The 115,343-nt window shown below is 35.3% G+C and carries 93 protein-coding genes and 4 tRNA genes; 31 read left to right on the top strand and 66 right to left on the bottom strand.

Annotated elements, in window-relative coordinates:
* Window positions 1-302: 302 nt before the first annotated feature.
* On the bottom strand, window positions 303-1,283 hold the full coding sequence (gene dusA / locus V5N68_RS02025) for a tRNA dihydrouridine(20/20a) synthase DusA (protein ID WP_332065526.1): 981 nt from the start codon (window positions 1,281-1,283) through the stop codon (window positions 303-305).
* A 48-nt stretch (window positions 1,284-1,331) separates the two neighbouring features.
* Window positions 1,332-2,843 (bottom strand): glycerol-3-phosphate dehydrogenase, encoded by a 1,512-nt coding sequence (gene glpD / locus V5N68_RS02020; RefSeq protein ID WP_332065525.1) that lies wholly within the window; start codon window positions 2,841-2,843, stop codon window positions 1,332-1,334.
* Between the two features lie 308 nt (window positions 2,844-3,151).
* Here glpD and V5N68_RS02015 point away from each other — a divergent pair, with 308 nt between their 5' ends.
* The 4 genes from V5N68_RS02015 (at window position 3,152) to V5N68_RS02000 (ending at window position 6,370) form a co-directional block, all read left to right on the top strand.
* Window positions 3,152-4,018 carry a DsbA family protein gene (locus tag V5N68_RS02015; protein WP_332065524.1) on the top strand — a complete coding sequence of 289 codons (867 nt, stop codon included), beginning with the start codon at window positions 3,152-3,154 and terminating at the stop codon, window positions 4,016-4,018.
* Window positions 4,019-4,284: 266 nt separating this feature from the next.
* The gene (accB, locus tag V5N68_RS02010; protein ID WP_332065523.1) at window positions 4,285-4,776 is read left to right on the top strand and encodes an acetyl-CoA carboxylase biotin carboxyl carrier protein; all 492 of its coding nucleotides are present in this window, start codon (window positions 4,285-4,287) and stop codon (window positions 4,774-4,776) included.
* 14 nt (window positions 4,777-4,790) lie between these two features.
* Window positions 4,791-6,134, top strand: a complete 1,344-nt coding sequence (gene accC / locus V5N68_RS02005; protein WP_332065522.1) for an acetyl-CoA carboxylase biotin carboxylase subunit — start codon at window positions 4,791-4,793, stop codon at window positions 6,132-6,134.
* A 163-nt stretch (window positions 6,135-6,297) separates the two neighbouring features.
* A tRNA-Thr gene (locus tag V5N68_RS02000) sits at window positions 6,298-6,370 on the top strand.
* Window positions 6,371-7,280: 910 nt separating this feature from the next.
* Here V5N68_RS02000 and V5N68_RS01995 read toward each other — a convergent pair.
* The 6 genes from V5N68_RS01995 to V5N68_RS01970 all read right to left on the bottom strand — a co-directional run bounded on the left by V5N68_RS01995 (window position 7,281) and on the right by V5N68_RS01970 (window position 15,752).
* Window positions 7,281-12,314: a DEAD/DEAH box helicase gene (locus tag V5N68_RS01995; protein WP_332065521.1), complete on the bottom strand. Its 5,034-nt coding sequence runs from the start codon at window positions 12,312-12,314 to the stop codon at window positions 7,281-7,283.
* Between the two features lie 842 nt (window positions 12,315-13,156).
* Window positions 13,157-13,233: transfer RNA gene (locus V5N68_RS01990), tRNA-Arg, on the bottom strand.
* A 33-nt stretch (window positions 13,234-13,266) separates the two neighbouring features.
* Window positions 13,267-13,572, bottom strand: coding sequence for an ETC complex I subunit (locus V5N68_RS01985; RefSeq protein ID WP_332065520.1), 306 nt, complete (start codon window positions 13,570-13,572; stop codon window positions 13,267-13,269).
* Between the two features lie 97 nt (window positions 13,573-13,669).
* A tRNA-Pro gene (locus V5N68_RS01980) sits at window positions 13,670-13,746 on the bottom strand.
* 108 nt (window positions 13,747-13,854) lie between these two features.
* A complete protein-coding gene (gene hdaA / locus V5N68_RS01975; RefSeq protein WP_332065519.1) occupies window positions 13,855-14,544 on the bottom strand; it encodes a DnaA regulatory inactivator HdaA in 690 nt (229 codons plus the stop codon).
* Window positions 14,541-15,752, bottom strand: coding sequence for an AI-2E family transporter (locus tag V5N68_RS01970; protein ID WP_332065518.1), 1,212 nt, complete (start codon window positions 15,750-15,752; stop codon window positions 14,541-14,543). The genes hdaA and V5N68_RS01970 overlap by 4 nt, the downstream gene beginning before the upstream one ends.
* Before the next feature lie 159 nt (window positions 15,753-15,911).
* Here V5N68_RS01970 and purM point away from each other — a divergent pair, with 159 nt between their 5' ends.
* Complete coding sequence (purM, locus tag V5N68_RS01965) at window positions 15,912-16,994, top strand: phosphoribosylformylglycinamidine cyclo-ligase (RefSeq protein ID WP_332065517.1); 1,083 nt, start codon at window positions 15,912-15,914, stop codon at window positions 16,992-16,994.
* Window positions 16,991-17,602 carry a phosphoribosylglycinamide formyltransferase gene (gene purN / locus V5N68_RS01960; RefSeq protein WP_332065516.1) on the top strand — a complete coding sequence of 204 codons (612 nt, stop codon included), beginning with the start codon at window positions 16,991-16,993 and terminating at the stop codon, window positions 17,600-17,602. Before purM ends, purN begins: the two co-directional genes overlap by 4 nt.
* A gap of 229 nt (window positions 17,603-17,831) precedes the next feature.
* Here the strand turns inward: purN and V5N68_RS01955 are convergent, their stop codons facing one another.
* On the bottom strand, window positions 17,832-20,375 hold the full coding sequence (locus V5N68_RS01955) for a hybrid sensor histidine kinase/response regulator (protein WP_332065515.1): 2,544 nt from the start codon (window positions 20,373-20,375) through the stop codon (window positions 17,832-17,834).
* Between the two features lie 219 nt (window positions 20,376-20,594).
* Here V5N68_RS01955 and V5N68_RS01950 point away from each other — a divergent pair, with 219 nt between their 5' ends.
* Entirely contained in the window at window positions 20,595-21,119 is a 525-nt protein-coding gene (locus tag V5N68_RS01950) for a hypothetical protein (RefSeq protein ID WP_332065514.1), read from the top strand.
* 50 nt (window positions 21,120-21,169) lie between these two features.
* On the opposite strand, the gene dksA is transcribed toward V5N68_RS01950, so the two are convergent.
* Complete coding sequence (dksA, locus tag V5N68_RS01945; protein ID WP_332065513.1) at window positions 21,170-21,586, bottom strand: RNA polymerase-binding protein DksA; 417 nt, start codon at window positions 21,584-21,586, stop codon at window positions 21,170-21,172.
* A gap of 293 nt (window positions 21,587-21,879) precedes the next feature.
* Entirely contained in the window at window positions 21,880-22,413 is a 534-nt protein-coding gene (locus V5N68_RS01940; protein WP_332065512.1) for a flavin reductase, read from the bottom strand.
* Window positions 22,414-22,555: 142 nt separating this feature from the next.
* Here V5N68_RS01940 and rpe point away from each other — a divergent pair, with 142 nt between their 5' ends.
* From rpe to V5N68_RS01890, 10 genes are all read left to right on the top strand, one after another.
* A complete protein-coding gene (rpe, locus tag V5N68_RS01935; RefSeq protein WP_332065511.1) occupies window positions 22,556-23,233 on the top strand; it encodes a ribulose-phosphate 3-epimerase in 678 nt (225 codons plus the stop codon).
* A gap of 10 nt (window positions 23,234-23,243) precedes the next feature.
* Window positions 23,244-24,548, top strand: coding sequence for an adenylosuccinate lyase (purB, locus tag V5N68_RS01930; protein WP_332065510.1), 1,305 nt, complete (start codon window positions 23,244-23,246; stop codon window positions 24,546-24,548).
* Window positions 24,549-24,624: 76 nt separating this feature from the next.
* Window positions 24,625-25,173, top strand: coding sequence for an RBBP9/YdeN family alpha/beta hydrolase (locus tag V5N68_RS01925; protein WP_332065509.1), 549 nt, complete (start codon window positions 24,625-24,627; stop codon window positions 25,171-25,173).
* 153 nt (window positions 25,174-25,326) lie between these two features.
* A complete protein-coding gene (gene purC, locus V5N68_RS01920; RefSeq protein ID WP_332065508.1) occupies window positions 25,327-26,091 on the top strand; it encodes a phosphoribosylaminoimidazolesuccinocarboxamide synthase in 765 nt (254 codons plus the stop codon).
* An 83-nt stretch (window positions 26,092-26,174) separates the two neighbouring features.
* Complete coding sequence (gene purS / locus V5N68_RS01915) at window positions 26,175-26,414, top strand: phosphoribosylformylglycinamidine synthase subunit PurS (RefSeq protein ID WP_332065507.1); 240 nt, start codon at window positions 26,175-26,177, stop codon at window positions 26,412-26,414.
* A gap of 12 nt (window positions 26,415-26,426) precedes the next feature.
* Entirely contained in the window at window positions 26,427-27,098 is a 672-nt protein-coding gene (purQ, locus tag V5N68_RS01910) for a phosphoribosylformylglycinamidine synthase subunit PurQ (RefSeq protein WP_332065506.1), read from the top strand.
* Window positions 27,099-27,356: 258 nt separating this feature from the next.
* Window positions 27,357-29,570 carry a phosphoribosylformylglycinamidine synthase subunit PurL gene (gene purL, locus V5N68_RS01905; protein ID WP_332065505.1) on the top strand — a complete coding sequence of 738 codons (2,214 nt, stop codon included), beginning with the start codon at window positions 27,357-27,359 and terminating at the stop codon, window positions 29,568-29,570.
* Window positions 29,571-29,630: 60 nt separating this feature from the next.
* On the top strand, window positions 29,631-29,870 hold the full coding sequence (locus V5N68_RS01900; RefSeq protein WP_332065504.1) for a BolA/IbaG family iron-sulfur metabolism protein: 240 nt from the start codon (window positions 29,631-29,633) through the stop codon (window positions 29,868-29,870).
* Between the two features lie 95 nt (window positions 29,871-29,965).
* Window positions 29,966-30,298 (top strand): Grx4 family monothiol glutaredoxin, encoded by a 333-nt coding sequence (gene grxD / locus V5N68_RS01895; RefSeq protein WP_332065503.1) that lies wholly within the window; start codon window positions 29,966-29,968, stop codon window positions 30,296-30,298.
* A 70-nt stretch (window positions 30,299-30,368) separates the two neighbouring features.
* Window positions 30,369-31,616 carry a multidrug effflux MFS transporter gene (locus V5N68_RS01890; protein ID WP_332065502.1) on the top strand — a complete coding sequence of 416 codons (1,248 nt, stop codon included), beginning with the start codon at window positions 30,369-30,371 and terminating at the stop codon, window positions 31,614-31,616.
* A gap of 76 nt (window positions 31,617-31,692) precedes the next feature.
* On the opposite strand, the gene parC is transcribed toward V5N68_RS01890, so the two are convergent.
* Together parC and aspS are read right to left on the bottom strand one after the other, a co-directional pair.
* A complete protein-coding gene (gene parC / locus V5N68_RS01885) occupies window positions 31,693-33,942 on the bottom strand; it encodes a DNA topoisomerase IV subunit A (RefSeq protein ID WP_332065501.1) in 2,250 nt (749 codons plus the stop codon).
* Window positions 33,943-34,424: 482 nt separating this feature from the next.
* Window positions 34,425-36,215 carry an aspartate--tRNA ligase gene (gene aspS / locus V5N68_RS01880; protein WP_332065500.1) on the bottom strand — a complete coding sequence of 597 codons (1,791 nt, stop codon included), beginning with the start codon at window positions 36,213-36,215 and terminating at the stop codon, window positions 34,425-34,427.
* 232 nt (window positions 36,216-36,447) lie between these two features.
* Here aspS and rnd point away from each other — a divergent pair, with 232 nt between their 5' ends.
* Window positions 36,448-37,599, top strand: coding sequence for a ribonuclease D (gene rnd / locus V5N68_RS01875; RefSeq protein WP_332065499.1), 1,152 nt, complete (start codon window positions 36,448-36,450; stop codon window positions 37,597-37,599).
* Between the two features lie 312 nt (window positions 37,600-37,911).
* On the opposite strand, the gene V5N68_RS01870 is transcribed toward rnd, so the two are convergent.
* Together V5N68_RS01870 and V5N68_RS01865 are read right to left on the bottom strand one after the other, a co-directional pair.
* Complete coding sequence (locus tag V5N68_RS01870) at window positions 37,912-39,423, bottom strand: Ppx/GppA family phosphatase (protein ID WP_332065498.1); 1,512 nt, start codon at window positions 39,421-39,423, stop codon at window positions 37,912-37,914.
* Window positions 39,420-41,609, bottom strand: coding sequence for an RNA degradosome polyphosphate kinase (locus tag V5N68_RS01865; protein WP_332065497.1), 2,190 nt, complete (start codon window positions 41,607-41,609; stop codon window positions 39,420-39,422). The genes V5N68_RS01870 and V5N68_RS01865 overlap by 4 nt, the downstream gene beginning before the upstream one ends.
* Before the next feature lie 286 nt (window positions 41,610-41,895).
* Here V5N68_RS01865 and V5N68_RS01860 point away from each other — a divergent pair, with 286 nt between their 5' ends.
* Window positions 41,896-42,144: a zinc-finger domain-containing protein gene (locus V5N68_RS01860; RefSeq protein WP_332065496.1), complete on the top strand. Its 249-nt coding sequence runs from the start codon at window positions 41,896-41,898 to the stop codon at window positions 42,142-42,144.
* A 33-nt stretch (window positions 42,145-42,177) separates the two neighbouring features.
* Window positions 42,178-43,398 carry an FAD-binding protein gene (locus tag V5N68_RS01855; protein WP_332065632.1) on the top strand — a complete coding sequence of 407 codons (1,221 nt, stop codon included), beginning with the start codon at window positions 42,178-42,180 and terminating at the stop codon, window positions 43,396-43,398.
* Between the two features lie 98 nt (window positions 43,399-43,496).
* Here the strand turns inward: V5N68_RS01855 and dnaE are convergent, their stop codons facing one another.
* A complete protein-coding gene (gene dnaE / locus V5N68_RS01850; protein WP_332065495.1) occupies window positions 43,497-46,982 on the bottom strand; it encodes a DNA polymerase III subunit alpha in 3,486 nt (1,161 codons plus the stop codon).
* Between the two features lie 455 nt (window positions 46,983-47,437).
* Between dnaE and recG the strand changes: the two genes are divergently transcribed.
* Window positions 47,438-49,546 carry an ATP-dependent DNA helicase RecG gene (gene recG / locus V5N68_RS01845; RefSeq protein WP_332065494.1) on the top strand — a complete coding sequence of 703 codons (2,109 nt, stop codon included), beginning with the start codon at window positions 47,438-47,440 and terminating at the stop codon, window positions 49,544-49,546.
* A 941-nt stretch (window positions 49,547-50,487) separates the two neighbouring features.
* On the opposite strand, the gene V5N68_RS01840 is transcribed toward recG, so the two are convergent.
* The 6 genes from V5N68_RS01840 to V5N68_RS01815 form a co-directional block, all read right to left on the bottom strand.
* The gene (locus V5N68_RS01840; protein WP_332065493.1) at window positions 50,488-50,901 is read right to left on the bottom strand and encodes a DoxX family protein; all 414 of its coding nucleotides are present in this window, start codon (window positions 50,899-50,901) and stop codon (window positions 50,488-50,490) included.
* 1,382 nt (window positions 50,902-52,283) lie between these two features.
* Window positions 52,284-54,107, bottom strand: a complete 1,824-nt coding sequence (gene glmS / locus V5N68_RS01835; protein ID WP_332065492.1) for a glutamine--fructose-6-phosphate transaminase (isomerizing) — start codon at window positions 54,105-54,107, stop codon at window positions 52,284-52,286.
* Between the two features lie 161 nt (window positions 54,108-54,268).
* The gene (gene glmU, locus V5N68_RS01830) at window positions 54,269-55,618 is read right to left on the bottom strand and encodes a bifunctional UDP-N-acetylglucosamine diphosphorylase/glucosamine-1-phosphate N-acetyltransferase GlmU (RefSeq protein WP_332065491.1); all 1,350 of its coding nucleotides are present in this window, start codon (window positions 55,616-55,618) and stop codon (window positions 54,269-54,271) included.
* Between the two features lie 50 nt (window positions 55,619-55,668).
* Window positions 55,669-56,421 (bottom strand): cytochrome c biogenesis CcdA family protein, encoded by a 753-nt coding sequence (locus V5N68_RS01825; protein WP_332065490.1) that lies wholly within the window; start codon window positions 56,419-56,421, stop codon window positions 55,669-55,671.
* A 44-nt stretch (window positions 56,422-56,465) separates the two neighbouring features.
* Window positions 56,466-57,479, bottom strand: coding sequence for an RgsD C-terminal domain-containing protein (locus V5N68_RS01820; protein ID WP_332065489.1), 1,014 nt, complete (start codon window positions 57,477-57,479; stop codon window positions 56,466-56,468).
* 18 nt (window positions 57,480-57,497) lie between these two features.
* Window positions 57,498-57,821 (bottom strand): HesB/IscA family protein, encoded by a 324-nt coding sequence (locus tag V5N68_RS01815; RefSeq protein ID WP_332065488.1) that lies wholly within the window; start codon window positions 57,819-57,821, stop codon window positions 57,498-57,500.
* A gap of 90 nt (window positions 57,822-57,911) precedes the next feature.
* Between V5N68_RS01815 and V5N68_RS01810 the strand changes: the two genes are divergently transcribed.
* The 4 genes from V5N68_RS01810 to V5N68_RS01795 all read left to right on the top strand — a co-directional run bounded on the left by V5N68_RS01810 (window position 57,912) and on the right by V5N68_RS01795 (window position 65,130).
* Window positions 57,912-59,108, top strand: coding sequence for a deoxyguanosinetriphosphate triphosphohydrolase (locus tag V5N68_RS01810; protein ID WP_332065487.1), 1,197 nt, complete (start codon window positions 57,912-57,914; stop codon window positions 59,106-59,108).
* Between the two features lie 29 nt (window positions 59,109-59,137).
* Entirely contained in the window at window positions 59,138-60,895 is a 1,758-nt protein-coding gene (gene argS / locus V5N68_RS01805; protein ID WP_332065486.1) for an arginine--tRNA ligase, read from the top strand.
* Between the two features lie 124 nt (window positions 60,896-61,019).
* The gene (locus V5N68_RS01800; RefSeq protein WP_332065485.1) at window positions 61,020-63,461 is read left to right on the top strand and encodes an SPOR domain-containing protein; all 2,442 of its coding nucleotides are present in this window, start codon (window positions 61,020-61,022) and stop codon (window positions 63,459-63,461) included.
* A 562-nt stretch (window positions 63,462-64,023) separates the two neighbouring features.
* Window positions 64,024-65,130, top strand: a complete 1,107-nt coding sequence (locus V5N68_RS01795) for a branched-chain amino acid aminotransferase (protein ID WP_332065484.1) — start codon at window positions 64,024-64,026, stop codon at window positions 65,128-65,130.
* 105 nt (window positions 65,131-65,235) lie between these two features.
* On the opposite strand, the gene glpX is transcribed toward V5N68_RS01795, so the two are convergent.
* The 3 genes from glpX to V5N68_RS01780 all read right to left on the bottom strand — a co-directional run bounded on the left by glpX (window position 65,236) and on the right by V5N68_RS01780 (window position 68,587).
* Window positions 65,236-66,222 (bottom strand): class II fructose-bisphosphatase, encoded by a 987-nt coding sequence (gene glpX, locus V5N68_RS01790; RefSeq protein WP_332065483.1) that lies wholly within the window; start codon window positions 66,220-66,222, stop codon window positions 65,236-65,238.
* 148 nt (window positions 66,223-66,370) lie between these two features.
* A complete protein-coding gene (locus V5N68_RS01785; RefSeq protein ID WP_332065482.1) occupies window positions 66,371-67,681 on the bottom strand; it encodes a homoserine dehydrogenase in 1,311 nt (436 codons plus the stop codon).
* Window positions 67,682-68,239: 558 nt separating this feature from the next.
* Complete coding sequence (locus tag V5N68_RS01780) at window positions 68,240-68,587, bottom strand: hypothetical protein (protein ID WP_332065481.1); 348 nt, start codon at window positions 68,585-68,587, stop codon at window positions 68,240-68,242.
* Between the two features lie 168 nt (window positions 68,588-68,755).
* On the opposite strand from V5N68_RS01780, the gene V5N68_RS01775 reads away from it, so the two are divergent.
* Window positions 68,756-68,830: transfer RNA gene (locus V5N68_RS01775), tRNA-Glu, on the top strand.
* A 1,452-nt stretch (window positions 68,831-70,282) separates the two neighbouring features.
* Here the strand turns inward: V5N68_RS01775 and V5N68_RS01770 are convergent.
* Window positions 70,283-71,236: an outer membrane protein gene (locus V5N68_RS01770; protein ID WP_332065480.1), complete on the bottom strand. Its 954-nt coding sequence runs from the start codon at window positions 71,234-71,236 to the stop codon at window positions 70,283-70,285.
* Window positions 71,237-73,468: 2,232 nt separating this feature from the next.
* Between V5N68_RS01770 and V5N68_RS01765 the strand changes: the two genes are divergently transcribed.
* Both V5N68_RS01765 and V5N68_RS01760 read left to right on the top strand, forming a co-directional pair.
* Window positions 73,469-74,683 carry an NADP-dependent isocitrate dehydrogenase gene (locus V5N68_RS01765; protein WP_332065479.1) on the top strand — a complete coding sequence of 405 codons (1,215 nt, stop codon included), beginning with the start codon at window positions 73,469-73,471 and terminating at the stop codon, window positions 74,681-74,683.
* A 127-nt stretch (window positions 74,684-74,810) separates the two neighbouring features.
* The gene (locus V5N68_RS01760; protein WP_332065478.1) at window positions 74,811-76,238 is read left to right on the top strand and encodes an MFS transporter; all 1,428 of its coding nucleotides are present in this window, start codon (window positions 74,811-74,813) and stop codon (window positions 76,236-76,238) included.
* A gap of 46 nt (window positions 76,239-76,284) precedes the next feature.
* Here V5N68_RS01760 and V5N68_RS01755 read toward each other — a convergent pair whose 3' ends face one another.
* From V5N68_RS01755 to ssb, 6 genes are all read right to left on the bottom strand, one after another.
* A complete protein-coding gene (locus V5N68_RS01755) occupies window positions 76,285-77,496 on the bottom strand; it encodes an MFS transporter (RefSeq protein WP_332065477.1) in 1,212 nt (403 codons plus the stop codon).
* Between the two features lie 1,064 nt (window positions 77,497-78,560).
* Window positions 78,561-79,073: a peptidylprolyl isomerase gene (locus tag V5N68_RS01750; RefSeq protein ID WP_332065476.1), complete on the bottom strand. Its 513-nt coding sequence runs from the start codon at window positions 79,071-79,073 to the stop codon at window positions 78,561-78,563.
* A gap of 19 nt (window positions 79,074-79,092) precedes the next feature.
* Complete coding sequence (locus tag V5N68_RS01745; RefSeq protein WP_442879680.1) at window positions 79,093-79,674, bottom strand: peptidylprolyl isomerase; 582 nt, start codon at window positions 79,672-79,674, stop codon at window positions 79,093-79,095.
* Window positions 79,671-80,177 carry a pantetheine-phosphate adenylyltransferase gene (gene coaD / locus V5N68_RS01740; RefSeq protein ID WP_332065474.1) on the bottom strand — a complete coding sequence of 169 codons (507 nt, stop codon included), beginning with the start codon at window positions 80,175-80,177 and terminating at the stop codon, window positions 79,671-79,673. Before coaD ends, V5N68_RS01745 begins: the two co-directional genes overlap by 4 nt.
* Window positions 80,178-80,181: 4 nt before the next feature.
* On the bottom strand, window positions 80,182-82,977 hold the full coding sequence (gene gyrA, locus V5N68_RS01735; protein WP_332065473.1) for a DNA gyrase subunit A: 2,796 nt from the start codon (window positions 82,975-82,977) through the stop codon (window positions 80,182-80,184).
* Between the two features lie 231 nt (window positions 82,978-83,208).
* The gene (gene ssb / locus V5N68_RS01730) at window positions 83,209-83,727 is read right to left on the bottom strand and encodes a single-stranded DNA-binding protein (RefSeq protein ID WP_332065472.1); all 519 of its coding nucleotides are present in this window, start codon (window positions 83,725-83,727) and stop codon (window positions 83,209-83,211) included.
* A 224-nt stretch (window positions 83,728-83,951) separates the two neighbouring features.
* Here ssb and uvrA point away from each other — a divergent pair, with 224 nt between their 5' ends.
* On the top strand, window positions 83,952-86,849 hold the full coding sequence (gene uvrA, locus V5N68_RS01725) for an excinuclease ABC subunit UvrA (protein WP_332065471.1): 2,898 nt from the start codon (window positions 83,952-83,954) through the stop codon (window positions 86,847-86,849).
* A gap of 566 nt (window positions 86,850-87,415) precedes the next feature.
* A complete protein-coding gene (glnA, locus tag V5N68_RS01720; protein WP_332065470.1) occupies window positions 87,416-88,825 on the top strand; it encodes a type I glutamate--ammonia ligase in 1,410 nt (469 codons plus the stop codon).
* A 587-nt stretch (window positions 88,826-89,412) separates the two neighbouring features.
* On the opposite strand, the gene V5N68_RS01715 is transcribed toward glnA, so the two are convergent.
* Window positions 89,413-90,189: an ATP12 family chaperone protein gene (locus V5N68_RS01715; protein WP_332065469.1), complete on the bottom strand. Its 777-nt coding sequence runs from the start codon at window positions 90,187-90,189 to the stop codon at window positions 89,413-89,415.
* A 213-nt stretch (window positions 90,190-90,402) separates the two neighbouring features.
* On the bottom strand, window positions 90,403-91,386 hold the full coding sequence (locus V5N68_RS01710) for an RluA family pseudouridine synthase (protein ID WP_332065468.1): 984 nt from the start codon (window positions 91,384-91,386) through the stop codon (window positions 90,403-90,405).
* Between the two features lie 209 nt (window positions 91,387-91,595).
* On the opposite strand from V5N68_RS01710, the gene V5N68_RS01705 reads away from it, so the two are divergent.
* Complete coding sequence (locus tag V5N68_RS01705; RefSeq protein WP_332065467.1) at window positions 91,596-93,341, top strand: glucan ABC transporter ATP-binding protein/ permease; 1,746 nt, start codon at window positions 91,596-91,598, stop codon at window positions 93,339-93,341.
* A gap of 146 nt (window positions 93,342-93,487) precedes the next feature.
* Here the strand turns inward: V5N68_RS01705 and alaS are convergent, their stop codons facing one another.
* The 32 genes from alaS to V5N68_RS01545 all read right to left on the bottom strand — a co-directional run.
* On the bottom strand, window positions 93,488-96,157 hold the full coding sequence (gene alaS / locus V5N68_RS01700; RefSeq protein WP_332065466.1) for an alanine--tRNA ligase: 2,670 nt from the start codon (window positions 96,155-96,157) through the stop codon (window positions 93,488-93,490).
* A gap of 189 nt (window positions 96,158-96,346) precedes the next feature.
* The gene (recA, locus tag V5N68_RS01695) at window positions 96,347-97,390 is read right to left on the bottom strand and encodes a recombinase RecA (RefSeq protein WP_332065465.1); all 1,044 of its coding nucleotides are present in this window, start codon (window positions 97,388-97,390) and stop codon (window positions 96,347-96,349) included.
* 585 nt (window positions 97,391-97,975) lie between these two features.
* Window positions 97,976-99,289 (bottom strand): replication-associated recombination protein A, encoded by a 1,314-nt coding sequence (locus tag V5N68_RS01690; RefSeq protein WP_332065464.1) that lies wholly within the window; start codon window positions 99,287-99,289, stop codon window positions 97,976-97,978.
* Between the two features lie 8 nt (window positions 99,290-99,297).
* Window positions 99,298-100,692 carry a DegQ family serine endoprotease gene (locus V5N68_RS01685; RefSeq protein ID WP_332065463.1) on the bottom strand — a complete coding sequence of 465 codons (1,395 nt, stop codon included), beginning with the start codon at window positions 100,690-100,692 and terminating at the stop codon, window positions 99,298-99,300.
* Window positions 100,693-100,932: 240 nt separating this feature from the next.
* Window positions 100,933-101,361 (bottom strand): 50S ribosomal protein L17, encoded by a 429-nt coding sequence (rplQ, locus tag V5N68_RS01680; RefSeq protein WP_332065462.1) that lies wholly within the window; start codon window positions 101,359-101,361, stop codon window positions 100,933-100,935.
* A 24-nt stretch (window positions 101,362-101,385) separates the two neighbouring features.
* A complete protein-coding gene (locus V5N68_RS01675; protein ID WP_332065461.1) occupies window positions 101,386-102,399 on the bottom strand; it encodes a DNA-directed RNA polymerase subunit alpha in 1,014 nt (337 codons plus the stop codon).
* A gap of 95 nt (window positions 102,400-102,494) precedes the next feature.
* Window positions 102,495-102,884, bottom strand: coding sequence for a 30S ribosomal protein S11 (gene rpsK, locus V5N68_RS01670; RefSeq protein WP_332065460.1), 390 nt, complete (start codon window positions 102,882-102,884; stop codon window positions 102,495-102,497).
* 128 nt (window positions 102,885-103,012) lie between these two features.
* Window positions 103,013-103,381, bottom strand: a complete 369-nt coding sequence (rpsM, locus tag V5N68_RS01665; protein WP_332065459.1) for a 30S ribosomal protein S13 — start codon at window positions 103,379-103,381, stop codon at window positions 103,013-103,015.
* 176 nt (window positions 103,382-103,557) lie between these two features.
* Window positions 103,558-104,151, bottom strand: a complete 594-nt coding sequence (locus V5N68_RS01660) for an adenylate kinase (protein WP_332065458.1) — start codon at window positions 104,149-104,151, stop codon at window positions 103,558-103,560.
* Window positions 104,148-105,494, bottom strand: a complete 1,347-nt coding sequence (secY, locus tag V5N68_RS01655; RefSeq protein WP_332065457.1) for a preprotein translocase subunit SecY — start codon at window positions 105,492-105,494, stop codon at window positions 104,148-104,150. Before secY ends, V5N68_RS01660 begins: the two co-directional genes overlap by 4 nt.
* A gap of 161 nt (window positions 105,495-105,655) precedes the next feature.
* Window positions 105,656-106,120, bottom strand: a complete 465-nt coding sequence (rplO, locus tag V5N68_RS01650; protein ID WP_332065456.1) for a 50S ribosomal protein L15 — start codon at window positions 106,118-106,120, stop codon at window positions 105,656-105,658.
* A 20-nt stretch (window positions 106,121-106,140) separates the two neighbouring features.
* On the bottom strand, window positions 106,141-106,347 hold the full coding sequence (gene rpmD / locus V5N68_RS01645; RefSeq protein WP_332065455.1) for a 50S ribosomal protein L30: 207 nt from the start codon (window positions 106,345-106,347) through the stop codon (window positions 106,141-106,143).
* Between the two features lie 30 nt (window positions 106,348-106,377).
* Window positions 106,378-106,926, bottom strand: coding sequence for a 30S ribosomal protein S5 (gene rpsE / locus V5N68_RS01640; RefSeq protein WP_332065454.1), 549 nt, complete (start codon window positions 106,924-106,926; stop codon window positions 106,378-106,380).
* A 76-nt stretch (window positions 106,927-107,002) separates the two neighbouring features.
* The gene (gene rplR, locus V5N68_RS01635; protein ID WP_332065453.1) at window positions 107,003-107,365 is read right to left on the bottom strand and encodes a 50S ribosomal protein L18; all 363 of its coding nucleotides are present in this window, start codon (window positions 107,363-107,365) and stop codon (window positions 107,003-107,005) included.
* 12 nt (window positions 107,366-107,377) lie between these two features.
* Entirely contained in the window at window positions 107,378-107,911 is a 534-nt protein-coding gene (gene rplF / locus V5N68_RS01630; protein WP_332065452.1) for a 50S ribosomal protein L6, read from the bottom strand.
* A gap of 35 nt (window positions 107,912-107,946) precedes the next feature.
* Window positions 107,947-108,345, bottom strand: coding sequence for a 30S ribosomal protein S8 (gene rpsH / locus V5N68_RS01625; protein WP_332065451.1), 399 nt, complete (start codon window positions 108,343-108,345; stop codon window positions 107,947-107,949).
* A gap of 13 nt (window positions 108,346-108,358) precedes the next feature.
* The gene (gene rpsN / locus V5N68_RS01620; protein ID WP_332065450.1) at window positions 108,359-108,664 is read right to left on the bottom strand and encodes a 30S ribosomal protein S14; all 306 of its coding nucleotides are present in this window, start codon (window positions 108,662-108,664) and stop codon (window positions 108,359-108,361) included.
* 24 nt (window positions 108,665-108,688) lie between these two features.
* Window positions 108,689-109,246, bottom strand: a complete 558-nt coding sequence (gene rplE, locus V5N68_RS01615) for a 50S ribosomal protein L5 (protein WP_332065449.1) — start codon at window positions 109,244-109,246, stop codon at window positions 108,689-108,691.
* Window positions 109,239-109,553 carry a 50S ribosomal protein L24 gene (rplX, locus tag V5N68_RS01610; RefSeq protein WP_332065448.1) on the bottom strand — a complete coding sequence of 105 codons (315 nt, stop codon included), beginning with the start codon at window positions 109,551-109,553 and terminating at the stop codon, window positions 109,239-109,241. The genes rplE and rplX overlap by 8 nt, the downstream gene beginning before the upstream one ends.
* A 14-nt stretch (window positions 109,554-109,567) precedes the next feature.
* The gene (gene rplN, locus V5N68_RS01605; protein ID WP_332065447.1) at window positions 109,568-109,936 is read right to left on the bottom strand and encodes a 50S ribosomal protein L14; all 369 of its coding nucleotides are present in this window, start codon (window positions 109,934-109,936) and stop codon (window positions 109,568-109,570) included.
* Between the two features lie 121 nt (window positions 109,937-110,057).
* The gene (gene rpsQ, locus V5N68_RS01600) at window positions 110,058-110,297 is read right to left on the bottom strand and encodes a 30S ribosomal protein S17 (RefSeq protein ID WP_332065446.1); all 240 of its coding nucleotides are present in this window, start codon (window positions 110,295-110,297) and stop codon (window positions 110,058-110,060) included.
* 11 nt (window positions 110,298-110,308) lie between these two features.
* Window positions 110,309-110,509, bottom strand: coding sequence for a 50S ribosomal protein L29 (gene rpmC, locus V5N68_RS01595; RefSeq protein WP_332065445.1), 201 nt, complete (start codon window positions 110,507-110,509; stop codon window positions 110,309-110,311).
* A gap of 12 nt (window positions 110,510-110,521) precedes the next feature.
* On the bottom strand, window positions 110,522-110,935 hold the full coding sequence (gene rplP, locus V5N68_RS01590) for a 50S ribosomal protein L16 (RefSeq protein ID WP_332065444.1): 414 nt from the start codon (window positions 110,933-110,935) through the stop codon (window positions 110,522-110,524).
* A gap of 34 nt (window positions 110,936-110,969) precedes the next feature.
* A complete protein-coding gene (gene rpsC, locus V5N68_RS01585) occupies window positions 110,970-111,680 on the bottom strand; it encodes a 30S ribosomal protein S3 (protein WP_332065443.1) in 711 nt (236 codons plus the stop codon).
* The gene (rplV, locus tag V5N68_RS01580; protein WP_332065442.1) at window positions 111,680-112,069 is read right to left on the bottom strand and encodes a 50S ribosomal protein L22; all 390 of its coding nucleotides are present in this window, start codon (window positions 112,067-112,069) and stop codon (window positions 111,680-111,682) included. Before rplV ends, rpsC begins: the two co-directional genes overlap by 1 nt.
* Window positions 112,070-112,071: 2 nt before the next feature.
* The gene (gene rpsS, locus V5N68_RS01575; protein ID WP_332065441.1) at window positions 112,072-112,350 is read right to left on the bottom strand and encodes a 30S ribosomal protein S19; all 279 of its coding nucleotides are present in this window, start codon (window positions 112,348-112,350) and stop codon (window positions 112,072-112,074) included.
* Window positions 112,351-112,365: 15 nt separating this feature from the next.
* A complete protein-coding gene (gene rplB / locus V5N68_RS01570) occupies window positions 112,366-113,199 on the bottom strand; it encodes a 50S ribosomal protein L2 (RefSeq protein ID WP_332065440.1) in 834 nt (277 codons plus the stop codon).
* 21 nt (window positions 113,200-113,220) lie between these two features.
* Window positions 113,221-113,514, bottom strand: a complete 294-nt coding sequence (locus tag V5N68_RS01565; RefSeq protein WP_332065439.1) for a 50S ribosomal protein L23 — start codon at window positions 113,512-113,514, stop codon at window positions 113,221-113,223.
* Complete coding sequence (gene rplD / locus V5N68_RS01560) at window positions 113,511-114,131, bottom strand: 50S ribosomal protein L4 (protein WP_332065631.1); 621 nt, start codon at window positions 114,129-114,131, stop codon at window positions 113,511-113,513. Before rplD ends, V5N68_RS01565 begins: the two co-directional genes overlap by 4 nt.
* Complete coding sequence (rplC, locus tag V5N68_RS01555) at window positions 114,131-114,871, bottom strand: 50S ribosomal protein L3 (RefSeq protein ID WP_332065438.1); 741 nt, start codon at window positions 114,869-114,871, stop codon at window positions 114,131-114,133. The genes rplD and rplC overlap by 1 nt, the downstream gene beginning before the upstream one ends.
* Before the next feature lie 27 nt (window positions 114,872-114,898).
* Window positions 114,899-115,207: a 30S ribosomal protein S10 gene (gene rpsJ, locus V5N68_RS01550; RefSeq protein ID WP_004855744.1), complete on the bottom strand. Its 309-nt coding sequence runs from the start codon at window positions 115,205-115,207 to the stop codon at window positions 114,899-114,901.
* Window positions 115,208-115,271: 64 nt separating this feature from the next.
* On the bottom strand, window positions 115,272-115,343 hold a 72-nt coding region (locus V5N68_RS01545), incomplete at its 5' end, for an EF-Tu C-terminal domain-related protein (protein WP_503619816.1).

Here is a 115,343-nt window from a genome sequence, read left to right as displayed (position 1 = left end):
ATTTATTATTTTTTTAGAAGAAATTATTAACATATTAACATGCTAAACATGACTCACGAGATTGCTTTTTATTAAATTTTAAAAATCAAATTATTATTTGATCTATTTAAAATTAATAACATTATCAATTATTTATTCTATTTGTATATCGAATAAATATTTATCAGCATATATTCTGCATATGGTACTAGCGGCTTTTTTATAAAAATTTTTTTAAAATTTACAAATCTGAAACGTTTCAAAATTCTTATAAAATAAAAAAAGCATATCACCTTAACATATAAAATTAAATAAAATCCCTTTTAAACAATAAAAGAAAAGGCTTCTTTTAAAACACGCACATCTGCATCTCTTTTTATTGCATCATTTGACAATACTTGTCGCCACCGACGTGCTCCGCCGTAACCATGAAACAAACCAATCATATGACGTGTGACATGAGAAAGCCGCCCTCCAGATGCTATATATTGTGAAGCATAACTACACATAGCCTGAATAAGATCAGAATCGCTCAAATCATTCTGCAATTCACCATATATTTCAGAATCAATACGCTTTAATAAAGTAGGATTATGATAGACTTGCCGACCAACCATAACAGCATCACACAAAGATAAATGCTGTTTTATTTCATCTATTGATTTAATACCACCATTTATTCCTATAAATTTATTGAGATATTTCTGTTTTAATTTATAGACTCTTTCGTAATTAAGTGGAGGAATATCTCTATTTTCTTTTGGACTTAATCCTTGTAACCATGCTTTGCGAGCATGCACCCAAATTGCATCACAGCCTGCATTCCAAACTTGATCAGAAAAAAAATCTAATGCTAACTCTTCATCTTGATCATCCACACCTATTCGGCATTTGACAGTTACAGGCACAGTAACAGCTTTTTTTATAGCTTCCACAGCACTTGCTACAATGTCAGGATGTAACATCAAGCAAGCTCCAAATACACCTGCTTGAACACGATTTGATGGACAACCAACATTGAGATTTATTTCATCATAGCCAAAATCTTCCACAATTCGTGCAGCCTCTGCCAAATTTTGCGGATCTGACCCTCCTAGTTGTAATGCAATCGGATGCTCTACATGATTCAGAGATAATAACTGTTTGCGAGAACCATGAATTACAGCATCTGCCACAATCATTTCAGTATAAAGCAATGCCTTTTTTGTTAAAAGGCGATAAAAAAATCTACAATGCCGATCGGTCCAATCCAGCATTGGAGCTACTGCAAACTTCACAGGTGATGGAAAACTATAAATTACCAACGAATTAATTATCCTACATTCTTATTAAGATTTTTTCACATATCCACCTTAATTTTGCTCAATTTCTAATTTTCTTTGCATATAAGCAGAAAGGGAATCACACTCTTCTTTAGTAAACAAAAGTCCAAGTTTTGAACGGCGCCATAAAATATCTTCAGATGTCTTAGCCCATTCTTTTTCCATTAACCACTTTACTTCTATTTCATAAAGTTCATGCCCAAAATTTTTTCCTTTATCTGCTTTACCATTGGCAAATATCGTCAATGCTTCAGAACCGTAAGACCGAGCAAGTCTCCGATGCGTAAAAGTATCTAAACCTGGAATCAAACGAGCTATGTCATTCTCAATTACATTTAGCTCATTACATAAAAAATTACCTCCAGGGAGTGTTGAATTAACTGTCCATGGTGCTCCCTTCTTACCAAGAGCTTTTTCAACAAACTTCATCACATCTTCAGCTAATTTTCGATAAATCGTAATTTTACCACCATAAAGATTAAGAATTCGAGGCCCCCTTTCTTCCCCCATTTCTTTTAAAACGTAATCACGCGTAATTTGTTGTTCTTTTAAAGATCCATCATTATAAAGGGGTCGAACACCAGAATACGTCCACACAATATTTTTACGCAATATTGGCTGTACGAAATATTCACTCGCTGCTGTACAAATATAATCAATCTCTGTATCCGTAATATGCACATCAGCAGGATTTCCTTGATAGTCACAATCTGTCGTTCCAAGCAACGTAAACTCTTCTTGATATGGAATAGAAAATATAATACGCCCATCATTATTTTGAAAAATGTAAGCGCGATCATGAGTATAAAGCTTAGGCACTATAATATGAGAACCTCTAACAAGCCGTACTGGCGCATGTTCTTTGCAGTCTAATAAGTTTTCTAAAATACGATTAATCCAAGGTCCTGTCATGTTGACAATATAAGAAGCCGTAACACAATATTTCTTACCACTTAATTTATCTTGAAGAATCACAAACCAATTTTTGCCGTTCTTCTTTAAGGAAAGAACTTCCGTCCGTACTTTTATATCAGCACCCAATTTTTGAGCATCACGTGCATTAGCAATTACCAAACGTGCATCATCTACTCTTGCATCAGAATATTCAAAGCCTTTACGATACTCCCCTTTAAGGGTATTTTTAAAAACTTTTGAAAAATCAACAGTTTTACTACGCCACAACTTCTGATTCCAATCCCCAAGATAATCATAGATAAAAAGTCCAAACCGTAACATCCAAGCAGGACGCATCTTTTTGTGATAAGGAAGTATAAAACGCAAAGGACGCACGATATGTGGAGCCATACGCCAAATAATTTCACGCTCTTTTAATGCTTCACGGACAAGTGAAAATTCATAGTGTTCAAGGTAACGAAGACCTCCATGAATCAGTTTTGTGGATGCACTTGATGTTCCTGATGCAAGGTCATTCATCTCAGCCAACCCTACTTTAAATCCACGCCCAGATGCATCTCTCGCTAACCCACATCCGTTTATCCCTCCACCAATGATAAACAAATCATAATGTGCTGCGGTTTTCATAATTCCTACTTTTCATATTAAATTCATAGTTTCTCTGTACCCAATCAAGCTACAGTCAAAGTCAAACTCAATGTTATTTATTTAATTATTAACGTGTTTTTCTACAAAAAAGAGAAAAATTTAAAACATTCTAAAAATATAATCATTGTATAATGCGCATTGTATAATTTTGTTATAGAATCGATATCTTTTTTGCAATAAACTAAATTCACATAACAGCTAAATGCTTTGTTGCATGTCTACAATAGTTTTCATATATTTTACCCGCTAGTTTAATCGATATCACAAAAAAATACGAAGGCATACAGATGATCTATCAGCCTCAATATTCAAAAAAAACACTCATTACAAAATTTTTAGCTACAACCATTACTATATTGAGCACTTTAATTTCCTCCCCCGCTTTATCAAAAGAAAATATAAAAACCTATTCAGACTTAGAAAATTTTAAAGAGCAACTTTTAGAGGATACGTCCTTTTTATCTAAACTAAGAGAGAAAATTGCACCACACATCGATGAGCATAATGTCCGCAAGATTATAAGAAATTATTTACTCACTAATCCAGAAATTATGATACAAATGCAGTTTGCCCTTCAAGAAAAATTTGAAGAACAAAGAAAACAAAGAGCTCAAGAACAAGCTTCTAACATTCATTTATTAAAGAAGGAAATTTTTCAATCTCCTCATGATGCTATTTTAGGAAATCCAAATGGTAAGATAGTCCTTGTTAATTTTTTTGATTATAATTGTAGCTTTTGTAAAAAATCTTATGCACATATAAAAAATTTAATCAAAGAACATCCAGACTTACAGGTAATCATAAAAGACTTACCAATTTTGGGAAATGATTCTATAGCAGCACACACTGTTGCCTATGCCTTTAGAAAAGAATTTCCAGAAAAATATTCTCAATTTTATGAAACTCTTTTAACCCAGCCGGGCCGTGCAAATGAAGCTACAGCTTTGAAAGTAGCAATTTCATTAGGAGCAAGTGAAAAAAAATTGCGGAACGCAATACAAGATACTAATTTGCAAAATTCCTTTAAACAAAATATCCAAATTGCTTCTACATTAAATATAACCGGCACTCCTTCTTATATAATTGGTAATAAACTATTTATTGGAGCTGTAAGTGAAGATGTTTTAAGAGAAGAAATACAAAATATGCAGTAAACATTTTTTTTATTCTACCAACTTTATAAAAAATAGCGTAGATTAAATTATTTAATGATTTTTCATTTTTACTAAAAAGCTTATGAATGCAACCTTTATATTGAATAATGATTTTGAATTAAGAAGTTTATATTAGTAAGTATTAGGTGATAAAGCTATCAGGAAAATAATAAGGGCTTCAAAATAAAGTCATCCAGAGTCTAAAAATATTCAGTCACAAAATAAAAATAGTGATGATCTTCGTTGATCAAGGAGTTTAAAATAAAATGACCACAAAAAAAATGGACGCGACAAAACAGACGACAATTAATACAAAAATTATTCGCGACCTTGCTGAAATCTTGAATGACACCAATTTAACTAATATCGAACTTGAACAGGGTGGAATGCGCATTTGTGTGTCACGTCAAAATACCTCAATCACTTCTCCAGAACAAACAATCTACACTCCCATTTCTACTCCTCCTGTCACTACACCTTCCCCAACTCCAACAATGGAAACTCCTACACAAGAAGATAAGTCAAAAAATGCAGTCACATCTCCAATGGTTGGAACAGCATATCTTGCACCTTCCCCAGGTGCACAACTTTTTGTTGAAGTAGGACAAAATGTTTCTGAGGGACAAACATTACTTATCATTGAAGCAATGAAAACAATGAATCAAATTCCATCACCTCGCTCAGGTAAAGTAACAGCCGTTTTAGTTAAAGATGGTCAACCAGTAGAATTTGGTGAACCACTTATTATCGTTGAGTAAAGTGAGGGGTAATTATGATTCGAAAAATTCTTATTGCTAATCGAGGAGAAATTGCTCTTCGTATTTTGCGAGCCTGCAAAGAACTTGGAATAAAAACCGTAGCTGTTCATTCAACTGCTGATGCTGATGCAATGCACGTTCGTCTTGCTGATGAAAGCGTTTGTATTGGCCCCCCCTCAACTCGGGATTCTTATTTAAGTATTCATCAAATTATTGCTGCATGTGAAATTACAGGAGCTGATGCTGTTCATCCAGGTTATGGTTTTCTTGCTGAAAATGCAAAATTTGCAGATGTTTTAGAAGCTCATAATATTACATTTATTGGTCCAACAGCTGCCCATATTCGTATAATGGGTGATAAAATTGAAGCAAAGAAAACCGTTAGAAAACTTGGAATTCCTGTAGTGCCAGGTTCAGATGGAGAAATCACAGAAGAAGCAGAAGCTTTGCGTGTTGTTAGTGAAATCGGTTATCCCGTTATTATTAAAGCTTCAGCAGGTGGTGGCGGACGCGGTATGAAAGTCGTTCATTCTGAAAAAGAATTTTCCATAGCTCTCAAAACAACCCGTTCAGAAGCTGCAGCGGCTTTTGGAAATGACGCAGTTTATATTGAAAAATATCTCGAAAAACCACGCCATATTGAAGTTCAAGTTATAGGTGATGGGAACGGAAACGCTATCCATTTAGGAGAACGTGATTGCTCACTTCAACGACGTCACCAAAAAATATGGGAAGAAGCTAATTCGCCTGCATTAAATGAATCTGAACGTCAAAAAATTGGTAGTATTGTTGCGAGTTCTTGCGCAAAACTTAAGTATCGTGGAGCAGGAACTATTGAATTCCTTTATGAAAATGGTGAATTTTATTTCATTGAAATGAATACTCGTTTACAAGTTGAGCATCCTGTAACTGAAGCAATTACAGGTATAGATTTAGTTCATGAACAAATTCATATTGCATCTGGTCAAGGACTTTCAGTAACACAAGATGATATATGCTTCTCTGGTCACGCTATTGAATGTCGCATCAATGCAGAAGATCCCGTTAATTTTATGCCATCACCAGGAATTATTACACATTTTCATACACCTGGAGGCTTAGGAATCCGTATTGATTCAGGCGCTTATTCAGGTTATCGTATTCCCCCTTATTATGATAGTTTGATTGGAAAATTGATCGTTCATGGGCGTACGCGCTTAGAATGCATGATGCGGTTAAGACGTGCTTTAGATGAATTCGTAGTGGATGGAATTAAAACTACAATACCTCTATTTCGCAACCTTATTAATAATCAAGATATTGCAGATGGCAATTATAATATTCACTGGCTAGAAAAATATCTTTCTTCAAATTCGTAATTTAAATAGATCAGATTACAAGCTTTCCTCAATAGCTTTATTAAATATTGTTCTAAAGAAAATAAAATAATGAAAAAAACCGTTAATTTGTGATTTTTTTTACAAAATTTAATAGTTTTTTATTTCTCTTTTTGTAAGTTTGTGTTACTTGCTACAGGAAAGTGCCCTTATAGCTCAGTTGGTAGAGCACCTGATTTGTAATCAGGGGGTCGGGAGTTCGAGTCTCTCTGGGGGCACCGTTTTGTTATTGATTGTTTCTCATTTTAAAAGTTGAAGAATGAGAGAAGAAAAATAGAGAAAAAAAAATTTTAGAGCTCTACTTTGTAAAGCGTATTTTTTTGAATTTTTTATTGTATCATTTAGATTTTTTAGCAGAAACTTCGCAAACTCATTAAATCTAAAAACTTTACTGTCTATATCTTAAATGAAAATCTAATCGTTATTTTATAAGTGTTTCTGTTTTCAAATCTAAATGTATAAACTCTTAATGTGAGCTTTTTAAGAATTTTTTTTTGAACAAATAAAAACGCTATCAATCAATCTTCCTGCTTACAAAAAATAAAAATTATCCTGAATAATTCAGAAAAAAATTAAATTAGACAAATATAAACAAAAGTTACATTAATTTTTTCTGTATCATAAGCTCTTTAATTCTTGAAAAATATTTTTTATAAGAAAAATAGATGATGGAAAGGCTGGTTCACAACATCAATAATTTTTTAAAGAAGCTTATATCTAATATTTTATTTTGAGTTGGAATCGTATGATAATTATCATCATAGTTTAGTTCTTGAATAGAAAGAACTGCTTTTGAATTTAAAAAATTAATCTCAAAAAATCTTCATCTTATATTTATTAGAATTTTACAACAAAAAAGAATTACAAATTACTCACTGTCTACAAGATGTAATCACAATGCTTTCTTTTATAAAAACACAAATAAGCACACTCATCTTGAAAATATGAATGAAAATTGTAAATAAAGAAACTCTCTCCATATCGAGAAAGAAAAAAAATAACAAAAGAAACGCACGCAAGCCTAAAACCTATAATAAGGTTGGACTAACTTTCTGAATCATTTATATAAAGGCTTCATCTCTTCTGCGGTACTACAAAAAATACCAAAAAGTTTTTTTTAAATACATATTAGGCTACATAATCATAACTTTTAATATCTAACCTTGGTAAGTTATTGACAATATTGCATGTTTCCAAACTGACCGTGATAACCCTTAAAAACAATTCCAAAGGATAGCGAGCGTTCCCCATTACTTCAACAGCCCAATCATTAGCATCATTAGTAATCATGGAATCTTTATTGGTTGTTATGACTTGACGATCCATTACCCATTCTAAAGCAGGCTTACCATTGATAATATAATTATAAACATCTTCAGGAATATTCTCAATAATAATTTTGCTATTATAAATAACAGTACTTTTGTCATTCATAATCTTTCTATCTTCTAGATATTTTTTCTTTTCAAACTTCATTTCTTTGACATAAAAATCTGTATCATCCCCACCAGTTACCCGTTGCTCTGTCAGTTTTAAATTTTTTATCTTACTGATAAGGTTAACTTTTGTATAAAGTGGCACAGTTTCATAATTCAGATGAAGTGCCGCTAAATTGCGACCTGCCTGCATAAAAGTAGTAAAATCAGCAAAACTCCTAACACAAGGTATTCGAGGTATTTGTTTTCCTAAGTTATCTGCATAACGTTCCCTATAATCCTTACTGTGCAATAAACCATAGATATAATAAAAAATATCCTCTTTACTGATAGTTTCTCCTGAATAAACCCCTTCAAAATATTTTAGCGCTTGATCAGTAATAGCTTCACGCCGCAAATAATCAACAGTCTTATCTCTCGATACTAAAGATAATTTTTCCAAAGATTCTGCACGTTCATAAAGATATAATGGAAAACATTGACAAGAAGAAATCAATCCATAATCAGGAACCATATCAACTATAAGGGATGAAAACGCTCCTAATGTTCCCTTTCCCGCAGTTACAATCACAATATTGCCACCACCTCCATTAGGAAATATCTTCGGCATTTGATACTGCACTTCATTGAAATTTTTATCGAAATAAAGCATCTGTTTCGTAAATGGACGATAGATACCTTTCACTTCTCTTGTATTATCATATTGGTGTTGTATACCCTTCACAAAGGCTTTTTTTAGTCCCCTACTCCAATTAATATTAGAAGAATCTAAACTCACGGTTTGATCAAATGTTTTTTCGGAAACTGAAAGATTATCGCTCTTCATTCTTTTTAATTCAGAATGATAAAAATTAACCATCCGCTTCATATTATTACGCAATTTTTTTTGAGAAAAATTATAACACCAAGCATCTCTTGTCGTCATTATTCCTTGAGAATAATTCTCGAAAATTGTTGCAGATAACTTATCCTTTTTATCTCCCAAACCAATATATTTATCAAAATTAAGATCGCGCTGGCTGACCCAGTCATTAAATTGATCTGGGATAATTTTCTTCCAATCCTTAATAGCGGCAATGCTTTTACTTTTAAAGAGAATATCCAGTTTCTGTTGACATGATAAATAATCCCCAATATCCTTAAAATAAATTTTTCCCTGTTGTTTTTCATCTGGATTTTTGACGAGAATAGAAATTGCTATGGGAGCCCTGCTGCCTGAACCAAAAATATTGCCATTTTCTTTTTTACGCTTTTCACCAGAAGTATTGCAATTTCCACGCAAATGAAAAATATAAAGGCTGCTAAATTCATTTACCAAGCATTTTCGCAAACCATCCATTGTGCGGGCATCTATAAAGCTTGCATTAGTAACAAAACCAATTACGCCACACTCTTTAATACAATCTGAAGCCCAACGAATAGCCCGAACATAAGAATCATACAACTGCCTCTGCAAAGTTGCTGAAGAATATTGTACGTAAGTTTTCCTAATACGCTCATCTAAATGAGGGTATTTTATATTTTTATTGCTATCATTTTCATTTTTTTGCCCAACTGAATAAGGGGGATTTCCAACAATAACCACAATTGGAAAACTGTGTTGTCTTTTTAGACGACCCCTGTTTCCTACTAAAACTTTATCAATGAAATCTTTTTTCCCATCTAACTGGAACGTATCAGTTAAACAAATCCCCTTAAAGGGCTCATAGGCTCTAGATTGTAAATTACTTTTATTCTGGCTAGATACAATTTTGGAAAAAAGTGAATGATAGACTGTTTCAATATTAATAGCTGCAATGTAATAGGCCAATAAAACAATCTCGTTAGCATAAATTTCATATTTGTATTTTTGAAGTAGTTTATTCCTAGGAATAATACCGCTTTGTAAAAGACGTACGATAAAAGTCCCCGTTCCTGTAAAAGGATCCAAAATATGAACATTATCATCAGCTAAACTACTGCCCAATTCAGTTTTTAAAATATGCTCAACAGAGTGAAGAATAAAATCAACTACTTCAACTGGAGTATAAACAATGCCTAAGCGTTCAGCCATTTTTGGGAAGGCTTTTCGGAAAAAATGATCGTATAGCTCCACAACGATTTTCTGTTTTCCCTCAGCGCTATCTATTCCCTTTGCCCTATGTTTAACTGAAGCATAAAACCCTTGCAAACTATCGTGTTCTTTGTCCAAGTCATGTTTACTTAATTTATTAACAACACATTGCATAGCTATAGAAACTGAGTTGAATTGAGTAAATTTATATTCCTCAAAAAGAACATCAAAAACAGGTTTTGTAATAAGATGTTGCGCTAACATTTCAATAATTTCAGTATCACTTACACTGTCATTAAGAGCTGCTCGTAATTTTTTAGCAAAATTATTAAATATATTAATTTCTTCTGTATTTTCTTTATCTTCAAGGATAGCATTAATGCTATCAATATGAGATTCTGCAATCCTTGCAATATCTTTTGCCCAACCTTCCCAATAGTGCTTATTTCCACATTTTTCGACAATTTTAGAAAATATAGCACGCTCAACTTTTTCCATATAAAAGATATCTAAAACGCTTTGTCCAAAAGTAGAAGTAATCTCATGATTACCTAGAGATTTGCTATGATTTAATCCATTTTGATACTCTGTATTTTTTTGACTGATATCCTCTGTAACAGCAATAATTTCGATCCTATCTTGAGCGTGACCATTTAATTCAATTTTATTGATGGTCGTATCAAAACGATCATCGTGTGCCCGTAAAGCATTCAAAACCTGCCAAACAATTTTATAAGAATTATCGTTCAGTATCTTATCCGGATTACTTCCTGTTCGAATAACAACAGGTAAAATAACGTAGCCAAGTTGTTTGTTTGGAGCTTGTCGCATGACCCGACCAACCGCTTGAACAACATCAACTTTAGAAGCACGAGACGTGAGAAAAATAACAGCATCAAGAGCAGGAACATCTATTCCTTCTGAAAGGCAACGTACATTTGAAAGAATCTTACAACAATTTTTATGTGCATGAATTCCCTCTTTAAACCATTCAAGACACCCCTCTTTTTCTCTGGTACTCATACTACCATCCACATGCTTTACTTCGAAAGTCATAGATAAAGCAGGATTTAATAATGCCCCTGGATTCTTCCTAAAAATATTTTGCTGTTCTCTTTTTTGATATATCTCAACAACATTTTGAAAATGCTTAGCAATAAGCTTTGAGCTAACTCGGTGTGGTGCCTTTCCATCATGCACATTGCTTAATAAAGACTTTAATCTTGTTTTGGGTTGTTCTTTAATAACTTGACAAAAAGCAACTGCACGCCGCATAGGACTGAAAGAATCTGTAGCCCTTTCGACAGAGTGATATTTTGATAAAGCCTTCCAACACCCTATAATTTTTGCAGCATCATCAATCTGAATATCATTATTTATATCCAAAAGAACTGACTGCTTGATATGAGATTCATCAACGGCTAGAATAATAACTTTATAATCGACCAGTAATCCCAAAGAAACCGCTTCTGAAAAAGTTAAGGTATGTAAAGTTTCTCCATACCATAATGGATCATCCATAGAGTACAGCTCAACGTCATCTCTACTCTTGGAATTTTCTCCATAGATACGCGGTGTGGCAGTCATATATAGCCGTTTTTTAGCAATAACATAATCATTACTATGCACCCGAACAAATACAGAATCTTCTTCACCATCATACGTAAATCCAGTTGTCCGATGAGCTTCATCACAAATAATAAGATCAAAAGCAGGAATAGGATTATCTCTATTATATTGAGCATTCCTGATAACATTAATGGAATGATAAGTTGAAAATACCACTGTCATAGCACTATCGCTATGCCGCAAAGCCATCTCTTCTCTTAAATCAGAAGCATTAGTTGTTGCAGGATATGCAAGATATCGCGCCTCCGAATATTGATCATTTTTTGCTATGGTATTATCTGAACAAACGGCAAAACTTTGTAAAGGAATTTCAGCCTCTCGATTCCATTCCCTCAATGTTTGAGTTAATAAGGAAAGACTAGGAACCAAAAAAAGAACCCTTTTACCTTGTCCCGCAAGGGTTTCTGCAATTTTGAGGGAAGTAAATGTTTTTCCTGTTCCACAGGCCATAATTAGCTTACCACGATCAGCAAACTTCAACCCTGCTAAAACATCATTAACAGCTTTTTTTTGATGAGAACGCACTCCTCTTTTAGATTTGCGCCAAAGTTTACCAAATTCAAGATATTTAGACCAATCAATGGAGCTATTTTCTAAATCTTGTAAAGTAATTTTTATAATAGGAGACTTCTGTTTTTTTAGAACATCTTCAGCATTTTTTGACCATGATGCTAATGTTGTTGAAACAATAATACGCTGTTTGAAGTACACCTTTTCCGATTCAGTAAAAAAACTTTCAATATCCCTCTTTTGAATGGTATAATTTTCATCGTAGTTTTGACACTGAATAGCGTGAAACTGTTCCTCCCCCTTAACCGTAACAGCAACGAGATCGATACCTGTATTCTGCCTTGAAGTAATACCGAATTTCTGTCCATACTGCTCCACCCAATCAACGTAAAAGAGCACCTTTGTATATAAGCGTTCAAAATACGGCTCTATTTGAAAGTATTCTATCATTAATTTTTTTAAATTAATTACTTGATCATGTTCTGTAACCGCCTTTTCATGCAGAGAAGTAAGTAATTTCTTAAAGTCACTCATGAAGATCAGCTCCAGTTATCAAAATATATTATTAATTATTAGGATGTGTATATTAATCTATTGATGAATAGTAAAATATTAAGGGTGAAATTATTGAATAATTTATCTAATATTATAAGGTTGTATGAGCTTGATATTTAAAATATAATTTATGCTAAAGCTAAAAATTTTATTTTTTTTATATTGCAGTCATAGGAAATCGTTCTTTAAAGTGTTTCTCTATCCAGTTTGATAATAAATTTATACGATATCATCATTTTTATATAAAAATAAGGCTTCATTAGAAGCTGGCGCTTTTGAAACGTGAAAATTACAAATTACAGATATTAAATAACAAAAAAATTAAATGCTTTACATCTAAACAAAAATAACTTTACAAGAGTTTCTTTTAATATTCACAAGAAAGCCCTTAACCATTGAGGTATATTCTATTTCTACCATTACGGCTCAAATTTTAGAAGAACTTTATGCCCTACCCCATATAATTATTGCTAAAAACGAACGCCTCTACCACAAAATATTGGATAAATCATACACACATTAACAGCGTGTCTTTAGTAAAAATACTATCTATTAAGAAATTATATTACATCTTTTTCTTGATAAAGAAGAAAATAATACAAAGAGATACCAAAAACACGCATCTAAAATACATTATTTTCTATAGCCGGCGCGTACACTGATTGTGTATAAAGAGTACTAAATCTTACTAATATTTCTCAATTTTAAAGAAAATTTTTCAAAAACGCGTAATTAAAATATCCTAAAACCAATAATTCAAGAAATGCAAACAACACAAAAGAATTTCTTTACTTTTATACAGCTTATTCACTGCTAAAACATGGCGATCCCGACAGGATTCGAACCTGTGACCCACGGCTTAGAAGGCCGTTGCTCTATCCAGCTGAGCTACGGGACCAACTGTTTTTATCATCCAAAACAGCATTTTCTACTAATGTGTCCAAGATTGCTGCCTATCACTACGAAAATTATCAGAATAAGAAACAATACGCCGCATCGATTTATTCATTTTTTCTACACGATAAGGGATAGCATTTTTTAGCGCAAAAGCTATTGCCTCTTCCTTACTATTAAACCGAATTTTGATCTGATTATTTATATCAGACGTCGCCGTATAACCCATGAGAGGCTCAAGCATTTTTGCCCGTGTTGGCTCATACTGCAAAAACCAAAACTTACTATTCCTTCTCCCTGACTGCATAGCAGTTTTCGCAGGACTATAAATACGCGCAATCACGGCTATCTTCCTTTAAAACTACACAAAGCTTTAATAGATGACCTCTCCATCACGGATTAACCCATAAAACTAAATTAAACTATGTTCTCCATAAACATGGTCGGAGCGATAGGATTTGAACCTACGACCCCCTGATCCCAAATCAGGTGCGCTACCAGGCTGCGCTACGCTCCGCCATTTATATTACTTAGTGCATATTCACTAGAATTTTAACAACAGAAGTGCAAGAAAAAAACACGTTTTTTTTAAATTTTATTCTATTTTTTACATTTAGATCAAGATTTACTGAGTTTCCATATTAAGAGCTTCACTTATTACAGCACGTGTTATTTTACTTTTTCTCTGTAATGCTAAACGATCAATAGAATCAATAATACGTCTCAATGCAAATAAAGAGCGTTCACAGCGATTTATAAGATAGTGAACAATATCTGGATGAACAATAATCTGCCTATCTGAAAAAAATTTAAAAGCAACAGCTGTTAACAATGTCTCATCAGGTTGATCAATGGCCACTAGCATAACCGAATTGAGACGACTTTTTAAATCATCTAACTTTAAGTCCCACATAGAAGGTGCTGTGCGTGCGGTTATCAATAAAGTAACTTGACGCATATTAATATTGGTTTGCTTAACACTGTTAAATAAATGGAAAAGTCCTATTTCATTTATTTCACCTGCATCAATATCCTCAATTAAAAGCGATCTATTTAAAGAAGCCATAGAAATAATTTTATCAATTTTATCACGATGAATACTTAAAGCATTGGCTTTTTGCGCCCATACACTAGAAAAATGTGTCTTCCCACATCCTTCTTGTCCAACCAAAACTGCAATAGGTAGTACCCAATTTGGCCAACGATTAATAAGCTGAAAAGCCATACGATTGCTTTCTGTCACCACTAAATCATCAAATTGTAACACTGATGCACAAGAAAAATTTAATGGCAATTGTATTTCACGCCCATTCATTTTATTAACTCCGAATCTCCACTTCGCGAATACATCTGAGAATTTAAATAAGTATGAAGGGCGAAACGCACTAAAACACCAACAGCAGCAGCGGCAGGAACAGCAACCAGCATACCAGTAAAACCAAATAATGACGAAAAAGCAAAAAGCGCGAACATCAACCACACTGGATGAAGTCCCACTGACGAACCAACAAGTTTTGGTTGGAGGATATAGCCTTCAATAAATTGACCAATAACAAAAATAACAATGATAACAACAATCCAAGCCCAATTATCTGGATAAAACTGAACCCATGCAACACCAACAGATAATATAAAGCCACTCATTGTGCCAATATATGGAATAAAGCTAATAAGGCCAATAAACATACCAATTAAAAGACCAAAGTTGAGGCCTGCAGAAGTTAAACCTATAGCGTAATACCCCCCCAATATTAGACAAACTGTTCCCTGTCCACGAACAAACCCTGCTATAGCTCTATCCATTTCAGAAAAAATACTGCGAACAGTTTCAAGATGATCCCGCGGGATCCAAGAATCAACCGCGGCAACCATACGCGGCCAATCTAATAACATATAAAATGCTACCACAGGTGCTACTACAAATACACTGACAATACTCACTATAGATTTTCCTGATTGCAAAAGTGAATTGAAGAGAGAGGTAATAAAATCAGAGCTTTGTCCTAAAATCCCTGTGATATTAGTTTGTAATTCACTTGGATCACTACCAAAGTAACGCTGCACCCAATCAAAATCATATTCAGAAAAAAAAGTTTGAATCCGATTAATATAAATCGGCAAACCATCATGCACAAATTGCTGTATCTGCCAACTAATAATAGGAATTAAAATTATTAAAGCGGCAACAAAAATCACAATAATAAATAAAGTAATCAGGACAGTACCAAAAACACGGCTAATACCAATTTTTTCCAAAAGTTGGACAATAGGATTAAGAAAATAGGCTAAAACAATCCCCGCCACAAAAGGAAGCAAGATTGACCCGAAAATAAACATAAAAAAAACGAAAAAAGACAACGTCCCCAGCCAGAAAAAAATTTGTTTTTTCATATTGCTCGGTAATGACATTTGAGTATAAGCAGGAACATAAGTCGTATAATGACCACAAACCTCATTTTCACTAACTCTTTTCTTCATTACACCCAAAGAAGAATCGTCATAATTATCTGATGCTTTTTTCATAAATATCCCAAAAAAATTCACAAAAGGCTACCAATTTTTCTCATGAACTACATAAAGTCACTTATTTCTTAAGTATTAAATATCAATATCTCTTGCGCAAACAATTCTATCATGGCATTGCATAACATCCAAATCTGATTTTTCATAAGGAAGGCTCCAATGAGCAATCAAGACACAAATGATAAATCCAATAATAGCTTTACCTATGCAAAAGCCGGCGTCAACGTCGATATGGGTAATGTTATGGTTGAAAAAATTAAACCTTACATACGCTCAACAAAACGAACAGGTACAGATGCAGAAATTGGTGGATTTGGAGGAGTATTTGATTTAAAAGCTGTAGGTTTCATAGACCCTATTCTCGTAGCAGCTAATGATGGTGTAGGTACAAAATTAAAAATTGCTATTGAAACAGGTATTCATAATACTGTCGGAATTGATCTTGTAGCTATGTGCGTTAATGATTTGCTTGTACAAGGTGCCGAGCCTCTCTTTTTTCTTGATTATTTTGCAACTGGAAAACTTGACCCTGAACAGGGTGCTGAGATCATATCTGGAATTGCAGCAGGATGTCAGCAGGCAGGTGCGGCTCTTATTGGAGGAGAAACCGCAGAAATGCCTGGTATGTATGCGAAAGGAGATTATGACTTAGCAGGTTTCGCTGTAGGAGCTGTAGAACGTGATGCATTATTACCTTCAAAAGATATGAAGGAAGGTGACATTATCTTAGGTCTTGGTTCATCTGGAATTCACTCAAATGGACTTTCCTTGGTTAGACAAATCGTCAAAAAAAATAATATAAAATGGGATGATTTTACACCTTTTAACCCTCAAATTAATTTTGGCACAGAATTTCTCACACCAACACGCATTTATGTAAAATCGCTTCTATCTACCATGCGGAATTACGAAGGAATTAAAGCTCTTGCCCATATAACAGGCGGGGGGTTTTGGGAAAATATTCCACGCATACTTCCGTCTTCTCTTTGCGCTGAAATTAGTCTTTCTAGTATAAATGTTCCAGCAGTTTTTTCATGGATTGCCCAACAAGGTAAAGTAGAAAAAACAGAAATGTTAAGAACATTTAATTGTGGTATTGGTATGATTGTTATAGTCGCACAGAACGCAGTTACAACAGTTACACAAGCCCTTGAAATGCAAGGGGAAACTGTCACTTCGCTTGGCGTTTTAACAAAACATCAAAACAAAAAAATTATTTATAAAGGTGAACTTCATTTATGAAAAAACAAGTTGTGGTTTTTATTTCTGGGAGTGGCTCCAATATGGTTGCCCTCGCACAAGCAACTAAGCAACCTCAATATCCTGCTGAAATCACCGCTGTTATCTGTGATAATCCTCATGCTATAGGCATTGAAAAAGCACGCAAAAACGATTTATCTGTGCATGTTATAGATAGAAAAAGCTACTCTACCAGAGAAGCTCACGAAGAATCCATTTTGATAACTTTAGAAAAATGTAAACCAGATATTATCTGCTTTGCTGGCTATATGCGTCTCGTTTCATCATATTTCATAAAACCCTACGAAGGACGAATTTTAAACATCCATCCCTCCCTTTTACCTTCATTTAAAGGTCTAAACCCCCATGAAAGAGTCTTACAAACGGGTGTAAAAATAACGGGTTGTACTGTTCATCTTGTAACAGAAGATATGGATTCAGGCCGAATTATCGCTCAAGCAGCGGTTCCAGTATGTCCCAATGACACCGTTTATAGCCTAAATCAGAGAGTTCTTAAAGTCGAACACAAACTTTACCCCAAAGCTCTAAAAGCATTTATCGAGGGCAATGACAAAGTAATTGACTCTGAGCAACAACTTCTATCATTCTGAGCAAACAAACCCAACATTTTAATATTATAGATCAACTATAACACGTTGGGTGTTGTAGTTTGAATTACTTCAATATTTCAACCCGAATAAATCTATTATTTTTAAGAATACTTTGTATAAAATGTTCATTGTCTCTACCAACTTAAATACGATTTTCTAAGTTTCACTTCTTATTTAATTTGCTCCGCTTATGCTATATAAAAAACTTTTTAAAAACAACTTTTTTATTTTATTGTGCAAGAGTTTTTTTAACTGCAATAGCTAACTGTTTGAGTGTAAATGGCTTAGATAAAAAAACAAAAACAGCATCTTGTGGAAGGTTTTTAGTGAAAGCGTCTTTTGCGTAGCCAGAAACAAAAATAAATTTAATACCAGGATATTTTTTACGAGCTTCTTTGAACAAAGTCGGCCCATCCATTTCTGGCATTACAACATCAGAAACAACAACATCAACAGAACCTTCGTTTTTTTCAAGAACAGCAAGAGCTTCAATTCCGCTTGCCGCTTCCAAAACAGTATACCCTCTCATTTGAAGGGCTCTCACCTCACCCATTCTAACAGAATCTTCATCTTCAACCAACAAAACAGTTGAAGATCCCGTTAAGTCTGTATTTTTTTCCTGATCTTCTACTTTTTCAATCTTTTGAGAAACTCCATCGTTTGAAACAGGGATATAACGGGGAAGAAAAATGTGAAAAGTTGTCCCCTCTCCTTCTCGGCTATCGCAGTAAATATACCCTCCTGTTTGTTTGATAATTCCATAGACCATTGATAGGCCAAGCCCAGTGCCTTTTCCAACTTCTTTTGTTGTAAAAAATGGCTCAAACATTTTTTCTTGTATAGCAGCTGATATACCCGTTCCTGTATCTGAAATACTCAAATGCACATACTCACCAACTGCAAAACCAACATGATCAAACTCTGAGCTCTGTTGTGCTGTAATATTATTCGTTGCAATTGTAACCACACCTCCATTTGGCATAGCATCGCGGGCATTAATAACCAAATTCATAACCACGCGCTGAAAAGATGCTTGATCAACTTCAACACTCCACAAATCTCTTCCATGAATAATTTTTAATTGAATATTGCTTCTTAAGAGAGGCTGGATAAGATTACGGATATCTGATAACAATTCTGTAAAATCGACTTTTTCAGGTTGAAGTGTCTGTTTTCTAGAAAAAGCTAACAACTGTTGCACAAGTGCCGCTGCACGATTAGCGTTATTCTTGATATTGATTAAATCAGCATGAGCTGGATCAGAGCTACGGTGCATATTCAAAAGAAGGTCACATGACATTAAGATCGCTGTTAAAACATTATTAAAATCGTGAGCTATACCACCAGCTAATTGTCCAACAGCTTGCATTTTCTGGTTTTGTATCATTTTATCTTCAAGCGTTTTTTGTTCTGTAGTTTCTATAGCAGATATAACAACAAAATCGTGTAGTTCATCATTATGATATAATGTTATAGGCATAGCATGAAGACGCAAATGACATTTTGCATTATTTTCTAAAACTGTTTCTATCGAAACTGAACTATTTTTATTTGCTGTAATTTTCTGAAATGCACGCTTTAATTGATCACCATCGCGTCTCGATATAATATCACAAAGATTAACAGTTCCGTTTGCACATTTCATTAATGATGCAAAAGCTCTATTTATACGAACTAATTTCCCTACTGGATCCGCCACTGCTATTGCAAAAGGGCTTGCATCAAAATATTCCGTGAATGAGCTCAATAATCTTGATTGATCATTGCTTTCTTTCACTTGTATTGGTTGTGGTAATATCACAATACGATAAATGGCTTCGTCTTCTAAAAGAGAAGAAGAGCACATAAAGCAATTAAATACTCCTTTATTGCTGATTGCTGAATTTAAACAAAGAGAAAACATATAAGGCATAACACAATTTGAATTGTGATATTCATTGTTTTGCAAACAAATATCACTCCAAGTTCTATTAGCTTTAAGATTCCCAAATAATTGATCAAAGTTATATTGGCCAACAGTAAAGTTTGCTAAATCAATTGAAAACCACTCAGCAAAAATAGCATTCGCGTAAAGAATCGTTCCTTGTTTATTAACAGAAAAAAAGCCTACAGCAGCTTGATCTAGGTGATTGATAGCTTCCTGAAGATTCGAAAAAAAATCTTCATGACATTTCCGCAAGTGTGTAATATCAGTAATATGCCAAAGTAAAAGCTTTTTTTTTCGCTTTATTATAGGTTGAACAGAAATACTATACCAAGTGGATTTTTTTTGTGGAGAATGCAGAAAAATTGACTTCTCTACCTTTAACTCTTCTCGCGCTGTCAGATCATTACATGCAGCTACCTTCAAACGATAAGAAAGTGTACCAGCCCCTGGAAGATCAGCAATGACAGAAAAACAAGAGGATTGTGGGTTATAGGTAGACATTTTCCTATAACTTTGATTAGAGTAATGCACAAAACCTGATAAGTCGGATATAACAATGACATCATCAATTTTATTAAAGATGTTGAGATCAATATCCTTATGCAACCACACAATATTATATCTTAAAGCACCTATTCCAATCAAAACCAGTGTAGTAACACCTATAATTGCCAGAGCTAAAAAAGACACCGACATAACTTTTTGGAAATAGCTTTTCTGATCAAAGAAACCCAAAAAAACAATAATAAACAAAAAAACTATAACAAAAAAAACACAAAAAATTATGGATTTCCAATGTATAAAAGTAGGCGATAACCTCTCACTATTTTTAAACTCTACATTCATCTTTATTATTTGCCTCAAATATAGCCGTTTTAACCGTTTTTTATGCCACAAACTTCCTTTATAATCGTTGTTATAAAATATACATCGTGATAGTATGCTTTTAATAAAAATCACTCAATATTAAAAAAATCATGTTTTCATATTATTAAGTGAACTTTTAAAAGTATTTTACAAATTTACATCAATGAAAAATTGTCCATTAAAAATGGGAGAAGTAATATGCGTATCTGGTTAACAAACCAAATAAGCACATATGCAGCAAGTATAACCGATAGTCTTATACTTCTAGTAGCAGTAATTGTAGCTATCCCTGTTATTATCATGTTTTTACGTCATTTAAGTATAAGAAATTTAAACATTAGAAATAAATATCCACTTCGATTAACTATATGCGATACAATCGCTATTGATCAAACTCGCCGTCTTATTTTAATACGTCGCGATAATACAGAGCATTTAATCTTAATTGGTGGGCAAACAGACATCATTATAGAATCTAACATTACCGGAGATGAAAACTCCGCGCATGCAAATGCTTTCAAACCACAACAGCATATACAACCAACATTAACAGTACCTAATCAATGCCATAACTCTGAAGAAAAAGTACCTTTTTTAATGAATGAAATGCAAAATGATGTCCCTGCACCTTTATCGAATCAACCTTTAAAAGATTCGGTAATTACCGCTGAAATTGAAGGACGGCAAGAACCATCTTTATCTATACCTATCCAAAACAAATAAAATATCCAATCAGTTCAAAATATTTTATGGATTTGTACTTTCAATCGACCTTAATCATCACGATAAACCTTTTCTCTTCGTTCGTGACGTTCCTGTGCTTCTAACGACAAAACTGCAATTGGCCTTGCTTCAAGACGTTTGATACTAATAGGTTCGCCCGTCTCTTCACAAAATCCATAAGTCCCATTATCAATGCGCTCCAAAGCAGCATCTATCTTTGAAATAAGCTTTCTTTGACGATCACGAGCGCGTAATTCAATTGTACGATTAGTTTCAAAAGATGCTCTATCGGTCAAATCTGGTTGACCAGCATTATTTTCCTGTAAATTTTCCAAAGTTTCACGTGCTTCCCTTAAAATATCATTTTTCCAAGAAATTAATTTAGCACGAAAATATGCCTTTTGTTGTTCATTCATAAAAGGCTCATCTTCACTAGGACGATATTGGACATCAACCTGTTCGCTCATGCCATAAACCTCCATATATGATATGCGCGGTCTATATATTGTGCAACCCTAATCAACGCAAGAGTAAAATACGCCTATAGAAACATGTAAATATGCTCCACCACTTAAAATCTTCAACGACCTTTTATTATACAATATGTTACTAACCTGAGCAAAATCTATCACTACATTTCCATAAATATCCTTCTAATATAAGCTTAAAAAGAAAAAAACATGGCAATGAAAACGCACGTAAAATATAATCCTATTGTTGAAAAAACACACTAATAAAAATCGATATGTATCAAAAACAATTATAAGGGCGAAGTATGATATCCTCGATTTAAATATATCAAAGCATCTTTTTCTTGATTACGATTTACTGCAACAACTTCACCAACCAAAACATAGTGAGTTGCATGCTCGTGACAACAAATTAAACGACAATCAATTGATGCTAAAGCATCTAAGAGACTAGGTGCTCCAGTCTGTAAAGTACCCCATTGAGTCATATCAAAGTATTCATTTTGTGTTAAATTGCAACGCTTAGAAAAAATATCTGCTAATAATCGGTGTTTTCCCGCCAAAGTGTTAACACAAAAATTTTCATTATCCATGAATAATTTATTTTTAGGATTATGACGCCTTAAACAAACAAGAAGTGTTGGAGGATCATCTGATAAGGAACAACATGCTGAAACAGTCACACCACGCTTGCCTTTAATACCATTTGTAGTCACAATATGTACGGCTCCAGCAAAATGACTCATAGTATCCCGATATTCCTGCGAGGAAACAGTAGCAATATCTTGAAGTTTAGGTATGAAATGTGTTGTATGATTTGACATATTTTTCACTCATAATCACTTTTTAAATTTAGAACAATTTTTCAATAAAAAAATTTATTACATTTCTCACCTTTCAATCATAGCATAAATGATCTTTTAATACACAGGACTACATGCTAAAAATCCAACTAAGGAGATATTCATGCCTCGTTCTCACCTCATCGCACCTTCACTCTTGGCTTCTAATTTTTCAAAACTTGGTCAAGAAGTATTAGATGTTGTTGATGCTGGAGCAGATTGGCTGCATCTCGATATCATGGATGGTCACTTCGTTCCTAATATTACTTTTGGACCTGATGTTGTTAAGGCTCTGCGTCCATTAACTAAAGCTATATTTGACGTTCATTTAATGATTTCACCAGCAGACACTTATCTTGAAGCTTTCGCAAAAGCAGGAGCAGATATAATAACCATTCATGCTGAAGCAAGCCCTCATACCCATCGCTCACTACAAATAATAAAAGCAATGGGAAAAAAAGCAGGAGTTTCAATTAATCCAAGCACATCAGAACATGTTCTTGACTATTTACTTGATCAAATAGATCTCATTTTAATTATGACAGTTAACCCTGGCTTTGGTGGACAAAGTTTTATTCCAGCAATGAAAGATAAAATCAAGCGAATCAAAAATATGATTGTTAACCGACCTATTGATCTTGAAGTTGATGGCGGTATCACTGTTGATACAATCGGAATAGCTGCAAAAGCGGGCGCAAATGTATTTGTTGCAGGTTCTGCAATTTATGCCCCAAACGGCAACAAAGAGATTTATAAAGCACATATTAATGCATTGCGCCAAGCCGCAAACCTAGAACAATAAGGAAAAAAATATGATAGAACGTTATTCCCGCCCTGAAATGGTAACAATTTGGTCACCTGAAACGAAATACCGTATTTGGTTTGAAATTGAAGCGCACGCCTGTGATGCATTAGCCCAATTAGGTAGTATTCCTAAAGAAGCAGCCAAAGTCATTTGGGAAAGAGGAAAAGCAGCTAAATTCGATGTAAACCGCATTAATGAAATTGAAGCAATCACTAAGCATGATGTTATAGCATTTTTAACTCACTTAGCTGAATTTATTGGACCAGAATCTCGTTTTATCCATCAAGGTATGACATCATCAGATATTCTAGATACAACGTTTAATGTACAATTAATGCGAGCGAGTGATATTTTGTTAAATGATATAGAGCTCCTTCTAAAGGCATTAAAAAAACGTGCTTTTGAACATAAAGACACAATTACTATTGGGCGTAGCCATGGTATTCATGCCGAACCAACAACATTTGGAATAAAATTTGCTCTTGCATATGCTGAATTTTTTCGCTGCCACAAGCGTCTTCTTTCAGCTCGTGAAGAAATTTCTATTTGTGCCATTTCAGGCGCTGTAGGAACTTTTGCGAATATTGACCCACGCGTTGAAGAACACGTAGCAAAAGCATTTGGAATGCATGCCGAACCTGTTTCCACTCAAGTGGTGCCACGCGATCGTCACGCTATGTTTTTTGCAACACTTGGTGTTATTGCCTCATCTATTGAAAGACTTGCTATTGAAATACGCCACCTACAAAGGACAGAAGTTCTTGAGGCAGAAGAGCATTTTTCACCTGGGCAAAAAGGTTCATCTGCTATGCCCCATAAACGTAATCCAGTTTTAACAGAAAATTTAACTGGATTAGCGCGTATGATACGTGCATTTACAATACCAGCTATGGAAAATGTAGCTCTTTGGCATGAACGTGATATTTCTCACTCATCCGTTGAGCGTTACATCGGCCCTGATGCCACTATTACACTTGACTTTGCTCTTTCTCGGTTAACATCCGTTATTGAAAATTTAATTGTCTACCCAGAAAATATGCAAAAAAACCTCAATAAATTTCATGGACTTATTCATTCACAACGAGTACTTTTAGCGCTCACACAAGCTGGTATCAGCCGCGAAGATGCTTATAGACTTGTACAACGAAATGCGATGAAAGTCTGGGAACAGGATAAAGATTTTTTAGAAGAACTGCTGAATGATAAAGATGTTGCAAAAGTTTTAAGCGAAGCAGAACTTCGCGAAAAATTTGATCTTTCCTATCATACAAAACATATAGACACTATTTTTGATCGCGTGTTTGGGAAATGACAAAAGTTTTATACAAAATAGATTATTTAAGTTTATACTTAATGCTCATCCCCTCTTATAATGAAGAAAACAGTTTATGAAAGTAAATCAACTCGACATTCTTATTGTACCAGGTTACAAAGGGTCTGGTTCTGATCATTGGCAAACACGCTGGGAACAAAAATTATCTACAGCTCGCCGCGTTCAACAAAAACATTGGTCAAAACCCGTTTGTGAAGAATGGGTTAATGAAGTTAAAACTGCCATTGCACAAGCTCAAAAACCTGTTGCTATCATTGCCCATTCCTTAGGAGTTCCTACAGCTATTCATGCCGTTGTAAAAAATTCGGAAAAAATCTGTGGTGCTTTTTTTGTTGCTCCTCCAGATGTTGCCAAGGACACAATACGTCCACGACATTTAAAAACATTTGGACCATATCATAGTAAAAAATTGCCTTTTCCTTCCGTAGTTATAGCTAGTCGTAATGATGAGTTTTGCCAATTTTCAGTCGCAGAAAAGCTTGCTAATGATTGGGGAGCACTTTTTGTTGATGCTGGGCAATCCGGACACATTAATGCAGAATCTGGACATGGTCCATGGCCTGAAGGACTTATGGTGCTCTCCCATTTTCTTGCAAAAATATGATAAAACAGTATAGCCCTCTTTGATCTACTTATATACTGCAAAAAACAAAATAAAAACTGTAGGAAGTCCCGTAGCAATCATTGAGAATTTTTGTTAATTAGGATAATAGTATTTACCAATGCTATTTAAATTTCTCAAATAAAGAGAATCATAATGAATCGTCGCCACCGTATTTATGAAGGCAAGGCTAAAATTTTATATGAGGGACCTGAACCAGGAACTTATATTCAATTTTTCAAAGATGATGCAACTGCCTTCAACGCCAAAAAACATGAAATCATTGACGGAAAAGGAGTTTTAAATAACCGTATTTCAGAACATATTTTTAACCACCTTGGTCGTTTAGGAATTCCAACACATTTTATCAAGCGTATAAATATGCGTGAACAGCTTATTAAAGCTGTTGAAATTATTCCATTAGAGGTTGTTGTTCGTAACGTTGCTGCAGGCTCTCTTTCCAAACGTTTAGGTTTGGAAGAAGGAACCCCTCTTTCGCAGTCTATCATTGAGTTTTATTATAAAAATGATTCTCTTGATGATCCAATGGTAACTGAAGAACATATCACCGCCTTTGGATGGGCTGTTCCGCAAGAATTAGAAGATATTATGCAACTCTCTGTTCGTATTAATGACTTCCTTTCTGGGCTTTTTGCCAGCGTTAATATTCAATTAGTTGATTTTAAAATGGAATTTGGTCGCTTATGGGAAGATGAAACAATGCGCATTGTTCTTGCTGATGAGATATCACCTGATTCCGCTCGATTATGGGATATCCAAACACGAAAAAAAATGGATAAAGATCGTTTTCGCCGTGATATGGGAGGACTTATTAATGCTTATCAAGAAGTCGCAAAGCGCCTTGGTATTATCAATGAAAATGAACCTCCGCGACCAAGCGGTCCAGTTCTAGTAAAATAAATATAAAGTTTCATGTATAATATCTTCTTTGATACAATAAGTATTATTTCTCAAAAAATGTTTTTAATAATGGGATATAAAAAATGAAAGCCCGCATTACCGTTACTTTGAAAAATAGCGTTCTTGATCCACAAGGAGAAGCAATCACTGGTGCGTTAAAAAGTTTAGATTTTAAAGGTATTCACTCTATTCGCCAGGGAAAAGTTTTTGATATCGATCTTGATGACATGCCTGTTGAAGCTGCAAAACAAAAACTTGAGCAAATGTGTAAAGCATTACTCGCTAATCCTGTTATTGAAAATTATATGATTGAAATCATTTAGGCAAATAAATCTATGAAAACCGCTATTATTCAATTACCTGGATTAAATCGTGATCATGACATGATTGCAGCACTAACCCATATAACGGGAATTGAGCCATTAAAAATTTGGCAAACAGAAGCAACAATCCCAAATGTAGATGTAATTATTATTCCTGGTGGCTTTTCTTATGGTGACTACTTGAGATGCGGAGCTATTGCAGCACGAACACCTGTTTTGCAAGCTGTACGTGAAAAAGCGCAAAAAGGTACCACAATAATTGGTATATGCAATGGGTTTCAAATTTTATTAGAAGCTGGATTATTACCTGGTACTTTAATGCGTAATGCTTCATTAAAGTTTGTTTGTCGTAAAATAAAACTTGAAGTTGTTAACGCAAACACAAAATTTTCTCGGTATTATTCTAAAGGACAAATTATTAATTGCCCTGTTGCACACCACGATGGAAATTACTTTGTTGATAATGAAACATTAAAGCAAATGGAAGATAACGGACAAATCATTTTTCGTTATGCAGAAAATACAAATCCGAATGGTTCAATTAACGACATTGCTGGTATTACTAATAAAAATGGTAACATTCTTGGCATGATGCCTCATCCTGAAAATTTCATCGAACCGGCACATGGTGGTAGCGATAGTCGTTTACTTTTTCAAAGCGTTTTAGAATTAACAAACGTATGATTATTATAAGAGGAGTTGCTTTACTTAATTATTTTTAGATGAAAGAACGATTCCGTAATTGTATGAATGGTCTTATTAAAGTCTTTATCGTTTAAACATATAAAAATTAAGGTCACTTTTTGTCTTTTAGTTCATCAAAGAATAACAAAAATTTCAACTTATAAACTATTTCGTTATTAAACAAAAACACAATCGCTAGTACTCCAAGCTGCTAAACAAAAATGCTAAATTTCTGTCAATTTTATGGAATAAATACTCATGAATATCTGCAATAACATCGCCATTACGCCAGAATTAGTTGCACAACATGGCTTAAAAAACGATGAATATCAACATATTTTAACCTTAATTGGTAGGGAGCCGACATTTACCGAGCTTGGAATATTTTCTGCAATGTGGAATGAACATTGTTCTTATAAATCATCCAAAAGATGGCTAAAAACTTTACCAACGGAAGGAAAATGTGTCATTCAAGGACCTGGTGAAAATGCAGGAGTTGTTGATATTGGAAAAGGCCAATGCGTAGTTTTTAAAATGGAAAGCCATAATCATCCTTCTTACATTGAACCTTATCAAGGTGCAGCAACGGGTGTTGGCGGAATTTTACGTGATGTCTTCACTATGGGAGCTCGCCCAGTTGCGGCTATGAATTCATTGCGATTTGGAGCTCCAGATCACCCTAAAACACGGCATCTTGTTTCTGGTGTTGTTTCTGGAATTGGTGGTTATAGTAATGCTTTTGGTGTTCCAACTGTCGGTGGAGAAATAAATTTTGACAAACGTTATAATGGAAATATTCTTGTTAATGCTTTTGTAGCTGGTATAGCAAAAACAAATTCTATTTTTTATTCTAAAGCGCAGGGAGTTGGACTTCCCGTTGTGTACCTTGGAGCCAAAACAGGACGTGATGGTGTTGGTGGAGCAACAATGGCTTCTGCAGAATTTGACGATTCAGTTAGTGAAAAACGTCCAACTGTTCAAGTAGGTGATCCTTTTACTGGAAAATGTCTTCTTGAGGCTTGTTTAGAATTAATGAGTTTAGGAGCTGTCGTAGCTATTCAAGACATGGGAGCTGCAGGACTGACATCCTCTTCAGTTGAAATGGGTGCAAAAGGTAATTTAGGAATAACCCTAAATCTCGATAACGTGCCCGTTCGTGAAGAAAACATGACGGCTTATGAAATGATGCTTTCTGAAAGTCAAGAACGCATGCTTATGGTTCTTAAACCGGAATTAGAAAAGCAAGCCGCTGCAATTTTTCATAAATGGGGACTTCATTTTTCTATTATTGGGAAAACAACAGATGATTTACGTTTTCGCGTATTGCATCAAGGAACAGAAGTAGTAAACCTTCCAATCAAAGAACTTGGGAATGAAGCACCTGTTTACGATCGTCCTTGGAAGGAGCCTACAAAAAAACCTTTCCTCAAAGCAGAAGATATTGAAATAGTCGAAAATTTTTCCTCTGTACTCCTTACATTATTGAACTCTGCTAATCAAAGTTCACGAAGATGGGTTTATGAACAATATGATACACTCATACAAGGAAATAGTCTTGTTTCTCCTGGAGGTGATGCAGGAATCATTCGTGTAAGTAATAATGATAAACGTGCCCTCGCCTTTTCTTCTGATGTAACACCTCGTTATTGTGAAGCTGATCCTTATGAAGGAGGGAAACAAGCTGTTGCAGAATGTTGGCGTAACATCAGTGTTACAGGTGCAACACCATTGGCAGCTACAGATAATCTAAATTTTGGTAATCCTGAAAAACCTGAAATTATGGGACAATTGGTTTTTGCTATTAAAGGCATAGGTGAAGCTTGTAAAGCTCTTGATTTCCCTATCGTCTCTGGGAATGTTTCCCTTTACAATGAAACCAATGGAGAATCAATCCTGCCTACACCTACAATAGCTGGTGTAGGAATTCTTGATGATTGGTCTAAAATGGTAACAATCGGTGGTATGCACAATAAAGACAGTATCATTTTGATTGGATCTTGTGGATCACATTTAGGGCAATCAATTTATGCGCGTGATATCTTAAATATTGACGAAGGCTCACCACCTTATATAGATTTACAACTTGAAAAGAAGCATGGACAATTTGTTAGAGATGTTATTAACCGTGGTTTTGTGCATGCCGCTCATGACCTTTCTGATGGAGGACTAGCTATTGCCCTTGCAGAAATAGTAATTAAGTCGGGTAAAGGCATTAAAGCACGATTAAGCAACATATTCCCGCATCATGCTGAGCTTTTTGGTGAAGATCAAGGACGTTATCTTTTGGCGATTAAACCCGATGCACTTAATGACTTTAAAAGTTTAGCACAAATAAATAAAATTTCCTTCACAGAACTTGGTACAGTTGAAGGTGATGCGCTTGATATAGAAGGAGTCTTAAAACTTTCGGTATCAGAACTTACAAAAGCTTATGAAAGCTGGTTTCCCCAATTTATGAATGAAACTCAATAACTATTCATTTTAACCAGCTATATACTATTATTGAAATGATAAAAACAAAGGAAAATCAATATGGCTATGAGTGCTCATGCAATTGAAGTTTTGATTCGCGAAAGTATTCCTGATGCAAAAGTTATAATCCGTGACCTTGCAGGAGATGGTGAGCATTATGCCGCAGAAGTCATTTCAAATAGTTTTCGAGACAAAAGCCGTATTCAACAACATAGAATGGTCTACGATGCTCTTAAAGGAAGTATGGGAGATGCTCTACACGCGTTGGCACTTCAAACAAGTATCCCGAATGATTTTTAAATTTCTTCTTGCATTCATTCTATAAATACGATTACAAGAAAAATTTTAATGTAAGAATATGTACATTCTTAAATCCGCAATATTGGGGGATGATAATGACTGTCACTCATGACTTTATTGAAAAAGAAATTAAGACAAATGATATCGTTTTATTCATGAAAGGAACACCTACCGCTCCGCAATGCGGTTTTTCTGGACAAGTTGTTCAAATCCTAGAATATCTAGGATTAAATTATAAAGGAATTGATGTTCTAACTTCAAATGAATTACGTCAAGGAATAAAGGATTATTCAAATTGGCCCACAATTCCACAGCTTTATATTAAAGGTGAATTTGTTGGTGGTTGCGATATTGTTAAAGAAATGTTTCAAAACAATGAGTTGCAAAAACTTCTTAAAGAAAACAATATTTCATTTAATATGTCATGATTTTTTTCTGACTTATTCTGCGTTTTTATAAAAAATTTTCAGCCGAGTCTTTTACTTTTAAAGGATAGATATGTTACGTTCAATCGATGAGCAAAAACACATAGATACAATTAAAGAGAGCATTGGATATAAAGAATTTGTTATTCTTCTTGCATCGCTTATGATAATTAATTCTATAGCCATTGATATTGTCCTACCAGCTATGCCTTCTATTTTAGAAAGCTTACATATTAATAATGAAAATTATCAGAATTATATTATTTCTTGTTACCTTATCAGCTATGGAGTGACACAAATATTCTTTGGTCCTATAAGTGATCGTTATGGACGCCGTAAACTTATTCTTATTGGCCTTGCTTTTTATTCAATTACGTCTGTTTGCTGTGCATTCGTATCAAGTTTTCCTGTATTGCTTGTCTTACGCGTTTTACAAGGTATGGGTGGAGCAGCCATGCGTGTAATCATAATTTCCATTATACGTGACCTCTATAGCGGTAGAAAAATGGCAGAAGTTATATCTATAGTTATGATGGTTTTTCTCATTGCACCAATGATTGGGCCAGCAGTGGGACAAATAATTTTGTCATTCGGATCTTGGCACCTTATTTTTATGTTCATGGCAGCAATTGGCTTTGGACTAATGGTTTGGATTTATACACGTTTGCCTGAAACCCTTCATGTACAAAGATCTCTTTCTTTTTCCTCTATTAAAACAAACCTTGAGCTGGTTATAACTACACGTTCCAGTCTTTGTTATACACTTGCTGCTTCAATTATCTTAGGCTGTATTTTTATTGCTATTAATACATCACAACAAGTTTATGGCGGCATTTATAATTTAGGATTCTGGTTTCCAATAGCTTTTGCGGTTAGTGCAGCATTTGAAGTTATAGCATGCCTTCTAAACTCTCTATTTGTTGGACGTTTTGGGATGCGACGTATTTCTCATAGCATGCTTCTTTTATTTTGCGCTGTTTCGTGTATTTGGTTCATTGGTTCAATCTTTGCAGATGGTGTTATTCCATTTCCTTTCTACATGCTATTATATTGTACATTAATGTTTGCATGCGGAGGTATGATGGCTAACTTTAATACACTTGCTCTTGAGCCTTTAGGAGATATTGCTGGAACTGCATCTTCTGTATCTGGCTTCCTTCAAAGCTCTATTGGTGCAAGTCTTTCTCTCTTTATTGCACAACAATTTGATGAAACAACAATTCCTAATTCGGCAGGATTTTTCTTTTTAAGCCTTATTGCCATAGCCCTTGTTTTATGGGCAGAGCGTGGACGTTTTTTCATGCAACAAAATTTAAAATAATATATAATATCAAAAGGCTTAGTAATAAAATAAGATGTCTTTTTCCTAAGCCTTTATAATTTAGCGCTGCATTATATTAATTGATAAATTTTCCTGATTTAGGAAATCCTCTAGGAACTAAACGTCCTGCTCCAGAGCGTGTGCCTATCCATTCAGTCAGTTCAGAAGATTGGCGATTAAAATTACGCTCAGCTGTATCTTGCCAACTCAAACCTTCTAATAAATTGAAAGTTTTAACATCACAAATACCACCTTCTTTATATCGCTGCAAGCGTACTCCCTTACCACGATTCATTTCCGGTATTTCTTGAACAGAAAAAATCAGCATCTTGCGATTTTCTCCAACCACTGCGATATGATCACCTTCTACCAAAATGCAAAGCTTAACCTTGTCAGGAGACTTTACATTCATAACTTGCTTTCCTTTTCGCGTATTAGAAATCACCTCTGCTTCAGGAACAATAAAACCATTTCCATGAGATGAAACCAAAAGCCGTTTCTCTTGTGCGTTATGTACAAAAGCTGTAAAAATATCATCTTCATCATCCATATCAATCAGGATGCGAATTGGTTCACCATGCCCTCTACCCCCAGGTAGAATATTTGCATTAATAGTAAAAAACCTTCCGCTTGTGCTTATCATAACAATCTTATCTGTCGTAAATGCTGGAAATGCTAACTTCAAATAATCTCCTGCTTTAAAAGAAAGTATTGTGTAATCACTCAAGTGACCTTTTAAAGCACGCATCCAACCTTTTTCTGAAATAACGATTGTTACAGGCTCTTTTTCAATCATAGCTTGATGAATTTCATTGACATCATATCTCGGTGCATTTTCAAATGTTGTACGTCTTTTTCCTAAATTAGTTTCTGGACCAAAAGTTTTACGAACTTTCATTATCTCTTCTGAAATTACTTTCCATTGTTCTGTATTAGAACTTAACAAATTTTGTAATTTAATTTTTTCAGCCTCAAGAGTTTCAAATTCTTTTCTAATTTCAAATTCTTCAAGCTTCCGTAAAGCACGTAACCGCATATTCAGAATCGCTTCAGCTTGATTTTCCGTTAACTCAAAGCGTATAATCAATTCCTCTTTGGGCTCATCTTCTTCACGAATAATCTGGATTACCTCATCAAGATTCAAATATGCAATAAGATAACCATGTAAAATTTCTAATCGACAACCAATTTCATCAAGACGATAAGTAAAACGACGAACGAGAACTTCTTGACGATGTTTAAGCCATTGTCGCAAACTTTCACGTAAAGAGAGAACATTTGGCACTTTTCCTAAAGATAAAACGTTAAGATTCAAAGGAAACCTTATTTCAAAATCAGTTAATTTAAAAAGGGATTCCATGAGAATCTCAGGATCAATTGTTCTATTCTTAGGAACAAGCACAATACGAATATCTTCTGCAGATTCATCACGAATATCCTCAAGCATTGGAAATCGCCGAGCAAGAAGTAATTCTGCAGTTTTTTCTATAAGACGTGACTTTTGAACTTGATATGGAATTTCAGTTACAACAACAACATAAGAGCCACGATTACCAAGTTCTTTATACCAACGTGAACGCAACCGAAAAAAACCACGCCCCGTACGATAAGATTCCTGAATACTCTTTTTAGGTTCAACTAAAATGCCTCCTGTTGGAAAATCAGGCCCGAGAACAAATTGATTTAACTCCTCATCACTTGCACTCGGATGAGAAATTAAATGCAATGCAGCATCACATAATTCAGCAACATTATGAGGTGGAATAGACGTTGCCATACCAACCGCAATGCCTGATGAACCATTCGCTAAAAGATTAGGAAAAGCACCTGGTAAAACAACAGGTTCTTCATCTTCTTCATTATAAGTTAAACGAAAATCAATAACATTTTCATTAATCCCTTCAAGTAATAGCGCAGCCACTTCAGTCATACGCGCTTCCGTATAACGCATAGCAGCAGCATTATCACCATCAATATTACCAAAATTGCCTTGTCCATCAATTAACGGATAGCGAACTGCAAAATTTTGAGCTAAACGCACCAACGCATCATAAATAGACGCATCACCGTGAGGATGAAACTTTCCCATTACATCCCCAACAATCCGCGCACATTTAGCATAAGACTGTCCAGGATGAAGTTTAAGTAAACGCATCGCATGAATAATACGACGATGCACAGGCTTTAACCCATCCCGCACATCAGGTAATGCACGATGAGTAATAGTGGAAAGCGCATAAGCCAAATAACGCTCCTGTAAGGCAGAGCATAATTCTATTGGTTTAACAGTTTTTTTATCAAAAGGTAAAATCATTTTATCAGACATAACAATTAAGGTAACAATTCCCAAAATAATGAGTAATTATTCCACAAAATTTTTAAGTTCAATCTTTTATCACTCAATCATTTTTATTAAAAATAAAATAGATAAAATAAACATTGTAATTAAAACACGAACAATCAGTTACATCAATTTGAAAATTTTATGCGCCTATTTGAATATTTATTTTACGATACATAGAAATTATCAATATTCTAAAATAGAGTTATTTTTGATATAACAATAAGATAATATATTTAAAAATAATTACATAAATATTATTATTAAACTTCTCTAACTAATAACTATCATAAAAATACTAGATTATTTAATAATAAAGCACTGTATGAGCTCTTCAATACTTTTGAAGAGCTTCAATCAACATACAGCCTAAAATTATTTAGACAACATATACATTTTTTTTAATTTAAAGGCACTACAGCCTCATTACATGCAAATAGTATCATACTCTATTAAAGAAAAATTTATCAACTATTCTCTTTTAAAGAAGCAATTCGAATACCTAAATCACGCAATTGTACGGTAGAAACATTAGATGGAGCGCTCATTAAAAGATCAAGAGCCTGCTGATTCATTGGAAACAAGGTAATTTCACGTAAATTTTTAACCCCTTGTAAAAGCATAATAATACGATCAATACCAGCAGCCATACCTCCATGTGGTGGAGCACCATAATGAAACGCACGATAAAGAGCACCAAAACGGTCCTTTACCACTTCCTCAGTAAGCCCAACAAGACCAAAAACCTTAAGCATCATTTCTGGAGAATGATTACGAATTCCACCTGATGCAATCTCATAACCATTGCATACAAGATCATATTGAAAAGCCTTAATAGTCAGAGGATCCTGACAATCAAGAGCATCTTGCCCTCCCTGAGGCATAGAAAAAGGATTATGTGCAAAATCAAGCTTTTTTTCATCTTCATTCCATTCAAAAAATGGAAAGTCAACAATCCAAGCTAAAGAAAAACATTCATGATCAACAAGGCCTAATTCTTCTCCTATATGTGTACGTGCCAATCCTGCAAAAGATAAAAATTTCTTAGGATTTCCCGCAACAAAAAAACACGCATCACCACCATCAAGACCAAGTTGGGTACGAACAGCTTCAGTTCTCTGTTCACCAATATTTTTGGCAATAGGACCTGCTCCTTCAAATTTTCCTTCTTCTTCACGCCAAAAAATATAACCAAGACCTGGTTGCCCTTCACTTTGCGCCCATTTATTTATACGATCACAAAAAGCACGACTTCCGCCTGTCTTAGCTGGAATAGCCCAAATTTTTGCATTTTTATCATCAGCTAAAATTTGAGAAAAAACTTTAAAACCAGAATCATAAAAGTGCTGAGAAACATCTTCCATAATTATTGAATTACGCAGATCAGGCTTATCAGAACCATATTTTTGCATTGCTTCATCATAAGTAATACGAGGAAAATGCTGTGTTACAGGTTTCCCATCTGAAAACTCTTCAAAAATAGAACGCATAATTGGTTCCATTATTGAAAAAACATCCTCTTGCTCAACAAAACTCATTTCAACATCTAATTGGTAAAATTCACCTGGAAGTCGATCAGCTCGTGGATCCTCATCTCTAAAACACGGAGCAATTTGAAAATAACGGTCAAAACCAGACATCATCAGCAATTGTTTGTATTGTTGAGGTGCTTGCGGCAACGCATAAAATTTTCCTTGATGAATACGGCTGGGAATCAAAAAGTCACGTGCCCCTTCTGGAGAAGAAGCAGTTAAAAGTGGCGTGGTAAATTCTGTAAAATCATTATCTTGCATATACCGTCTAATAGCAGTAATAATTTCAGCACGGCGCATTATATTTTTATGCATAGTTTCGCGACGTAAATCAAGAAAACGATATTTCAATCGAATATCTTCTGGATAATCAGGCTCTCCAAAAACAGGTAAAGGAAGTTCATCTGCTTTTGAGAGAATCTCTACCTTTTTCAAAAAAACTTCAATTTCACCTGTCGGAAGAGCTGTATTAATAACTTCATCAGAACGCGCACGTACTTCCCCATCGACACAAATAACCCATTCAGAACGCACTTTTTCAATCAACTTAAAAGCGGGTGAAGTTGGATCAATAACGATTTGTGTGATTCCAAAATGATCACGTAAATCTATAAAAAGGATCCCGCCGTGATCGCGAACACGATGAACCCATCCAGAAAGACGAACCTGTGTTCCTACATCACATTTACGGAGAGCAGCGCAATTATGACTGCGATAACGGTGCATAGTTTTTACCTTTTTGATTGTAACATTTCATATTGCGCTACAAACGCTTTTTAAAAGCTATTTGTCAAGCTATGACAACAAAGAATCAAAAAAAATATAATATATAATAAGAGATAAATTTATTTATCTGACTATAATAGAATAATAGAACTTATTATACAAAATAAGAGATGCTAAATATGATAGCCAAAACTTAAAAAAATATAAATTTAATTATCTGGTTATAAATAAAATGATAAAATTAATTACAAAAACAGTAGACCTTGAAAAGGCTATTACAACTTTACGTAACTCTGATTTTGTTGCAGTAGACACAGAGTTTATCCGTGAAACAACTTTTTGGCCACAATTATGCCTTATTCAACTAGCCTCTCCAAATACCACAATACTGATTGATCCCATATCAAAAGATATTAATTTACAATCATTTTTTGATTTAATGATAGATAAAAAAATTATCAAAGTTTTTCATTCTGCACGTCAAGACATCGAAACAATTTATCATCTTGGAAACGTCATTCCCTGTCCTCTTTTTGATACCCAAATAGCGGGATCAATCTGCGGATTTGGCGATTCTATTTCCTATGATCAAATTGTAAAGCGCTGTACAGGTCATCTCCTTGATAAATCATCACGTTTTACAGACTGGAGCTACCGTCCTCTTTCCGACAAACAACTACTTTATGCGCTTTCAGATGTAACATATTTAAGAGACGTTTACCTCTTACTAAAAAAACAACTAGAAAAAAACAAACGCACACACTGGATGGATGACGAAATAAAAGTTCTTTCTACACCACAAACTTATGACTTGCCAGAAGACGAAGCGTGGAAAAAAGTAAAAGGAAAAGTCAAAAAACTTCGCGAACTTGCTATTTTACAAAAAATAGCAGCTTGGCGTGAACGCGAAGCACGAAAATATAATATCCCACGCCGACATATTATGAAAGATGAGTGCCTCATTGAAATCGCAACTCAACAACCTAAAGATGAATCCACATTAAAGCGTTTACGTAGCCTGAACAAAAAATGGGATAAATTATCAATAACGCAAACATTAATTAAAGCTATTCATGAGGGTCTAGAAACAGACCTTACGACTTTACCTGCTCTTCCTCAATATAATCCTAATGATACAACAACTGCAGCAACTGACCTTCTAAAAATATTACTCAAGCTTGTAGCAAATGAAAACGGTATTGCACCTAAAATTATAGCAACTTCCAACGATTTACAAAAAATCGCAAATGGCAATATAACGAAAAATATTCCTGCAATGAATGGCTGGCGCTATGAAATATTTGGTGAAAAAGCTGAAAAAATGTTAAAAGGGCAGATAGGATTTTATTTTAGCAATGGAAAAATAAATACCAAACAATTTTAAATTAAAGAAAAACTTAGCCATGCATACCTTTAAAATGATAACATATTCTAAGTAAAGTATCCGTGTTATTTAATTTACTAATTTTTTAAAACTTTAAAAATCAGTTAACTTTATCTAAACGACGAATGCAAAAAAATTTTAAACATCATCATTTTAAGAAAACAATTTTATTACTTTATATCACCTAAGGTGTATATCCGTAATAAGTTATGTAAAGCATGAAAGAAGCTCGCTAATATTTTTTTAATCTTAATGTTAAGCTATATTAAACATACAAATATAATATAAAAGAGAACCCCTATATAATTAAAATCAAAAAGTTTCAAAAGAAAGAGGAGTTTTTAGTATTTTTGATAAACGCTTTAATCGCCCAAGAGGACGATCACCTATTAAATCAGCATAACGCACAGGAATTTTTAATATGATATGACCTGGCTTTTTATACCATAATAAATTAGGCAGTATTCCCTCAACGGAAGCACTAAAAAGATTAGCAATACGCATAACTCCACCAAGAATACGCGCTTTTTTAATTGTGTTCTTAGTTGCTAACCGAAAAATAGCTGGAATTTCTTCATCAGTTAGCAGGCCCTTATTACGAAAAAAAACAGCCAATGCAACATACATACGACCATCATGAGAAATTCCTGGATAAGATCCTAGTGCTATTTGATTGGCCGCTTCATTACCTCGATAATCTGGATGTATACGCCAACCTATATCAGCAAGAAGGCAGGCAGCTTGACGATAACGAAACTCATTTTCAGTTTCTAAGATTCCAAAAGATTCAAAAGCATTGGTAGTAAAATCAATGAGTTCTTCCGCTTGCTTTGGTGAACGCGCCCGTAAAATAGCCATTTCCGTACATGCTGCAATTAAAGGATCTGAGCCACGCATTTCTTCTAACAATCGTGAATAAAGAAAGCCTTCACGTACTCCAGCACCAGAAAAAACTATTTTTTTAAAATTCATACATTGGATAAGTTCAATCAGAATAATCGCCCCATAGGACAACAATTGGCGACGATTTTTTGAGATAGCAGAAATCCCCTTGATGTCATCAATATTGCCATTGACTACAAGATGTAAAAAACACTTCATTTCAGCTGCATCAACCTCATAGCCATGCATAACGGGCAACGGATAATGTTTAGTTACCATATGGAGTTTTGCTAAATTACGCCAAGTACCTCCCACTGCATAAAAACAATGTGCTGAACCTTGATACAAAACCCCAGACTTGCAAAATTGTTCATGTACAATCTTTTCTGCTACAGCAATATTATCATTTGACATATACTGTAACCATAAACCACCTAATGGAAAAGTTATCCCCTCACCTACATTGGAATCATAAATGTCAATAAGTTCAAGACTTCCACCACCAAGATCACCTGAAATGCCCTTTGGTTGATAAAAAGCAGAAATAACTCCATACGCGGAATAAACAGCCTCTTCATTTCCTGAAAGAAGATATACTTTGCTCTGAAGAATATTTTCAGCATCCTTAATAAAAGATAATCCGTTTTTTGCTTCTCGTGCAGCAGCTGTTGCTAAAGTATAAATTTCATCAACTCCAATTTGTTGACAAAGTGCACGAAACCGTTTTAATGTCCGCAGCGCCATTTCTATTGATTTTTTTTCTAAAAATCCAGTTTTTGCAACCCCTTGACCAAGACCACAAAGAATTTTTTCATTGAATAAAACCGTTGGTGAACGAACAAGACCTTCATAAACAACAAGTCGAACAGAATTTGAACCAATATCGATAACAGCGACAGGTTTACGTCCTTTGAGTCGGCCTTGAGCGTTTATACATATCATTGGAATTCAGTATACACTTTTTTAATCTGTTGCCGATTCAATGAAACCAAATGCGAAACAGAAGACCCAAAAGTTTTTTTCCACCCCGAAAAACCTGCGTTAGTCATAAAATACTCCTGCGCACTAAACGGACTTTCATTGTTTTGTGGTGTTATACGCTTTGATGTTCCGTCGCTTAATATAGCAAAACTTTGTTGATTATCAATAATATTAGCCAACATAATCTGTAAAAGAACTTTTTTACGAACTGTTTTATCCAAAATCGGAACCAATATTTCAATACGATGATCAAAATTACGAGGCATCATATCAGCTGATCCTAAATACACAAGAGCATTCTCACTAGGCAAATCTCCACCATTACCAAAACAAAAAATGCGGCTATGTTCAAGAAAACGCCCTACAATTGACTTTACACGAATGTTATCTGAAATCCCTGAGATACCAGGACGTAAACAACATATACCACGCACTATCAAATCTATCTGCACCCCGGCTTGACTAGCACGATATAAAGAATCGATAATTTCAGGATCAACCAGTGAATTAACCTTTATCCAAATAGCAGCAAACCGCCCCTGTTGTGCATTAGAAATTTCTTTTTCTATATGCTCAAAAATGCGGTCACGTAATGTTAAAGGTGAAAATGCAATCTTCAGTGTTTTATTGGGACGCTCATACTTAGCAATATAATTAAAAAGCAACGCAATATCATGACCAATATCGTCATCAGTAGTAAAAAAAGAAAGATCGGTATAAGTTTTTGCATTAATTGGATGATAATTTCCGGTTCCAAGGTGAACATAAGAACGGTAGCATTTTCCCTCACGTCTTACGACAAGAGACATTTTAGCATGCGTTTTTAACGCAATAAAACCAAAAAAAACTTGAACACCCGCGCGTTCAAGATCACGCGCCCAACGAATATTAGCCTCTTCATCAAAACGCGCTTTAAGCTCTACCAAAGCAATCACCGACTTACCTCGTTCAGCAGCATCAATTAAAGCACTGACGATTGGACTATCATTCGATGTGCGATAAAGGGTCTGCTTAATTTCAACAACATCAGGATCGCCAGCAGCTTGACGTAAAAATTGTATAACAACATCAAATGATTCATAAGGGTGATGTATTATAATATCTTTTTTACGGATAGCTGCAAAACAATCTCCATTATATGCATGAATACATTCAGGGAAATGAGAAGTATAAGAAATAAACTTTAAGTCATCACGAGGAATAGCAGCAATTTCTGATACCATATTAAGTGCTAATAATCCGTCTAAAATATTTACATAATATGTAGAAACAGACAATCCATCCATTATAAATTGGCGTAAATGTTTAGGCATTTTTGCATCAAATTCAATTCGAATAACCTGCCCACGACGACGCCTTTTAAGGGCAGTTTCAAAAAAGCGAACAAAATCTTCAGCGTCCCCTTCTACCTCAATATCGCTATCACGAATAACCCTAAACATTCCTAATCCATTAATTTCATCGGCAGGAAATAAGCAGTCAATAAAAAGGCTAATAACATTTTCAAATGAAATAAAACGAAAATTATTGCCTTTTTGAGGAAGAAGAATAAAGCGTTTCAAAGTACTTGGTATACGCAATAACATAACAACGGGACTTTTATCGCTCTGCCGTATTAAATAAAGGGCTACAGACAAACCTAAATTAGGAATGAATGGAAAAGGATGAGAAGGATCTATAGACAAAAACGTTAAAACAGGAAAAATCTTATCAAAAAAATATTCTTCAAGCCATAACTTTTCAAACTCAGAGAGCTCATTGGAATCTATGATTTCAATATGATTCTGTTTTAATTCATAACATAAATTACATAATTCCTGTTGTTGCCTGATCTGTAAACGTGAAATTTCAGCGAGAACAATATCGAGTTGTTCCTGAGGTGTATGTCCATCTGCGCTACATTCTGTAATTCCAGCACGAATTTGAGCAACAAGACCTGCGACACGAACCATAAAAAACTCATCAAGGTTAGCCGCTGAAATCGAAAGAAATCGTACCCGCTCTAATAAAGGATATCCTGAATTAGCGGCTTGCATCAACACACGATTATTAAATTGTAACCATGAAAATTCTCGATTAACAAATCGTGCCGGACTTTTCACCATTATATCCTGCACAAAAATCTGATCTATTCCTTTCTGTCCCATATACTTTATTAATCTTCCTTTATACGTTACCTTTGCATGCTGTATATATGCATATTTAAAATCTTTATAGGTAAATAAACACGCCTATAATTGCTTGTAGCACTCACATATTAACGACTAATTTTTCTCGTTATGTTATTTATATTTGATATCTTACAATAATTTAGAATACTCTTATTCACAAATTTCTTAAAAATCACCTTGCATTATAATACACTTTATTACAGAGTACAGTTAGAGAGTCTAATCAGACCTTACTAGATAATTTATTCAGAGCTTATATACCATGGCTGATCATAACATTCCTCATTTCCAAAATGACCTTGGATATAAAGTAATTGAAATTGGTGTAAAAGAATTTATGTGTGTAGGAGCCACACAACCATTTGATCACCCCCATATTTTTATTGATATGGGAGCAGCTGATGAAAAAATTTGTCCTTATTGTTCAACACTTTATCGATACAATCCCTCATTGTCATATAAGCAAACAAAACCGACAGGGTGTTTGTATCATCCTAATAACTTTTTGTAATGCAATTTTTAATTTTACGAAATGAAATGGCCAATTGATCAATCCCCAGTAATTGTCGGAGCGGGTATCGCAGGTTTAAGCTCAGCTTTAGCACTTGCTCATCAAGGTATAGAAAGTACCATTATTGAAAAATGTAAACAACTTGATGCGATAGGTGCTGGTGTCCAACTCACCCCTAATGCAACACGCCTTCTTGCTCAATGGAAAGTTCTCGATAAACTTACTGAAATGGGAATGATACCACACTTTTTGGAAATAAGAGATGGGATTTCTTTAAAAACGCATCTGCATGTTGATCTCCTCAGCTTATCAAAAAAACAATGGAAAGCCCCTTATATAACAATTCACCGGGCAGATTTACAAAAAGTTTTGTACGATGCTGTTATTGAAAATCCTCTCATTAAATACAAAGCAGGTGAAACTATTTTATCATCTACCCAAAACACAGCCAACAGCCTGAATATAAAAACAGTTACATCAACTGGAAAACAGCAATACCAACTTTATTCAACACCTCTTCTCATTGGATGCGATGGAGTTTGGTCGACATTACGCCAATTGGCTCCTTTTCACGAAAAAGCAGATTTTAGTGGCTTTATTGCTTGGCGGACAACAATAGAATCTAAAAATTTTCCTGAAAGTTTTTGCTTTTTATTAAAAAGTATGAAAACAATTACTGCTTGGATGGGGCCCAAAAATCACCTGGTTATTTATCCTATTAAGCCATCAGCAAAAACTTTTAATTTAATAGCTATTACTCATGGAGAAAATACAAAAAAAGAGTGGAATCAGAAAGGAGAAAAAGAAAGACTTAAATTTCTTTTTAAAGATTGGAATTTTCAAATTTTGAAAATTTTTGATTATATTGATGAATGGAGCTATTGGCCACTTTTTCAAATGAAGCATAATCGTTTTATAGGTTTAGAACGACAAGTATTTGTCGGTGATTGTGCACATGCAGCCTTACCTTTTGCTGCACAAGGTGCAGCAATGGCAATAGAGGATGCTGCTACATTAGCCAAAGCACTCTCTATTAAAAACTTAACATTAACTGAAGCCCTTTTGCATTATAAAAAAGTACGCTCCCCCCGTATTACAGCTGTAAAGAAACGTGGAAACTTTAACAGAATAGTCTACCATGCAACCGGTCTTACAGCAGTTGCACGAAATTTCATAATGAAAATTCGCTCACCGGAAAAAATCATGTCAGATCTCAACTGGCTTTACATGTATAACGCTCTGAACTTAACATGAGAGTGGAATGAAGAAGTAAATGGATTGGTATTTAAGAAAATTCTAAACCTCTGATATAAAAAATACCTCATCCAATGAAGCCCTTTATATTTATGAATTTAAGTTAATTCCACATCAACAACCCCATGGATTGATTTCATAACACTTGCTACATGTAAATTTATCTTATATTTTTTCGGCAGCATAATTTCAACCTCTTGTATTCCATCCTCTTGAATTAAAATAAGCCCTACCTCTCCATTACCATTAGAGTTTAAATTTTTTTCAATTTTTGGAAGTATATCAACTTCCTTTATAAAAATACGCATCTTTTTATAAAATTGTGATGCTTCTTGCTCCAAAGACCTAAGACTCTTAAGTTGCAAACGAACCTCTTCAGAACGATTTTCTACACCTACCGTAATTATAAAAGATTCTCCAGGCTCTAACATATCTTCATAAAGCGAAAGCTCTTCAGAAAAAACAACTGTTTCATATTGGGCGCTTGTATCAGAAAATTGAATAACTCCCATTTTCTTACCAGATTTTGTTTTACGAACCCGTTTTGCTACAACCGTTCCAGAAAGCTGAACAGTAGTTGTTTCTTCTTTTATTTTATTGGAAAAATTTACAAAAGTCTGAATGCGTTTTTTCGCTAAAATATCCTTATATTCATTTAAAGGATGAGCAGAAAAATAAAAACCTATTGCTTGAAATTCTCGATAAAGCTTCTCAGAAGGTAGCCACGGGTCTGTTTCAAATAAAATCAAAGGTTCTTTTAATCCACCCTCCATACCAAATATATCAGTCTGTCCACTAAAATTATTCTCAAAAATACGAAGTGCACGGGCATGAAGAGTTTCAATATTTTTCAACAAAACTTCACGTGAAATATTGAAGCAATCAAGAGCACCAGCACAAATCAAACTCTCCATCGCACGTTTATTAACGATACGGGGATCAATCCGCTCACAAAAATCTTCTATATTCTCAAAAACTTTATTTCCCCGGCAAGTTACGATATGATCAACAACCGCTTCTCCTACACCTTTGACAGCAGCAAGAGAGTAGTAAATACAATTTTCACCCACCTCAAAAACACGGTGTGATGTTTGCACACAAGGTGCAATAACTTTAATCCCCAACCTTAATGCTTCCCGCCGAAAGTCATTTAGTTTATCCGTATTCGTCATATCATACGTCATTGAAGCAGCTAAAAATTCTACTGGATGATGTGCTTTCATATAAGCCGTTTGATAAGAAACAATTGCATAAGCAGCAGCATGTGACTTATTAAAACCGTAATCCGCAAATTTAGCTAAAAGATCAAAAATCATGTTAGCTTGGTCTTTATCCACTCCACTAGAAATAGCACCGTCCACAAAGCGCGTACGTTGTTTTTGCATTTCTGTGTGAATTTTTTTCCCCATAGCTCGACGCAATAAATCCGCTTCCCCAAGTGAATAACCAGAAAGTACCTGAGCAATTTGCATCACTTGTTCTTGATACACAATGACACCTTGCGTTTCTTTAACCAAATGATCTATTTTAGGATGGATAGAAGCGATTTCTTCCTCCCCATGTTTGCGTGCATTATATGTTGGAATATTTTCCATTGGACCTGGACGATAAAGCGCAAGAAGAGCGATAATATCTTCAATTCTATCTGGCTTCATCCCAATCAGCGCTCTACGCATACCAGAGCTTTCAACCTGAAATACCCCAACCGTTTCACCACGCGCCATCATGGTGTAGGAATCTTCATCATCTAAAGGGATATGCGACAAATTTATTTTTATTCCCTTCCGTGCGACAAAATTTACCGCCATTTTTAAAACAGTAAGTGTTTTCAATCCAAGAAAATCAAATTTTACTAGTCCAGCCTGTTCAACATGTTTCATGTTAAATTGCGTAATCGGCATATTAGAATGAGTATCACGATACATCGGAACAAGCTCTGATAGCGGACGATCCCCGATAACAATTCCTGCAGCATGAGTTGAAGCATGACGATAAAGCCCCTCTAATTGAAGAGCTATATCTAATGTGCGCCCAATGACAGGATCTTTTTTCTTTTCTTCTTCAAATTTTGGCTCATCCTTAATAGCATCAGCCAATTCAATTTGTACCCCAGGTGTAGAGGGAACTAGTTTTGAAAGATAATCCACCTGACGATAAGGTACTTCTAAAACACGCCCAACATCACGCAACACCGCACGCGCCTGTAACTTACCAAACGTAATAATCTGAGCGACTTGATCATAACCATACTTTTTTTGAACATAATGAATAACTTCTTCTCGCCGCTCCTGACAAAAGTCAATATCAAAATCTGGCATAGAAATACGATCTGGATTGAGGAAACGCTCAAATAGAAGAGAAAAACGCAATGGATCAATATCTGTGATCATCAAAGCATAAGCAACAAGCGAACCGGCACCAGATCCGCGTCCTGGACCAACAGGAATATCATGATTTTTTGCCCACTTTATAAAATCTGAAACGATAAGAAAATAACCAGAAAATTTCATCCGTTTAATGACTGAAATTTCATAATCAAGCCGTTTCTCATAATCTACAATACTATACCCCTCTGCCAACCCAACTGTATCAAGACGCATTTTTAAACCAGTTTTAGCCTGATTTAATAATTCGTTATCCTCTGTTTCTAAAGCAGCAGTTACATCTGAAGATTGTTCTATAAAACGAGGCAAAATTGGTTTTCGAAGTGGTGTTGCAGTATGACAACGCAGTGCAATTTCAACACTATTTTCCAAAGCTTCTGGAAGATCAGAAAATAATGAAACCATTTCTTCTTGTGATTTTAAATAATGATCTGGTGTTACACGTTTACGGTCTGGGTTAGAAGCAACTTGTCCTTCTGCAACCGCCATTAAGACATCATGCGCTTCATATCCTTCTCTATTAAGAAAAAAAGCTTCATTAGTAGCAACAAGTGGAACTTCATATGCATAAGCCAAATCAACAAGCTCAGCTTCTATTTTTTTATCGTAAGAGCCATGCCTTTGTAATTCCACATAAAGCCGATCACCAAAAATTTTTTTTAAATAAATTAATCGTTTAACAGCATATTCTGTTTTATCTTCCGCCAGCAAAGAGTTAACAGGTCCCCCCTTTCCACCAGTTAAAGCAATTATTCCTTCACTGTATGATAACAGCAAATCTGCCCTGATATGAGGAATAGCAATATCATTCTGATCAAGGTAAGCACGACTAACAAGACGAACCAAATGATCATAGCCAATTTCGCTCGCCGCTAACAAAACGATAGAACAAAGATTTGCAGGATAGCGACCATTAATTAAACAAAAATTATTATTTTCATCTCCAAAATCAACAGCAAGTTGACAACCTATAATTGGTTGAATTCCATGAGAAAAACAATGCTGAGAAAATTCCAAAGCACCAAATAAATTATTTGTATCTGTAATAGCAACAGCCGGCGTATAATCAGAAATTGCATGTTGAATAATTTGTGGAATTTTTAAAGCTCCTTCAAGCAATGAATAAGCTGAGTGCACCCTCAAATGGATAAAACGAGGAAGAGAATCTTTATAACTTTGTATTTTTTTTTCTTTTAACACTCTTTACAACTTCCCACTGTAAATAAACTTCAAATGATAATTTTTAACGATCCTGTATAATTAAAAATATTCTAGATTATCTTATAAATTGACTAATTTATTTGCTACATATCAAAAAATACTTCATTTATTTTCCATATTAAACTTCCATAAAAAATACCTACAATTACAATAAATGAGCCTATAAAAATAAAATTGGAGACAGAAAATCTTTATAAATTTGTACTTTTTTCTTTTAACACTCTTTACCAACTTCCCACTGCAAATAAACTTCAAATGATAATTTTCAGCGATCCTGTACAATTAAAAGTATTCTAAATTATCTTATAAATTGACTAATTTATTTGCTACATATCAAAAAATACTTCATCTATATTCCATATTAGACTTCCATCAAGAAATACCTATAATTACAATGAGTAAACCTATAAAAAAACTGTAGGATAAACTTCCTTATGCGCTCAGACATTATCAGTCCTCTTTTTTCCCCCATTCGTACCTTATCAGGAGTTAGCCCCAAAATATGTGCTTTATTAGCCAAAATTCTAAACATTAATCTTACACAACGTGAAGCAACTCTTATTGATCTTCTTCAATTAATGCCTCATTCTGTCATCGACCGCAGAATATGCCCGAATATTTCTTTAGCACAAGAAGGAAATACTGTTACTCTTGAAGTCATCGTCGATTATCATCAACCCCCACCAACTGATCGTAATAGATTGCCCTATCGTGTCATTGCTCATGATGAAACGGGAGCAATAAATTTAGTATTTTTTCATGCTCAATTCTCTTGGTTAAAAAAACAATTACCAGAGGGAAAAAAAGTTATTGTATCGGGTAAAGTAGAAAGATTTAATGGACAGCTTTCAATGGCACATCCAGATCATATTGTCCCAAGCGAACAATTAAATAAAATTCCGCTTATTGAGCCTGTCTACCCCTCTACTGCTGGATTATCCACAAAAATTCTAAGACGTACAATACAAAATGCACTTGAATATATTCCCCTCCTACCAGAATGGATAGAAGAAAGCGTTAAAAAGGAGCAAAATTTTTCTTCTTTTTCTATCGCTTTACATCGCATCCACGATCCCATAGATCCTAACGACTTATCTTTAGAAAGTGCAGCACGCAGACGTCTTGCCTATGATGAATTACTATCTTGTCAATTGGCTCTCTGTCTGATGCGTTTAAAGACCAAATCTCTTGCAGGAATTTCTCGCCCATCAACAGGATTCTATACTGAAAAATTGCTACAAATTTTACCATTTCAGCTTACAAATGGCCAAAATGAAGCAATACAAGACATTTCTAATGATCTTGCTGCACCAGAGCCCATGTTAAGACTTCTTCAAGGTGACGTAGGAGCAGGAAAAACTGTAGTAGCCATGATGGCAATAGCACAAATTGCTGAAAATTCAGGACAATCCGCTTTAATGGCACCAACAGAAGTACTTGCCCGACAACATTTTGCGACGATAGCTCCTCTTGCTGAAAAAATTGGATTACAAACAGCTATTTTAACTGGGCGAGAAAAAGGAAAGTTACGCGCAAATACTCTAAAAGATATCCTATCAGGAAAAACCTCTATCATTATTGGAACTCATGCATTAATACAAAATAGCATTACCTACAATAACCTTGCATTAGCCATTATTGATGAACAACATCGTTTTGGTGTGCAGCAACGTCTTGCCCTTACTGCAAAAGGACATAAAGCTGATATGCTGGTGATGACTGCAACCCCTATTCCACGCACATTGGTCTTGACGGCTTTTGGTGATATGGATGTTTCCAAAATTTTAGAAAAACCAACAGGACGAAAACCAATTACAACAGCGCTACTTTCTTTAAAACGTATTAATGAACTTATAGAACGCATTGCAGTGGCATTAGAAAAAAAAGAAAAAATCTATTGGATTTGTCCTTTAATAGAAGAATCTACAACTCTTGAACTTACCCCTATTGAAAGCCGTTTTAATATTCTTCAAGAACGATTTGGTGCACTTGTTGGTATGATACATGGAAAAATGTCTACTGATGAAAAAGAAAAAGCAATGACATCTTTAAAATACGGGAAAATAAATATTTTAGTTGCTACTACAGTCATTGAAGTAGGTGTTGATATCCCAGATGCTTCAATCATTGTTATAGAACATGCTGAACATTTTGGCCTTTCACAGCTACATCAATTACGCGGACGTGTTGGACGAGGAGAAAAAAAATCTTCTTGTGTTTTATTATACAAAGATCCACTAACAAAAATGGCAGCAGCACGTCTTGATATTATACGCAATACGGAAGATGGCTTTGAAATTGCTGAAAAAGACTGGCAATTACGAGGAGAAGGAGATATTTTAGGAGTCCGGCAGTCTGGTATGCCTGAGTTTCGCATAGCAAACCTCGCAGCACATAGCGACCTCCTATTAATGGCAAGAAAGGATGCACGTTTATTTTTACAAAAAGACGCTAACCTCTCCTCTAAACGAGGACAAGCTTTACGTTTTCTGCTTGACCTTTTCGGACGTGATGACGCTATACAATTATTACGTGCAGGATAGATTTAAATAACGCTTAATAAGATTTGCATATCTCACAGTATGTTTTTACAATTCTTACAACCCTGTAAGCAAAAAATACTTATAAGTTAAAATAACTTATAACAAATATTTTAATGTTATGAAAAATTACAAGCCGACTTCGATATTATGATTCTGTAAATCTTCACAAAAAATTAATATAATATCGAGATAAACTGGCCATTATCATTCATAATCCTGTTATCATATATAAAAAAAGTAAATAGCAAACTTGATTACAACCTACCAGTAAAAAAAATGCACTATTTTTACATAATTTTTTGAACGTACTTATATATAATCAATAACATTTATAATTATAAATTATATATAACCTATTTAAACAACAAATACGAAAAAGTATTTTTATTAAAAAATAAAATTATATATTTAAAATTAATTACATTAATGCAATTTATATAATAAATAATTTATATTTAATGTATAAAAAATAACTTATTTTTCTATATTACTAATAATAATTCATTTCTTTCAAAAAGACTATAATACATTATGAAATAATAAAAACCATATTCTAATAAAATAGGAAAATAACTATCATTTTAGCCAAAAATTGATTTTGAAAAATGGATAACATCCTGATATTTTTAGAAGAGAACTGATCCCACTGCAGCTTAAAAACTACTCATTTTCAACTATATCTGAAACTTACCTTTAGGAACAATTCTCCTTCATTTTGCACCCGTTAACTTTTACCAACTGTGCTGCTCACTAAGCTAAATAGGTATTTCTAAACTCTGTGGGCATTAAATGTAAAGAAAACTTATTTCTCCACCTACTTAATAATCCTAGCAACTTCATCTCATGTTTCATAAAACTTTATTGTAATATACTAAAATATTGACATGACATAATCTACAATATTCCTAATATAAAACTTACTAAAAACATAATGATAAAAACTACTTATTATTCAAAGAATACTTTCCCGCACCAGTAATAAAAAACAGCATAAAACCACACGCTATACTAACATTTTTATAAAAGTGAAAAAACGCACCCTGTGCTTCTGGCCCACTCATATGCCAATATGGATGCCCTAAATAAGCAGTTCCAAGGGTGAATAACGCAAAAATTAATGACACTGGCCTTACATAATAACCCAAAATAACTGCGATACTAAAACCTACCTCGACAATCACGGCTATAATAGCTGCAATCATGGGCAGTGGCGCACCTAAATACGACATGTAATTAACTGTACTTTGAAAAGAAGTTAACTTCTGCCATCCAGACATTAAAAATAAAAGCACAAATATAACTCTTATAATTAAAAGAGCCATATCTTCGTATTTTCCAAAAGAAAGCTTTTTCATATTATACTCAAGTTCCTATTTATTAAAAATCATCATTTTAAATTTATTTTAAATCTATTCAACAAAAAAAGTAAAAATTATGTTTTTTTTATGATTTATTTACGTAAATTAAAAGTACTTTAATTTAATTATATAAATATAAATGTTTATATAGTTAAATTATAAAAAAATATCTATATTTAAATATAAAAATATTACTTTATTAAAATAATAATATTATATACTAAAAAATATATATTTTATAAAACTTATAATATAAATATTATATAATTATTTAAATATTATTTTTTATAAAATAAACAGTGAAATATTTTATATAATTCAATATATATTTAATAAATAAAATTTTATTGCATAATATAATTAGAATTTTAAAACTTTATAAAAATTATAATAACAATTTTTACTCACATAGCTAAAAATGTTTCTCTCAAAAATTATCTATAACATCCAAAACTAAAAAAAATTATAATTGGTGTTCATAATCAATTTTGTTTTCCGATAAATAATTCTTAATTGCTAAAGAATTCAAATCGTAATAAAAAATATAAAATGATTGCTATAAACTCCTATAAAGAAAATAAGTTGATATTATCGACTATCTCTTAAAAACTCAAAAATCTTAGCGAATGCAATCTATTAAAAAGTTATCTTAAACCAATCATTAAAGCTAAATAAATACGATAATGAATATTTCCAATTCCAGACAAATTAAAACTTGCCAACATATATCAGCTATACTCATTCTTTTCTAAATTATATTCCTGAAACCTAACTTTAATTTGACGGACCACCCTCTAAAAAAGCATCGTAAATTTAAAATAAAATCCTATCACTTCACCTAAACAATATAATCCGGTGGCTAAACTAAGAAAATCCAATTATGCCATACAAAGTGCACAATAAATTTTGCAACTAGATTTTAATTATTAACTATGGATAAAAATGAATATCACTTTCAAGCTCAACATGGTCACTATTAAGCTATATATTGGAATAAATTGAGAATCTATCGGATAGAATAATATATTCTCTCTGTACCTTTACCTCAATTTTAATTATTTCTTTCCCTAATGATGGCTTTTACTCAATTCCACTCACTACTTACTATACTATATAATTTTTTAAAACTATAACTGAATAAAACCTTGATTTCTTATAATAGCAAAGGGTTTAACAGACATAATGTTGAGCAACGAGTTATGAAAAAATATTGCTCTCATGGATTTGTAAAAATCAATGTAAGGATGAAATACTTCAATTTAAAGACTGCTTAATTTTTGACATAGTATCTTAACCTTTTCGAATCTACAATTTTACTGTCTCATTAAAACTTTATTACCAATTCCATCCCCACAAAATTCAAAGGTATAAAATCATTTTTACTCAACAGTAACTGATTTTGCTAAATTACGAGGTTGATCAACATCTGTTCCCAATAAAACAGCCGTATGATAAGCGATTAGTTGAATAGGTAAGGCATAAATAATAGGCGCAATAAACTCTGAAGAATCTGGCAAAATAATGGTTGATAAAGTATTAAAATTAACTGCTTCTGCTCCTTTTTTATCAGTTATTAAAATAATACGACCATTACGCGCTGCTACCTCTTGCATATTAGAAAAAGTCTTCTCAAACCATCTATCATAAGGAGCCACAACAATAACTGGTATCGTCTTATCCACTAACGCAATCGGTCCGTGCTTTAATTCACCAGCAGCATAACCTTCAGCATGAATATAAGAAAGCTCTTTCAATTTAAGAGCTCCCTCTAAAGCAATAGGATAAGAAGTACCACGTCCAAGGTAAAGGACACCTGTCGCATTCACTAAATCATGACATATGTGTTCAATCTTATCACTTAACTTTAAAACTTCATTTAAAATCCTAGGAGATTCTGCTAACTGCTTAACAAATCGGTGCTCTTCCTTTTCTGAAAGGTACCCACGTTGCTTCGCAGCACTGAGCGCCATTACAGCAAGTGTCGCTAATTGACAAGTAAAAGTTTTTGTTGAAGCAACACCAATTTCTGGACCTGCTAATGTTGGTAAAACAAAATCAGCTTCCCGTGCCATTGTTGATTGCTTCACATTTACAATTGTTGCTGTTTTTACACCACGTTTGCGACAATAACGCAATGATGCTAACGTATCTGCTGTTTCACCAGATTGAGAAACAAACACTGACAACATATCAGGAGCTATAGGTGGCTTACGATAACGAAACTCTGAAGCCACATCATTATCAACGCTTAAAGCAGCAAAATTCTCAAACCAATAACGCGCAACTAAAGTTGCATAATAAGAAGTTCCACAGCTCGCAAATAATATTCTATTAATTTCTCTCCAATCAATGAAGTTTTCAAATGAACGAACCGTATAATTTCCAAAATCAAGGTAATGTGCCAAATTATGAGAAATAACTTCGGGTTGTTCAGCCATCTCTTTATGCATAAAATGAGAATGATTCCCCTTAGAAATTAATAAAGTTCCTTCAAATAACGAGACAACAGGTCGCTCTGCCACTCTATTTTCTGCATCATAAACTGTAACCTTTTCTCGTGTAAGGACAGCCCAATCACCATCTTCCATATAGCTAATGCGATCGACAAATGGTGCCAAAGCAATTGCATCCGATCCAACAAAAAATTCATTTTTTCCGTAACCAATAGCTAAAGGTGGACCAGAGCAAGCTGCAATCATAAGATTATCTTCACCTTTAAAAATAAGAACAATAGTAAAGGCACCTTGTAACCTTTTCCAACTTGTACGTACTGCTTCTTGCGGAGAAAGACCACTGTTTAATGCACGTGTAATTAAATGAGCAATAACTTCCGTATCAGTCTCTGTTTCAAAAATATAACCATCCTCAATAAGCTCCCTTTGCAACTCTAAAAAATTTTCAATAATTCCATTATGAACAACGGCAAGCCGTTCGGTTACATGAGGATGCGCATTCCGCTCAACAGCAACTCCATGAGTAGCCCAACGAGTATGCCCAATCCCCACACTTCCTTTTAATGGTGTTTTTTTTAATTTTTCTTCTAAGTGAACGAGCTTCCCTTCAGCTCGCATACGGTAAAGATGACCATTATGTATTGTTGCTATTCCTGTTGAATCATACCCTCTGTACTCAAGACGCCTTAAACCATCAACAAGCAAGGATGTAACACAACTATTTCCAAGAATTCCAATAATTCCACACATTTAAAAGCTCCAATTTACATCCTAACTTTCACCTTTTATTCAAAGCTTAGAGTAATTCTATAAACAAAGCACATAGTACATGCTGTATAACAATATTCACAAACAAGCTCCCCTACATAATTGTTTAATTACTATAAAACAAAGAAAGAGATTTTAAATGATCAATTTTTCTGTTTATTTTCTGACAAACGTGCACGCAACTTTATCACATAATCTTGCTTCGTTACTTGTCTTGCACGTCCAAAAGCCATACTGTTTATAGGAACATCTTCAGTTATAACACTTCCTGATGCAATGTAAGAACCATTCCCTATAACTAATGGAGACACAAGCGTTGAATTAGACCCAATGAAAGCATTATCATCTACAATAGTTTTATATTTATGAAAACCATCATAATTACAAGTAATAGTGCCAGCTCCAATATTAGCATGCGCACCAATTTCTGCATCGCCAATATAACTTAAATGATTAACTTTAGAAGATTCTCCTATTTTAGCTTCCTTAACTTCACAAAAATTTCCGATCTTTACTGATCGCGCTAATTTTGTTCCAGGACGCAAACGTGCATAGGGTCCGATTTGCGAATCCACACCAATAACAGTTCCCTCCAAATAACTAAAAGCACGAATAACTGCACCAGACTGTACTTTTACTCCCGTTCCAAAATAAACATTTGGCTCTATCAATACCCCTGGCTCAATTTCAGTATCATAAGAAAAGTAAACACTTTCTGGTTTAAGTATTGTAACACCAGATAACATCAAATCACGCGCTTTACGCTTTTGCCATACAGCATCAGCCTGAAAAAGCTCAAAACAATTATTAATTCCGACAACATTATCAAAAGACACTTCAACAACTCGTACGTCTAATCCTTTGCGCGAAGCAATGGAAACCACATCTGTTAAATAATATTCCTTTTTAAAATTGTTATTACCAACTTTATTTAAAAGAGAAAGCGCATGCTTTCCATTAATAGCAAGTATTCCACCGTTACAAAAAGAAATCTTTTTTTCTTCATCACTCGCATCTTTTTCTTCTACGACTGCTATAAGCTTACCGTCTTTCTTAATAAGGCGTCCATAACCTGTTGGGTCTGGAGCATGAAAACCAGCCACAACAACATCCGCTCCAACCGCAAGCTGTGCACGAATTTGTAATAATGAACTCTTCTCAATCAAAGGAGTATCACCAAAAACAATGAGGATATCATCTACCTCTTTTTTTAAAGCTAATCGAGCAGATAAAGCAGCATGAGCAGTTCCTAAACGCTCTTTTTGTTCAAAAATCATCGCATTTTTTGTAAATGATTGAACAGTTTCAGCAACATCTTTAGAACCAAACCCCACAATTACCGCTAACTTTGAAATACCAGCCAATTCTATTTGCTTTATAACATGACATACAAGCGGCAAGCCAGCAATCTTATGAAGTACCTTAGGAAGAGACGACTTCATACGCGTCCCTTCACCAGCTGCAAGAACAATAGAAAGACAATTTCTAAACATAACAAAACATCAAGTTAACGAGAGAATCCAAAAAAACTGACAATATCATGCTAACGTAGAGTTTCCACATTATTCAACAACGGATAATTTTCCAAAAGCCAAAATGACAGACCCTGCATAGAATCTGTTAAAAATAAAATCCCTGTGAGAACCAAAAGAATACCAATAACCTTTTCTACTTTCCCTAAATGAACTCTAAAAACTCTTAAAAATGTCATAAAACTGCTTGAGAATAAAGCTGCTAATACAAAAGGCACTCCAAGGCCTAACGCATAAACTCCTAAAAGAATAGCTCCTTCTCCCACAGTTTCCTTTGTTCCAGCGAGTGTTATTATAGGCCCTAAAATCGGACCAATACAAGGTGTCCAACCAAATGCAAAAGCTAAACCAACGATATAAGCTCCCAAAAGTCCTGACGGCGTCCTATGTGTTTGAAATCGTACATCACGAAATAAAAAAGAAATCTTTAAACAACCCAAAAAATTTAAACCAATAATAATAATAATAACCCCAGCAGCCATCGCGAACCAATCACGATAATACCCTATAAATTTTCCAATTGAGCTTGCACTAGCACCTAAAGCAACAAAAACAGTGGTAAAACCAAATACAAAAGCAAGAGCGGAAGACAAAAGCGCTAGACGTACAGATAATTTTCCGCCCTGCTTTCCTGAATGAAAGTCATCGATTTTAACTCCTGCCATATAGCACAAATAAGGAGGAACTAACGGCAAAACACACGGCGATAAAAAAGAGAGTGCACCAGCCAAAAATACACTTACTGTTGAAATTTCTATACCCAAAACTTTCTTCCTACCTTCAATTTTGATTTATGTTTAAAAATCAACTATTCACTTGTTGATTCATTAATTTTTTGCATATTTTGCATATTTGCTACCACATTCACATCTTCATCACGACCAGAAACAACCGAAAAAACTTTTTGGTAAATTTGGTCTTGATTTTTAGCAATAGCAATATAATCGCCTTCAGCTAATACAAGCGAAACATAAGCACCAACAGTTTCATAAATGATATCACCAGACTCATTGGTAATAGACCAACTTGTATCTGCTAACGCTTCCCCTCCTTCTTGACGCACCAATTTAAAAACGATTTGAGCGGCTTGATGCTCCAGACTTACTTCAGTAATTTTACCTGCATCTACTTGAATATCTGAACGAACAATAGCATTAATAGAACCATAATAGGAAACAATATGATAACGTCCAGCTTTTAAACGTATAATAGACTGAGGCTTAACATCTGCTAAAACTACACCAGTTTCATCATTTTCCTTAGCATCTTCATAAATAGTAAAACGCAGCTCCCTTTTATTAACCAAACCATTAAGAAGTGTAGCGTCAAAAATAATACCACCAGCGTTAAGATTAAAACTTTTGGTAAGACTCTGGCCATTTTTTAAATTTATACGCCGCACTGCAGTTGCATGACCAAATGAAACATGAACAAGATAACTTCCTGGTTCTAAATTAAAACGCGCACTTCCCCCTTCAAAAGTTGCTATCAGTGGTAATTTATTACTAGCTTCTACAACAGGTGCATAAACTCTCCATATAAGCCCTTTTGAAATATTTTCACCGCTATTTGTTAATCGAGCATGCAATATTATCTCAGCCTGAGGATATAAATTTTCTTTTTCACGATCTTGAGATTTTAAAATAAAACTTGTTGGATGTTTTTGTTGTTGGCTTTGCCCTTTTTCTTCTTCAGAAAATGCATAATCATTCCCGGATAATGAAAAAAATATTACGCACAACCACAAAAATCGGCATAATATTTTTGCAATAATATTTATTTTTGCATTATTAATTAAAATAGTACCCTTTTTAATAAACAATACTCAAAAGCCCCTATTCTAAATTGAAAAACTCACGCCACAACCACATGAAGAGGTAGCATTAGGATTGCGAATTTGAAAAGACTGCCCCATAAGATCATCAACAAAATCAATCTCTGCTCCTTCCATGAATGGAAGAGATACTGAATCAATAAACACAACCGCCCCATCTTTTTTGAGAACGAGGTCATCTTCTCTGCTTTCAGAAACTAAATCATATTTATAAGAAAAACCAGAACACCCACCACCTTCGACGGAAATACGTAACCCTATTTTATCTGTTTCATTCAAAAGTATCTGGGCAATACGCTTAGCAGCAAAATTTGAAATATTCACGCTCATTCTTCATATATCCTTGCAATAAACTGCCAAGAAAGGATATCCAAAGCAGTTAATAATAAACTAATCTAGAGTAAAAATGGATAGCACGCAATGGATATGAGCAATATCAATTACCAATCTCGAGCGATATATAGCACTAACCCACAAACAAGTCGTGGCAGATTATTCCATGAAACTAAAAGTACTATACGTTCGCCTTTTCAAAGAGATAGAGATCGTATTATTCACTCTAATGCATTTCGACGCCTTAAACATAAAACGCAAGTATTTATTGCCGATGAAAGCGATCATTACCGTACTCGACTGACTCATTCGATAGAAGTTTCTCAAATTGCACGAACATTAGCCCGTGTATTATCTCTTGATGAGGATCTTGCTGAAGCCATTGCCCTCATTCATGACTTTGGACATACTCCTTTTGGCCATGCAGGAGAAGATGCTCTACATGAATCCATGAAACATTATGGTGGATTTGATCACAATGCACAGGCATTGCGCATTGCCACAACATTGGAACAACGTTATGCAAATTTTGATGGACTTAACCTTACTTGGGAAACACTAGAAGGACTAGTAAAGCATAATGGTCCTCTTTTGGGCCCTTATGCAAATAAAAAAGATATTCATATCGATATCTTAGAGTATAATGCAAAACATGACCTTGAACTTAATTGTTTCGCTGGGTTAGAGGCACAATGTGCTGCTATTGCTGATGATATTGCATATAATGCTCACGATATTGATGATGGTCTACGCTCAAATTTTTTAACAATTGATCAATTTAAACAAGTTTTTCTCACTGCATCATTATTAAAGGATATAAAACAAGAATATCCACAACTTGATAATACTCGACTCGGCTATGAATTGGTGCGTAGGCAAATAACAGTTATGGTTGAAGATGTTATTCAACAATCAAAAGAAAATTTAGCACGTATCAAACCAACAAATGTCGATGATGTTCACAAAGCTGAACAAACCATTGTCACTTTCTCACCTACCATGACCATTTACGAAAAAGAATTAAAAAATTTTCTGTTTAAAAATCTATATTATCATGATCAAGTCCTCAATCGTCGTAATACAGCAAAATGCATTGTACAAGACTTATTTGACTGCTATTATGAAAAACCTGATGCAATGCCTGAAAGCTGGCATATCAAAGCAATGCACTTAACAAATCAAGAGTTGGCCCGTCTTATCTCTGACTTTATTTCAGGTATGACAGATCATTATGCTTTGCGTGAACATCGCCGTTTATTTGACCATACAGATAATTTTGTTTAAGTGATTTTTATATATTATGGAAACCGGATATGAATGTCTTTAAAAACTTCGAAAAAAAGATTAAAAAATCACTTGAATTATCTGATATAAAAGAAAAAAGTGGAAAAGATTTAGACTTATCAAAAGTGACTGTTGATCCTCCACGTGATTCTTTACATGGTGATTTATCAACCAATGCTGCTATGGTACTTGCAAAATCCATAGGACTTAATCCACGTGCACTTGCAGAAAAAATTATAGAATTTTTCAAAAATGATCCCTTAATTGAAAGTATTAATGTTGCTGGTCCTGGATTTATCAATATCAAGCTCACAAAGTCATTTTGGCATAACGCAATAAAATTAATGCTTGAATCAGGCACTTCTTATGGACGCACTTCAATAGGAAATGGAAAACACATCAATGTTGAATTTGTATCAGCAAACCCGACTGGTCCAATGCACGTTGGACATTGTCGAGGTGCTGTTGTTGGAGATGTCCTCTCTAATTTACTACAATTCGTCGGCTATAATGTTACAAAAGAATATTATATCAATGATGCAGGTGGACAAATCGAAGTTCTTGCTCATTCCGTATTGCTTCGCTATCGTGAAGCTCTTGGACAAGAAATTAATGAAATTCCAGAAGGACTATATCCTGGCAAATATTTGATACCGTTAGGTCGATCACTTGCACAAGAATTTAATGACCAATTGCTAACTATGGATAAAAATGAAGCTTTATCTATAGTTAAAGAGCGCGCAATTAATGCGATGATGTCTATGATTCGTAAAGATTTATCTGCTCTCAATATTTATCATGACGTCTTTTTCTCTGAAAAAATACTTTATGCAAATAATGCACAAGCCATACGTGAAACAATTAATGACCTCACTTTAAATGGCTATGTTTACAAAGGTAAACTACCGCCACCAAAAGGGCAAAATGCAGAAGACTGGGAATCAAGTGAACAAACTTTATTTCGTTCAACTAGCATTGGTGATGATCAAGACCGTGTCTTAGTTAAATCTGATGGTTCCTACACTTATTTTTCTGCTGATATTGCTTATTTTCGTGATAAATTTAATCGTAATTTTGATGAAATGATTTATATTTTGGGTTCAGATCATGCTGGATACGTAAAGCGACTAGAGGCAATGGCAAAAGCAATTGCAGGCAATAAAGCCAAGCTAAATGTATTTTTATGTCAGTTGGTGAAACTTTTCCGCAACGGCCAACCCGTTCGAATGTCTAAAAGAGCTGGCTCATTTATCACTTTACGTGATGTTGTGGAAGAAGTAGGTCCTGACCCTGTGCGTTTTATGATGTTGTACCGTAAATGTGAAGCACCTCTTGATTTTGATTTTTCAAAGGTGACAGAACAATCAAAAGATAATCCTATCTTTTATGTACAATATGCAAATGCGCGTTGTCACTCAGTTTTTCGTCAAGCAAAAGAAGTTTTTCTTATTGAAAACTTTTCTAATGAAGCAATGATTGCACACCTTAATAGACTAACAGATGATAATGAAATATTTTTAATCCGCAAACTTTCTGAGTACCCACGCATCATTGAACAAGCTGTAATGCACAAAGAACCGCACAGATTAGCGTTTTACTTATATGATCTCGCCTCAAACTTCCATGCACATTGGAACAAAGGAAGTGATAATCCTGATTTACGCTTTATTAGACCAAGTGATAAAGATTTATCATTTGCTAGATTAGGATTGGTACAAGCGATAATGAATACTTTATCATCAGGATTAACAATTATTGGGGTAGAAGCACCAGTAGAAATGCGTTGAAAAAGTGCTATAAATTCATAAAATAGATAATCATTTATAATTTTTAGTGTATTCTTTCATATCAATATAAGGCATGATAATAGATTATTATATTTAAACTACAAACCATCACGTGAGAGAAGTTATGAGCGATAACGATCGCAGAGACAAAAAGCCACAACAAATAAAACATGATGATGGATTCTATGAGTCTGTAGAAGAGCTTAGCCAAATTTTAAACTCAGGAAGACAAAATAGAAACAATATTCAAGAACCCAATCAAGCAACACCTCAACCTTATGAAGCTTCTCTTAAAGACGAAGATTTTGATTTATCTTTTTTAGAAGCAGAGTTTACAAACGATCTGTCCGATAATCCATCATTGAACACTGAAAACGAGCACTGGGATATATATTCCAATGCATCAAACTCCATCAATGACACACTCAACTCTCCAAAGCAAAGCACCTTTTCTAAAGAACACACTTCATCTACAGATCATGATGAAGAGAAAATCTTAGATACACTCTCTCCTCTCCCTATCCATAGGGGTCAACCACTTCACAACAGCAGCGTTTCACCTCATTCCGATCCATTCTTTGTAAAAGATAGTGCACAACCACAAAATTTCTCTTTCAATGAACCTGAAATACAAGATAACGGCGCAACCTATCCTAAAGTACTTTATGAAAAAACCTCATCCTTCCCATCACAAACAGAACAACAATCAAATGCTCCCAATATACAGCAAAATTATGACAATAGTTCAAACCTCTACGACACTCCCTTCAACCACCCCTATACGATTCCAACTGATCAAAAAAAATTGGCTGAGGAACATTATACTGATGTACAAAATTCTTCTATGAATACAGATGTTGCGTATTCAGAGACTTCAGAAAAAAATAGTACCACAGACAATGAAGAAATAGATAATTTTTATTTTGCTTTAGATTCAACAAGAGGTAATCAACTATTTGATTCTAAAGAAACTCCTCTAGAAAATGATATTAATAATTATCATCAATTTCACGAAGAAAGTTTTTTAGAATCAGATATTAATGCTACAAGGAATCCTGAACAAAATGATACCCGAACTCAACATATCAATAATGAAGTAGGTGTTAGATATAATCAAAGTAGTTTGAGTGCTTCACAGTCTTCATCAAATTTTTTTAGCACTGCACAAGAAAGTAATGTTCATTCAGGTAATAAAGCTAGGGAAGATACCCCTCCCCCAATTGTTGATACTTACAAGTTTGCAGAAGAGGTTGTAGATAAAACTGGCCCCATCATGGTTCCAGAAGTTCCGTATACAGCTCCCGAATATGATGCACCTATTGATAATTTAAAAGAAGAATTTGCTGATGTATTTAATGTAGGAAATGTATCAGAAAAAAACACTTCACAGCATTTACAAGACGATAATGTAAACAAAATTTTTAATCAAGCTGTGCAAAGTCCTGAAACAGATGCATATATAGACATGCGGGAACAAAGTGCGAATTATTTTCCTATTGACAATATGGAGTATGACTCTTCATTTTTTGCCCAAAACTCACCTTATAATGATATGAACTCTCCCTCTATTAATGCTGCTAAAAATTCTCCCTTGAAAGCTTTTACCATTAGTAAAATTACTACCAAAGGTATTTTTTTTCTTATTTTGATAACTATTGGTTTTATCGGTTATTCTCGTTTCTTTACATCATCACAAAAAGACAAAGATTCATTCATTATTCATGCTGATAATACACCTTTTAAATTTAAACCAAAAATGGTTGATACTGAAAATAATACTATTGCTGATTTAGATATCTATAAGCAAACAACAGAAGAAAATGAAGAACAAAAAAGTAAGCAACCATTCCTTATTGATACTTCTGAGCCACTTGAAAATTTAGCAGCGTTAAATCAACAGGCATCTGAAAGCTCTTCATCTTCCTTTCTTGATGAGCCTGATATTGAAGACGCAGTAACAAAAGCTATTAATCATACTATTCCAACTCGAGAAGTGCAGACTGTTGTTGTAAATAAAGACAATACAGTTGCCTCCAATTTAGAGAATCATACAGATACTGAATTCTCTAATAATTCTGAAGAAAATAGTGAAGTAATTATAAATCAACGTCAAAACAGCCCTTCTATTTCTTCAGAAGTTTCCGATACGAATAGTAACATAGAAGAACATGATCTTGTGGATGATGTTGATAAAGTGATAACAAAAAATGTTGCTATCCCTAAGGTTGTACCAATTCCTTCACCTGCAAAATTTGATTCAACCACACAAACATATATCGCTTCTCGCTCTACCCCATCGATCCAAAAAGTGACACAAAACTTAGAAAGTCATTATGTACAAGTAGCATCTCAGCCAACGTCTGCGTTAGCTCAAGATTCTTTAAGAAATGTAAAATTTAAATTTGGATATCTTATCGGCAATCGTCCTTTAAATATTCACTCTGCTCTTATACCAGGAAAAGGTACTTATTATCGTGTGCGTATCCAAACAAAAAATCGTGATGAGGCTATAAGGCTTTGTGAAGATATAAAAAATTCTGGGGGAAATTGTTTTATCACACGCTAAATAAACAATATGATAGTTTTTAAAATTACTATGATTTAAAGTAATTAATTAACTTACCAATTAATATTAAGAATATTATTATATATTCTATTCATAGAATATATATCTATAATTGCTTAAATATATTTAAAAATATTATTTTTATTTTATTGCGTAATATTATATATATATTATTTAATTTAATATAAAGCATTAAGAACTGTAAACAAACATAGCAATATAATAATGATAAAGAAATATCTTTATCAATAAAATAAATTATAATACGTTTTATTGGAAGATAAGAATTTCTTTTCTAAATAATCAATTTTATCAATCGTGATACATTTATCCATTTTTAATTCTTTTAAATATACCAGATAAAGTTATCGATATATTGATTCATTTAAGAAAATAAAAAATATAGATAAAAAATTAAAAGAAATATTACGAAACTTTTTAATTTTATAATGAAGCATTGACTAAAAAAAATTACTCCCCATAATGGGAAAGAATGTATAAATTTATCTTTAGAGAAAAGATAAAGATATAAAAATAAAGCACTTTCCAGAAAGTTTTATTTATGAAATTTCCCACATCATCGCTTCCGTTCAAAATAGAAAAACACCCAGCACCTTTACCAGATGAAACTCGTGAAAATATTTTAAAAAATCCTGGATTTGGCCAATTTTTTACAGATCACATGGGAATTATAAAATGGACGAAAAATAAAGGTTGGCATAATGCTGTTATTTCTCCGTACAAATCTTTAGAAATTAATCCAGCAAGCACCGTTTTGCATTATGCGCAAGAAATTTTTGAAGGTTTAAAAGCATATCGTGCAAAAGATGGACGTATTTTATTATTTCGCCCTGATGCTAATGCTCAACGTTTCATGGAATCAGCACGGCGCTTAGCTATGCCTGCATTGCCACAGGATATTTTTTTAGATTCAATTAATCAGTTAGTAAAAATTGATCAAAAGTGGGTTTCTGATTATCCGAACGCTAGCCTCTATATACGTCCATTCATGTTTGGAAATGAAAATATTTTAAAAGTTCATCCTTCTTTAGAATATATATTTTGTATCATAGCATCTCCAGTTACATCATATTTTAAAGGAGAAGAAAAACCTGTCAGTGTATGGCTTGAAACAGATTATAGCCGTGCTGGTCCAGGTGGGACAGGAACTGCAAAATGTGGTGGGAATTACGCAGCAGGTTTACTTGCACAAAAAAGTGCAGAAGAAAATAATTGTAGCCAAGTACTTTTCCTAGATATGGTTGAACATAAATGGATTGAAGAACTAGGAGGCATGAATGTTTGCTTTATAATGAGCAATAATACGCTTATCACACCCCCGCTTAACGGTACTATTCTTCCAGGAATAACGCGTAATTCGATTTTAAAATTAGCCCAACAAATGGGACTAACGATAGAGGAACGTCCTTATTCCTTTGAATCTCTTAAAGAAGATGCAGCAAGTGGTTATCTTAAGGAAGCATTTGCTTGTGGAACAGCTGCTGTTATCACATCAATTGGTCGTTTTAAATATAAAGACGGGGAGTTCACTATTGGAAATGAAATGATAGGAAAAGTCACAAAACAACTCCGAACACAATTAATCGATATCCAAAAAGGAAATGTAGAAGATAAAAATGGCTGGGTACACTCTGTTCGTCTATTATAACGATAATAGTTATTCTTAAAATAAATTTATAAAAATTTTCCATAGGGGAATTCTTTTTTAATTCCCCTTCCTTTATTTTATAAAATAAGAATGAGAAAAGAAAAGTTAATCAAATTTTAACAGATCTCTATGCTGTGCTTTAATATTACGGATTGTTCTTGTATATGAACGCATCACTATAGTTTCCGTTTGAATATACTGAGGAGTAAACTTTACACCAGAAAGTATATTACCATCCGTTACACCTGTGGCGGAAAATAGAACATCACCTTTTACCATTTCTTCCAAAGTATAAACTTTATTTGGATTCTCAATGCCCATTTTTGCTGCACGCGCAATTTTTTCTTCTGTATCAAGCTGTAAACGTCCCTGCATTTGTCCACCAATGCAACGTAAAGCTGCTGCAGCTAATACCCCTTCTGGCGCTCCACCAATCCCCATATATATATCGACACCCATTTCATCTGGATCAGTCGTATGAATAACGGCAGCAACATCACCATCACCAATTAAGCGAATTGATGCACCCGTTGCACGTACTTGATTAATCAATTGCTTATGTCGAGGCCGATCCATGATACAAACAGTAATTTTATTAACAGCAACTCCCTTAGCTTTTGCAAGCGCATAAACATTCTCAGCAGGATTGGCATCTATATCAACTATCCCCTTTGGATAACCAGGACCAATAGCAATTTTTTCCATATAAACATCAGGAGCGTAAAGCAAATTGCCTTTCTCAGAAAGAGCAACGACAGCTAAAGAATTAGCAAGACCTTTAGCACAAACTGTAGTCCCCTCAAGCGGATCAAGGGCAATATCAACTGCCACCCCATCCTTAACTCCTACTTTTTCTCCAATATAAAGCATTGGAGCTTCATCGCGCTCACCTTCCCCAATTACGACTGTGCCATCGATAGGCAAACGATTAAGCTCTTGACGCATCGCAGTTACAGCAGCTTGATCAGCAGCTTTTTCATCACCATGTCCTCGCCAACGCGCAGAGGCAACAGCAGCACATTCAGTTACGCGAGCCAATTCAAGAGTTAAAATACGATCAAGTCCATTTAAAATTTTCTGAGCTGTTGACATATATAAAAAATCCTACTGAATAAATTCTACCAGAAAATAGTAACATTCATCATCAAATAGCAATAATAAAGATTTTTGTAAAAACAAAAAATTTCCACAAAAGAAAAGACAGTCTCTATTCTCAATTATTTTATAAAAAACCATCAATTCATGTCATAGGTTCAATGCGAATGAATTGAGATTTTGTAACGAGATAGCCATCCTTTTCAACTGCGGCAAGTGCCTGTCGTACATTCACTTCTGTTGTTTCATGTGTTATTAGAATAATTGTTTTAACATCCTGATTTTCTACAAAAGTCCTTTGCACAATCGACTCTAATGAAATGTGGTTATCAGCCATATGCTTTGCAACTGCTGCAAAAACACCAGCACGATCATAAACATTTAAGCGAATAAAATAACCACCTTCATGATTAGAAGTACGTACTTTTTTATGAGGAGTAAGCGCTAATGCTGGTATTCTAAAAACAGGGGCATATTGAAAACCGCAACGCGCTTTAGCTATATCAGCCAAATCGCCAATAACTGCTGATGCTGTTGCTACCCCTCCAGCACCAGGACCAGAAAACAATAATTCACCTAATAAATCACTTTTAATAGAAAGAGCATTTGTGACACCATGAATCTGTGCAATCATCGATGACGCTGGGACCATAGTTGGATGAACACGCAGCTCGATTCCAGAATTTACTTTCAATGCGACACCTAAAAGTTTAATCCTATAACCCAATTCATCAGCCGCACGTATATCAATTTGTGAAATGTTGCTAATGCCTTCGACATAAATATCATTTAACAAAACAGTAGTTCCAAATGCTAAGCTTGTTAATAAAGCTAGTTTATGAGCAGTATCATTTCCTCCAATATCAAAAGCAGGATCAGCTTCGGCATAACCCAGCCTTTGTGCTTCTGCTAAACAATCTTTAAATGAAAGACCTTCAGTAAACATACGTGTTAATATATAATTACAAGTTCCATTTAAAATGCCATAAATACGTGATACGTGATTGCCTGAAAGTGATTCTCTCATTGCTTTAATGATAGGGATTCCACCTGCAACAGCAGCCTCAAATCTTAAAAAAACACCTTTTTTTTCTGCATTAATAGCAAGCTCTCTCCCATGCTGAGCAAGAAGAGCTTTATTCGCAGTTACCACATGATTGCCAACTTGGATTGCTTCCTTAACAGCTGCATGCACAATATCTAATTCACCACCAATTAGCTCAACAAAAACTTCAATTTCATTAGAAGCTGCCATCTCCACTGGTGAATCAAACCATTTTATACCATTCAAATCAATTCCACGATTACGATCTTTATTACGTGCACTAACAGCAACAACTTTAATTGGCCGTCCACATTGAAAAGCCAAGTTATCTTCTTTCTCGCGTAAAATTCGAATGACTGAAGCACCAACTGTGCCAAGACCCCCAATACCAACTTTTAAAGCTTCTGCCATTATTCAAATTACCTATGCCTTCTTTTTCACTAAAAAAATATCTTTCATTATGTGTAACCCAACACGTATATATCTTCTCAATCATCTGGATATGATTTAGCACCGTAAACTAAAAGCTAATGCTAAAACATAAATATTCATATTTTTCAGATAAAAATCGGTATAAATAATATTTCTTTTAAAATTAACACAAACATTTTCAAGCATAAAAGACTACACTGTTTGATAATTGTGTCATTTTATATAAATTATTTATGCTATAATAAAATCACCGTTTTTCAAAATAATCCTTCTTCAATAAAAGTCATGATAACTCATTTGAATACGACGCATTCTTTTAAAATATAATATAAAAAGCAATAGAGTTAAGGTTAGATATTTAACATAATTTATGAATAATAACTCAAAGAAAAAAATTAACCCCATAACTTAATGATGTTAAAGCTTTTTACATAGATATCATCTCTTCAATGGAGGCTGCTTTAAATAAGGAAAACAAAAAACTAAATTATTCAAGTTTTCTTACTTATTTAAATAATTGTGAATATAAAAAAGCGATTATTCATTTCTATTCTTTTCAATCTGTTGCAAAATTTTCTCTGCGTGATGATATGCATCATTTTTCATTTTAATGGAAATAGATGAATTGGTAACCGTTTCTCTAGAGAACGTTTTTACATGCTGCGCATCACCCGTTAACTTATTAATGAGTGTTCGCCGTTCTGTTTCAGTAAATTGTTCTGTAGCAGCCATTGGTTTTTTTGAAAAATCTATATGACTTCTCTCTTTTACAACAACCGATCTTTGAGTAAGCGAAGTGGTATTTTCATTGTATATACATCCACCAACAATGGATAAAACACCACAAAAAAATACTCTCCATATCAAAGAAGCTGATTTTATCATTTTCACCTTATTCCTTTAATGTATGCTAAACTTTAGAAAAGAAAATAATCTAGCAAGAAATATAAATATGTTCATAAATTATTCAATAAAACACGTTTTTTTTAAAAAAAATTATTTATAGGGCTTGCGAAGTAAAAAGATACTCTCTATAAGCCTCATCATTGGTTCGCGCCCATCGTCTAGCGGTTAGGACACCGCCCTTTCACGGCGGAAACAGGGGTTCGATTCCCCTTGGGCGTACCATCCTCTTTTTTATTGCATCAATATTTTGTTTTTATTATATTTTTTGCATGATAGATACATGAATAAAAGTGAAAAAATAGAATTTTCAAGCGTGTATTTGTAAAAGAGGTTTTCTTTTAAATAAATTTGTAAGCGCTTTCAATTTTTTTTAGCTTTTATTATGAGAGTTTTTGAAACATCTGACGAACTTATTGGTAAGTTTATAATTAATTATCTTAATCCTAATAATCTTTTTTATTGATTCGATGATTGCAGCCATATCTTTTATACCAGAGGCAATATCTTTAGGTCATTGTGTAACTGATGAAAAATTTATTTTGTGAATTATATATATCTTTCTTAATAATGAATTCAGCAGAATTTTGAGTTCCTTTTATGAATGATCTGGCTCTGAGAATTAATTACAATATAAATTTAAGTAGCTGAAAATCACTCTCTTTCTTATGTGCAAAAAATAGATTATTTAGCGCATCCTGATTAAAAAAATAAAAAGAACGCATCAAATGGATAATTTTATTACCCTCTAAAGTTCAATAACTTCTATAAAAATGCGATGTATTCTTTTGTATGTGGATTGTAAACTACTTGCTTCTTTATTTTTGCTACATCTATAAAGCTCAATAAAAACCGAAAACAAAAAACAATGAAATTTTTTACTCCTTTTATAAAAATAAAAGGAACGCTCCTCTGCCTTTACCTCTAAAAAAGTTATAAAATTATTATTGATATTACTATATCTCTATATGAAACAAATAGCAGATACACTTTTACATTTCAGCCACTCTTTATTTCATATAAAATTTAAATAACAATTTAATGATGCCGCACGCTGATCAATCTTATCAGCATTGCTTTTAAAATTAATTTATTTTTTTACCTCAAGATTCGTTGCTAATTTTTCTAAAGCTTGCTTCTGTTTTTCCGTACTCTTTCCAAGATCAAAAGCTTTTACTAAAATCATAAAAAGGCAGCAAAAACTGCCATAATGAACACTAAATTTTATGACCTATCAGATTATAATGTTCGTTTAGTAATAGAAACAATTTCAATACACGCAGTCATAACTACAATAGCTACCAAAGTACATTGAACTGAGTCTTTTCTTGCGAACAAATCCCCAAATTCAAAAAAGAGTCTATTATATCGATGCTAAAAGCTTTTATTTTGCAATGAAACACTCGCTTTATAAAATAATAGCAATTGTGCTGCTTATTTTATTCGCTCAAATAAATTGATCCAAGTTTTTATCATACCCTTTAAGATATAAGTTTTTTATAATATAAACGCTTCTAAAAATTCTAAAAGAGATAAAAATTTTAGTAACTACCCCCCTATTTTCTAGCGCAATAACCTTTTTGATTGCCACTCTCCACGTAAAACCACAAAATAGCACCTATAGAATAAAATAAAGGTCCCATCAAAGATGGAACCCTTTTAAATCTAACTCAAAAATTAAAACTTATAGGCCACTCCAACACGAAAATCGTTGGCCTTATAATCAAGTTCAATCACATCTTTTTCAAACATATCTTTAAATTTCTTTTTACCAAAATCTGAATAACGATATTCCGCACGCAGAATAATATTATCTGTCATAGCAAAGTCAAAACCTCCACCAAGAGTATAACCAACCATCGTCTTTGTATCATCTAATTTATCGTTCAAAGATTCCACTCCTGAAACCGATACTGATAAAATATCATGAAAATCCCCATAAGTAACACCTCCTGAAATATAAGGCATAATAAAACCTAGAGGATAGCCAAGACGCATTCGCGCAGCACCAACCCACTTTTGTTTGAAAGTATGTCCAAAGATTATATGATTTTCTTCAATCTTTTTGCGACTTTTAAAAACAGATCGAGGGATAGAGGTACTTTTATCCACTCCCATCATTGATTTTTTAATAATATCCTTTGCAATCGCATCGAGTTTTTCATCCTTATCATTACCATTTTTAACTTCAGAAAATACTGAAGCGTCAACTTGAGTAGTAATGACAGAATTTTTTTTACCCTTTTTCCCCACTAAAAGCACATCCGCATCAACACCTAAAATAAAACCTTGACCAAGATCAACATTAGCACCAATATAAAGACCCGGTACAAAACCAGAAAGCTTAGGCAAATATTTCTTCTCAACTGGAATCCATTTCATATCCGAAGTATCTTCCGCTCCATGAAAAAAAAGAGGAACATCGAAATCACGGCCGATCGCAGAAAGCTTACTTGAAAAGCCATTGAGTTGGCCTCCAAGATAAAAACCTGTCCAAGAAAAAGTAGGAGAAATAGTAATTGACGAAACAATCTGTTCAGATTTTTGAGAAGTCAACATATCTGACGCCTGTGCTACAAAAGATGACATAACAGTAAAAGCAGATGCCGCTATTAAATATTTTGTACTCATAAAATTATACCCCAATGCTATTGTTTAAACATAATACAAGTATTACACAAAACACTGCAAACTTTATGCTGCAAAATTACACACAGTACCTTATGATATATCAAAATTTGATATTAGCAAACAATTTTTGAATTTTATAAGACTTCATTTATAAAATAATACTTTTTAATTTACTACTTATAAAACTATTATTGTATTTATTATTTAATAATAGTTTTTAAATTTAGCTTTTATAACGTAATACAATCAATTTTTTTATGATAAAAAACATTATCCTCATATAATACATTAAAAATAACAAAATATACAACAAAACGTATTTTTATTACATTTCAATAAAAATACTTCACATACATCACTTCAAATTTATTGCAAAATTTAAATACAGTTCGTTCAATAAAATGAATGAGAAAAAGATTTTTTATAATGAAAACTATATAACTATTATCGATGCATCTCTTATACTTATCACACGATAATCAAAATTCTAACAAATACTCATCTAAGCTTATTGTAAGCATAAAATTTACAGTCAATTTTTAAATTTATCGCAAAAATAGTTCGCACTAACTTCCTTAATAGCAAACACCTAACCTTCAGAGAAATATCGTTGGCAATAATTCCCCTGAAATTTTTCTGAAAAAAAGCAACGAATAATCCGTCTTTTAAATTATAATGTAGTAAGCATTGTAAACATAATTTAAGCACATAAATTTAACCTTGATTATTCTCTTCACATTTCCAACGAATAAATTGTAGTATATATTTTGAATTAATCTCTCATTGATATATTGAGTAGTAGAGACTGAGATATCTAGCCTAAATGTGCCTCTATAATAAAGATTATCTCTTATTTGTAATCGGAAAGTGGCCCCTCTTTTCTTTTTTTAAACACATTACTCCCATCTTCAAATTAACATGTTGTAGAAACTTTCCACCTAAAACAAAATCCTATGCATGAGAAACATCATATAAATCATACTAAACTTTGTTTTTTGACTTAAAAAATTTAAGCGGTAGCGCTGTTCCTGAATTAATAATATCCTGCTTCAGGGGAATACATTGTTTCTTTTAATTTTATATAACACCTTTCTTAATGCATTTTATTTGAGCTGATGAAATTTCAAAAAACCTTTTGTTTGATAAAAGGCTCAACCTGTTTTACTGTAGTATTTACAGCATTATGCAGTCCCCAATTCAAATGTAATTTTTAAGAATGATAAAAGTATTTTCAACTTGCTGAAGATAGCATTTTAGATGAATCGCTAACTTCAAATGCTAAATCTTTTTAGAATCTGCTAATATTTAAAAATTTAAACTGCTTTGAGTTTTGCAGAAATAATAGTTTCTGTTTCTTCTTAATTTCATAACATTAGCACCTTTAAAACGAGCGTAAACTGTCTGAAAAGCCTCAAAAAATGGTTTTTATGAAATTGAAGTTTAGAAATGCATGTTTCCTTTATCATCACTCAAAACGCACATTGATCTAGTCATTTTTATGATGAATTATTTAATGACATGATCAATTATTTTTTGACCTTTTTATTCGGCAATACAAATAAGCCAATTTTCAAGAAAATCAGTCGCTCTAGCCTCACTTAAGGTTTAACATTTCTTTAAACTTTAAAGAGGAAATCTAAATATTGTATTTATTTTCAAATTTTGAAAAATCAATTAAACTTTTTACAAGAAAGATCAATATTTTGTGTAGAAAATATTAGATGCTGTGTATATCACATTAAAGACAGTTATAATCATTATAATCATCATCTTAATTTTACTTTTCGTATTTTTATTTCCATCAATCTTTGTGATTTTATATAATTGTTGGCTTTTGAAATATTTTTCTAATTAAAAACCTTTTTACAGCAATTACTAAATATTAATTTTTTCTATTATTATTTTAAATAAAGTCAATTATAAAAATTAATAGATATAATTTTCATAATATTAATTTTAAATTACATCCAAACGAATTAAATATAATTTAAACATAAATATTCATAATATAAATTAAATTTTATTTAAATAATAATATTAACTTATAAAAAATTTAAATGTTATTATTTATTATAATAAAAACAAATATATAATTGAACAAATAATATATTATCATTTTATAAAATTAATTTTTTATAAAATTTTGCATCTTTTTTATGCTGTATTTTACTTTTCATGATTATATTGAAAATGCTATAAAAATAACATCACTAAAATGGAAAAGGATCTCTAATGAGCAAGATCAAAGTAAAAAATCCCGTTGTTGAAATCGACGGGGATGAAATGACCCGTATCATCTGGAAATATATCAAAGAAAAACTAATTTACCCCTATCTCGACATTGATCTCAAATATTATGATCTTTCCATAGAAAATCGAGATGCGACGGATGATCAAATAACAATCGATTCTGCCAAGGCTATCAAAAAATATGGAGTCGGGATAAAATGTGCAACTATCACTCCCGATGAAGCGCGTGTTAAAGAATTTAATCTAAAAAAAATGTGGAAATCACCTAATGGAACGATCCGCAATATTTTAGGAGGAACTATTTTTCGCGAACCCATTATCTGCAAAAATGTTCCACGCCTCGTTTCAAACTGGACAAAGCCTATTATTATAGGACGTCATGCTTTTGGTGATCAATATAAAGCAACTGACTTTAAATTTCCTGGGAAAGGAAAGCTAAGTATTAAGTTTGTTGGCGATGATAATAAAGTTATAGAGCACCATGTTTTCAATTCTCCAAGTGCTGGCGTTGCCTTAGCTATGTATAATCTCGATGAATCAATCCGCGACTTTGCACGCGCATCTTTCAACTACGGATTACAACGGAATATTCCTGTCTATCTTTCAACAAAGAATACCATCCTAAAAGCTTATGACGGACGCTTTAAAGATATTTTTCAAGAAGTATTTGATGAAGAATTTAAAAATGAATTTGAAAATCGTAAATTATATTATGAACACCGTCTAATCGATGATATGGTTGCTTCTGCACTTAAATGGTCAGGCGGTTATGTTTGGGCATGTAAAAATTATGATGGTGATGTTCAATCAGATATTGTTGCTCAGGGTTTTGGCTCTCTTGGTCTGATGACTTCTGTCCTTATGACATCAGATGGTCAAACTGTGGAAGCAGAAGCCGCACATGGTACAGTAACACGCCACTACCGCCAATATCAAAGAAATGAAGAAACATCAACGAATTCTATTGCATCTATTTTTGCATGGACATGTGGATTAGCGCATCGTGCAAAATTAGATAACAATGAACAATTAAAAAACTTTACCACAATGTTGGAAAAGGTTTGTATTAAAACTGTTGAAGAAGGCTTTATGACTAAAGATCTAGCACTCTTAATTGGACCTAATCAAAGATGGCTTTCTACAACAGGATTTCTTGATAAAGTTGATGAAAACCTCAAAAAAGAAATGATCAATTAAGCCTTGTAATTAATTCCAAAATAAAAAAAGCTCTGCGAAAGGAGAGCTTTAAATCTTCTCTTGGAAAATTTGAATAACTGCTTTATAAATAAAAGAGATCGATTTTCTACTAAAGTAGTAAAAAAGAGTGAAAAAACAAAGCTGGTCTGCGTTTCTGTGGAATAAAAATAGTATACGTTCTTTAACGTTTATGGGTGGAGTTGCTTTACATGCTATAAACGTTTATGCTGTTGTTACTATTTTACCCTCTATTATAAATGATATTGGTAGCGAACTATATTATTCTTGGGTGGTTATTGTTTTTATTGCAGCATCGCTGCTCGGTACTTCACTTGCAACAAAAATGTTAGGAACAATAGGTCCTCGCAAGACATATATTGTTTCTCTAATTATATTCACTGCTGGCACTTTTATATGTAGTATTTCTACAGCTATGCCATTATTCTTAATAGGACGTTTCATTCAGGGATTCGGAAGTGGCTCTTTGCTATCTCTGTCGTACTCTATAGTACGTATAGCTTTCAGTCCACCTTTATGGTCACACGCATTAAGCATTATTTCTGGAATGTGGGGAATATCAATCCTATTAGGACCTGCAATTGGTGGTATCTCTGTACAATATGGTGTATGGAGAATTGCTTTTTGGATAATAGCCCTGTTAGCAATAATCTTTTTACTCATAGCACTTAAAGTTTTACCAAAAGAAAATGAGACTCATATTCCAACATCCCCATTTCCTTTCCTGCAACTCTTCACACTCATACTGTTAATTTTTGTCATCTCTATTTGTGGAACAATAGATACCATAACTACACAAATTTTCGGATTAATTATCGGATTTAGCCTTCTCTTAATTTTAGCAAAAATAGAATCATCCACACTCCACCCCATGTTGCCACATAAAACATTCTCCCTTTCTTCTGAATTTTTTCCTGTTTATTCATTAATACTCATTATAACTATAGTAGCATACAGTATAGAGCTTTACTTGCCACTCTTTCTTCAAGAGCTTCACGGACAAGACCCTCTTATTGCTGGTTATATGGTAGCATTAATAAGCCTTGGTTGGACATTTGGATCTCTATCAAGCGCTAGCGTATCAGCAAAAAAAATTGGTAGCATAATTGTATATTCACCAATCCTAAGTCTTTTAGGCATATGTGTTTTGTTATGGCTTATTCCAACAGAAATTTCTACACTGAAATGTAATTTTATCATTTGTTTAGCACTGTTTATTACAGGAATGAGCTCTGGCATAGCATGGCCACATTTGTTAACGAGAATCTTACAATGCGCAAATGAAAAAGATGCTTTACAAGCCAGTGCATCCCTTACCTCTGTACAACTATTTTCAGCGGCTTTAAGCGCAACACTAGCAGGAACAATCACAAATCTTGCTGGTCTATGTAATCCCGGAGGAATTACCGGAATGATTTTTGCAGCAAAAGCCCTTCTTACTACACTGATCAGTCTTTTATTTTTTCTTGGCATTCCATTTGCTATACGCGTTTCGTATAATATATTTAAAAATCCAACTGGGCAATCGGATAACTGAGAAAATTATGTGCTTTTTTATTCTTATTTAACAATATTCATCATTTTTAAAAACGTTGATCACATTTTTCCACATACCAGGAAAAACAAAAAATCAATAACCCACATAAAGTTAAAATACCCCCTAAAATAGCAGTATATTCATAACTATAACCCAATCTTAAAACCCACGCCCCAGATTCTGCTCCAAGAGCATTCGCTATGTTAAAAGCAGATTGCATCAAAGATCCCGCTAAAATTTGTCCATTCACAGAAACATTCATAATTTTTGCTTGTATAGAGGGCATAGATGTAAATGAAGTACCAACAAGAAAACATCCTAATGCTGCCGTTAATGGAGTATAAGAAAAAAAGAAGAAAAGAAAAAAAACAAACGCACTCCAAAGCATAGAAAAAAATATCATTGGTGAAATACCAATTTTAACAGCAAATTTAGGACCTAAAATATTACCGACCACCATCCCTAATCCAATTAATGGCATTATAAAAGGAACCCAATCAAGCAAAATTCCTGAAGTATGAATCAACGTGGATTTAATATAAGTGAACACAGAAAAGAGCCCTGATGCACCGACAGAAACCATTACTAAAAGCAACCATACTTGTTTTTTCTTTAATGCACTAAGTTCAAGCAGCGGATTTGTTTTTGAAATATGAGAAACAGAAGGTAAAAATCTTCCAATAAGTATACAACATAATAAAGCAATAATACCGACAAGGATAAATGCAACCTGCCAACCCCAAAGCTGCCCAATCCAAGTTGTACCCGGCGCTCCCAAAACTGTAGCAATCGTTAAACCAAGCATAACACCACCAACAGCTTTAGAACGTTCATTCATTTCCACCATTGAAGATGCAACTACAGCTGCAAGCCCGAAATAAATACCGTGTGGAAGGCCACTAATAAATCGTAACACTACCAATATGTTAAAATCAGAAAAAAATGCACTAACAATATTTGCAAGAGCATAAAAAAACATCAGTCCTATCAGAACAGTTTTATGCGATAACTTAGCTGTTGCAATAGCTAAAAGAGGTGCTCCGATAACAACTCCTAATGCATATGCAGAAATATATTGACCTGCTTTAGGAATATCAACAGATGAGCTTTGCGCCATCTCTGGTTGTAAACCCATTGCACAAAATTCAGCAGTTCCAATAGCAAAACTTCCTACTGCAAACGAAAGAATCACTAAACCTCGCCTTTTAGAATCAATCTCTAAAGCTGTAACAATATTTTTTTTATGAAAATTCTTCATCGTTATTATTTCTGTATAATTGTACTTTAATTACAAGTATATGTAATATACACAAACGAGCTAAAATATTCTTTTTCATAATTGAAATTTCCAATATTGTTTATAATAAATGAACAATATTGAAGTTTCTTATAGCAGCATGTTAAATATCTATTCGTAAATACAATTTCTTTATAAACTGTATTACAATTGCACATATAACCTAAATAGAATCTTCAACTATTTAAAGTTTATCAATAAAGAAACGGGCTTAGATCCCTATATAAAACCGTTTGTTTATATCTTTCAAACCCCCATCTCAAAAAACACAACTTTTCTATAAGTATATAAACTATAACAGTTTGTATCCCTCCATAAAATACTGCACAAATTTTTGATTAAACAAATAAGTCACTTAATATTATTGTTCGAATAAAGATCGCATTGATATCTTCTTTTAAAGACTTTTCATTTACAAGAAACTAGACAAACTACTTCATAAAATAAAATCACAATTTTCATATTTTTTTAAATCTTTACTAACTCCTCATTAACATTGTTCATTTAAGTAATTGAAAGAGACAGAAAAAACTGTTTTTCTCCGGAGAAGGTAGTGCGTACCGGAGAAACAGCTTCTGTTTAAGCATATAAGCATATACCTGAAAAAGTATATAACGATGAAACCACACATCTGCCTTTAAGAGAAAGTACGATTTCATATTTTTGTCGTTTACATAAATTGAGTAATACGAAAGAAGTAAATGCTATAATGCATGATACAACTCTTCATTTGTCTTAATCCATAAAACACAATATCTTAGTACAAAATAGCATCATCTATACTTTTTTTGATGAGATAAATCCACATAAACATCAAAACAATAAAATGTTATTGCTTACGGGTATTTTTACATAGTCTTTGATTTAATCAATGCTGTACAGCCCACATGAAAAATTAAATTAAAGAAAATATTTACGTTATAAAACAGTAAAACACCAACTTTATAATAAGAACAATAACCTAATTGCACAAGAATATAAAACCAAAATAACTGTAAAGAAAATTAAACCGTCATTACTATATTCTATTTAATATCTGAAGCGATTGTAGCTTTAGTAATTACATCCGGATCCACAACAGGTTCTCCCCGCTTGATTTTATCAACATTTTCCATACCCTCAATAACTTGCCCCCATATAGAATATTGTCTATTAAGCCAAGGAGCATCTGCAAAACAGATAAAAAACTGCGAATTAGCGGAATTTGGACTTTGACTACGTGCCATAGAAACTGTACCGCGCTTATGGGAAAGATTAGAAAATTCTGCTACCAAATCAGGCTTATCTGATCCTCCCATACCCGCACGCGATAAATTAAAGTCTGTACCACCTTTTTTACCAAACTTTACATCACCAGTTTGAGCCATAAAGCCATCAATAACACGATGAAAAATAACATTATCATAAGCTCCTTCACGTACAAGCTCTTTAACACGAGCGACATGATAAGGAGCTAAATCAGCAAAAAGCTCAATCACAACCCTACCTTTTGTTGTTTCAAAAATTAATGTGTTTTCTAGGGACTCAGTCTTCGCCATCCTTACTTACTCCTTTAATTTACTCATAAGCTTGTAAATAGGCCGCATTAATAACATCAGGATGTTTTACAGATCCGTTATTACCTACAGTGCCTTTTTTAATTTTATCAACAACATCCATCCCTTTTATCACTTCACCAATAACCGTATATTGACCATTTAAAAAAGAAGCCTCATTAAAACAAATAAAAAATTGAGAATTTGCTGAATCAATATCTTGAGAACGAGCCATACCAACAGTACCACGCTTAAACGGCTGTCTTGAGAATTCTGCAGGTATATTGGGATAATTTGAACCGCCCATACCGACGCGTTTAAGATCAAAATCCGCACTACCTTCTTTACCAAACTTTACATCACCAGTCTGTGCCATAAAGCCAGGAATAACACGATGAAAAACGACATTGTTATAAGCTCCCTCTTTTGTTAATTTTTTAATTCGCTCAACATGCTTTGGAGCTAAATCGGGGCGCAAACGAATAATTACATCACCATTTTTCAAAGATAAAACAAGAATATCAGAATCGCTTGCGAAAGCATTTAATGAAAAAAAGCAAAAAATAGATGCTAAAATAGAAAAAACTTTAAGAGACACAATCATTCTCTCCCTAAAGATTGAAATTTCAAAAATAAAGCTTGTGCAACATTTTCGGGGACAAAAGGTGCTACATCGCCTCCCATTGAAGCAATTTGACGCACTAAAGTAGAAGTTATTATGCGCCCAGAAATATTTGCTGGCAAAAAAACAGTTGGCAATTCAGGAGCTATAACACCATTCATCCCCGCCATCTGCATTTCATAATCAAAATCAGTACCATTACGCAATCCACGAATGAGAAATGAAGCACCAATTTCACGAGCCTTATGAATTAAAAGATTATCAAATGAGATAACTTGCAATCGGTCAGATTCAATATTTAGCAATTCTTTTCCTACTTGCAAAATTAAATCAACACGTTCTTGAAAATTAAAAAGAGGTTTTTTTTCAGCATGAACTCCTATAGCCATAACCACTTTATCAGCTAAAACTAAACCACCTTTCAAAATATCAAGATGACCGTTTGTTAATGGATCGAAAGAACCAGCATAAAGAGCAATCCTCATTATCTTACTTCACCACCTTGCTATCCTCTTCAGTAACATCAACCGCATCAGATTTTTTTTCACTTTCATCCTCTAATTGGTTAATATCATCTTCAGATTCAGAAATACGCTCTACTGATACAACTTTTTCTCCTTCAGCAGTATTAAAAATTGTTACCCCTTTAGTCGAACGACCAGCTATACGAATACCATCAACAGGCACACGAATAAGCTGTCCCCCATCCGACACCAGCATAATTTGATCTTGCGCTTTCACTGGGAAAGTTGCTACTAATTTGCCAATCTCACCTGTCTTAGATGGATCTGTTGCACGAATACCTTTCCCACCACGTCCAGAAATACGAAACTCATATGAGGAAGATCTCTTCCCATAACCAAATTCAGTAACTGTTAAAAGCATTTGCTCACGGGAACTAAGCTCTGCATAACGTTCATCTGTTAACTCTGTTTCAATTCCTCCATCATCTTCATCCATAGGTGTAATATCTTCAGCATCTGCACCAATTGCGCGTCGTTCATTAATTACACGTTTGACATAAGCAGAACGCTCAATTGACGTTGCCTCAACATGTTCTAAAATAGTCATCGAAATAACTTTATCACCTTTAGATAAATTAATACCACGTACTCCCACCGAGTTACGACCTGCAAATACACGAACCTCAGTAACAGGAAAGCGAATACATTGACCATTAGCCGTTGTCAAAACAACATCATCATATTCTGTACAAGTTTCAACAGAAAGGATTTCATCGCCCTCTTCATCAAGCTTCATTGCAATTTTACCATTACGATTAACTTGAACAAAATCCGATAATTTATTACGACGCACAGTTCCACGTGTTGTCGCAAACATAACGTCCAGTGCGCTCCAATTGTTTTCTTCATCTGGCAAAGGCATAATAGTTGTTATACGTTCACCCTGCTGTAGAGGAAGTAAATTAATTAAAGCGCGCCCTCTCGATTGCGGAGTACCAATAGGTAAACGCCAAACTTTTTCTTTATAAACAATTCCACGCGACGAAAAGAAAAGAACAGGTGTATGTGTATTAACCACAAACAAACGCGTTACAAAGTCTTCATCCTTTGTAGACATACCAGAACGCCCCTTACCACCACGTCGCTGTGCACGATATGTATTTAAAGGAACACGCTTAATATAACCGCTATGGCTAACTGTTACCACCATATCTTCTGATGCTATTAAATCTTCATGATCCATTTCAGCACTACCAGACCCAAACATAGTACGTCTAGGAGTTGCAAAAACTTCACGAAGAGCAGTTAGTTCATCTTTAACAATGTTCATGATGCATGAGCGCGACGCTAAAATACGAAGATAATTAGTAATATCTACACCAATTTTATTCAACTCATCAGCAATCTCATCACGCCCAAGGGCGGTAAGCCTTTGCAAGCGCAACTCTAAAATAGCACGCGCTTGCTCTTCAGATAAATTATAAGTACCATCTTCATGGATAACATGACGAGGATCATCAATAAGCTTAATCAAAGGAGCTACATCCGTCGCTAACCAACGCCGTTCCATCAACTGTATGCGTGCCTCCTGCGGGTTAGGTGCTTGACGGATCAATGTGATAATTTCATCAATATTGGCAACGGAAATAGCAAGACCAACCAAAACATGAGCACGTTCACGTGCTTTACAAAGCAAATATTTCGTGCGCCGACTTACAACCTCTTCTCGAAAAGAAATAAACGCCCGAAGCATATCAAGCAATGCCATTTGCTCGGGCTTTCCGCCGTTTAGCGCAACCATATTACAACCAAAAGAAGTCTGCAGCGGCGTGTAACGATATAATTGATTCAAAACAACATCAGCAACAACATCTTTCTTAAGCTCAATAACAACACGATACCCATCACGATCAGATTCATCACGCAAATCAGAAATTCCTTCAATGCGTTTATCACGCACCAACTCCGCCATTTTCTCAATCATCATTGCTTTATTAACTTGATAAGGTATCTCGTTGACGATAATTGCCTGACGACCATTACGAATTTCCTCAATATTAACCTTAGCGCGCATAATAATCGAACCACGGCCTGTCTCATAGGCTGAACGAACACCAGAATGACCAAGAATAATACCACCCGTTGGGAAATCAGGACCAGGGATGATTTCAATTATTTTATCAAGCGTCATGTCGGGATCATCAATTAAAGCAATACAACCATCAACAACTTCACCAAGATTATGAGGAGGAATATTGGTCGCCATCCCCACAGCAATACCACCTGATCCATTAACTAAAAGATTCGGAAAACGTGCTGGTAAAACTACAGGTTCACATTCACGCCCATCATAATTATCTTGAAAATCAACAGTATCTTTATCAATATCAGCTAAAAGCTCTTCTGAAACTTTTTCTAAACGACACTCTGTATAACGCATCGCCGCAGGAGGATCACCATCTACAGAACCAAAGTTTCCCTGACCATCAATTAACGGATTTCGTAAAGAGAAATCCTGCGCCATACGCACCAACGCATCATAAATCGAAGAATCTCCATGGGGATGAAACTTCCCCATAACTTCACCAATAACACCAGCAGATTTACGATAAGGTTTATTAAAAAAAAGCCCCATCTCATTCATAGCGTACAAAATGCGTCGATGGACAGGCTTCAAACCATCACGCACATCTGGAAGTGCACGCGAAACAATTACGCTCATCGCATAATCGAGATAAGATCGTTGCATTTCATCAACAATGCTAACTGGTTCAATACCGGTTAGCATATCGCGTTCTGGTAGTGGAGTAATATCTGTCACGGCTTCAAGACTTTCAAAAAAGAATCACTTCACTCTTTTATATCCAAAAATAAGTCAAAACGCCAATTCAGCCCCTATAATAGAAAAAAAATTAACACTCATTTCAATAAGTTATTTATTGTATTTTAAACTGCCGATAAAAAGAACAATACCGTCTTATCCTAAGCTTAAATAGAAAACAAATAACCAAAAAAATACAAAAAAAGAATAATTTCAAACCTTAGAACGCTATCAGAAAGGTACATCATCATCTAATTTTTGAGAAAAACTCTCTCCCGTTTTATTCCCATTTTGACCAAAAGAATTTCTCTGACTTAAGTGGCTCTCACCAAAATCACCACTACTATAATTGCTGCTCGACTGGTGTGTGCCCTGCATTTGTTCTCCACCAGCTGCTCCACGCCCATCAAGCATTTGTAATTCACCGCGGTATTTTTGCAAAACAATTTCTGTGGTATAACGATCATTACCATTTTGATCTTGCCATTTACGCGTTTGCAACTGGCCCTCAATATAAACTTTGCTCCCTTTTTTTACATATTGCTCTACAATTTTTACAAGATTTTCGTTAAAAATAACAACATTATGCCACTCCGTACGCTCTTTACGTTCATTTGTATTGCGATCACGCCAACTTTCTGAAGTCGCAATACGGAAATTTGCTACTTGATCACCAGAATTTAAACGGCGAATTTCAGGATCTGCACCAAGATTACCAATCAAAAAAACTTTATTAAGGCTACCAGCCATCGCATAAACTCCAAAATAGTAAACTGCGTGATTATAACAAAATATAACAACAACGTACAGTTTATTTCATCAATAAAAATAAATAGATATTATTTTTATTTTCATTTTCACAGAATTTGTAATTCACCTATAAATTATAAAGAGATACATACATTGTAATTCCTGAGAAATAGTTTTACTTTACTTTAAATATTCAACTTCTACCACACATGCCAAGGGTAAGCATGCCTCATCAAAAATACATCTCTATTCGCGGCGCTCGTGAACATAATCTTAAAAATATTGATATAGACCTTCCTCGTGACAAATTTATTGTTATAACGGGGGTTTCTGGATCAGGTAAATCATCTTTAGCTTTCGATACAATTTACGCTGAAGGGCAACGCCGTTATGTTGAAAGCCTTTCTGCTTATGCGCGCCAATTTCTCGAAGTGATGCAAAAACCCGACATCGACCAAATAGATGGCCTTTCTCCCGCCATCTCCATTGAACAAAAAACAACTAGCCGTAATCCTCGCTCAACAGTGGGAACTGTTACAGAAGTTTACGATTATATGCGTCTTCTTTTTGCACGTATTGGTATTCCTCATTCACCTATTACTGGGCTCCCTATTGAAAGCCAAACTGTAAGCCAAATGGTTGATAAAATTATGGACTTACCCCAAAATACACGAATACTCGTTATGGCACCAATCGTGCGAGGACGGAAAGGAGAATATAAAAAAGAAATAGCAGAACTTTTAAAAAAAGGATTTCAGCGTGCTAAAGTGGATGGAAAATTCTATGAAATTCCTGATATTCCTCTCCTTGATAAAAAATATAAACACGACATAGATGTTGTAGTAGATCGCCTTATCGTATGTAACGATATTAGTTCTCGTTTAGCCGATAGTATAGAAACTTGCTTAAAGCTGGCAGATGGAATTGTTGTTGTTGAAATGGCAGACCAACCTCTATCATATCAGAAAAATGGGAAAGAATCTTCTAATAAATCGAAAAATGAAACACATAAACGGCTTATTTTTTCAGAAAAATTTTCCTGCCCAATATCTGGATTTTCAATTCCTGAAATTGAACCAAGACTATTTTCATTTAATAGCCCCTCTGGGGCTTGTCCTACTTGCGATGGGCTCGGCATTAAAAAAGTAATCGATCCAACAAAAATCATTCCAAATGAGAACCTCACCTTAAAGGCTGGAGCAATAAGCCCTTGGTCTAAATCATCTTCTCCCTTTCATAATCAAACTTTAGAAAAATTAGGGGGAATATATGGATTTAAACTAACAGATCAATGGTGCGCACTCTCAAATGAAGCAAAAGAGGCCATTCTATACGGTACAAAAAGAAAAAAAATCTCCTATGATCCTGAAAATTTAGAACATCATACGAAAATTCAATATTTTGAAGGTATTATCCCAAGTATGGAAAGACAATGGAAAAAAAGCGACTCTATATGGTCACGTGAAGAAATAGAGCGCTACATGTCTTCCTCTCCTTGTCCAGCTTGCAATGGTTATCGCTTAAAACCAGAAGCGCTATCCGTCAAAATTAACAAAATGCATATTGGAGAAATAGCAGAACTTTCCATTTTAAAAGCAGATGATTGGTTTGCTAACATTCATCAATACTTAACAGAAAAACAACGTAATATCGCAGTACGTATTTTAAAAGAAATTCGTGAACGCCTAGCTTTTTTGAATCATGTAGGCCTTGAATATCTCACATTGTCTCGAAATTCAGGCACCCTTTCAGGAGGGGAAAGCCAACGTATCCGATTAGCATCCCAAATTGGATCTGGTCTTACAGGTGTTCTTTATATTTTAGATGAACCATCTATTGGTCTACACCAGCGCGATAATGAACGCCTTTTAGATATGCTATGCCACTTGCGTGATCTAGGCAATACAGTCATTGTTGTTGAACATGATGAAGATGCTATTCTTGCTGCGGACTATGTTGTAGATATTGGTCCTGCCGCAGGTGTTCATGGTGGAAAAATTATCGCTCAAGGCACCCCACAGGAAATTATAAATAATCCATCTTCCCTCACAGGCCAGTACCTTTCAGGAAAAATGGCAATTAAAATGCCTGCTCAACGACGCCCAATATCAAAATCAAAAACACTTAAAATAATCGGAGCACGGGGTAATAACCTTAAAAATATTAATGCTGACATCCCTCTTGGAACTTTCACGTGCATAACCGGTATTTCTGGAGGAGGAAAATCGACATTTCTCATTGAAACTCTTTTTAAAGCTGCATCACGACATATTATGGGAAGTCACCACAGTCCAGCAAGCTACGACAAGATAGAAGGATTAGACCTCCTTGATAAAATTATCGATATCGACCAATCACCCATTGGGCGTACTCCTCGCTCTAATCCAGCAACATATACAGGTGCTTTTACCCCTATCCGTGAATGGTTTGCCGAACTTCCAGAATCAAGAGCACGCGGCTACAAAGCAGGACGTTTTTCATTTAATGTTAAAGGGGGACGCTGCGAAGCATGCCAAGGCGATGGAATTATAAAAATTGAAATGCACTTTTTGCCCGACATATACGTGACTTGCGATGTATGTCACGGAAAACGCTATAATCGAGAAACTCTCGAAGTAAAATTTAAAGGAAAATCTATTGCTGATGTTTTAGATATGACTATCGAAAAAGCAGCAGAATTTTTCCAATCCGTTCCTACTATTCATAATAAAATGAAAACTCTCATAAAGGTTGGCCTTAGCTATATCAAAGTAGGACAACAAGCTACGACACTTTCTGGAGGTGAAGCTCAACGCGTAAAACTTGCAAAAGAACTTTCACGTAAAACAACAGGTCGTACTTTATATATTTTAGATGAACCAACAACAGGTCTGCATTTTCATGATATTTCTAAACTTCTTGAAGTATTGCATGAACTTGTTGAACAAGGCAATACAGTTACAGTAATTGAGCATAATCTTGAAGTCATAAAAACAGCCGACTGGATTATTGACTTAGGACCGGAGGGCGGAGATCGTGGCGGTGAAATTATTGCCTGCGGGAGACCTGAGGATATTACTAAAGTTCCAGCCTCATACACAGGAAAATTTTTGAAAGAAATTTTACGACGACGACCTTTATAACTCCAGTTTTAAAGGAATCCGAAGCATTTTAAATACGTATATGCTATAAAAAATACTTTTTAAAAACATATATTTCAAAACTTTTTACTTTTTCTTTCACAAAGTATCTGTTGGCATTTCTCATAATTATCAATATAATTAAAGCGCAAATAACGTTAGAGATAATTTTTAGTATGACAAAAATTGAATCTATTAAAAAATTCTGTAAACTTTATGAAGTAAAAGAAGTTCTTCAAGAAAATGGATTATATGATATTATCATAACAAAAGCAAAGAGTTTTGGGACATAAAAAGATGACATTCCTAATTTTATTGTGATCCTAAATTATACTTGTTCTTTACCTAAAGCTAAAATTGAAACTATTATTACCCATGAAAAGCTAACACAAGCCATTAATGTAATATACACACAACTCAAATAAAACACATAGGAGATGAGCAAATATTCATTTTCTCCGTTAGTGATGCATTTGTATCAATACTAGAGAATTCAAAATTAATACCCTTAAACATACGCAATTTTTTATACTTTCATCCAACTCAATCCAATAAGGAAATAGAATTATATGACAACCGCATCTGATATTCTAAAACAAATCGCAGATAACGACATACATTTCGTTGATTTACGCTTTACAGACCCACAGGGGAAATTACACCACGTTACAATGGATATTGAAGAAATCAACGAAAATACATTTAATGATGGTGTTATGTTTGATGGTTCGTCAATTTCCGGATGGAAAACAATTGATGAATCTGACATGGTGCTGATTCCAGATACAGAGACAGCACATGTTGATCCTTTTTTTGCTCAATCTACTTTGGTCGTATTTTGCGATGTACTCGACCCTGTTTCTAAAGAGTTTTATCGCAGAGATCCCCGCTCTATTGCCAAAAGAGCTGAGGACTATATAAAATCCTTAGGAATTGGAGACACTATTAATATAGGTCCAGAAGCAGAGTTTTTTATTTTCGACGACGTGCGTTATAAAACCGATCCTTACAATACGGGGTTTAAACTCGATTCAAGTGAACTGCCATCAAACGATGATACTGAATATGAGATGGGCAATCTTAGTCACCGTCCACGAATGAAAGGCGGTTATTTCCCTGTTCCTCCAATCGATACCTGCCAAGATATGCGTTCTGAAATGCTTACAGCACTAAAAGGCATGGGCGTCCGTGTTGAAAAGCACCATCATGAAGTAGCTGCTGCTCAGCATGAGTTAGGCATTCGATTTGATACTTTAGTCCGCGAAGCCGATAAAATGCAAATTTTTAAATATGTCGTGCATCAAATAGCCAACAGCTATGGGAAAACAGCAACTTTTATGCCTAAACCGGTTTTTGGTGATAATGGCTCTGGTATGCATGTCCATCTATCTATTTGGAAAGACAATAAGCCAATCTTTGCAGGCAACGAATATGCAGGATTATCAGAAACTTGCCTATTTTTTATCGGTGGTATTATTAAGCATGCAAAAGCAATCAATGCCTTCACCAATCCATCTACAAATTCCTATAAGCGTTTAGTTCCTGGTTATGAGGCCCCTGTTCTTCTTACCTACTCTGCACGCAATCGTTCCGCATCTTGCAGAATTCCACTGAGTTCTTCACCAGCTTCAAAACGCGTAGAAATTCGTTTTCCAGATCCAACAGCAAATCCATATTTAGCATTTTCAGCTCTCCTAATGGCTGGTCTTGATGGTATAAAAAATAAAATTCACCCCGGGCATGCCATGGATCAAGACCTCTATGAGCTCTCCTCAAAAGAGCTAAAAAAAATCCCTACAGTTTCAGGAAGTTTGCGCGAAGCACTTGAAGCGCTTGATAAAGACCGTGGCTTTCTTAAAGCTGGGAATGTTTTTGATGATGATCAAATTGACTCATTCATTGAATTAAAGATGCAAGAGGTTTTACGCTATGAAACAACTCCACATCCTATCGAATTTGACATGTACTATTCCGTTTAAACCATAATTATTTTTTAATTTTAAAATGGAGGTTATAAATCTCCATTTTTTATACAGAGCGCCTCTTCTTAAAAACAATAGACTTGTTCTTTATAGGCTTGAGTTGAAACAAATCCAAATCAACGAGAAACTTTAACGTAAAGAACTGCTTGGTTCTTGTTTGATATAAACTTCTGTTAATTATATCAAACATTAGAGCCCATAAAATTAATATTATGCTTTATAACCTTTAAAAAAGAAGTACTTTTAAACCTAATAAAATGATTTAAGGTTTTAATGTATCTCACTCATAAATATTATTTTTACTAATAAAAAATTAGAAATAAAAAGCAAACAAATTTATTTTTTACAGATTATGAAATACTGAAGAGAACAGTTGTAGTTAATGAATAAAAAATAAAAACATATTGCTCATTATTTTAAATGAAATTGTAAACTCGATTTATAGCATGAGCCTTAGTATTTTCTTAGGCAATAAGATCGAAGAGCTCTTTAAGGAAATTAATAAAACATAACCGATATTTGATACAGCATAAATTAATTTTTTAAAAAATTATAAAATGAAAGTACTGTACAGCAGGAAAACTTTAACCTTGTAAACAAGCCATGATAATTGTCGTTGCTGCATCAAATTCAGCTTTCTTATAGGAGCGACGCGCCATTTCTTCCTTATCTTTTCCCCACTGGTCTAGCACCCAACTCTCATCCAAATGTGCAATATTCCATGCATAATCTGGATTAATTTTTCCTTCAAAAAGAGCAAGAGCAATAAGAGCTGATCCTGTTAAAGTTGTAATTGTATGAAGCGCAGCAAGCATATAAGGAGACTCCACCTTACGCAAATAATTACTCACTGCTTGAATAGCTTCTCGCGGTTGCTCAACATGCATCAACCCTTCCGTCAAATTAAAACGTGAACCAAGTCTTTCTTCTACCCAATCTAATATGGGATCCCACTGTTTACATTGTTGCTGCACCAATTCCTTTGGTCCTTGCGCACGGTAAAAGATCATATCGCATGCCACAAAACGCAATAAATCTTCAAAAACGACTTGCATATCATCCATGACACCATCAATAACAGTATTAACAAAACGCGTAACCGGCATTTTTTCTATATCAATAACCACTATTTGATTCTTAAATTCTTGTGCTACTAATTCAGCAAATCCTTCTGTAGGCACTATAAAATGGCGTCCTATCGGCGTTTTCACTAAACTCTCATCTAATAATATAGAAAATCCCCTTTCTTCACATACAATTTTCACTTCTTTATAAAATCGTTTAGGTAATTTTTTTTGAACTTTATGGGTAAAATTATTTTTATTTAACGACATAGCAAAATGATCCAAAATTTCATGCATATCATTCTATTTATACGATTTAAAAGACTGATTGTTTTTTAGGAAAAGTTTGTATTAGCTTTTGTAAAATATATACAATACAAACACTTTATTTTTTAATCGAAATATCAACGCAGTTGGCAAATAAATTTAGAACGATAAAAATTAAATCTTCCGTAACAAAAAGAGAATATTTTTAACATCATAGTCTGAAAATTTTCTTTCATTTTACCATCATTTTATTTCACCATCAATTTCATTAAAAGCTAAAAGATTAAAGCTTTGTACCATATGGGGCGGTAAAGGTGCGACAATATCTAATATGCCTCCTGAAGGATGAGGTATACGAATACGACGCGCATGCAGGTGAAGCCGATTTTGAATTCCCCCTGGAAACGTCCAATTACTATCAGAAAAAAAATATTTTGAATCACCAATGATAGGATGATCCATATGGGCAGCATGCACACGCAATTGATGTGTTCTGCCAGTATAAGGTTCCATTTCAAGCCATGAAAGAGTTCGTCCTCGAGTATCTAAAACACGATAGTAGGAAACTGCATGGCTAGAATCTGGCTCCCCGTGCTCACAAACACGCATTCTATCACCTTGCATGGTAACATCCTTAACCATCCATGTTGAAATTTTATCTTGGCTTTTTTTAGGGACTCCTCTAACCAATGCCCAATAAGTCTTTTTCGTTTCTCGTGCTTTAAAAGCAGCAGTTAAAGCTTGTGCAGCTCCTCTTGAGCGGGCAACAATAAGCACACCTGACGTCTCACGATCAAGACGATGAACCAAACGTGGCTTTTCACCTTTCTTATTGCGCCATGCCTCAAGCATACTATCCATATGACGCGTTAAACCAGAGCCACCCTGCACAGCCAAACCAGCAGGCTTGTTAAAAACAAAAACTTTCGTATCCTCATAGAGGAGCATTTTTTTTAAAATAACTCTGTCATCCTGTTCGCAGGTAAATTTATCTGTTAAAGGAAAACTTTTTTTATCATCAAGCGATAAAGGCGGAACACGAACGAATTGCCCGTTGAGAAGTCGTGTATCGCTCTTAACACGCCTACCATCAACCCGTACTTGACCAGAACGCAATAATTTTTGCAAAAATCCAAACCCAAGTCCTGGATAATGTACTTTAAACCAGCGATCTAAGCGCATGCCACTTTCGTCGGCTTCAACTTTTTTTATTTCTATGCCTACCATGACAGCTTCCTTGCCAAATCATTTTTATCAGTTTTTGTGTTACCACCTTTAATAAATGAAATAAATCTATATCCTATAGAATAAAATTAACTTTATCACACCACATCAAAGTTAATATTCAAAATTGCATTTTCTTATTATTTAAATTCTTTTAATTCAAAAAACCAACTGCTATTCAACAATTTATGTAGCTATTGGAGATATCATCTGTGTCCTTATTAAAAACGTATGCTCGTGTCCTTACCTATCTTAATGAAGAAAAAAATGCATCTCTCTTAATCTGCGCAGGTAACATGATGTTAGCTATTATCACCATTGCAGAACCTGTTTTGTTTGGACACGTCATTGACTCCATTGCAGAAAAATCAAAAATTGCTCTTCCCCTCATAATCTGGGTATGTTTTGGTGTTTTCAATATTATCTCTTATGTTTTGGTTGCCCGCAGTGCTGATCGCTTAGCCCATAGGCGCCGCTTAACTGTCTTAACTGAATCTTTTGAACGTATCATCGCGATGCCCTTAATATGGCACCAACAGCGAGGAACTTCTAATGCTCTCCATGTATTATTGCGCGCTGTAGATTCCATGTCAGCCATATGGCTTGATTTTATGCGTCAGCATCTCTCAACCCTTGCTGCTTTATTCGTCCTTATACCCACAGCATTTAACATGAATTGGCGACTTTCAACAGTCTTAGTTGTTCTCGCTATTATTTATATATTGACTGCACGTTTAGTGATGAAAAAAACAAAAGATGGACAAGCAGCTGTAGAACACTATCATCATAACCTCTTTAAACATGTAACTGATTCAATTTCCAATGTTTTCATTATACAAAGCTATAATCGAATAGGAGAAGAAACTTCAGCACTTCATCGGCATACAAACGACCTTCTTAAAGCACAAACACCCGTTTTAAATTGGTGGGCTGTTGCAAGCGGTTTAAACAGAATAGCTTCTACCATTTCAACAGTATGCGTCCTTCTTCTTGGAGCTTTTTTTGTAACAAAAGGTCAATTACGTGTAGGTGAAGTTGTTGCTTTTGTTGGATTTTCCCAATTAATGATTAGTCGTCTAGATCAAATTAGCAATTTTATTAATTTAGCGATATCTTCACAAGCAAAGTTACAAGAATTTTTTGAAATGGAAGATGCAACCTTTGATATTAATAAACCTGAAAATTTGCCTTCCCTTAAAAATGTTAAGGGAGCAATACAATTCCATCATGTAACTTATAAATTTCCCAATTCATCTCAAGGCGTTTTTGACATTTCTTTTGAAATTGAAGCAGGACAAACCGTCGCTATTGTAGGACCAACAGGCGCAGGTAAGACAACATTAATTAATTTATTACAACGAGTGTATAATCCTACATTTGGACATATTTCCATTGACGGAATAAATATACATTCTATTAACCGCGAATCTTTACGTAAATCTTTAGCAACAGTATTCCAAGACACAGGTCTTTTTAACCGTACTATTCGTGATAATATCTCAATAGGAAGGGCTACCGCAACAAATGAAGAGCTATATGAAGCTACAAAAATAGCCGCTGCCCATAATTTTATTCTAGAAAAAACTGATCGTTATGATACCTTAGTTGGCGAGCGAGGCTCCCAATTATCTGGTGGAGAAAAACAACGATTAGCAATTGCACGCGCAATTTTAAAAGATGCACCCATTCTTATTTTAGATGAAGCAACAAGTGCTCTTGATGTTGAAACAGAACAAAAGATTAAAGATGCCATTGAAAATATAAGTAAAAACAGAACCACATTAATTATAGCGCATCGGCTTTCAACAATTTGTCACGCTGATCTCGTATTATTTTTAGATCATGGATATCTCATTGAAAAAGGAAGCTTTCAGGAGTTAATCGATAAAGGTGGCCGTTTTTATAAATTATTAAAAACTGGTGGCTTAACCATTGATCATCCAGTTATAAAAACTTAATATAAACTTCATACCCCATTGCAAAAAAACACTGTATCATAAAATTAATACTTTGCTTACAGATAAGAAAACTTTACTAAATTCCATATAGTCACCCCTTACTCTGAAAGAAATCTAAAAGTAAAACGGCATAATAACATAAAAAATTACCCTTTAAGAAAAGCCTTTAATGCAGCAATAGCCTCATCCGCTTTACCTCCTTTAGGACCACCAGCCTGAGCCATATCAGGACGACCACCTCCACCCTGACCCCCAAGAACATCAGCAATGATGCGAACTAAATCAACAGCATTCAAGCTATTTATTAAATCATCAGTAATGCCAACAACAGCACTTCCTTTCCCACCTTCGGAAATACTAATAAATACAACTACTCCAGATCCAATTTTCTTTTTGCCAGAATCTACCAACGCTTTGAGATCTCGTGGTAAAATATTTCTAACAACACGCCCCATAAAAGAAATACCATTTATAATAGTAATATCTTCCCGATCACTCTTTATGCTATTACTACCTAACGCAATCTCTTTATGCACATCACTTAACTCTTTTTCAAGTTTACGACGCTCATCAAGAAGAATCCGAACACGTTCTTCCACATTAAAAGAAGAAACTTTTAAAAGATCAGAAATTTCACGAATTCGCTCCTCTTGAAGGCTAAGATAAAGGCGTGCAGCTGTCCCTGTTAAGGCTTCAATACGACGAACTCCAGCCGCTACAGAACTTTCAGAAATAATATGGATTAAACCGATATCTCCTGTCCTCTCTACATGTGTTCCACCACACAGTTCCATTGACCAGACGCTTTTTAATCCTTCCTGCTCATCACGCTGCTCTCCCATAGAAACAACACGGACTTCATCACCATATTTTTCACCAAATAATGCTATCGCTCCTTTAGAAATCGCATCATCTACTGTCATAAGATGTGTTGTCACTTCGCTATTTTGCAAAACAATGTCATTGGCTAAATCCTCTATCCTTTTCAATTCTTCTAAAGAAACCGATTTAGGATAAGAAAAATCAAAACGTAACCGATCTGGCGATACAAGAGATCCCTTCTGCGTAACCTGAGTTCCTAATATTTGACGCAAAGCTTTATGTAATAAATGGGTAGCAGAGTGATTTGCACGGATTTTTTTACGACGAACAACATCAACTGTTAATTCCACACAATCAGATATATTAGCTTGACCAGATTTAACCTCCCCAATATGAATAAAAATACCATCAGCCTTTTTCTGAGTATCATGTACTTCAAAAAGAAAGCCTTTATCATCAGAAATGATACCACTATCACCAATTTGCCCACCAGATTCACCATAGAAAGGCGTTTGATTCACAACAAGAATGACTTTTTGCCCTGAAGAGACACTGTTAACGATTTTCCCATCATGGACAAGAGCTGTGAGAATACCTGTGGCTTTATCCGTTTTATAACCCAAAAACTCTGTAGCTCCCACTTGATCAAAAACAGAAAACCAAATTGTTTCTGTTGCAGTATCACCGGAGCCAGACCAATTTGCTCGTGCTTCTCTTTTTTGATATTCCATAGCTTTATCAAAAGCATTGACATCAACAGATATTCCACGATGCCGAAGAACATCTTGCGTCAAATCAAGTGGAAAACCATATGTATCATAAAGTTTAAAAGCTACTTTACCGTCAAAATGATCACCTTCTTTAAGATTAAGACTCTCTTCATTCAATAAACCAAGCCCTCGTTCAAGAGTTTTTCGAAAACGCACCTCTTCTAACTTTAAAATTTCTGAAATCAAGGATTCAGCACGCACCAATTCAGGATAAGCTTGTCCCATTTGGCAAATTAAAGCAGGAATAAGACGCCACATCAATGGTTCTTTAACACCAAGAAGATGAGCATGGCGCATAGCACGACGCATAATACGGCGTAAAACATATCCCCTACCTTCATTGGAAGGTAAAACACCATCAGCAATCAAAAATGCAGATGAGCGAAGATGATCAACAATTACACGATGGCTCGCAACAAAATCATCAGTTGCCTTAACTCCCGTTATATCTTCAGACGCACCAATTAATGCACGAAAAAGATCAATATCATAATTATTATGGACCCCTTGCAAAACAGCAGCGATACGCTCTAATCCCATACCAGTATCAATAGAAGGGTGAGGTAAAGCAATACGTTCTTCCCTACTCACCTGCTCATACTGCATGAAAACAAGATTCCAAATTTCCACAAAGCGATCACCATCTTCATCAGCACTTCCTGGTGGTCCCCCCTGTATTTTGTCACCATGATCATAAAAAATTTCCGAACAAGGGCCACAAGGGCCTATATCACCCATCGCCCAAAAATTATTGGCAGTTTCAATACGAATAATTTTTTCATTTGGAAGACCTGAAATTTTACGCCACAATTGAGCAGCCTCATCATCGCTATGATAAACTGTCACCAATAATTTATCCTCTGAAAGGCAAAATTCCTTTGTTAAAAGATTCCACGCCAAAAAAATTGCTTCTTCTTTAAAATAATCACCAAAAGAAAAATTACCTAGCATTTCAAAAAAAGTATGATGGCGCGCTGTATAACCGACATTATCAAGATCATTATGCTTTCCGCCTGCACGAACACATTTTTGTGCAGCCGCCACTCGCTTATGAGAAGGCTGTTCAAGTCCAGTAAAAATATTTTTAAACTGCACCATTCCTGCATTTGTAAACATCAGTGTAGGATCATTACGTGGAATAAGCGGACTGGAAGGAAAAACTTGATGATCATTCAAATGAAAATAATCCAAAAAAGCTGACCGGATACTAGTAACGCTATTCATATATTGATGCCTCCAGAATACAGCACAAAAATCTACCTTTAATTAAATACCCTTTTTGCTTTTTGCAAAGCTAATCTAACTAAAAATAGAAACTAAATGGTTGAAAAATAAGTGATCTTATATTTTAAAAGTAATAAATAAAAACAAGGAAAATCTTAAACAAAAAGCTACATCAAAACAAAGGTTTTATCAAATTTCTTCATCATTTTCTATATTCTCTGACCCTGTATTTTCTAACAATTCAATTGCAATTAAACCAGCATTTTGCCGCAAAGCAGTTTCGATTTCTGTAGCTATTTCTGTATGTTCGCGCAAAAATTGTTTTACATTTTCACGCCCTTGTCCTAAACGTTGAGAATTATATGAAAACCATGAACCAGATTTTTCTACAATGCCAACCTTGACCCCTAAATCGATTAGTTCCCCTACCTTAGAAATACCTTCACCATAAATGATATCAAATTCAACCTGCTTAAATGGGGGCGCCAATTTATTTTTTACCACTTTAACACGCGTCTGATTTCCAACAACCATATCCCGATCTTTAATAGCCCCAATACGACGAATGTCTAAACGAACAGAAGCATAAAATTTCAGAGCATTCCCACCTGTTGTTGTTTCAGGAGAACCAAACATCACTCCAATTTTCATACGAATTTGATTAATAAAGATAACCATGCAATTAGAACGAAAAATCGATGCTGTTAACTTGCGCAAGGCTTTGCTCATTAATCGAGCTTGCAATCCAGGTAAAGCATCCCCCATTTCCCCATCGATTTCAGCGCGCGGTGTCAAAGCTGCAACGGAATCAACAACGAGAACATCGACTGCACCAGAACGAACAAGTGTTTCAGTAATTTCTAAAGCCTGTTCACCAGTATCTGGCTGAGAAACGAATAAATTTTCTAAATCAACACCAAGTTTACGTGCATAAATAGGATCAAGAGCATGTTCTGCATCTACAAAAGCACAAACCCCACCACTTTTTTGCGCTTCAGCAATAGCATGGAGAGCTAGCGTTGTTTTACCAGAGCTTTCTGGTCCATAGATTTCGACAATACGTCCCTTAGGCAATCCCCCAACACCCAAAGCAATATCCAAAGATAACGAGCCTGTTGGAACTGTTTCAATTTCAACAACCTGCTCTTTTTGCCCAAGACGCATAATTGAGCCTTTACCAAAAGAACGTTCAATTTGTGATAGAGCAGCATCTAGAGCTTTTTTTTTGTCCACAATTATAATCCTTATCGAGTCAAATAATCCAATGTTAATGTATACTGTTCTGTTAACTTAACTAAAGCCCTGAGTGCAGATTTTCACAAACTATTTCTATCATTATACATTACGTAAACAAGCTATTATCTGCATAAATAAACAAAAGCTATTTTCTTTTCTCAACACAAAATATACTTCAACAAAACAACTTCATACACAAAACAGAAGTACTATACATCTATAGCTTTCCTCTCCAAAAGAGACAATTTAAATTTAAACATAATACCTCACATACCATCCTTTTGTTATTTCTTTTTCAACAGTTAAGAAATAAATTATCTCAACTAATAACCTAATTTTTGATCATAAAAAAATGAAATATTAATCAGACTTTATAACATTCTTTCAACTAAAACCGTTTAATATAGCTATCAAATATAACATCGCTGCATAAACGCTGTTTAGCATAAAAAAATTTTTCACTTTTAAAACAAGCTATTGATAATGTTATCCGAATTGTTAGTAAAATTATAACCCATATAACTGAAATAAAATCAGTTCGAGAATAATAAAAAATTTTGTATTAATAAGAAGTTTGTTTTTTTACTTTTTTCGTTTCTCTCGTAATTTTTTCCACCATTCAAGACGCTTAATAATTTCACGCTCAAAACCACGTTCTTGTGGTTGATAATAAATTTGATGTCCAAGCTTTTCAGGAAAATATTCCTGTCCTGAAAAAGCATCTGGCTCATTATGGTCATAGAGATAATCACGCCCATACCCCTCTTCCTTCATAAATTTTGTAGGCGCATTAAGAATGTGCTTTGGAGGAGGTAAAGAGCCATTTTCACGAGCACAGCGCATAGCCGCCTTATAAGCGAGATATGTTGCATTTGATTTTGGAGCAGTCGCAACATAAAGGCACGCCTGCGCTAAAGCCAATTCTCCTTCAGGTGACCCTAAATAATCATAAGCATCCTTTGCAGCATTGCAAATAATGAGAGCTTGAGGATCTGCCAAACCAATATCTTCAACAGCTATACGAACCAACCTTCGTCCAATATATAAGGGACTTTCACCCGCATCAAGCATACGAGTCAAATAATAAAGAGCAGCGTCAGGATCAGATCCACGAATTGATTTATGTAATGCTGAAATGAGATTATAATGACCATCCTGTCCTTTATCATAAATCGGAGCACGACGTTGAGTAAATTGTTGCAAAGCTACAGCATCAAAAATCTCTCCTGGTCGTGCAGAAAACCAAATCTCTTCTGCCAATGTTAATACCGCCCGTGCATCACCATCAGACATCCTTAACAAAATATCTCTAGCGTTACTATCTAAGGGAAGAAGCTTTTCTTCTAATTTCTCAGCACGTTTCAAAAGTGCATCTAGGCTTTCATGATCATGAGGGAAAAACGTTAAAACACGTGCGCGAGATAAAAGAGAAGCATTAAGCTCAAATGAAGGATTTTCAGTCGTTGCACCTATAAGAATTACAGTACCATTTTCCAGAACAGGAAGAAAACTATCCTGTTGAGCACGATTAAATCGATGAATTTCATCAACAAATAGAATCGTTTTACATCCAGATGCAAAACGAGTCTGAGCTACTTCAAAAATTTTTTTAAGCTCAGAAACACCAGTAAAAATAGCTGAAACTTGCTCAAAAGAAAAATTTGTTTCAAGTGCTAATAAACGTGCAACCGTTGTCTTTCCTGTACCTGGAGGCCCCCAAAAAATCATAGAACCAAACGATCCAGCTGTCACCATACGTGACAGTAAGCCGTTCTCTCCAACAAGATGACTTTGTCCAATAACATCACTAAGAAAGCGAGGACGCATTCTTTCCGCAAGTGGCCGATTTTTATCAACGTTAATATCCAAAAGGGAAGAAACAAAACCTTTATTCAAAAAAAACCTCAGCGAATAAATTGGCGAATATACATGCCATCACGTTCATATTCTAATTGCCAAACACGAGGACGATTTTGCATGAGAACCTTTTTTAGCTGACTAACTGTTCTAATTTCATATCCATTAATAATACGCAAAATATCTCCAGAACGAAAAATATCTGCAGCATTGCTCTTCTCATCTAAAGAAGCAATCACAACACCCCTTGTAGTTGCAGGAAGATGAAAACGCCAACTATTTTGCGCTGTTAAGTCCAACACTTCAATACCAAAAAGTGGACCTTCATTAGTAATTTTTTCAGACTTCAAAAATGCAGTTTCTGGTATTGATATAATAGCTATTTCTGTCTTGAATATTTTTCCACTCCGCAAATATTCTAAAACGAGCTTTTTTCCAACACCAGTTGTCATTAAACGATATCCAAGACTATCTGGATTATCAACTTTTATCCCTTCCACACTTAAAATTACATCCCCTATTTTTAAGCCAGCTTTTTCAGCAGGACTATCCTTTGTAACCTCGACCACAAGAGCGCCATAAGGATGCTCTAAATTCAAACTACCTGCAATATCAGGTGTAACATTTTGGAAAGATGCCCCAATATAAGGAGGAATAAAATACTTTCCCCCACGATTAACAGTATCAAGAATCACTTTCACAAGATTGGCTGGAATGGCAAAACCAATTCCTACAGAACCACCCGAACGCGAATAAATAGCAGTATTAATCCCGATTAATTGTCCCTTCATATCAATTAAAGCCCCACCAGAGTTCCCAGGATTAATGGCAGCATCTGTTTGAATAAAAAAGTCCAAATTAGAAATACCGACCCGCGTACGCGCTTGCGCAGAAACAATACCACTTGTCACTGTTTGACCAACACCAAAAGGATTACCAATTGCAAGAACAAGATCACCAACTTCAACTGCATCAGAATTCCCAAAAGGCAGAACAGGAAATTTAGCATTTTTTGCATCAATTTTCAGCACTGCAATATCCGTTGCTTCATCTTTCAGCACCACTTTACTCTCAAATTCTCGTCCATCAGAAAGAGCAACTTTAATTTCATTTGCATCTTTAATGACGTGATAATTTGTAACAATCAGTCCATGGGCATCAACAATCACTCCAGAACCTAATGATGATTGTTTACGTAAAAGCGTATTGCCGCGATGACCACCAAAAAACTGCTCAAAAAATGGATCCCCTTCAAAAATTGAACGTACTTTAACCTGCCGGTCTGCATAAATATTAACAACAGATGGCGTAGTTTTTTTAACTAAAGGAGCAAATGAAAGAGTAACTTCTGATTGTGTTTGCGGAATTTTAGCATATACACAATGAAACGATACCTGGACCATAACCGTTATCAAAAGCCATACGAAAAGAAAATGCCTCATTACTCGTCCTCATAAAATTGATGCAACCTTTATAAGATAAACTCTTTTATTCCATATACACTAAAAACTCTTTACTAATTTTATATTATAATAAAAACCACCCATTTAATAAAATAAATATAAAATTAAACAACTCTTAGTTGTATATCCTCTTTTTAAATTTACTATTTAGGTAAATTTTATACCAAAAAAAACCGCCTTAGAAAGGCGGCTTTTACAATCCACAAAAATAAAACAAATTTATGAAGACGATTCCTTTTTCTTCTCAGCATTTTCTAAACGCACTCGATCCCCTGCACCCTTGGCATCAACATCACGATCTACAAATTCTACAACAGCCATAGGAGCATTATCACCAGAACGAAAGCCAGCTTTCATAATGCGTAAATATCCACCATTGCGTAAGGCATAACGTGGCGCAAGTACATCAAACAATTTAGCAACCTTTGCAGTATCATGGATAACTGCAATTGCCTGTCGACGTGCATGCAAACTTCCGCGTTTACCAAGTGTAACTAACTTTTCAACGATAGGACGAATTTCTTTTGCCTTCGGAAGCGTTGTTACAACTTGCTCATGCTCGATTAATGAAATCGCCATATTTGCAAACATCGCTTTACGGTGACTAGAAGTCCGGTTCAACTTACGACCTGACTTATTATGGCGCATAAGCCCTCTCCTTAAATTTTAATTTCAATATTGATCTTCATAACGTTTAGCAAGATCATCAATGTTTTCAGGTGGCCATGCAGGAATTTCCATACCGAGATGGAGCCCCATACATGCCAAAACTTCCTTAATTTCATTCAATGACTTCCGCCCAAAATTTGGTGTTTTAAGCATTACAGCTTCTGTTTTTTGTATAAGATCACCAATATAAACAATATTATCATTTTTCAAACAATTTGCTGAACGAACTGAAAGCTCCAACTCATCCACCTTTTTGAGCAATGCAGGATTAAAAGCAAGTTCAGAAGCGGATTCCTCAATAACTTCTTTCTGTGGTTCTTCAAAATTGACAAATAAGGACAATTGATCTTGAAGAATACGTGCGGCAAAAGCAACAGCATCCTCCCCATTAACAGCGCCATTCGTTTCAATTGTTAATATTAATTTATCATAATCTAAAACTTGACCTTCACGTGTATTCTCTACTTTATAAGACACCTTTCGAATAGGCGAATAAAGACTATCAACTGGAATAAGGCCTATAGGTGCATCATCAGAACAATTACGATCAGAAGGAACATACCCCTTTCCTGTATTGATAATGAACTCCATACGAATCTCAGCATCTTCATCAAGAGTACAAATAACATGCTCTGGATTCAGAATTTCCATATCTCCAACAATACTTATATCACCCGCCTTAACGACACCAGGCCCTTCTTTAAAAACTACAACACGCTTAGGCCCCTCTTCCTCCATCCGAATAGCTATTTCTTTTATATTCAAAATGATGTCCGTAACATCTTCCCGAACACCTGGAATCGATGAAAACTCATGTAACACACCATCGATTTGCACAGCAGTGACCGCAGCCCCACGAAGTGACGACAATAATACACGACGGAGTGCATTGCCCAATGTTAAACCGAACCCACGTTCAAGAGGCTCTGCAATTACACTCAAAACATTTGGATTATCATGCGTACAGAACTCAACCTTATTGGGCTTTATAAGTTCTTGCCAGTTTTTCTGGATCATATTTTTATTCCCGTTCTTTTAGCTCCGCTACCATCCAATCGTAACGGCCAATGTGAACATCAGAGAAGACTCTGACAACGAAAAACAATACCCAATTAAACACGCCGCCTTTTTCGTGGACGACATCCATTATGAGGAATAGGGGTTACATCACGAATAGAAACAATTGTAAAACCAACAGACTGCAATGCACGCAAAGCTGATTCACGACCTGCACCAGGACCACAAACCTCAACCTCCAATGAACGTACACCATGCTCCTGCGCCTTTCTAGCACAATCTTCTGCAGCAACCTGGGCTGCAAAAGGTGTAGACTTACGCGAACCCTTAAAACCTTGGGCACCTGCAGACGACCAAGCTATCGCATTCCCTTGCGCATCAGTTATGGTAATCATCGTATTATTAAATGTTGAATTAATATGCACGACACCTGACGAAATATTTTTGCGTTCGCGACGACGAATACGCGTGGCTTCTTTGGCCATAACCTTCCTTTCAATGATCAACTCACCGCCATAACACCAGCAGTTCCACCATTTTTGCTGTCATTTTAAAACCACAACAAAACACAATACTTTTAAAATAAAATACCTTTTTTTTAAAAAAGACATTGTCATTTTTTCTTACCAGCAATTGCCTTAGCTGGACCTTTGCGCGTACGCGCATTTGTATGTGTACGCTGTCCCCGAACAGGCAAAGAACGACGATGCCGCAACCCACGGTAACAACCAAGATCCATTAAACGTTTAACATTCATAGCAACTTCGCGACGAAGATCCCCTTCAACCTGATAGCTCTGATCTATTGCTTCACGAATTTGCAATACTTCTGCATCTGAAAGCTCATGCACACGACGCTCTGCAGGAATACCAACCTTCTTAGTAATCTCTTGAGCAAATTTTTGTCCAATCCCGTGAATGTAACGAAGCGCAATAACAACACGCTTATTTGTCGGGATATTGACGCCAGCAATACGAGCCACGCCTATTCTCCTTGATTTTATCTACAACCAATCATAAAGATATTCTTTATATCACAAAATATCACAAAAAATAACGACCCCATACCTATACGTCCCGAGGCCAGCTATTTTACCAAAATAAACTAAAGGAGCTTTTGATAGATCTTACCGTAAAAGTCAACTCCTTTAATTTACTTTTATAAAAAATTATTGTCTAAAAGACTCTCCCTAATCATGCAAGAAACTTCAACAACATCAACCATTCCATTAATAACTTTTAATAGCCCCTTTTCCAAATAAAATTTTGATAACGGAGCCGTTTTTTCACGATATTCCACCAATCGCTTTGCAAAAGAAATAGGATTGTCATCTGAACGAACCTGACCACCAGCAACCATTGTCTCTTCAATACGTCTATTCATTCGATCAATCAAGACATTTTCATCAATAAACAATTCAATTACAGCATTAAGTCGCAAATTCTTTGACTGTAAAACCTGTTGTAAAACCTTTGCCTGTTCTACAGTACGCGGATACCCATCTAATACAAAACCGTTACTACAATCGCTCTCATTAATACGATCTGACACAATCTGATTAACAATATCATCATGAACCAAAGCCCCAGAATCCATAATAGCCTTAACTTTTATACCAAACTCTGTTTTTTTTGTCACAACCTCACGTAACATATCGCCTGTCGATAAATGAGCAATACCATACTCTTCCGTTAAAATCTTAGCCTGAGTACCTTTTCCAACCCCAGGAGGACCTAAAAGAACAAGCCTCATCGATTCCTTTTGCCTCCACGAAGTTTTGACTTTTTAATCAAACCTTCATATTGGTGTGCAACAAGATGCCCTTGAATCTGAGCGACTGTATCAAGCGTAACAGTAACAACAATTAACAAAGACGTCCCTCCTAAATAAAAAGGAACCTTTAAGGCAGATATCATAAATTCAGGCAATAAACAAACCAAAATGATATAGACTGCTCCCACCACAGTAATACGCGTTAATACATAATCAATATACTCAGCCGTACGCTCCCCCGGACGTATTCCAGGAATAAAGCCAGAGTGCTTCTTTAATTGATCTGCAGTATCACTAGGGTTAAATACAATAGCCGTATAAAAAAAGCAAAAAAACGCCATTAAAACAGCATAGACAATCATATAAAGGGGCTGCCCATGATTGAGGGAATAAGAAATAGTCTGAACCCAAGCCGGCATTTTATCAGAAAAATTATTAACAGTTGCAGGCAACAATAATAGGGATGAAGAGAAAATCGGAGGAATAACGCCCGCAGTATTTAGCTTTAAAGGAAGATGAGACATATCACCTTGAAATATTTGATTACCAACTTGGCGCTTTGGATACTGAATGAGAATTCTCCGTTGAGAACGTTCAACAAAAACAATAACTCCTACAACAAAAATAACGATAAGAATAATCCCTATCAACAAAAAAGTTGATAAATCCGCCTGACTGTGAGCAGTTAAGAGTTGAGCAAAAGTCGAAGGGAAATTAGCCACAATCCCAGTAAAAATAATAAGAGAAACTCCGTTACCAACACCACGTGACGTAATTTGTTCGCCAAGCCACATCAAGAACATCGTCCCACCGACGAGCGTAATAACAGAAGAAATACGAAACATAAAACCTGGCTCTATAACAACTTGAATCCCTGTCCCGATACCGGTCTCAAGCGCAACTGCTATACCGAAAGCTTGCATAATCGCTAATATTACTGTGACATAACGAGTATATTGATTAATAACCTTACGACCCAAATCACCTTCTTTTTTAAGAGACTCTAAAGAAGGAACAATTGAAGTTAACAACTGCACAATAATTGACGCCGATATATAAGGCATAATTCCCAAAGCAAAAATTGCCATACGCCCAACAGCACCCCCAGCAAACATATTAAACAATCCTAATACACCAGATGCATGATGTTCAAAAGTTTGCCGCAAAGCATCAATATTGATACCGGGAAGAGAAACATAAGTACCAAAACGATAGACAAGAAGCGCGCCTAAAGTAAACCAAATACGCTTTTTCAATTCGGTTGCGCGCGAAAAAGTACCCAAATTTATATTAGAAGCAAATTGCTCTGCCGCTGATGCCATAAAACGCCTCCAGTCTACACTCCACATTTAAAAATCACAGGAGCGTAACCCCATAACCCATGTCGTTGCGCACATAGAAATAAAACCTAGATAATTCTAAATGCACCCAAAAGAGGCCCATCTACCTCTACCAGACTATCACCCATCTTAAAACAAATTTACTAAACAACCTCAGGAAAAGTAATTTTACCACCAACTTTTTCAATTTTAAGACGAGCAGCCTTAGAAACACCAGAAACGTTAAACGTAATTTTTTCTTTCAATTCACCATCAGAAAGAAGACGTACACCATCTTTTACGCGGCGAACAACACCGGCTTCCTTCAATGCAATAGCATCAACCGGCTTCTCAATATTCAACTTACCCATATCAACCGCCAATTGAACACGACCAAGAGAAACCTCATTATAATCTTTAGAAAAAAAGTTTCTAAACCCACGCTTTGGCAAACGACGATAAATAGGCATTTGCCCACCTTCAAAACCATGAAGAGAAACACCAGAACGGGACTTTTGTCCCTTAACACCACGACCACCAGTTTTCCCGGTGCCAGAACCAATACCACGGCCAATACGTTTACGATTTTTTATCGCACCCTCGCAATCACGCAACTCATTGAGTCTCATTATTTATACTCCCGCGGACCTTAATTTTCATCTACAACTCGGACAAGATGTCGAACCTTAGCAATCATACCTCGCACACAAAGCGAATCTTCCAAAACACGCTGTCGCCGCATCTTATTCAATCCAAGCCCCTTCAACGTTGCACATTGAATTTTTGGATTCCGAATTGGACTCCTAATCTGCTCTACCGTTATAGTTTTACCCTTCTGAGGCTTTTTCTGAACCATTTTACAATCCTCTTCCTAAAACCCCATAGTTCAACTTTCCACATCAATCAAATTCTGACGACGTGCCTGCAAAGAAGAATACTTGATACCACGTTGACCTGCAATATCTTTAGGGTGCATTTGACGTCTCAATGCATCAAAAGTTGCACGCACCATATTATAAGGATTTGACGACCCCAATGACTTTGCAACAACATCCTGCACACCAAGTGTTTCAAAAATAGCACGCATAGGACCACCTGCAATAATACCAGTACCCGCAGAAGCCGAACGCAACAAAACACGTCCTGCTCCATGATACCCTTCAAGATCATGATGCAACGTCCGCCCAGACCGAAGCGGAACATAAATCATTCCACGCTTAGCAGAATCAGTAGCCTTACGAACGGCTTCAGGCACTTCTCGCGCTTTACCATGACCAAAACCAACACGACCCTTCTGATCCCCAACAACAACAAGAGCAGCAAAACCAAAACGTCGACCACCCTTCACAACTTTAGCAACACGATTAATGTGAACTAGCCTATCAACAAATTCACTATCACGTTCCTCTCGTTCACCACGTTCTTTTTGTGCCATTCCTAATTCCTTTTTTCTTTTCCGGAAGCACGCTAATAAAGCTCCAACACTAAATCAAAAAATTATATAAAACATCTTAAAAACTTAAACCACCTTCACGAGCAGCTTCAGCCAACGCTTTCACTCTACCATGATAAACATATGCCCCACGATCAAATACTACTTCATTAACACCAGCTTTTTTAGCTCGTTCAGCAATTAATTTACCAACAGCAAAAGCAGCTTCTTTATCAGAGCCACTTTTTAATGCCTTTTTTAAATTAGACTCAAGAGTAGACGCAGAAACAAGCGTACACCCACGCAAATCATCTATGATTTGAGCATAAATATTTTGTTTTGAACGATAAACACTGAGCCGCGGACGAGCATTAGAAACCATTTTAATTCGACGACGAACACGCCGTGCACGACGCTGAACAATGTCCTTAGATGAAACCATAATGCAAAATCCTTACTTCTTCTTACCTTCTTTACGGAAGATACGCTCATCTGCATACTTAATACCCTTACCTTTATAAGGCTCAGGCCTACGATATTCGCGAATCTCTGCTGCAACTTGTCCTACTTGCTGCTTATCCACTCCAGAAACAATAATTTCAGTCGGCTTAGGAACTGTCACAACAACACCCGACGGCACTTTATAAATAACATCATGAGAAAAACCCAATGACAACTGAATATCAGCTCCCTGTAAAGCAGCACGATAACCAACACCGTTTATTTCAAGCTTTTTGTCAAAACCATCCTTCACACCACAAAAAATATTCTCAATCATTGAACGCGACATACCCCACTTAGAACGGGCATCCTTTGATTGATCACGTGGCACAACCGATACATAATTTTCCTCAAGCGTAACCAAAACTTCATCATTGACAACGTAGCTCAACTCACCCTTCGGACCTTTTGCTTTAACCAATTGCCCCTCAACAGTAGCAACAACTCCAGAAGGAATTGAAATGGGCTTTTTTCCAATACGAGACATTGTTTTAACCTATTTTTCTGTTTTCCCACAATCACTCAGAAAACACGACAAAGAACTTCTCCACCAACATTTCTCTCACGCGCTTCATGATCCGCCATTACCCCCTTAGGAGTCGATAAAATCGAAATACCAAGACCATTAGCAACTTGAGGAATGGATTTAGCAGAAACATACACACGGCGACCCGGCTTAGAAACGCGCGAAATTTCACGAATAACAGCCATTCCTTCAAAATATTTTAATTCAATTTCAATTTCAGACTTTCCATCACCAAAATCAACCTGATTATATCCACGAATATAACCTTCCGATTTAAGAACATCAAGAACACGCACACGAAGTTTCGAGGCAGGAGTTACAACCTTACCCTTCTTACGGTAAAGCGCATTACGAACACGCGTTAACATATCACCAAGAGGATCTGATATAGACATTAATAATCTCCCCTCACCAACTAGATTTAACAATGCCAGGTATATGACCTAAAGAGCCAAGCTCACGCAATGCAATTCGCGACATTTTTAATTTACGATAATAGGCCCTTGGACGACCAGAAACTTCACAACGATTACGCACCCGAACTTTTGCAGAATTACGTGGAAGCTCCGCCAATTTAACAGAAGCCATAAAACGCTCTTCAAGAGACACTTTCTGATTCATAATTATTTCTTTCAAACGTGCACGACGCGCAGCATAACGCTTCACCATCATTTCACGATGCTTGTTTTTTTCAACAGCACTCACTTTAGCCATAACCCTACCTCGCTACGTCCACCATTAAGAACGAAATGGAAAATTAAAAGCACGCAACAATTCTCGCCCTTCATCATCCGTCTCCGCTGTTGTACAAACAACAATATCCATCCCCCATATTTGATCAACTTTATCATAATTGATTTCTGGAAACACAATATGTTCCTTTATACCCATAGCGAAATTACCACGACCATCAAAACTCTTTGGATTTAAATTGCGAAAGTCACGAACCCGCGGAAGCGCAATCGTAATAAGACGATCCAAAAACTCAAACATACGATCCCTGCGTAGCGTAACCTTAGCCCCCAACGGCATGCCTTCACGAACCTTAAAACCTGCAATAGAATTACGCGCACGAGTTACAACAGCTTTCTGCCCTGTTATTAATGCCAGACTCTCAGCTGCAATAGATGGTTTTTTAGAATCCGAGGTCGCTTCACCAACCCCCATGTTAACTACAATTTTATCAAGCCGCGGAATCTGCATTTCGTTCTTATAATCAAACTTCTCCTGAAGAGTTCTGCGAACCACTTCAAAATAATGCAACTTCATGCGCGGCTCTTGCTTTTCCTCAGCCATTAATTAACTCTCCTGAACGCTTGGCAAAACGAACCTTGCTACCATCTGCATTTATACGAAAACCTACACGCGTAGGCTTACCATCTTTAGGATCAACAATCGCCAAATTAGATAAATGAACAGGAGCCTCCTTAGAGATAATACCAGCCTCCTGTTTTTGTGTCTGACGTTGATGACGCTTAACAATATTAACTCCATGCACAAGAGCATTACACTCCTTCGGGTTAACCTTCAACACTTCACCGCTAAACCCTTTATCCTTACCAGACAAAACAATAACTTTATCACCTTTTCGAATCTTTTGCATAACATTCAGCCCATTTATAGTACTTCAGGAGCAAGTGAAATAATTTTCATATGATTCCTACCGCGAAGTTCACGTGGCACTGGCCCAAAAATACGTGTACCAACCGGCTCTCTCTTATTATCTACTAAAACAGCCGCATTACTATCAAAACGAATTACACTGCCATCAGCACGACGAATATCATTAGCAGTACGAACAACCACTGCCTTCATAACATCACCTTTTTTAACACGTCCACGAGGAATAGCATCTTTCACCGAAACGACAATGACATCTCCAACTGAAGCATATCTTCTCTTTGACCCCCCCAACACCTTGATGCACATGACACGACGAGCACCAGAATTATCTGCAACGTCAAGGTTTGTTTGCATCTGAATCATAACCAGCCACCTTTTCTTAACATCCACATCCGATTCAGTCTTTAAAAACACACTAAAGCACTTAAATTATCTTTTCGAAATAAAAAGCCATTTAAGTTTTATCACAATCAGACTAAATTATCTACACTACATTGTCTTTAACAACAATCCAACATTTATTTTTTGAAATCGGCTTAGATTCTTGAATCAAAATCTGATCCCCGATCTTAAACTGATTGGTTTCATCATGAGCTTTATACTTCTTAGACTGCCGAACAGTTTTCTTAAGAAGCGGATGAGAATAATGACGTTCTACTTGTACAACTACAGTCTTATCGCTTTTATCACTAACAACAACACCTTGTAAAATGCGTTTAGGCATCTCTTACTTCCTTAAACCTTAGTTTTGCTCATCTTCTGACGAAGCAAAGTCTTAATACGTGCAATATCGCGACGAATCCTTTTAATATTCGAAGTTTTTTCTAATTGACCTGTCGCTTTTTGAAAGCGCAAATTGAACTGCTCTTTCTTCAACTTAGCCAACTCACTATTCATTTGATCGAGCGTCTGCGCCCGTAATTCTGTAGCCTTCATCCCTTAACCTCTTTATTCAGCAACACGCTGAACGAAACGCGTTTTAACAGGCAGCTTTGCAGCACCCAACCTTAACGCTTCACGCGCCACACCTTCAGGCACTCCATCAAGTTCAAACATAACGCGCCCCGGAGCAACACGAGCCGCCCAATAATCCACACTTCCCTTACCCTTACCCATACGAACTTCAGTTGGCTTAGATGTAACCGGAACATCTGGGAAAATACGAATCCACACACGACCAGAACGCTTCATATAACGTGTAATCGCCCGCCGCGCCGCTTCAATTTGGCGAGCAGTAACACGCTCTGGCTCAACCGCCTTTAAACCATAAGCACCAAAATTTAAATCAGTACCACCTTTAGAAGCCCCACGGATACGACCTTTAAACTGCTTACGGAACTTCGTGCGTTTCGGCTGCAACATTGCTCTCTACTCCAAACTATAATTTAACCACAAATTAAGTATTTTCGCGGCGGCGATTTGATAAAGAACCAGAATGGTCATTCTCCATAGAACGACGCTCTGAAGCTGTTGGATCATGCTCAAGAATTTCACCCTTAAAAACCCAAATCTTAACACCACAAATACCATAAGCAGTCTTAGCTTCTGCTGTCCCATAATCAACATCAGCACGCAAAGTATGAAGCGGAACACGACCTTCACGATACCACTCCATACGAGCAATCTCAGCACCACCAAGACGACCAGAACAATTAATACGAATACCTTCCGCCCCAAGGCGCATAGCCGACTGAACCGCCCGCTTCATTGCACGACGAAAAGCAACACGACGCTCAAGTTGTTGAGCAATTGATTGAGCAATAATAGTTGCATCAATCTCCGGTTTACGAATCTCCACAATATTCAATGAAGTATCAGCATTGGTCATCTCAGAAAGCTTACGACGAAGCTTTTCAATATCAGCGCCTTTTTTACCAATGATAAGCCCTGGACGCGCTGAATGAATTGTTACACGACACTTTTTATGAGGACGCTCAATAACAACCTTCGAGATAGCAGCTTGCTTCAATTCTTCAAGCACAAATAGACGAATCTTCAAATCTTCATGAAGAAGAACACCATACTCACCACTATCAGCATACCAACGTGAATCCCAAGTCCGATTGATTCCAAGACGGAGCCCTACTGGATTTATTTTCTGACCCATTACGCAGCCTCCACTTCCTCGATAACTTCACGCACAATAACAGTAAGATGCGAAAACGGACGCTCAATCCGGCTAGTTCGCCCACGTCCACGAACATGAAAACGTTTCATCACTATAGACTTACCAACATAAGCCTCTGCAACAATTAACGAATCAATATCCAACCCATGATTATTCTCTGCATTTGCAACTGCCGATTCAAGAGTTTTTTTAACCTTTTCAGCAATACGTTTACGCGAAAAAGCCAAATCAGCCAAAGCTACATTAACTTTTTTACCACGAATCATTGCAGCTACTAAATTAAGTTTTTGCGGACTAACACGAATTGTCCGTGCAACAGCCTTCGCCTCATTATCCTTAAGCTGGCGCGGAACCTTATTCTTTCCCATCCCTACTTCCTCTTCGCTTTTTTATCTGCACCATGCCCATAATAAGTGCGGGTTGGAGCAAACTCACCAAACTTATGACCAACCATTTCTTCAGAAATAGAAACAGGAATATGCTTATTTCCGTTATAAACACCAAAAGTCAAACCAACAAATTGTGGCAAAATGGTAGAGCGACGACTCCATATTTTTATAACCTCATTACGCCCACTTGCACGCACCTTCTTTGCTTTTTCAAGAAGATAGCCGTCAACAAACGGGCCTTTCCAAACTGAACGAACCACCTTAGACTACCTTTCTCATTTCTTACGTTGATGACGTGTACGCATAATAAACTTACCAGTAGCTTTATTAGAACGCGTACGCTTACCTTTCGTGGGCTTACCCCAAGGAGATACTGGATGACGACCGCCTGATGTACGACCTTCACCACCACCATGCGGATGATCCACTGGATTCATAGCAACTCCACGAACGTGCGGGCGCTTACCCCGCCAACGTGACCGACCAGCCTTACCATCACTAATATTCCCATGATCAGGATTTGAAACAGCCCCTACAGTTGCAAAACAATTGCTAGGCACCAAACGTTGCTCACCAGAATTTAAACGAAGAATGGCCATTCCATGATCTCGTCCAACTAATTGTGCGTAAGTTCCAGCTGAACGGGCAATTTGACCACCTTTCCCTGGCTTCATTTCAACATTATGGATAATCGTACCCACAGGCATACTGCTAAGCGGCATCGCATTCCCTGGCTTAACATCAATGTTTGAACCAGCAATAACAAAATCACCAACATAAAGACGCTGTGGCGCAAGAATATAATTCAACTGCCCATCTTCATAACGAATTAACGCGATAAAAGCAGTACGATTTGGATCATACTCCAAACGCTCAACTTTTGCAGGAACATCACGCTTAAGACGCTTAAAATCAACCAACCTATAACTACGTTTATGACCACCACCTTGAAAACGGGCAGTAACTCGACCACGATTATTACGCCCACCTTTCGACGATACCCCTTTAGTCAGCGTTTTTATAGGCTTCCCTTTATAAAGGCAAGAACGATCTACAATAACAAGCTGACGCTGCCCGGGGGTAGTCGGATTAAAATGCTTAAGTGCCATTATTCATATCTCCGAACCTCTTTAAAGACCTGTCGAAACGTCGATAGATTGACCATGAACCAGTGTTACGACCGCTTTCTTAACATTACTTTGCCTACCAACAACACCTTTGAAACGCTTCACCTTACCTTTACGGACCATTGTATTAACCGCTTTAACTTCAACGCTAAAGAGCGCTTCAACAGCATTTTTTATCTCGGTCTTCGTTGCATTCATAGCAACATTAAAAGCAACCTGATTATATTCAGAAATCATTGTCGACTTTTCAGTAATAACTGGGCTTAAAATTATATCATAATAACGAAGATCTGTCATTTAAAACGCTCCTCAAGAGCCACAACAGCCTCTTTTGATAAAATAAGTTTGCTGCGACGTAAAATATCATAAACATTAATCCCTTGAATAGGCAAAATATCAACATTAGGAATATTAGATGCAGCGCGAAAAAAATTAATATCAATCTCTTTACCACCAACGAACAAAGCATTACTAAAGCCAAGCTTAGAAAAACTCAAAGCAAGCGCTTTAGTTTTAAAGTCCTTAATAGCCAAATCATCAATTACAATCAAATCATTCTTCTTTAACTTTGCCGACAAAGCAAAACGCAACCCAAGCGCACGAATTTTCTTAGGCAGATCATGCACATGATTACGCACAACCGGCCCATGAGCCTTACCACCACCTCGGAATTGCGGCGCACGAGACGATGAGTGACGAGCACGACCAGTTCCTTTTTGTTTAAACATTTTTGCCCCTGTTCTCGATACATCAGACCTTCCTTGTGACTGATGCGTCCCCTGTTGACGACGAGCAAGTTGCCAACGAACAACACGCTGCAAAATATCCTCACGAGGAGTAAGACCAAAAATATTATCAGAAACTTTTAATTGCCCAGACTCACCACCATCAAGGGTTCTAACTATCAGATCCATCATTCAGCTCCCTCAGATTCAGAGGATTCTACTACCGGAGCAACCTCATCCACCCGCTCCTTTACAAAACGACGCACACCGGCAGGCCTCGGCGCATTATCAGGAAGACGCTTCTTCACAGCATCTCGAACCAAAATCCAAGCCCCTTTAGCACCAGAAACAGAACCACGCACTAAAATCAAACCACGCTCAATATCTGTAGAAATAACTTCAATATTTTGCGTCGTAACACGCACCTGTCCCATATGACCAGCCATCTTCTTACCCTTAAACACTTTACCAGGGTCTTGACACTGACCTGTTGAACCATGAGCACGATGCGTTATCGAGTTACCATGCGAAGCACGATGCCCCCCAAAGTTATGCCGTTTCATAACACCAGCAAAACCTTTACCTATACTAGTCCCTGTTACATCAACTCTCTGCCCCGGAACAAAATGCTCTGGGGTAATTTCAGTCCCGACATCAAGAAGATTATCCGGAGTAACATGAAATTCCGCAACTTTAACCTTCGGCTCAACTAAAGCTTTAGAAAAATGTCCGCGAAGAGCTTGCGAAACGTTTTTAACTTTAGCAAAGCCCACACCTAACTGAACAGCAGTATAGCCATTCTTTTCAACTGTCCGCTGAGCAATAACTTGACAGTTTTTCAAACGAAGTACTGTTACTGGCACATGCTCACCAGCGTCATTATAAACACGGGTCATGCCCAGCTTCTGTGCTATTACACCTGAACGCATCGGGTCTGTTCCTTCCGTTCTCAAACCTCAGAGCTTAATCTCAACATCCACACCGGCAGAAAGGTCGAGCTTCATGAGCGCATCAACCGTTTGCGGCGTAGGATCAACAATATCAAGAAGACGTTTATGTGTACGCATTTCAAATTGTTCACGACTCTTCTTATCAATATGCGGCCCACGATTGACCGTAAATTTCTCAATCCTCGTTGGAAGCGGAATGGGACCACGGACGTTAGCGCCGGTACGCTTAGCAGTCGACACAATTTCACGCGTCGACGCATCAAGAATTCTATGGTCAAACGCCTTTAAACGAATGCGGATATTTTGACTGTTCATGCTCTTTATTTCCTTACCACACAAGCGCCTTTAATAATTAAAGACGCCCCTCAACAACCACTGCCTATTCAATGATCTTAGAAACGATACCTGCACCAACAGTACGACCACCTTCACGAATAGCAAAACGAAGCTT

Origin of the sequence: Bartonella eidoli, from assembly GCF_036576145.1 — a bacterium.
In the GTDB taxonomy this organism is placed as follows: Bacteria; Pseudomonadota; Alphaproteobacteria; order Rhizobiales; family Rhizobiaceae; genus Bartonella.
The sequence above is the reverse complement of the archived record's forward strand: the minus strand, read 5'-3'. Positions and strand labels throughout refer to the sequence as shown.

Bases quoted from the DNA above. Each gene is read 5' to 3' on its own strand.
- rpsJ (WP_004855744.1), bottom strand. From the start codon at position 115,207: ATGAACAGTCAAAATATCCGCATTCGTTTAAAGGCGTTTGACCATAGA.
- rplV (WP_332065442.1), bottom strand. From the start codon at position 112,069: ATGGGAAAGAATAAGGTTCCGCGCCAGCTTAAGGATAATGAGGCGAAG.
- V5N68_RS01870 (WP_332065498.1), bottom strand. From the start codon at position 39,423: ATGATATGTATAAACGCTCAAGGCCGACTCAAAGGACGTAAACCTGTC.
- dksA (WP_332065513.1), bottom strand. From the start codon at position 21,586: ATGAGCGAACAGGTTGATGTCCAATATCGTCCTAGTGAAGATGAGCCT.
- V5N68_RS01955 (WP_332065515.1), bottom strand. From the start codon at position 20,375: ATGAATGTAGAGTTTAAAAATAGTGAGAGGTTATCGCCTACTTTTATA.
- V5N68_RS01710 (WP_332065468.1), bottom strand. From the start codon at position 91,386: ATGGTAGGCATAGAAATAAAAAAAGTTGAAGCCGACGAAAGTGGCATG.
- glpX (WP_332065483.1), bottom strand. From the start codon at position 66,222: ATGTCAACAGCTCAGAAAATTTTAAATGGACTTGATCGTATTTTAACT.
- V5N68_RS01765 (WP_332065479.1), top strand. From the start codon at position 73,469: ATGAGCAAGATCAAAGTAAAAAATCCCGTTGTTGAAATCGACGGGGAT.
- V5N68_RS01890 (WP_332065502.1), top strand. From the start codon at position 30,369: ATGTTACGTTCAATCGATGAGCAAAAACACATAGATACAATTAAAGAG.
- rplN (WP_332065447.1), bottom strand. From the start codon at position 109,936: ATGATTCAGATGCAAACAAACCTTGACGTTGCAGATAATTCTGGTGCT.
- rplD (WP_332065631.1), bottom strand. From the start codon at position 114,131: ATGGATCTGATAGTTAGAACCCTTGATGGTGGTGAGTCTGGGCAATTA.
- secY (WP_332065457.1), bottom strand. From the start codon at position 105,494: ATGGCATCAGCGGCAGAGCAATTTGCTTCTAATATAAATTTGGGTACT.
- V5N68_RS01995 (WP_332065521.1), bottom strand. From the start codon at position 12,314: ATGAGTGACTTTAAGAAATTACTTACTTCTCTGCATGAAAAGGCGGTT.
- rplR (WP_332065453.1), bottom strand. From the start codon at position 107,365: ATGGTTTCATCTAAGGACATTGTTCAGCGTCGTGCACGGCGTGTTCGT.
- rplQ (WP_332065462.1), bottom strand. From the start codon at position 101,361: ATGCGCCATAATAAGTCAGGTCGTAAGTTGAACCGGACTTCTAGTCAC.
- V5N68_RS01970 (WP_332065518.1), bottom strand. From the start codon at position 15,752: ATGAAAAAAGCATCAGATAATTATGACGATTCTTCTTTGGGTGTAATG.
- rplP (WP_332065444.1), bottom strand. From the start codon at position 110,935: ATGTTGCAGCCGAAACGCACGAAGTTCCGTAAGCAGTTTAAAGGTCGT.
- rpsN (WP_332065450.1), bottom strand. From the start codon at position 108,664: ATGGCTAAAGTGAGTGCTGTTGAAAAAAACAAGCATCGTGAAATGATG.
- rnd (WP_332065499.1), top strand. From the start codon at position 36,448: ATGATAAAATTAATTACAAAAACAGTAGACCTTGAAAAGGCTATTACA.
- accB (WP_332065523.1), top strand. From the start codon at position 4,285: ATGACCACAAAAAAAATGGACGCGACAAAACAGACGACAATTAATACA.
- parC (WP_332065501.1), bottom strand. From the start codon at position 33,942: ATGTCTGATAAAATGATTTTACCTTTTGATAAAAAAACTGTTAAACCA.
- accC (WP_332065522.1), top strand. From the start codon at position 4,791: ATGATTCGAAAAATTCTTATTGCTAATCGAGGAGAAATTGCTCTTCGT.
- V5N68_RS01770 (WP_332065480.1), bottom strand. From the start codon at position 71,236: ATGAGTACAAAATATTTAATAGCGGCATCTGCTTTTACTGTTATGTCA.
- V5N68_RS01810 (WP_332065487.1), top strand. From the start codon at position 57,912: ATGGATATGAGCAATATCAATTACCAATCTCGAGCGATATATAGCACT.
- rplB (WP_332065440.1), bottom strand. From the start codon at position 113,199: ATGGCACTTAAGCATTTTAATCCGACTACCCCCGGGCAGCGTCAGCTT.
- V5N68_RS01860 (WP_332065496.1), top strand. From the start codon at position 41,896: ATGGCTGATCATAACATTCCTCATTTCCAAAATGACCTTGGATATAAA.
- V5N68_RS01840 (WP_332065493.1), bottom strand. From the start codon at position 50,901: ATGAAAAAGCTTTCTTTTGGAAAATACGAAGATATGGCTCTTTTAATT.
- ssb (WP_332065472.1), bottom strand. From the start codon at position 83,727: ATGGCTGGTAGCCTTAATAAAGTTTTTTTGATTGGTAATCTTGGTGCA.
- purN (WP_332065516.1), top strand. From the start codon at position 16,991: ATGAAAAAACAAGTTGTGGTTTTTATTTCTGGGAGTGGCTCCAATATG.
- V5N68_RS01950 (WP_332065514.1), top strand. From the start codon at position 20,595: ATGCGTATCTGGTTAACAAACCAAATAAGCACATATGCAGCAAGTATA.
- V5N68_RS01800 (WP_332065485.1), top strand. From the start codon at position 61,020: ATGAGCGATAACGATCGCAGAGACAAAAAGCCACAACAAATAAAACAT.
- rplO (WP_332065456.1), bottom strand. From the start codon at position 106,120: ATGAGACTCAATGAGTTGCGTGATTGCGAGGGTGCGATAAAAAATCGT.
- hdaA (WP_332065519.1), bottom strand. From the start codon at position 14,544: ATGAATGGGCGTGAAATACAATTGCCATTAAATTTTTCTTGTGCATCA.
- V5N68_RS01685 (WP_332065463.1), bottom strand. From the start codon at position 100,692: ATGAGGCATTTTCTTTTCGTATGGCTTTTGATAACGGTTATGGTCCAG.
- rplC (WP_332065438.1), bottom strand. From the start codon at position 114,871: ATGCGTTCAGGTGTAATAGCACAGAAGCTGGGCATGACCCGTGTTTAT.
- purB (WP_332065510.1), top strand. From the start codon at position 23,244: ATGATAGAACGTTATTCCCGCCCTGAAATGGTAACAATTTGGTCACCT.
- V5N68_RS01750 (WP_332065476.1), bottom strand. From the start codon at position 79,073: ATGGCGAAGACTGAGTCCCTAGAAAACACATTAATTTTTGAAACAACA.
- V5N68_RS01745 (WP_442879680.1), bottom strand. From the start codon at position 79,674: ATGATTGTGTCTCTTAAAGTTTTTTCTATTTTAGCATCTATTTTTTGC.
- rpsQ (WP_332065446.1), bottom strand. From the start codon at position 110,297: ATGCCTAAACGCATTTTACAAGGTGTTGTTGTTAGTGATAAAAGCGAT.
- argS (WP_332065486.1), top strand. From the start codon at position 59,138: ATGAATGTCTTTAAAAACTTCGAAAAAAAGATTAAAAAATCACTTGAA.
- V5N68_RS01865 (WP_332065497.1), bottom strand. From the start codon at position 41,609: ATGGGACAGAAAGGAATAGATCAGATTTTTGTGCAGGATATAATGGTG.
- aspS (WP_332065500.1), bottom strand. From the start codon at position 36,215: ATGCACCGTTATCGCAGTCATAATTGCGCTGCTCTCCGTAAATGTGAT.
- rpmD (WP_332065455.1), bottom strand. From the start codon at position 106,347: ATGGTTCAGAAAAAGCCTCAGAAGGGTAAAACTATAACGGTAGAGCAG.
- rpsC (WP_332065443.1), bottom strand. From the start codon at position 111,680: ATGGGTCAGAAAATAAATCCAGTAGGGCTCCGTCTTGGAATCAATCGG.
- V5N68_RS01780 (WP_332065481.1), bottom strand. From the start codon at position 68,587: ATGATAAAATCAGCTTCTTTGATATGGAGAGTATTTTTTTGTGGTGTT.
- recG (WP_332065494.1), top strand. From the start codon at position 47,438: ATGCGCTCAGACATTATCAGTCCTCTTTTTTCCCCCATTCGTACCTTA.
- alaS (WP_332065466.1), bottom strand. From the start codon at position 96,157: ATGAATAGCGTTACTAGTATCCGGTCAGCTTTTTTGGATTATTTTCAT.
- rplE (WP_332065449.1), bottom strand. From the start codon at position 109,246: ATGGCTGAGGAAAAGCAAGAGCCGCGCATGAAGTTGCATTATTTTGAA.
- glmS (WP_332065492.1), bottom strand. From the start codon at position 54,107: ATGTGTGGAATTATTGGAATTCTTGGAAATAGTTGTGTTACATCCTTG.
- V5N68_RS01940 (WP_332065512.1), bottom strand. From the start codon at position 22,413: ATGTCAAATCATACAACACATTTCATACCTAAACTTCAAGATATTGCT.
- V5N68_RS01660 (WP_332065458.1), bottom strand. From the start codon at position 104,151: ATGAGGCTTGTTCTTTTAGGTCCTCCTGGGGTTGGAAAAGGTACTCAG.
- purM (WP_332065517.1), top strand. From the start codon at position 15,912: ATGAGCAATCAAGACACAAATGATAAATCCAATAATAGCTTTACCTAT.
- coaD (WP_332065474.1), bottom strand. From the start codon at position 80,177: ATGAGGATTGCTCTTTATGCTGGTTCTTTCGATCCATTAACAAACGGT.
- purC (WP_332065508.1), top strand. From the start codon at position 25,327: ATGAATCGTCGCCACCGTATTTATGAAGGCAAGGCTAAAATTTTATAT.
- rplF (WP_332065452.1), bottom strand. From the start codon at position 107,911: ATGTCTCGTATTGGAAAAAAGCCCATTTCAATTCCTTCTGGAGTTGTT.
- V5N68_RS01900 (WP_332065504.1), top strand. From the start codon at position 29,631: ATGGCTATGAGTGCTCATGCAATTGAAGTTTTGATTCGCGAAAGTATT.
- rpsH (WP_332065451.1), bottom strand. From the start codon at position 108,345: ATGTCTATATCAGATCCTCTTGGTGATATGTTAACGCGTGTTCGTAAT.
- rpsE (WP_332065454.1), bottom strand. From the start codon at position 106,926: ATGGCACAAAAAGAACGTGGTGAACGAGAGGAACGTGATAGTGAATTT.
- rplX (WP_332065448.1), bottom strand. From the start codon at position 109,553: ATGCAAAAGATTCGAAAAGGTGATAAAGTTATTGTTTTGTCTGGTAAG.
- glpD (WP_332065525.1), bottom strand. From the start codon at position 2,843: ATGAAAACCGCAGCACATTATGATTTGTTTATCATTGGTGGAGGGATA.
- V5N68_RS01675 (WP_332065461.1), bottom strand. From the start codon at position 102,399: ATGATCCAGAAAAACTGGCAAGAACTTATAAAGCCCAATAAGGTTGAG.
- grxD (WP_332065503.1), top strand. From the start codon at position 29,966: ATGACTGTCACTCATGACTTTATTGAAAAAGAAATTAAGACAAATGAT.
- V5N68_RS01795 (WP_332065484.1), top strand. From the start codon at position 64,024: ATGAAATTTCCCACATCATCGCTTCCGTTCAAAATAGAAAAACACCCA.
- V5N68_RS01755 (WP_332065477.1), bottom strand. From the start codon at position 77,496: ATGAAGAATTTTCATAAAAAAAATATTGTTACAGCTTTAGAGATTGAT.
- V5N68_RS01785 (WP_332065482.1), bottom strand. From the start codon at position 67,681: ATGGCAGAAGCTTTAAAAGTTGGTATTGGGGGTCTTGGCACAGTTGGT.
- purQ (WP_332065506.1), top strand. From the start codon at position 26,427: ATGAAAACCGCTATTATTCAATTACCTGGATTAAATCGTGATCATGAC.
- glnA (WP_332065470.1), top strand. From the start codon at position 87,416: ATGACAACCGCATCTGATATTCTAAAACAAATCGCAGATAACGACATA.
- uvrA (WP_332065471.1), top strand. From the start codon at position 83,952: ATGCCTCATCAAAAATACATCTCTATTCGCGGCGCTCGTGAACATAAT.
- V5N68_RS02015 (WP_332065524.1), top strand. From the start codon at position 3,152: ATGATCTATCAGCCTCAATATTCAAAAAAAACACTCATTACAAAATTT.
- purL (WP_332065505.1), top strand. From the start codon at position 27,357: ATGAATATCTGCAATAACATCGCCATTACGCCAGAATTAGTTGCACAA.
- purS (WP_332065507.1), top strand. From the start codon at position 26,175: ATGAAAGCCCGCATTACCGTTACTTTGAAAAATAGCGTTCTTGATCCA.
- V5N68_RS01565 (WP_332065439.1), bottom strand. From the start codon at position 113,514: ATGACAGATCTTCGTTATTATGATATAATTTTAAGCCCAGTTATTACT.
- rpsK (WP_332065460.1), bottom strand. From the start codon at position 102,884: ATGGCCAAAGAAGCCACGCGTATTCGTCGTCGCGAACGCAAAAATATT.
- V5N68_RS01925 (WP_332065509.1), top strand. From the start codon at position 24,625: ATGAAAGTAAATCAACTCGACATTCTTATTGTACCAGGTTACAAAGGG.
- rpe (WP_332065511.1), top strand. From the start codon at position 22,556: ATGCCTCGTTCTCACCTCATCGCACCTTCACTCTTGGCTTCTAATTTT.
- glmU (WP_332065491.1), bottom strand. From the start codon at position 55,618: ATGTTTAGAAATTGTCTTTCTATTGTTCTTGCAGCTGGTGAAGGGACG.
- V5N68_RS01715 (WP_332065469.1), bottom strand. From the start codon at position 90,189: ATGCATGAAATTTTGGATCATTTTGCTATGTCGTTAAATAAAAATAAT.
- V5N68_RS01815 (WP_332065488.1), bottom strand. From the start codon at position 57,821: ATGAGCGTGAATATTTCAAATTTTGCTGCTAAGCGTATTGCCCAGATA.
- rpmC (WP_332065445.1), bottom strand. From the start codon at position 110,509: ATGAAGGCTACAGAATTACGGGCGCAGACGCTCGATCAAATGAATAGT.